Genomic DNA, 80,852 nt, shown 5'->3' with positions numbered 1-80,852 from the left:
ATTTCAAACAACACCCGACAACAACCACCACAAGCGGATGGCTGATACATCGAATGCTTTCACCAAATAAAATTCGGCACTGACATTCATCGACACACTGTTGAGTTCTCAAAGAACACGCACACACTCTCGACCCACGAACACACCGTCCGAAGGCCTCCAGGGCAACTGTTCCAGCCTATCCCAGCTTGGTCTTGGACACAAGGCCCGACTCTTGGGGGATAAAACCTGCCAGGCCACACGTCCAACCTCGTATCCCAGTCCGTGAAGACCAGGTCGGTGTCCGTCGCTCTGACTCGACAAAAGTTACGCCACCAACCCCACGCGCGCAAATCGGCTGGTTGATCGAGCTTGTGCACGCATCCATGCAGGTCCGAGCACATGGACACTCCAGCCTGCTCCGTTCCGCCGACATATCCTGTCGTGTGACGCCAGCCATATTTGCGGAAACTACTGTCGACACCGGTTTCAGGAGCGAGACAACGCGACTACGTGGTCCGGCTCTGCAAGGTGTGGTTCCACGTCATCGGCACGTACTGCACGCCCGACGCTGTCACCGATGGGCACAACCCCCGCCCAGACTCCCCCGGCAGCAATGTCGGAGACATCGTCGACCGGTCCGCCGGCACGTGCCTTCACCGATGCCTCGTACAGCGAAAGCGCCAGCACGCTGGTCGCTGCGACTCTTTCCTCGTATGCGCACGCAGGTGTGCACTTCTACCCGGGACGACCTGATCGACTATTGCGTCCAAAGCGCGGATTCGCTCCTGCTCGTCCTCCACTCGACGCGGCCGCCCAATCACGACCGCACTTCGATAGTTCATCGAGTGATGGAACGCGGATCGAGCCAGGACCAACCCGTCGACGACGGTAACCGTGACGCAGATGTCCTGGGCCGGAGCCTCGATCAGGCTGCGAGAGGCGACCGAGCCGTGCAGGTACAGAGTTCCGTCACTGTCCGGGCCGTCCGGATCCACGCCGAACACGGTCGGAAGCACACGCGGCACGTTCTCCACCACTACGCCCAGATGGCAGAGGCGAGCCGAGCGGAGAACGTCCAGCAGTGCCGATCGCTCTGCTCGTGCGCGCTGCCGACCACGGATCACTGTGGTTCTGGGCGTCGGGGACAGGAATGATTCGTCGGTCGTCATGAATACAGGATCCCGCTCGGTTGGCTCACTGTCATGGTCCAATAAGTAGTGACTTCGCTAGGCCACTTATCTACTTCGAGAGGTGGCGCACGATGACCTTGCCGCCGAATTCGCTGTCGATCACGGTCGATCGCGCCGACCGTCGTACGTTGCCCGTTCAAGTTGCCGACGGCATCCGCGCGGCCATCGATCGCGGCGAGCTTTCGCCTGGCACCCGATTGCCCAGCACCAGAGCGCTTTCCACCGAAGTGGGCTTGGCTCGCGCGGTGGTGGAGAAGGCGTACCAGCAGCTCGTGGCCGAAGGTTGGCTCGATGCACGTCGCGGATCCGGCACCTACGTCCGAGATGTTCCGCATGCCGTTCGATCGCGCCGCAGCCCACGCCGAGCACAAGAAATCCCACCGGTTGCTCAGCGCATTTCGCTCCGACCCGGAACACCGTGGACTCCCCCGCGCGCGTCCGAAGCGTGGAAGCGGGCCTGGCGAGATGTCGGCGTATCGCCCCCGCCCGGCGACTACCCCGATCCGGCAGGCTTGCTCGACCTGAGAACACGCATCGCGGACCTGCTGGGCCGTGCACGTGGACTGCACACCACCGCGGATTCGATCGTCGTCACCACGGGAAGCATCCACGGCCTCGACCTTGCGCTGGGCGCACTCTCGGCGCACGTCGATGTCGAAAACGTTCTCGCACTGGAGAATCCGGGCTATCGATCTGCCGCCGCCCTCGCTGAGCACCGCGGTTGGACCGTTCACGATGTCCCTGTCGACCGTGAAGGCCTAGTAGTCGAAGAACTTGAATCCGTACCTCCGAGGACCCCTGCCATCTATGTCACCCCCTCACACCAATACCCCACCGGCGGGCTCATGCCCATCGGTCGCAGGCGTGCACTGGCGGACTGGGCACGAAGCACTGGATCGACCATCATCGAAGACGACTACGATTCCGAATTCCGTTATGGCATAGCACCTTTGCCCACAGTCACCGAGCTCGTTCCGGACCGCGCCGTCTACTTGGGAACCGTATCGAAGACGTTGGGTGCCGGCGTTCGGCTCGGATGGATGGTGGCTCCCCCGTCGATGGTCGAGCGCATCACCGAAACACGTCGCGCAATCGGCGACCACCCCTCGGTTCCCATCCGATACGCCATGAGCTCACTGCTCCGCGACGGCGAATGGGACCGATCCGTACGCGCCGCGCGTCGGATCTATCGCGCACGTGACCGCATCGTTGCCGCCGCACTCTCTCGATTCGGCGAGCTTCGTGGTGTCGGTGCCGGGCTGCATACCGTTCTGATGCTCGACACCGAGGTAGCACGCAACGTCGCAGCCGACTGCGCAGCGAACGGGGTCGACGTGCCCACCCTCGAACACTCGACGCGGTCGCCCACCACCCAGGGTGGAATCGTCGTCGGCTACGGCTCGGTGTCCGACGATCGATTCCAACGTGCCTTGCGAGTGCTGGTCGACGCGCTCGAAAGACGGGGTCTCAGCTGACTCGCTCGATGTCCCCGCCGAGAGCAGTCAGGTTTTCCACGAATCGCGGGTAGCCCCTGTCGATGTGGTACACGTCGTGCACCTCGGTCGTTCCGTCGGCCACCAGTCCTGCGAGTACCAAGCCCGCCCCCGCCCGAATGTCGGACGACCACACCGGTGCACTGGAAAGCTGCGGCACACCGCGCACGACAGCATGGTGGCCATCGGTACGAGCATCAGCGCCCAAGCGGATCATTTCCTCGACGAACCGGAAACGCGCCTCGAACACGTTCTCGGTGATCATCGACGTTCCGTCGGCGACTGTTGCAAGGCCGATTGCCATCGGCTGAAGATCAGTCGGGAACCCTGGATAGGGCAACGTCGCGAAATTGACCGCCCGCGGACGCTCGTGCTGAACGACGCGAAAGCCGTCCGGCTCACTGGTGACCTCGGCCCCGGCCGACCTCAGTTTGTCCAACACCAACGACAGGTGCTTCGGATTGACCCCGCGCACTCGAACGTCCCCACGCGTCATGGCGGCGGCGATTCCCCAGGTCGCGGCGACGATTCGATCGCCGATCACCTTGTGGGTCGTGGGCTTCAGCGCGCTCACACCACGAATGGTCAAGGTCGATGTGCCTGCACCGCGAACGTCGGCACCCATCTCGTTGAGCATGTTGCAGACGTCGACGATGTCCGGCTCACGCGCCGCGTTGTCGATCACCGTCTCCCCGGTGGCGAGGACAGCAGCCATCAAGATGTTCTCGGTGGCACCCACGGACGGAAACGCGAGTCTGATGTTCGCTCCGCGCAGTTCGTCTGCTTCTGCGACCACGCATCCGTGTTGAATTTCGCTGCGCGCGCCCAGCAATTGGAGACCGGACTGGTGCATGTCGAGGGGTCGCGAACCGATCGCGTCGCCACCGGGCAGTGCAACGACGGCTCTCTTGCACCGCGCGACCAGCGGTCCCAAGACACACACGGAGGCTCGGAACTGGCGAACTGCCGCGAAATCGGCATGATATTTCGGCATGGCCGGAGTGGTGATGTGGACGACCGAACCGTCCAATTCGACCTCACAGCCGAGCCCGCGCAAGACCTCTGCCATCAGCGGTACATCCAGGATGTCGGGGCAGTTCGTGATCGTGCTGGTGCCCTCGGCCAGCAGCGCCGCCGCCATCAGCTTGAGGACGCTGTTCTTCGCGCCCCCGACCGCCACCTCACCGACGAGGCAGTTACCACCGTTGACCAAAAAGCGTTCACTCACTTCGACAGCGTAGCCAGCGGGACCGACCGACACCCGCGCGGTACCGTAGCCCGCATGGCCGTTCACCTCACCCGCATCTATACGAGAACCGGCGACGACGGGACCACCGGGCTCAGCGACTTCTCGCGAGTGTCGAAGAACGACGAACGCCTGATTGCCTACGCCGACTGCGACGAGACCAATGCAAGCCTCGGAGTCGTTCTCGCGCTGGGCAACCCGCCCGAATCAGTGTATTCGGTGATCCGAACCATCCAGAGCGATCTGTTCGACGCGGGGGCCGATCTCTCCACTCCGGTCGTCGAGAATCCGCAATACCCCCCACTGCGGATCGATCAGAGCTACGTCGACCGCCTCGAAAGCTGGTGCGACGAATTCAACGAGGAGCTGCCCGCACTGACGTCGTTCATCCTGCCAGGTGGAACGCCTTTGGGAGCCTTGCTACATGTGTCGCGAACGGTGGCCCGCCGTGCCGAACGATCGGCTTGGGCTGCTGTGCACGCAAGCCCGGACACGACGAGTGCGTTGCCGGCGAAGTACCTCAACCGACTCTCGGATCTTTTGTTCATTCTGAGCCGCCACGCCAACCCCGAAGGCGATGTCCAGTGGGTTCCGGGATCGAGCCGCGCGTCGAGCGAGCCGACTACCGACGGGAATTGATCAGGCCGCCGGTCGGCGGCGCCGCGAGCGGCCCGATGGCCGCGACTCCACCCAGGACAGGAAAGCGGTCAACGCACTTCTGTCCAGCGCTATCTCGTAGTTTTTTCCGCCATCGGACAGCTCCAACACTGCGATGTCGGAGGTCATGATGTCGAACTCGGTGTCCCGTGGTGCTCGTCGATCCCCCACGTGAACGTCCTGTCGGCCCAACCGATGATCGGGGCCGGGACGCAGGCTCGACAATTTGAAGAACACCAGCGTGTTGTCGCCGTACCTAATGATGCCGTGGCGCCAACCGGTGCCACCCTCCGACGGCAACACTCTCATGATCGCCGCGGTGCCCCCACGCCTGAGAACCGTCAGACGGTACGCAAAAGCCGCGACGAGCCCTGCGAGCAGCACAACCAGAATGATCAGAACAATCAATCCGGTGTGCATCGCAGGTCTCGTCGCGGCTTCTCGTGAACCTAGGACCGCTCGACAGCGCGGATACGTCCCTTGGCCACAGCGATGGCCTCGAGGTCGTCCCCGTTCTCTGTCACTACAGCCCGTGCCGCTTCGACATCGATGTCTTCTGCGAAATCGGCCGATTCTGCCAGCACGGTGACCGTCTTGCCCGTCACCGACAGGAATCCACCGTGGACGGCTGCGATGAGCTTCTCGCCGTCCGTGGTCGTGATCGACACCGTGCCGCCCTCGATCAACTGCCCGAGGACAGGCTCGTGGCCCAGCATGATGCCGATCTCACCTTCGGTGGTCTGAGCGCTGACGATGGTCGCGGTACCGGACCACAGCTTTTGCTCCACAGCGACCAGGGAGACCTCCATGCCGCTCTTCTCGGAAGAAGTCACGTCGGTCTACTTTCCGGCCATCTTCTTCGCGGCTGCCTCGACATCGTCGAGACCGCCACAGCTGTTGAAGGCCTGCTCGGGAAGGTGGTCGTACTCACCCTTGGTGACCTTGTCGAACGCCTCGATGGTGTCGGAGAGCGACACGACCGAACCGGCCTCGCCGGTGAACTTCTCGGCAACGATGAAGTTCTGGCCGAGGAACTTCTGGAGGCGGCGTGCGCGGCCGACCAGAACCTTGTCCTCTTCCTGAAGCTCGTCCATACCGAGGATGGCGATGATGTCCTGCAGCTCCTTGTACTTCTGCAGGATCCGCTTGACCTCGTTGGCGACGCGGAAGTGCTCCGCACCGACGATGCCGGGCTCGAGGATGCGCGAGGTGGAGCTCAGCGGGTCCACAGCGGGGTAGATACCCATCTGCGAAATCGGACGCGACAGCTCGGTCGTCGCATCGAGGTGCGCGAACGTCGTGGCCGGTGCCGGGTCGGTGTAGTCGTCGGCGGGAACGTAGATCGCCTGCAGTGAGGTGATCGAGCGTCCACGGGTCGAGGTGATGCGCTCCTGGAGCTCACCCATCTCGTCCGCCAGCGTGGGCTGGTAACCGACGGCCGACGGCATACGACCGAGAAGGGTCGACACCTCCGAACCTGCCTGGGTGAAGCGGAAGATGTTATCGATGAACAGAAGAACGTCCTGTCCCTGAACATCTCGGAAGTACTCCGCCATGGTCAGTGCCGACAACGCCACGCGCATACGCGTGCCGGGCGGCTCGTCCATCTGGCCGAAGACGAGGGCGGTGTCCTGGAGGACGCCCATCTCTTCCATTTCGAGGTGAAGGTCGGTGCCCTCACGGGTGCGCTCGCCGACTCCTGCGAACACCGAGGTGCCCGAGAACTCGCGTGCGATACGGGTGATCATTTCCTGGATCAGAACGGTCTTGCCGACACCGGCACCACCGAACAGACCGATCTTTCCGCCCTTGACGTACGGGGTCAGAAGGTCGATGACCTTGATGCCGGTCTCGAGGATCTCGGTCTTGCCCTCGAGCTGATCGAAGGCTGGTGGCTTACGGTGGATTCCCCACTGCTCGCCGTCACGGCCGAGTCCGGGGGTGTCCAGGCAGTCACCGAGGGCGTTGAACACGTGGCCCTTGACGACGTCACCGACGGGAACCGAGATCGGCTTGCCCGAGTCGATGACTGCGGTGCCGCGGACGAGTCCGTCGGTGGGCTGCATCGAAATGGTGCGAACCAAGTTGTCGCCGAGGTGCTGTGCGACCTCGAGCGTCAGGGTCTTGGCCACGGTCGGCAGAGTGATCTCTGCGTTGAGGGCGTTGAACAATGCGGGAATCGAGCCGCGCGGGAACTCGACGTCCACAACGGGGCCGATGACCCGAACGACACGGCCGGACTGTGTGTCCGCTCCGCTCGCGTTCTCTTGGGCTACTGCTGCGGTCATTGCTTAGTCACTTCCTGCGCTGTCGGCCAACGCGTTGGCGCCACCGACGATTTCGCTGATTTCCTGGGTGATCTGGGCCTGCCGAGCCTGGTTGGCCTGACGGCTCAAGGTCTCGACCAATTCGTTCGCGTTGTCCGTCGCTGCCTTCATGGCGGTACGACGCGCCGCGGACTCCGACGCTGCTGCATCGAGCAACGACGCATAGATCCTGGTGCTGATGTACTTGGGCAACAGCGCCGACAGCAGAGTTCCTGCCTCCGGCTCGAACTCGTACTGTGCCTGCACATCTGCGGTCGGCGAGTCGCTCAACGCGTCTGCACCCATCTCGAACTCCTCGTCGGTGTACGAGATTTCGAGAGGTGCCATCCGGCGAACTTCGGGCTTCTGCGTAAGCATCGACACGAAGCGGGTGTAAACGATGTGCAACTCGTCCACGCCCTCGACGGTGCCTTCACCGTTGGGAGCGTCGACCTCGGTGCCAGACCCGGCCATGAACAACTCGACCAGGTGCCTGCTCGCCTTGGCGGCGTCGGCGTACCCGGGCTCCTGCGAGAAGCCCGTCCACGCACCCTTCACGTCCCGCTCGCGGAATGTGTAGTAGCCCAAGCCTTTTGCGCCGAGCACGTAGATGACCGGATCCTTGCCCTCGGAGCGGAGCAGCTGGAACAGCTCCTCCGTCTCCTTGAGCACGTTGGAGTTGTAGCCGCCGCACATACCGCGGTCGCTGGTCACGACCAGAACCGCTGCACGCTTGGGCTCGGGTCGCTCGTTGAGCAGCGGGTGATCGAGCGAACTCGATGCACTCGCCAACGCGGAGAGCACCTTGGTGATCTCTTCCGCGTACGGCTTCGATGCGGCAACGCGGGCCTGCGCCTTGGTGATTCGCGATGTCGCGATCAACTCTTGTGCCTTGGTGATCTTCTTGGTCGAGTTGACCGACTTGATGCGGGAGCGAAGCTCGAGAATGCTTGCCATCTAGCTGTTCACGCTCCCTTCTGTGCTCGTCATGTCACCTGTCATCGCGGGCCTACTTGCTGACTGTCTTGCGGGTGACGTTGACCTGCTCCTGGCTGACCTCGTCGGCGTTCAGAGTGTCTGCCTCGGCCTCGTTGACGACACGGTTGCCGTCCGAGTCGACGAATCCGGCCTTGAACTTCTCGGTCGCCTCGGTCAGTGCCTTCTGGTTGTCCTCGTCGAGCGCCTTGCCACCGGCAATGCTGTCGTAGACACCGCTGGCATTGCGGTGCAGATCCTCGAGCAGATCGGTCTCGAAGCGACGCACGTCGCCGACGGGCACCGAGTCGTACGTGCCCTGGCCGGCGAGCCAGATCGAGACGATCTGATCTTCGACGGCAACCGGGGCGTACTGATCCTGCTTGAGCAGCTCGACCAGACGTGCGCCGCGCTCGAGCTGTGCCTTGGAGGCTGCGTCGAGGTCGGATGCGAACGCCGAGAAGGCTTCGAGCTCACGGAACTGAGCGAGCTCGAGGCGAAGAGATCCGGAGACCTTCTTCATGCCCTTGGTCTGTGCCGCACCACCGACTCGGGACACCGAGATGCCCACGTTGATTGCGGGACGGACGCCCTTGTTGAACAGGTCCGACTCCAGGAAGACCTGGCCGTCGGTGATGGAGATGACGTTGGTCGGGATGTACGCCGAGACGTCGTTGGCCTTGGTCTCGATGATCGGCAGAGCCGTCAACGATCCACCGCCGAGCTCGTCGGAGAGCTTGGCCGAGCGCTCCAACAGACGGGAGTGCAAGTAGAAGACGTCACCGGGGTATGCCTCGCGGCCCGGCGGACGACGCAGCAGCAGCGAGATGGCGCGGTACGCCTCGGCCTGCTTGGTCAGGTCGTCGAACACGATGAGGACGTGCTTGCCCTGGTACATCCAGTGCTGGCCGATGGCCGAGCCGGTGTACGGGGCGAGCCACTTGAAGCCGGCCGAATCGGACGCGGGAGCCGCGACGATGGTCGTGTATTCGAGTGCGCCCTGTTCCTCGAGTGCAGCCTTGACGCCTGCGATCGTGGAGCCCTTCTGGCCGATGGCGACGTAGATGCAGCGAACCTGCTTCTTGTCGTCGCCGCTCTCCCAGTTGGCCTTCTGGTTCAGGATCGCGTCGATGCAGACCGCGGTCTTGCCGGTCTTGCGGTCGCCGATGATGAGCTGACGCTGGCCGCGGCCGATCGGGGTCATGGCGTCGATCGCCTTGATGCCGGTCTGCAGCGGCTCCTCGACGGGCTGGCGCTCGAGCACCGAGGCAGCCTGCAGTTCGAGGGCGCGGGTCTCGGAGGACTCGATGTCGCCGAGGCCGTCGATGGGCTTGCCCAGGGGGTCGACGACGCGGCCGAGGTAGCCGTCGCCCACGGGGACCGACAGCACGTCTCCGGTGCGCTTGACTTCCTGGCCTTCTTCGATGTGCTCGTAGTCACCGAGGATGACGGCACCGATTTCGGTGGCATCCAGGTTCAGCGCGACACCGAGGACTCCGCCGGGGAATTCCAGGAGTTCGTTGGACATCGCCGACGGCAATCCGGACACGTGAGCGATTCCGTCGCTCGTGTCCGTAACCGTGCCGACCTCCTCGCGGGAAGACTCCGGTGAGTAGCTCGCGGTGAAGTTATCGATCGCGCTACGGATCTCGTCGGAGGAGATCGTCAGCTCCGCCATAGTGTTTCCTGCTCTTCCTTCAAATGATCGCGGGGTGAAATGTCTCGAAAGTCGAGACGCTTCTTCTCGTTACTGTGTCCGTGTCGGACTATTTGAGCGTCTTTCGCAATGCAGCGAGGCGGCCTGCCCCGCTACCGTCGATGACCTCGTCGCCGATACGAACGACAAGTCCGCTGAGCAGTTCGGTATCGACCTCGACGTGCACCGTGACCTGCTTGCCGTACGTGCGGGTCAAGGTTGCCGTCAGCTTCTCGAGCTGACTGTCGCTCAGTGGGGCTGCGCTACGAACGTGTGCAACCGCGCGGTCGCGCTGTTCGGCGGCCAGATCGGCCAATCCGTTGAGCACGTCGGCGGGAGCCGCCTTCCGCGGACGCGTCACAGCCTGAACTGCGAGCGCCTCGGTGACCGCGGTGACCTTGCCGTACAGCAGACGACCGAGCAGTTCACGCTTGGCCTGCGACGGCTTCGAGCGATCCGACAGGGCCTGCTCGAGTTGCGGGTTGGCTGCCACGATCCGTCCGAGCCGGAACAGCTCGTCCTCGACCGTGTCCAACTGATCCTGATCGGCAGCGGCGCGAAGCAGAGCTTCACGTCCCAGCTCGACCAGTGAGTTCAGCAGGTCACGAGCGGTGGACCAGCTTTCGCCGGCTGCGGCCTTGACGATCGTCGCCGTTGCACTCGACACCTGGCCGGAGAAGACTTCTCCGGCCAGATCGCTTCGCCGAACGCCCTCGACCGACGCATCGGCGAGAGCGGTACGCAACGTGCGCTGCGCGTCGAGAGTCTCGACGACGGCGAACAACTCGGCACCGGTCTGAGCAGCGACGGCTGTTGCCTCGCCTGCCGACGCGGACCCCAGAGCTTCGTGGGCAACCGACCGCGTGCGGGCGAGTGCCTCTCGAGAAGTTGCGTACATGGTTCGACTCACTTTCCGGCTGCGGAGTCCGCGGTGACGGAATCCAGCTCGTTGAGGAAGCGATCGATCGAACTGGAACGCTTCGCGTCGTCGGACAACTGCTCTCCGATGACCTTCTCAGCGAGTTCGACGGCCGTGCGTCCCAGATCTCCCCGAAGCTCGGTGACGATCTGCTGCCGCTGAGCAACGAGCTGATTGTGGCCTGCGGCCACGATCCGGTCGCTTTCTTCCTGCGCCTTTTCCTTCATCTCGGCAAGAATTGCCTGTCCCTGGGTACGCGCTTCCTCACGGATCTGCGCGGCCTCGGAACGGGCGTCGGCCAGCTGAGCGTGGTACTGCTCGAGTGCCGCCTTGGCTTCGGCCTGTGCCTCTTCTGCCTTCTTGATTCCGCCTTCGATGAGCTCGGAACGCTCAGCGAGAACCTTGGTGAAGCGCGGCACAACGTACTTCCAGAACAGGAAGCCGATTGCTGCGACACAGACGAGCGACCAAACGATGTCGTAGGTTGCGGGCAGAAGAGGGTTGTATTCCTCCCCCTCCGCCGCCAGCAACGTAATCGCGTTTGTCATCGCGCTCTCAGAGAATGAAGCCGGCGACGAGGCCGATCAGGGCGAGGGACTCGGTGAATGCGATGCCGAGGAACATGGTGGTACGGAGCTGACCGGCCAGCTCGGGCTGACGAGCGGTTGCTTCCATGTTCTTGGCGACGACGAGGCCGAGGCCGATGCCACCACCGATCGCTGCGAGGCCGTAGCCGATGGCGCCGTATCCGCTTGCGGTGATTTCCTGCGCCTGGGCCAGAACTTCAAGGCTCATTGGGTTTTCCGTTCCCTTTCTTCGGTCCACATCCGGGTGTCGGAGGTGGCGGTGTAGCTGGTTCGGTCAGTTGGTCGGTCAGTGCGAGTCGGCGTGCAGCGACAGATCGATGTAGATCGCCGTGAGCAGCGCGAAAATGTAGGCCTGGAGGAAGATCACCAGCATCTCGAACAACGTGAACAGGAAGCCCATGATGAGCGAGGGTGCCGCGAAGATCTTCAGCCCGGCCGACGCCTCGAAGAGGAAGAACTGGGTCGCGCTGAAGAACAGCACGAGCATGATGTGGCCGGCCAGCATGTTGGCGAGCAGACGCACCGTCAACGTGAACGGGCGAAGCACGAAGTTCGAGACGAACTCCAGCGGTATGAGCAGCACGTGCATCGCCGGAGGAATGCCCGGAATGACGATGGTGCCCTTGACGAACTTCCCGACACCGAACTTCTTCACACCGGCGTAGATGAACGCGACGTACGCAACCGCAGCGAGCACGATCGGTAGGCCGATGCGTGCGTTCGACGAGATGTTCAGAAACGGAATGACGGCACTCGCATTCACCGCGAACACAGTGAAGAAGATGGTCATGATGACGGGCAGGAATCGGCGTCCCTGTTCTTTACCGAGCACATCTTCTGCGACGTGGATCCGAACGAAATCGAGAGCGATCTCTCCGACGTTCTGAAGACCACGCGGAACGATCTTCGGGCTGCGGAGGGCAACCACCATGAAGATGATCAGAATCGCCGACATCAGGATGCGGATGAGCATCAGTCGGTCGAGCTCGAACGGAGTCCCCTCGAACAGCACCGCGGGAGGAAAGAAATCGGATAGTGACGGCGGACTGTATTCCGCAGCCAGGGTGGTGACGCTCAGCGGTCTCTCCCGTGTTCGGGCCGCAGCCGGCTAGCGACTGCGGTTCGATCGGACAATGACGATCTATCAAGTCGACGAAAATCGGCTCGCAATCGTCAGAGGCTGAGGCCCGGTCTTCATCGGCCAAGCGTCTGTCGGGTGTCGGCGACTCACGTCGACTCGGCAACTCTCAGGCGGAACCTTACGTTGCCGAAGTCGATGACTCCGGGCCTACTGTAAGGAAGCTCACGCTGACTGCTACCTGCGGGGGTCCAGTCCGGGGAAAAAGTCTCTTTCGTCCCAGTCTTGCCCACCGCTTGATGCAAACTTTATCAACAGAACTACGACGTTGTGTAGGCGGCCCTCAGCTTAACCGATTACGACAGCCTGTCGTACTACCGATTGTCGGGGTTGTCCTCCGCCGGAACCGCATCCACGTAGGCGACCTTGGTCTTGACGACCCCGAAGACCTCTGCGCCGAGGACGACGACGAGCGCTCCCAGAATGGTCAGTCCCAACGCGTAGCGGTTGTAGAAGTCGGCGTCCTTCAGCGCAACCAGCACGATCAGCGCAATCACCATCTTCACCAACCACCCGCCGAGCAGCAGTGCCCCGACGGCCGAGGCCGGAAAACGTGTGGTGAGCGCAACCGACAATGCCGTCGTGATGACGAAGCCTCCGCCGATGGCCACACCGATGAGCGATCCCCACAGGCCGGGCGTTCCGGCTGCAGCGACGGCAATGCCGACGCTCACCACCGTCAGCACCACCAGTCCGATGAGTCCGTATCGAACCGCGGCGCGTAGCGGCGCGAATTGGTCGGGCATGGACTGCGGAGTGAAGGTCACAGTTGTCGAGGGTACCCAGCACGCGACTACTAACAGCCGACGGGATCAGCCGCCCCGTCCCTCGCGTCGGGGTGCCGAGCCTCGAGATCGATCCACCCTCAACGTGGGCACAGCGGTCACGACCAGCGCGAACACCAGACCGGCCGCCACCAGGAGCACCACTATCCGCCGGTCCAGCAGGGACGATCCGACGGCCCCGAAGGCGAGGACACCGACCCACAGGTAGATCACCAGCACCACCCGTCGATGCGAGTGACCGATTTGCAGGAGTCGATGATGCAGGTGCATCTTGTCCGGGCTGAAGGGGCTGCGTCCGGCCCTGGTGCGGCGAATCACAGCCAGCAGCAGATCGAGTATGGGGATGAGCATGACGGCCCCGACCAGCAGAAGCGGCGACAACAGACCCAGCAGATCGCGTGGTCCGTATGCCGTCAACGGGATCCGCCCCGAGGCACTCGTCGAGACCGTGGCCAGCGTCAGCCCGATCAGCATGGATCCCGAATCGCCCATGAAGATGCGAGCGGGTTGGAAGTTGTGCGGCAGAAATCCCAGGCACGCACCTGCCAGCGCTGCTGCGATCAGCGCGGGCGGGTAGACACCGACGTCTCCACCCTGCTCCTGCAGCAGCCCCACCGAGAAGATGCAGATCGCCACCGAGGAGATGAGCCCGAGGCCTGCGGCCAACCCGTCGAGCCCGTCGACGAAGTTCATCGCGTTGACGATCACGACGGTGATCAGAACGGTCACCAGTCCGGCTTGCAGTTGGTCCAGTACGAGTGTGGTTCCGGGCTGTCCCTCTTCGCCGCCCCACGGCTGATACAGCACGACCCAGCTCACACCCATGATGACGAGGACTCCCGCCGCCGTCACCTGGCCCACGAACTTGGTCAGAGCGTCCAGGCCCCATCGGTCGTCGATGACGCCGACCAGCACGATCACGAAGCCGGCAACCAGTGCGGCCGGAATGTCGCGGTTGTAGGCGACGTCGAACCCGCGAGCCAGCGCAGGCAACTGCGACGCGAACAGCAGCGCAGCCAGCATTCCTGCGTAGATCCCCACTCCCCCGAGCCTCGGGGTGGCCTGCACGTGGACGTCACGATCACGAGGAACGGCGACAGCACCGAACTTTATCGCCGCCACCCGAACTCCGCCGGTGGCGAAGAACGTGACCACAGCGGCCGTGAGAAAGACCAGCAGCAGTTCGCGAATCGGAACGCCTGCACCCAGATTCGACTGAGCCAGTACCTCGACGCTCATGCGGGACGGACGGGCATGTCAGGACGCTCCCGGGACCAGGCTTTCGGCGGTGACCCCGAGAACCTCGGCAATCTTGTCGGTGGGAATGGCACCGACCCGCAGAATTCGTGCTCGATCGCTCGTCAGATCGATGATGGTCGATGCCACCGCGTGATCGGCGGGTCCCCCGTCCAGGTAGACCGCGGCCGAGCCGCCGAGCTGGTCTCGCGCCTCGGTGACCGTGGTGGCCGGTGGACTTCCGGAGATATTGGCGCTGGAGACTGCGAGCGGGCCGACCTCACGCAGCAGCTCGAGCGCAACCGGATGCAGAGGCATCCGCAGCATGACGGTGCCCTGAGCATCACCCAGGTCCCAGGCCAGGGACGGAGCCTGCTGCACCACGATGCTCAGCGCGCCGGGCCAGAAGGCGCGAATCAGGTCTCGGGTCCGCGGTCGGACGCTCTGTACCAGGCCGTCGATGGTGTTCCACGAACCGACGAGCACCGGAACCGGCATATCGCGTCCCCTGCCCTTGGCGCGCAGCAGATCCGTGACAGCGCTGCCGTCGAATGCATCCGCGGCGATCCCGTACAAGGTGTCGGTAGGCATGACGACGAGTCGGCCGGATTTGAGGGCACCGCGGGCCGCGGTCAATCCGGCAGCGCGCGCATCGGCTTCACGGCAGTCGTAGACGGTACTCACGGCGACCATCCTTCCACCTTCGATAACGAAGTGATGTCAGGTGTCTCCCGCCTGCCGTTCCCGTCGTCAGGCTTGGGCCGGGTGGGCCCGTGCGGCGACGACGAACCTGGGCCTTCCCGCGAGATCCGGATGCGCGGTGACCTCGATGAACACCCGTCGTCGGGACAGCAGTGCCGCCACCTCGCGTCCATTGGAGTCGTCGTGTTCGATCGCGACACCGCCCCCGATTCGAAGCCAGCGGGCGATATTGCCGATCATCGGTTCGATGACCGACAATCCGTCCGCGCCACCGAACAGCGCCATGTGCGGGTCGTGATCGATCACCTCGGGATCGAGATGTGCGCCCTCCGGGATGTAGGGCGGGTTCGCGACGATCATGTCGACTGCACCGTCGAGTTCGGTCAACAGGTCACGAGCAGTGACGTCGCCGTGGTGCAGAGTGATCGGCGTATCGCCGTGTCCGCTGCGAAAATCCGCGTTGCGACGGGCCCACGCCAACGCCGACGGGTCCAGCTCGACGGCATGGACGACGGCGTCCGGACGAGCGTTGGCGATCGCCAACGCCAAGGCACCCGAACCCGTGCAGAGGTCGAGAATCACGGGCGGATGGTGGTCGACGTTCTCGAGGAACGCGAGAGCCCAGGCCAACAGCAACTCCGTTTCCGGACGCGGCACGAAGACGCCCGGGCCTACTTCGACGTCGATGTTCCCCAGCGAGGTCGTGCCCGTAATGTATTGCAGCGGAATGCGTTTCGCGCGTTGCTCGACAGTACGGAAATATGCCTCGACAAGCTCTGGCTCGACGAGCGGCACCAGACCGAGACGGCCGCGTTCCACGCCCACGAGGTGCGCGGCAAGCAGTTCTGCGTCGACCCGTGGGCTCGGCACACCGGCCGCCTCCAGCATCGATGTTGCTTCGAGGATGGCCAGACGTAGCGGCTTGCGACTCACTCGTACAGACTGCCACGAGCCACCGACAGCGCGGTCACACCCGTCCCAGCAACTCCGACTTCTTGGCGTAGAACTCGTCGTCGGTCAGGAATCCCTTGGCGTGCAACCCTGCGAGTGCCTCGATCGCAGCCGTGATGTCGGAGATGTCGACGCCCGACCGGTTGCCCTGAGACGACTGATTCGAGGACTGCTGCGGCGTGGACTGCTGCGGGGAGGACGCTTGCGTGTACGTCTGCGGAGCGGATTGCGGTGCCGACTGGTTCTGCGTGTTCGTTCCGCTCGACTGCTGGTCGACGCGAGGGAGGCTACCTGCGGTGAACGTGCCGTACTGGCTGGTGAACTCCAGTGATCCCGGTCCGCCGCCCTGTTGTTGCTGCACTCCGCCGATCGAGTGATCGAGAGTGTCGTACACGGCCAGTTCGCCGCCGACCAACACGGCGAGGCGTCGAGATCCCGGGAACACTGCGTACTGCGAGCCGTTCTGGCCACCGCTCGAACTCGGCGCACCGAGGTCCGAGGGCCACCACGAGCCGCCACCGAACGAGTTGCCACCGAAGGACGAACTACCGGCCTCCCTCGGCGGGTACACCTGGTGCTGCGCCAACACTGCAGACAGATCCCGGCAGAGACCGTCGACCCGGCTCTTGAGCCCGTGATCGAACATGTTGCCGACCATGGTCATGCCGCCACGCATCCACTGCCCGCTGCCTCCGAGCTCGGGAATGTTGAACTGCGCCATGGTGCCGCGGCCGTTGTTGACGGCGTCGAGCATCGTACGAACGGCGTCGGTCGAGATGCCGTAGCGCGACGACAGCTCGGACACGGCGTTCTCGCCTGCGGGGGTCAAGGCCTGGTTCATCTCTGGTGTGCCTCTCGGGCGCTGGTACGGTGTCGAACCTGGCCGCCAGGGTATCGCACCGATCGGTGAATCAGCCCAGCGAACTCTGTAAAGCTATGTGCCGCAACTATTCTGCTTGCATTCGCGCATCTCGGTCCGCCTTGGCCAGCGCGTCGAGCAGCGCATCCATCTCACCGTCCAGAAGTGAGTCGAGGTTGTGGGCCTTGAAGCCGATCCGGTGGTCGGTGATGCGATTCTCGGGGAAGTTGTACGTTCTGATTCGCTCGGAGCGGTCGACGGTGCGCACCTGACTGGCCCTACCGGCCGAGGCCTCTTCGTCGGCCGCTTCTTCTGCTGCTGCCTGCAGGCGAGCGGCGAGCACCTGCATCGCGCGCGCCTTGTTCTGCAGCTGCGAACGCTCGTTCTGGCAGGTGACCACGATGCCCGTGGGAAGGTGCGTGAGCCGGACTGCGGAGTCGGTGGTGTTGACGCCCTGGCCGCCTTTGCCGGATGAGCGGTACACGTCGATGCGCAAGTCGGACTCGTCGATCTGCACCTCCTCGACCTCGTCGGGTTCGGGGTACACCAGGATGCCGGCCGCGGAGGTGTGCACGCGCCCCTGCGATTCGGTCACCGGCACTCGCTGCACGCGGTGGACGCCGCCCTCGAACTTCAGCCGCGCCCACACGCCGTCGAGCGGATCCTTGGTCTTGATCGACAACGTCGCGTCCTTGTATCCACCCAGGTCCGAGACGTTCGCGTCGAGAACCTCGACGCGCCAGCCGCGGCGTTCTGCGTAGCGCACGTACATCCGCGCCAGATCGGCCGCGAAGAGCGCCGATTCCTCGCCGCCCTCACCCGACTTGACCTCCATCACGATGTCGTCGCCGTCGTGCGGGTCACGTGGTGCCAGCAGATCGGTCAGCGTCTGCTCGAGCTGCACCACGGTCGCCTCGAGGTCGGGGATCTCGGCCGCGAACGACGAATCGTCGGCGGCCAGCTCTCGCGCGGCTTCGAGATCGTCCTGCGCGGACGTCAGCTTGGTGTGTGCAGACATGATGGGTGCCAGCTCGGCGAACCTCTTGCCTGCTCTTCGGGCCGCAGACGGGTCGTTGTGCAGAGCGGGGTCGGCCAGTTGCTGCTCGAGCCCGGAGTGTTCGGCGAGGATGTCGTCGATGGCCGAAGGCTTCACTGTTCTCGCCATGGGGATGACTCACTCTCGAACGCGGGTGCAACTGGATGTGGACACAAAAAAGCCGACGCCCGTCCTGTGAATCACAGGACGGGCGTCGGCGGAACAGCTAGCTGTCTGCGTCGGCCTTCTTGCCGGCGCGCTTGCCGTAGCGAGCCTCGAAGCGAGCGACGCGGCCGCCGGTGTCGAGAATCTTCTGCTTGCCGGTGTAGAAGGGGTGGCACTGCGAGCAGACCTCGACGCTGATGCGCTCTTTGTCGGTGGTGCTTCGGGTCTCGAAAGTATTGCCGCAACCACAGACGACTGTCGTCAGTGTGTAGTCGGGGTGAATTCCTGCCTTCATGGTGTCCTTACCGTTCTTTGTAATGGTCGCCGGGTCGCCTTCGCCGATCGAAGACGTGAACCGGAACCGGACTCGGCCGTTGATTATGCCAGAGCGTGCATCCGCCCTGCTAATCGTCGGTACTTCTGTGCCGACAGATGCTTACAACGCACGCACCTGCCGGCTTGTTCCCCGGGCAAAAGATCCGGGGAACACCCGGTCAGTCGTTGTTGCCGCCCGGCGCGGTCTTGGAGACCTCCATGAGGAATTCCAGGTTGTTCTTGCTCTTCTTCAGGCGATCGACCAGCAGGTCTATGGCTTGATGCGAGTCGAGTCCGGACAACACGCGCCGCAACTTGTGCACCACTGCCGCCTCGTCGGGAGCAAGAAGCAGTTCGTCGTGGCGGGTGCTGGACGGGTTGATATCGACCGCCGGGAACACGCGGCGCTCGGCGATCTTGCGATCGAGCTTGAGCTCGGCGTTACCGGTGCCCTTGAACTCCTCGAAGATCACGGTGTCGCCGGTGGATCCGGTTTCGACCATGGCCGTGGCGATGATCGTCAACGATCCGCCGTGTTCGATGTTTCGAGCCGCGCCCAGGAATCGCTTCGGCGGGTACAGCGCGGTCGAGTCGACACCACCGGACAGGATTCGGCCCGAAGCCGGGGAGCTGTTGTTGTACGCACGTCCCAGACGGGTGATCGAGTCGAGCAGAACAACGACGTCCTGGCCGGCTTCGACCAGGCGCTTGGCACGTTCGATCGCCAACTCGGCTACCGCGGTGTGGTCGCCCGGCGGCCGGTCGAACGTCGAGGCGATGACCTCGCCCTTGACTGAGCGCTGCATGTCCGTGACTTCCTCGGGACGCTCGTCGACGAGGATGACCATCAGATAGCACTCGGGGTTGTTGATGGCGATCGCGTTGGCAATAGCCTGCAGAACGCTCGTCTTACCTGCCTTCGGCGGGCTGACGATGAGCGCACGCTGGCCCTTGCCGATCGGCATCACCAAGTCGATGATGCGCGTGGTGAGGATGTTCTGCTGTGTCTCGAGACGCAGCCGCTGATTGGGGTACAGCGGGGTGAGCTTGCCGAATTCCGGACGCTTGCGGGCGGCCTCGACCTCTCCCCCGTTGACGGTGTCCAATCGCACGAGCGGGTTGAATTTCTGCCGCTGGCTCGACTGCTCACCTTCGCGTGCCACTCGAACTGCGCCGGTGACAGCATCGCCGCGACGAAGACCGTTCTTGCGAACGAGGTTCATCGACACGTAGACGTCGTTCGGTCCGGCAAGGTAGCCCGAGGTACGGACGAACGCGTAGTTGTCGAGAACGTCGAGAATGCCGGCTACCGGCTGAAGAACATCGTCCTCGCGGATCTCGGTGTCGCGCTCGCGTCCGCCGCCACCGTCGTTGCCCTCGCCACGATCGCGTCCACGACGCCGCTCACGGAACCGACGACCCCGACGTCCGCGGCCTTCACCGTCATCGTCCTGGTCGTTGTCGCGGCTGTCACGGGGACCGTTGTTGCGACCCTCGTTGCGGTTGTCGTTGCGACCGTCGCCTTGATTGCGATTGCGCCCGCCACGGTCGTTCTGGTTGCGGTTGCCGTTCTCACGGTTGGAGTCGCGGTTCGAGTTGTCCCGATCGCCCTGGTTGCGGCCCGCGTTGTCGCGATTGCCGCCGTCCCGGTCACCCTGATTGCGATCGGCCTGGTTGCGGTCACCCTGGTTGCGGTCGTTCTGGTTGCGGTTGCCGTTGTCGGTGTCACGCGGTTCGCGCTCGGCACCGTCCTGACGGTTTCGCTCGCCGCGGCTGCGGCGTGGCCGCTCCGTCGCGGCGTTGTCGCCGGACTCGTCCTGTTTATCGGTGGTCTCCGCTGCAACGGTCGAATCCGCGGTCGCGGGGGCCGATGCGGCCGTGTCGGCGCTGCCGTCCAGTGGCAACTGGTCGGGCGCACCTGCGCGGCGACCCGCAGCACGGCGGCCCCGGGTGCGACGGCCTGCTTCTGGTGCAGCGTCCGACGTCTCGGCAACCGGCGCATCCGCAGCAGAAGGCTCGGGAGCAGTGTCGGTTGCGGGTCGTTCGTCGGCAACCGGTGTCGACGCAGCAGCGCGTCGAGCCTTGGGTGCGTCGGACTTGGCTGCGTCGGACTTCGGCGCAGCGGATTTGGTCGGCGAAGTGCCCGATTGGCGCTCGGTGATAGCCGCGATCAGGTCGCCCTTGCGCATACCGGAAACGCTCTTGATACCGAGTTCGCCAGCGAGGCTGCGCAGCTCGGTGAGAACCATTCCGGACAGGCCAGCACGTCGGCGTGACGTTTCGGGCGCAGAGATAAGTTCCGTATCGGTCACGGAGGTCCTTTCCTTCCCTCGCTCGCTCGATGCGCAGCCGAGGGTTCGTTCCGCAGTTCGACGTTCTGCCGAACTCGGATATTGCCGTTCATGTTCGACGCACTCCGTCGACGACACCATCGATCCGAGACCGCAGAGAACCACGGGGAGGATCGAGTCAGGAGCGTCACATCACTCGGACGTTTGAATCCCCCGAATACAGCGACCTGATTGCCCTGACGAAACCGGCGTCTGAAGCGCACGATGTACGGACAGGGTTCACCATAGCGCCGTTGTCCCCACTCGGCAAGAACCCTACTCGGCGTTTGTCAGGTGATGGTCACTCCGTCGGCCACCTCCAGGTCGAGTACCCGCCACCCCTCGGCCGACGCGGCATCGCGCAGATCGGCCGGAAACTCCTCGGTGCACAGCGCCATGACCGTCGGCCCAGCGCCCGACACGACCGCCGCGATGGACCGCGCGCGGAGTGCGGCGATCCACCGTGTGGTGTCCGGTAACGCCTGAGCGCGCTGACCCTGATGCAGCAGGTCCTCCGTCGCGGACATCAACAGATCCGGCCGTTCGGTGAGCGCCACCACCGCGAGTGCACTTCGGCTCACGTTGAAGGCCGCGTCACGGTGGGGCACCAACTCGGGCAACAGACCCCGGGTATGCGAGGTCGACGAGCGCTCGGACGGTACGAGCACGACAACCTTGATACTCGGATGCACCTCGAGCCGAACGGCTGCGTACTTCCGCGCCGTCACACTGGCATTGGGCGGTTCGCTCCACGACACCACGGCACCACCGAGGCAACTCGCCGACGCGTTGTCCGGATGACCCTCGAACTCCGACGACAGTTGGACGAGCTGACTCTCGGAGAGCGCGAGCGCCGGATCCACCTTCGCGGCGAGCGCGTTCGCGGCAGCGAGCCCACCGACCACAGCCGAGGCCGAGGAACCGAGCCCACGCGAGTGTGGAATCACGTTGCGGCAGTGGATATCCAGGCCATCGGCCCACACTCCGGCAGCTTCGAGCCCACGCTCGATGGCGCGCACCACCAGATGCGTCGGACCCCACGGCACGTCCGCCGAACCCTCACCGTCGACGTGAATCCGCAGTCCCGACGCGGTGGTCGTGACCTCGATCTCGTCGTACAGCCCCAAAGCTATTCCCAGACTGTCGAATCCGGGTCCGATATTGGCACTGGACGCCGGGACGCGCGCGGTCACGGTGAGCCCGATGGGGAGTGTCGTCGTCATTGCCGGGGATTCCGTCAACTCAGGCCAGCTCGAGCGCAGCCGCGACAGCGACGGGATCGACCGAAATGGGTTCTACGACAGGCATTCCCGAGAGTGCTGCATCGGGATCCTTGAGTCCGTTCCCGGTCACGGTGCACACGACGGTCAGCCCTGGCTCGAGCCACCCTTCCTTTCGGGCTGCGAGGAGCCCGGCGACGCTGGCCGCGGAGGCGGGCTCGACGAACACGCCCTCGGTCTTCGCGATCAATCGGTACGCCTCGAGGATCTCCTCGTCGGTCGCCGCGCGGAATGCACCGTTCGATTCTTCCTTGGCGTTGACGGCACCGTTCCAGGATGCGGGCGAACCGATCCGGATTGCGGTGGCGATCGTTTCCGGATCCTTCACCGGTGCACCGTGAACCAGAGGAGCGGCACCTGCGGCCTGGACTCCGAGCATCCGTGGCGTGCGCGTGGTGAGACCGTCACGGAAGTACTCCGAGTAGCCGCGCCAGTACGCGGTGATGTTGCCTGCGTTTCCGACCGGCAGTGCATGGATGTCCGGTGCGTCGCCGAGGGCGTCGCAGATCTCGAAGGCCGCGGTCTTCTGGCCCTCGATGCGGACGGGGTTGACGGAGTTGACCAGGCCGATGGTCGGAAACTCGGCCGTGGTCTTGCGAGCCAGTTCGAGGCAGTCGTCGAAGTTGCCCTGCACCTGAATGATCTTGGCTCCGTGCATGACTGCCTGGGCCAGCTTGCCCATGGCGATCTTGCCCTGCGGAACCAGTACCGCACAGCTCATTCCGGCCTTGGCCGCATAGGCGGCTGCGGAGGCCGAGGTGTTGCCGGTCGAGGCACAGAGAACGGCTTCCTGGCCTCGGGCGAGCGCGTCGGTGACGGCCATGGTCATCCCGCGGTCCTTGAAGGAGCCGGTGGGGTTGAGCCCCTCGACCTTCAGATGCACTGTGCACCCGGTCAGTTCGGACAGGTGCCCGGCCGGCAGCAACGGGGTACCGCCCTCGCGCAGCGTGACGGTCTTCCAATCCGGGCCGATCGCCAGACGCGATCGGTATGCCTCGATCAGGCCGGGCCAGGGGGTGTGGACGCTCATACGGTGGTGCCTTCCAATCGGAGAACGCTGGCGACGTGCACGACGACGTCGAGCTGCTCGAGGGATGCAACGGTGTCGGACAGTGCGGAATCGGCCGCGAGGTGCGTGACGACGACGAGCCTGGCTCCGTCACCCGAGCCCTGCTGACGCACTGTGGAGATGCTGACGTCGCGCTTGGAGAACTCGGCCGCCACCGTGGCGAGAACGCCGGGCTTGTCCGCGACCTGCATGCTGACGTAGTAGCGAGTGAGGATGTCACCCATGGGGGCCACCTTGAGCTTGGCGTACTTCGATTCGAGCGGGCCCCGTCCGCCGTAGAACTTGTTGCGTGCGGCCATGACGAGATCGCCGAGCACCGCGGACGCCGTCGGAGCACCGCCTGCACCCTGGCCGTAGAACATCAGGCGTCCGGCGGCCTCTGCTTCGACGACCACGGCGTTGAACGCACCGTTCACCGACGCCAACGGGTGGTTCAGCGGAACGAGCGCAGGGTAGACCCGAGCGGAGATTCGCTCCTTGCCCTTGGGCGTGACGATCCGCTCGCAGATGGCCAGCAGCTTGATGGTGCAGTCAAGGGATTTCGCGGTTTCGAGATCGTCCGAGGTGATCTTGCTGATGCCCTCGCGGTAGACGTCGCCGGCCGTGACCCGAGTGTGGAATGCGATGGACGCCAGGATGGCAGCCTTCGATGCAGCGTCGTAGCCCTCGACGTCGGCGGTCGGGTCGGCCTCGGCGTAGCCCAGACGCCCTGCCTCGGCGAGAGTTTCGGCGTAATCGGCTCCGGTCTCGTCCATGGCCGAGAGGATGAAGTTGGTGGTGCCGTTGACGATGCCCGCGACCTTGTTCACGCGGTCACCCGCGAGGGACTGCATCAGCGGGCGAACAACCGGAATCGCTCCGGCCACCGCGGCCTCGAAGTAGAGGTCCGCGCGCGACTTCTCGGCCGCGTCGGCGAGCTCTCCGGTGTACTCGGCCAGCAGAGCCTTGTTCGCCGTGATGACGGACTTGCCCTTCTCGAGGGCCGACAGCACCAGCTTGCGGGGGATGTCGATCCCACCGAGCACCTCGACGACGATGTCGACGTCGTCGCGGCCGACCAGTTCGGCCGGATCGTCGGTGAGCAACTCGGCCGGCACTCCACGATCGCCGTCGATTCGACGCACAGCGATTCCTCGAATGGCCAGTGGCGCACCGATTCTCGCCTCGAAGTCCTCGGCGTTCTCGGTGAGGATGCGGACGACCTCGCTACCGACGTTTCCGAGTCCGAGTACGGCGACGCCTATCGGCTTCGATGTCATGGGTGAACCTCCAAGCTGAGCAGATCTTCGATGGTTTCCCGCCGCAGGATCAGGCGCGAATGCCCGTCCTTGACCGCAACCACAGCGGGCCGCGTCAGCAGGTTGTAGCGACTGGACATGGAGTAGCAGTAGGCCCCGGTGGCCGCTACCGCGAGCAGGTCACCCGGCCCGACGTCTGCCGGCATCCATGTGTTCTTGATGACGATGTCGCCACTCTCGCAATGCTTTCCGACCACTCGAGCCACGACGGCCTCGGCATCGCTCGACCGGGAGACCAGTCGGCAGTCGTATTCGGCCTGGTACAGAGAGGTGCGAATGTTGTCGCTCATTCCGCCGTCGACGCTGATGTACCGCCTGCGCGTCGACTTGTCGACGGTGACATCCTTGATCGTGCCGACCTCGTAGAGCGTCACGGTGCCCGGTCCGGCGATGGCGCGGCCGGGCTCGACGGCGATCGTCGGCACCGGTAGTCCTACTGCGGCGGACTCCGTCTCCACGATGGCGGTCAACTTCGCCGCGAGCTGCTCCACCGGGGGCGGATCGTCACTCGGCACGTACGAGATACCCATGCCGCCACCGAGATCCAGCGTCGAGATCTGTGCGGTCTTGTCGACGCCGAACTCCGAGACGATGTCTCGCAGCAATCCGATGACCTTGTGCGCTGCCAGCTCGAAGCCGTCGACTTCGAATATCTGCGAACCGATGTGACTGTGCAGTCCCACGAGGCGAAGGTTGTCGGCAGCGAACACGCGCCGGACCGCCTCGAGGGCCGAGCCGTCGGCGAGCGAGAAGCCGAACTTCTGATCCTCGTGTGCGGTGGCGATGAACTCGTGCGTATGGGCTTCGACGCCGACGGTGATCCGAATCAGAACGTCCTGCACCACACCGGCCGCGCCGGCAACGCCGTCGAGACGGTCGATCTCGATGTTGGAGTCGAGAACCACATGCTCGACGCCTGCGCGCACGCCCGCCTCGAGCTCGGCGACCGATTTGTTGTTGCCGTGCATGGCAATTCGGTCAGCCGGGAATCCGGCGGCCAACGCGATGGCCAACTCGCCTCCGGAGCAGATGTCGAGGGAGAGCCCTTCGTCGGCCACCCACCGCGCGATCTCCCCACACAGGAAAGCCTTGGAGGCGTAGTGAACTCGTTCGGGCGCCCCGAAGGCGGCGGCCATTTCACGGCAGCGCGAACGGAAGTCGTCCTCGTCGATGACGAACAACGGTGTGCCGTACTGCTCCGCGAGATCGGTGACCGACACTCCGGCGAGACGGACGGTGCCGTCCTCGCCGCGCTCGGCGTTGCGGGGCCACACCTGCTCGGGCAGCGTCGTCATCTCCGACGCGTCGGCCGGGCGATGGGACATCGACTCTTTCGCGGGGGCATCGGCATGCTTGGGTCCTGCCGGATGTGCGCTCACATGCGCTCCGGTGCGCTGACCCCGAGCAGTTCGAGGCCGTTGGCCAGGACCTGCCGGGTCGCGTTCCCCAACGCCAGTCGTGCGGTGTTCACAGGTCCGGGCTCCTCGTCTCCTTGTGGAAGTACTCGACACGCACCGTAGAAACGGTGGTAGGCCCCCGCCAGCTCTTCGAGGTAGCGGGCGATCCGGTGTGGTTCGCGAAGTTCGGCGGCACTGGCCACCACTCGTGGGTACTCGCCGATCGTCCTGATCAGCTCGCCTTCTTGCTCGTGGGTGAGCAGGCTCAGATCCGGCCGCTCCGCGCTGATGCCCAACTCGGCGGCGTTGCGCGCGAGCGAGGCAAGGCGGGCGTGGGCGTACTGGACGTAGTACACCGGGTTCTCGTTGCTCGCGCTCGCCCACAGGGCCAGATCGATGTCGATGCTGGAATCGACGGACGAGCGGATCATGACGTAGCGGGAGGCGTCGACGCCGATGGCGTCGACCAGGTCGTCGAGGGTGATGACGGTTCCGGCGCGCTTGCTCATCTTCACGGCAACGCCGTCGCGGACCAGGTTGACCATCTGTCCGATGAGCACCTCGACGGTCTCTGGGTCGTCACCGAACGCAGCCGCGGCTGCCTTGAGCCGCCCGATGTATCCGTGGTGGTCGGCCCCGAGCATGTAGATACACAGGTCGAAGCCGCGCTGGCGCTTGTTCTGGAAGTAGGCGATGTCGCCGGCGATGTAGGCGGCGTTGCCGTCGCTCTTGATGACGACGCGATCCTTGTCGTCACCGAAGTCGGTGGACCGCAGCCACCAGGCCCCGTCCTCCTCGTACAGGCTCCCCGAGGCCTTGAGGTACTCGACCGACTTGTCGACGGCTCCGGACTCGAACAGCGAGTTCTCGTGGAAGTAGACGTCGAAGTCGACGCCGAACTCGTGCAGGTTCGCTTTGATCCGATCGAACATCAGCTCGGTGCCGATGGACCGGAACGCCTCTTCCTGTGCCTCGGTGTCCAGCGCGAGCGCGTCGGGTCGCTCGGCAAGCACGTGCGCTGCGATTTCTGCGATGTATTCGCCCGCGTAGCCGTTGTCGGGTGCAGGCTCACCCTTCGCGGCGGCGATGAGCGAGTGAGTGAAGCGCGAGATCTGAGCGCCGTGATCGTTGAAGAAGTACTCGCGGGTGACCTCTGCGCCGTGGGCGGTCAGGATGCGACCGAGTGCATCGCCGACGGCTGCCCATCGGGTTCCACCGAGGTGCACCGGACCCGTGGGGTTGGCCGAGACGAACTCGAGGTTGACCTTCTTGCCTGCCATCGAGGATCCGTTGCCGAATGCCGATCCTGCGGCGAGGACGCGGGCAACTATCTCGCCCTGCGCTGCAGCGGCCAGCCTGATGTTGAGGAATCCGGGGCCCGCGACGTCGGCGTCGGCGATCGCGGCATCGGCTGCGAGAGCCTCGGCGAGCCAGCCGGCGAAGTCACGGGGATTGGCTCCGGCCTTCTTCGCGACCTGCAGGGCCACGTTGGTTGCGTAATCACCGTGCTCGGGATTGCGGGGACGCTCGACGGTCAGCTTCGCAGGGAGAACGGATGCGTCCAGGCCACGGTCGGCAAGCACCTTCGCGGCGGTCGCGTGCAGCAGTTCGGCAAGATCGGCGGGAGTCACAGGTAGCTATCCTATTGGCTGGTGCGCGGCGAACTCGCATCCACTGCCCGTCTGCCCGCGAGCCCCCTCGGTCGATGCGGTCCACGCGGGCTCTGAGCGCGCTCTCAGACAGAGAACGTACAGTGAGGGCGCTCTGCACCGACGGCCCTCGATCAACGCCGTCACCAGCAGATACGCTTCACCAGCGCCAACGACCACCACCTTTCCTCGACTGAGAGAGCAACTACAGCGATGCCAACGGGTCCCGACAAAGGCAGTCAGAACAAGTCGGCTGCGAAGGCGGACAAAGCCATCAACGCAGCCAACAAGAAGTCAGCTCGCAAGAAGAAGGGCGGCGTGCCCACCGCCACGGGCAGGCAGATTCCCTGGCTGACGGTTGCCGGTGTCGTTGTGGTCGTCGGTCTCGTCGCAGGCCTCGGGATCAATCTGTATCCGAAGTACCAGGACCGAGCAGAGGCGCAGAAGTTCGAGCCCAGCGAGGCCAATCAGGATCCGTCGACCGGCATCGACGGCGTGACCGTGCAGGAGTACCCCGCGGCTCTGCACGTCGGACGCACGCAACGGGTCGCCTACGACCAGACGCCGCCGTTCGGTGGACCGCACGATGCGGTGTGGGCCACCTGCACGGGAATCGTCTACCCCGAGGCCATTCGCACCGAGAACGCCGTGCACTCCCTCGAGCACGGTGCCGTCTGGGTCACGTACAACCCCGACGATCTGAACGCGGACCAGGTCGAGTCACTGGCCGATCGCGTCGACGGTGAAACGCAGATGATGATGTCGCCGTACCCGGGCCTCGACTCCCCGGTCTCGCTGCAATCCTGGGGCCACCAGCTCAAGCTCGACAGCGTGGACGACGAACGCATCAGCCAGTTCATCTCGGCACTGCGCCTCAACCGTTTCGCCTACCCGGAGGTCGGTGCCAGCTGCGCATCGGTACCGGGCACGGGCGACAATGCCTTCGATCCGGACAACCCGCCGCTGTTCGACGCCTCCGCGCCCGGCCCGGACGCCGTTCCGATGGACGGTGCCGGGATCACTCCCGACCCCAGTGAGACCGGCGGTGCCGGCGGACTGCCCGGTGGAGCGCAGCTGCCCAGCGATCTCCAGATCCCCGCCAGCTGATGACCGCACCGACACCGACCGATGATGCGGCACGCACCATGTCTTCGACGAAGCCGAGTCAGCGCACCGCGCTGGTGGCGCTGGCCCTGATCGCCGTCCTGGCGATCGGGTTCGCGCTGGGCTTTCTGGTGGGGAATCCGTTCCGCGACGATGACAACTCGCCTGCCGCGGACTCGGTCGATGTCGGTTTCGCACAGGACATGACCGTGCACCACAACCAGGCCATCGAGATGGCCGCGGTGGCATTGACCAATGCTCCCGATCAGGGCGTCAAGAGCCTGGCGTTCGACATGCTCACCTCGCAGCAGAATCAGGTGGGGCAGATGCAGGGCTGGTTGGCTCTGTGGGACCGAGCGCCGATCGCGACCGACGGCTACATGACCTGGATGACCGAGGACGACTCTCATGGTCACTCGATGGGCGGGATGTCCATGGACCCCGGATCCTCGGATCCCACCCGGGCCATGCCGGGCATGGCCAGTTCCACTGAACTCGCCGCGCTTCGGCAGGCGACGGGCACGGACGTCGACGTGATGTTTCTGCAGCTCATGCTGCGCCACCACGAGGGCGGCCTGGCGATGATGGAGTACGCGCAGACTCACGCGCAGTCTCCTGCGGTGATCAACCTGGCGGGGTCCATGGTTGCGACTCAGACCAGCGAGTCGACGCTGATGAAGCAGATGCTCGCCGAGAAGGGTGCGCAGCCGCTGCCCGAGGGGTGATTTCGACTCCCGTCGCACATGCGCTAGTCTTTCGTACAGCCCAACAGGCACACCGGTTCGTCCGGTGCGCCCCCGTAGCTCAGGGGATAGAGCGTTCGCCTCCGGAGCGAAAGGCCGCAGGTTCGAATCCTGCCGGGGGCACACATCTTTCACGCATGTCATCGACGCACGGTGGCTGCTCGAACGAGACGGTGGACTTCGATGTCCGAGAATCTCCCCCCTTTCGACACCGTCGTCGACGATCTGTATTCGCTCCCTCTCGCTGATTTCGTCTCGCATCGCGCCGCATACGCCACTCGGTTCAAGAAAGCCGGCGACAAAACCGGCGCTACCCGAATCGGTGCCCTTCGCAAGCCCACGGTCGTCGCGTGGTTGGTCAACGGGCTCGCCCGTCGAGACGAATCGGCCCTGGCGGAACTGTTCGACCTCGGTGAGCAACTCGAACGAGCCCAGCAGCGCGGCGACGGCCCCCGACTGCGTGAATTGTCCACTGCTCGAAGCACTTCGATACGCACCCTGACCGATCGAGCCGTCTCGCTGGGACGCGACCTCGGGGCGACCGTCGGCGACAACGCTGCGCGCGAGATCTCCAACACCCTGAACGCGGCGATGGCCGATCCGGAGATTCGCGACCGCGTACGAGCGGGCCGAACCGTCACGGCCGAAACCTACAGCGGCTTCGGGCCTGCACTGCTCTCCCTCGTTCCCGACCCGCCCGACGACGACGAGGCCCACGGGGTACCGGACACCACCGACGACGCACCCGAGTCCGATCCCGAGGACTCCTCCGAAGCCGAGCAGCTGCGCAAGGCCGAACACAGTCGACTGGTCGCCGAACTCGATTCTGCCGAAACCGCGTTCGATGTCGCACGCGACGCGGCCGAAGCCGCCGACTCCGACACAGAACGTGCCGCGGCCGAACGGCTCAGCGCCACAGAGGAAGTCGAGCGGCTCGAAGCCGAACTGGAGGCTGCCAGAGCCAGAGCGCAGGCTGCGCGGGAAGCAAACGAGGCCAGTGTCGATCAGGCGAAGTCGACGGCCGATGCACTGGAGGCGGCCCGCGCGCGGGTCGTGGAAGCCCGGGCGGCCCTCGACGCCTTGTCCTGACCTACCCTCACGGGGTGACCACACGTTGGCAAGCCGAGAACTCCGCAGACGATTCCAAGCGATACATCGAGCGATTCGACCGCCTGGCCGAACGCGGCGTGGATCTGCACGGCGAGGCCCGCATGCTCGACGCGGTGGTCTCCCCCGCGTCGAGCATCCTCGACGCCGGATGCGGCACCGGCCGGCTCGGTGCCGAACTCGCCCGCCGCGGCCATCGGGTGACCGCGGTGGATCTCGATCCGGTTCTGGCGGAAGCCGCCCGAGCGCGCCCGGAACTCGACGTCCATGTCGCCGACCTGACGACGCTCGATCTGGGACGAACGTTCGACGCGGCCGTCGCGGCAGGCAACGTACTCGTCTTCCTGAAGCCCGGTACCGAACGCGCAGCGCTGCAACGCATCTGGGCGCACCTTACCGAAGGCGGAGTGTTCGTCACCGGATTCGCCACCGATCGGGAGTACACGGTCGACATGCTCGACGAGGATCTGGCGGCGGTCGGTTTCGTCCTCGAGCACCGATTCGCAACGTGGGATCTGCGGCCATGGCGCGCCGATGCGGACTGGGCTGTGACCGTGGCACGCAAGCCGGCTCTGCTCGCCTGAGCCGAGGGAAACAACCCAGCGATCACCGCAATTCGAGTGTCGAGGGTTGATTCGGACGCCCACGGGAAGACTGTGCGTCATGAAGGAACACATGGCGAAGCTGCGGGAATCGTTCTGGTTCATTCCCGCCGTCCTCGGAGTTGTCGCACTCGTGCTCGCGCAGGCCCTGGTGAGTCTCGATCGCTATTTGCTCGACACTCGCGTGGACTTGACGGGATCGTTGTTCTACCACGTCGGTGCCAGTGGCAGCCGCGACATCCTCGGTGCCATCGGCGGGTCGATGCTCGGTGTGGCCGCGACGTCGTTCTCCATCACCATCTCGGTTCTGGCCACCGCCAGTTCCTCGTACGGCCCTCGCCTGGTGCGCAATTTCATGGCAGACCGCGGCAACCAGGTGGTGCTCGGCATCTTCGGTGCCACGTTCCTGTACTCGCTGATGGTGTTGCGATCGATTCGCTCGATCGAATCCGACGGATCGGTATTCGTCCCGGATATCGCCGTCAACGTGGCCGTCGGGCTCGCAGTGGTGGACGTGGGTGTGCTCGTCTACTTCATTCATCACATCGCCCAGTCGATTCAGGTGGCGACGCTGTCCGGTCGGGTTCGCGACGAGCTCTCCGAAACTGTCGACGAGCTGTACCCACTCGAACAACCCGACGACGCCGCCTCGGCGGAGGGTGTCGTCAAGCCGCCCGTCTACACCACGATCCTCGCCGAGGAGTCCGGGGTGATCATCGACATCGACGAACGCGGTGTGCTCGAGATCGCCACCGACAGCGGCACCCTGGTCGAAATTCATCGCGCACCAGGTGAGCACGTCGTTGCGGGAGAGCCGCTCGCCGATATCCTCGCCGATCGATCGGCCGACATATCCGAGGACGCGGTCGATCGAATTCGAGGCTCGTTCGCTATCGGCACCAGTCGAACACCTCGGCACGATATTGCGTTCGCCGTCGAACAGATGACGGAAATGGCGGTACGTGCGCTGTCGACCGGAGTCAACGACCCGTACACCGCACGCAACGCGATCGACGATCTCTCGGTCGGGCTCGTCGCGGTCGTCCAGCGCCCACGGCCCCGCCGCGCACGCTGTGACGCCGACGGGACCGTGCGCGTGATCGTTCGCCGCGTTGCCGTTCCGCCGCTGATCGATCATGCCCTCGACGCGGTGCGGATCTACGGCACCGGCAGTCCGATGGTGGTGCAGGCCGGCATTCGCCTCGCCGAGCGAGTGGGCCGTGCCGCCCGGACAACCGAGAACGTCGATGCCGTACTGACCCAACTGACGCTTCTGGACAGTGCGTTGGCAACCGGCGACACGGACTCTGTGCGTACGGCCGAAGCCCGAGAGCAGATCTCGCGCGCCCGCGCGGCGATCACCGATCGGGTTCCACTTGCCGTACCTCGCGTGGAGATTCGGTAGACGCACGAACCGGACACCGTGGGAGGATGGTCGGTATGCCAGCACCGTCTCCGCTTCCCCTCGACCCCATTGCAGAGGCACACCGCCAGTGGACCGAGCACGGGTGGTCCGAGGCCGCCGACGGTATGGCCGCAGTCACGTCGTTGATGCGCGCGCAGCAGATCATGTTGGCCCGGGTCGAAGAAGCGTTGAAGCCGACGGGACTGACCTTCTCGCGCTACGAATTACTCACCTTGTTGACGTTCACCAAGAACGGCGCTCTGCCGATGGCGAAGGCGAGTGCGCGTCTGCAGGTGCATCCCACGAGCGTCACCAACGCTGTCGACCGCCTCGAATCCGTCGGATACGTTCGACGCATCCCACATCCGAGCGATCGACGCACCACGTTGGTCGAAATCACCGACGAGGGACGCACGTTGGCCGTCGAGGCCACCGAGCGCTTGAACTCCCTGGTGTTCGCGCGCCCCGGGCTGGCACGCGACAAGTTGCTGGCGCTCGTTCGAATCCTGGCGGAACTGCGTTCGGATGCAGGAGATTTCGACAGTGATGACATCACCACATCGTTCTGAGTTCGATGGTGACTCGTCACAAGACAATGGCACACCCGTACCGTTCGTGGTGCAATTGCTCTGCGAGCAAGGCGGAGTCGATCTGCTGAAGGGCGGGGCGGGGTGCTGGTGTTGGGGGTCGGGGCGGGTGCGCACGGTGCACGCGCGATATTGACGTATCTGAACAGCCCCCACCGCACACCCATCGTGTCGCGGACGGTGCGCCGTGCCCCCGGGCAGTCGTTGTCCACCACGATCGCCACCGGCGTCGACGCCATCCACTCCATCGCCGCGACGATGTCACTGCCGGTGCAGTTCTCCGCCATCGCGTACCGGGTGGCCACAGATCCTGGCACGGTTGCCACCCGCGGTACGGCCCGCACAGCGTCGCTCGTTCCGGAAACCGCTGCGCAAGTGCGCTATCTGCGTTTCATCGGGCTGGTACCCAATCACGGCGTCACCGTGTTGTGCGATATCGGCAGCACCGGAACCACGGTTACCGTCATAGATCTCGCGTCCACTCGCACTCTCATGACGCGGCGCACTGCCACGTTCTGCGGCGACGACCTCGATCATTCGGTTCGCAGGCTGCTCTCGTCCCACGGTGTGCGGATCGGACTCGATGCCAGCCGATCCATCAAGGAGCAGCTGAGCGTCGACTCCGTCGTCAGCACCACTGATCCATCCGGCACTGCGCGACATGTGTTGACGCGACGCGACGTGGACGATCTCATCGCCGGACCGGTGCGGTACGCGGGCATGCTGGTGGAGCAGACCATCCAATTGTCCGGTGCCAGACCGCAGTCGATCGTTGTGGTGGGCGGCGGTGCGAACATGACCTCGATAGCACGGTCGCTCGAACTGCGGACCGGCCTGACGACCCTGGTGCCTCCGATGCCGGAACTGGTCTCGGCCCGCGGTGCCGCCCTCCTGTCGCCTGACAGGTAGGGCGGACCCGGGAGTGGAGCCTGCGGAACGACCCAGAAGAGCCGTTAGCGGTGCTGAAAGTTCGGCGTCCGCTTCTCGATGAACGCCGACATGCCTTCCTTCTGGTCCTCCGTGGCAAACGTCGAATGAAACACGCGGCGCTCGAACAGAACACCCTCACGAAGGCTCGACTCGAACGATCGGTTCACTGCTTCCTTCGCCATCATGGCGACCGGCAGCGACATCTCGGCGATGGTGGTTGCGGTCGCGATGGCGTCGTCGAGGAGATCGGCGACCGGCACGATGCGTGAGACCAACCCTGCTCGCTCGGCTTCCTCGACCTTCATGTTGCGACCGGTCAGGCACATCTCCATGGCCTTGGCCTTGCCCACCGCTCGCGTCAAGCGCTGCGACCCGCCGATTCCCGGGATGACGCCGAGCTTGATCTCGGGTTGTCCGAACACCGCAGTGTCCGATGCGATCAGTACATCGCACAGCATCGCGAGTTCGCACCCACCGCCCAGTGCGTAACCGGACACCGCCGCAATCAACGGCGTTCGCGCCGAGGCCAGTCGATCCCATGCCGCGAAGAAATCGTCGAGGTACACGTCCATGTAGGACTTGGGCTGCATCTCCTTGATGTCGGCACCGGCAGCGAAGGCCCGCTCGGAACCGGTGATGAGGATTGCACCGATGCCCGTGTCCGCGTCGAGTTCTTCGACCACCGAGACGACCTCGCGCATCAACTCGGAGTTGAGCGCGTTCAACGCCTTGGGACGGTTGAGCGTGATGATGCCGACGCGGCCTCGCCGCTCGAGCAGAATCGTCTGGTGGTCACTCACAGGCCTGCTCCGTTCGAGCGTTCGCGAATGTCGTTGATGATGCCGGAGAAGTCGACGTCGGTGCCGCCCCCGGAAGTTCCCTTGAATCGTGCGTACAGCTCGGCAGCCTGGAGGCCGAGAACACCCTCGACGCCGTTGTCCCGCAGTGCATTGGCAGCCAAGCTCAGGTCCTTGTCCATGAGCGCTGCCGCGAACCCCGGCTTGTAGTCGTTGTTGGCCGGGCTCGTCGGAACGGGACCGGGCACCGGACAATTGGTCGTCAGTGCCCAGCATTGACCGGACGCAGTCGACGCCACATCGAAGAGCGCCTGGTTGCTCAGACCGAGCTTCTCCCCCAGCACGAACGCCTCACTGATGGCGATCATCGACACGCCGAGAATCATGTTGTTGCAGATCTTGGCAGCCTGACCGTTGCCCGCCGCGCCGCAGTGCACCACCTTGCGGCCCATGACGTCGAGAACTGCTGCAGCAGAGGCAAAATCCTCTTCGGAACCGCCGACCATGAAGGTCAACGTTCCTGCCGCAGCTCCCCCGACACCGCCCGAGACCGGCGCGTCGAGACCTCTGTGACCGGCCTCGTGCACCAGCGTGTGCGCGGCGTGCGCGTCGGCGACATCGATGGTCGAGGAGTCGATGAACAACGTCCCCGGTGCCGCCTCGGGCAGCAGATCCGCGTACAACTCGAGTACCAATTTGCCGTTGGGGAGCATCGTGATGACGATGTCGGCATCGGCGACGGCGGCCACGGCCGACTCCACCACGGTGACGCCGTCCTTCGCGGCCTGCTCCAGCGCGGCAGGCACCAGGTCGAAGCCCTGCACCGTGTAGCCGGCCGCAGCCAGATTGGCGGCCATCGGCCCACCCATGTGGCCGAGGCCGATGAAGCCGATCGTCTTCTCGCTCATGACTGCTCACCTTCTGTGTGTGCGTTCGACAGGCCCAGTTCCGCGTCCCCGAGAGGTACGAAGTACCGGTCGATGTCCTCGGGCGTGACGTCTGCCAACGTACGCGGTTGCCATTGCGGATTGCGGTCCTTCTCGACCACCTGTGCTCGGATTCCTTCGACGAGGTCGTGGCTGGACAGTGACGCGACCGACACGCGATATTCCTCGTCGAGTACCGCCTCCAGCGTCGGCAGCGTCGCTGCCCGGCGCAGCGATCTCAGTGTCACTGCCAGCGACACAGGCGATTTGGACGCAATGTCCTCCGCCGACTGCTGCGCCTCGGGCACTGTGCTGGCGGCAAGAGCGTCGACGATGCCCTGAACGTCGTCGCCGGCGTAACACTCGTCGATCCATTCCTGCTGGCCTTCGACCGTGGACTCCGGTGCGGGCTCGCTGAACGTCGCGACGGCCTCGCCGACGCCGACCGTCTCGAGTGCCGAGTAGAAGTCGTCCAACTTGCCGGACGGAATGTAGTGATCGGCGAATCCGACCGCGATGGCGTCGGCGGCATTCATTCGCGCCGTGGTGAGCGCGAAGTGGGTCCCGATCTCGCCGGGAGCGCGCGAGAGCAGGTACGTGCCACCCACATCGGGGACGAAGCCGATACCGACCTCGGGCATCGCGATCTTCGACCGTTCGGTCACGATGCGAGTGTTGGCATGCGCCGAGAGTCCGACGCCTCCGCCCATGACGATGCCGTCCATGATGGCCACGAACGGTTTCGGGAACCGCGCGATCGCGGCGTTGAGGATGTACTCCTCACGCCAGAAGTCCTTGCTGCCGCTGCCGCCGTCCTTGGCGTCGTGGTAGATCGAGACGATGTCGCCGCCCGCACACAATCCACGCTCTCCGGCTCCGGTCAGGAGAACGACGTCGACAGCGTCTTCGATTGCCCACTGCTCCAACGCCGGTGCGATCTCCCGCACCATCGCATGATCGAGCGCGTTGATCGCCTTGGGGCGGTTCAGGGTGATCCGGCCGATACCGCCGGAGACCTCGAGGATCACGTCGCTCATGCGGCACCCACGATCGATCGGGCGACGACGACGCGCATGATCTCGTTGGTGCCTTCCAGAATCTGGTGCACCCGAAGGTCACGGACTATCTTCTCGACACCGTATTCGGCCAGGTATCCGTAGCCACCCAACAACTGCAGCGCTCCGTTGGCGACCTCGAAACCGGTATCGGTTCCGAAACGCTTTGCCATGGCGCACATTTCGACCTTCTCCGGAGCATCGTTCTGCAATGCGTCCGCGGCCCGCCACAGCAGCGTGCGCGCGGCCTCGAGTTCGGTCTTGTAATCGGCCAGTCGAAACTGAAGCGCCTGCGCATCGAGCAACCGTGCCCCGAATGCTTTGCGCTCGGCCAGATAAGAGACGGCTTTGTCGAGAGCGGACTGCGCGCCGCCGATCGAACACGCGGCGATGTTGATACGTCCGCCGTTGAGGCCGTTCATCGCGATACGAAACCCGTCGCCCTCGTTGCCGAGCAGATTCTCCGCCGGAACGCGAACTCCTTCGAGAACGACCTGTCGGGTGGGCTGAGCATTCCAGCCCATCTTCTTCTCGTTCGCTCCGAACGAGAGACCGGCGGAGTCCTTCGGCACGATGAACGCCGAGATGCCCCGCGGACCGGAAGAACCGGTGCGAGCCATCACGACGTACACCTCGGAAGTACCTGCGCCGGAGATGAATTGCTTGACCCCGTCCAACACGTACTCGTCACCGTCCCGCACTGCCTTGGTGCTGAGCATCGCGGCATCGGATCCCGCACCGGGTTCGGTGAGGCAGTAACTCCCCAGCTGATCCATCGCACACAGCCCCGGCAGCCAGCGCTGCCGTTGCTCGTCGTTGCCGTAGGTGTCGATCATCCACGCGACCATGTTGTGGATGGAGATGTACGCCGCAATGGACGGATCACCGGTGGCCAGTTGCTCGAAGATCCTCACCGAGTCGACCCTGGTCAGGCCCGATCCGCCCACATCCTCGCGAATGTAGATTCCGCCCATTCCCAGACCCGCTGCCTTGCGCAGCACGTCGACCGGGAAGTGTTTCTGCTGATCCCACTCGATGGCGTTCGGGGCCAGGAACTCGTCGGCGAATTCGCGGGCGGTGTCGTTGATCGCTCGTTCGTCCTCGTTCAATGCGAACATCGCCGGATCAGTCCATGTTCGGAATGACGAAGTGATTCTGAGCTGCCGCCTCTTTGGTGCCCGACGGCCAGCGCTGGGTGACGGTCTTGGTCTTGGTGTAGAAGCGGATCGAATCGGGTCCGTGCTGGTTCAGATCGCCGAATCCCGAACGCTTCCAACCCCCGAACGTGTGGTACGCGATCGGCACCGGAATCGGCACGTTGACGCCGACCATGCCCACCTGGACGCGGGAGCAGAAATCGCGAGCGGTGTCGCCGTCACGGGTGAAGATGGAGACGCCGTTGCCGTATTCGTGTTCGGTGGGCAGGCGCAGCGCGTCCTCGTAGTCCTTCGCGCGCACGACGATCAGGACGGGTCCGAAGATCTCTTCCTTGTAGATGCGCATGTCGGTGGTCACCTTGTCGAACAGTGTTGCGCCGGCGAAGAATCCACCCTCGTGGCCTTCGAGCACGAAGCCGCGGCCGTCGACGACCAACTCGGCTCCCTCGTCCACACCGATCTGGGTGTAGTCGTTGACTCGCTTCAAAGCATCGCTGCCGACGAGCGGGCCGAAGTCCGCGTCCTCGTCGTCGCTGCGGCCGATCTTCAGTTTCGCCACTCGCTCGGTGAGTTTGGCGACCAACGCGTCGGCGGTCTCCTCACCGACGGGAACGGCGACGGAAATCGCCATGCACCGCTCGCCTGCCGAACCGTATGCAGCTCCGAGCAGAGCGTCGGCGACCTCGTCGAGATCGGCGTCCGGCATCACCAGGGCGTGGTTCTTGGCTCCACCGAAGCACTGTGCGCGCTTACCGTGCTGGGCTGCGGTCTCGTAGATGTACTGCGCGATGGGCGTCGAACCGACGAAGCCGATCGCCTTGACGCGGTCGTCGGTGAGGAGCACGTCGACGGCATCCTTGCCGCCGTTGACGACGTTGAACACACCCGGCGGCAGTCCCGCTTCGAGGAAGAGCTCGGCGAGCTTGAGCGGGACCGACGGGTCACGCTCGGAGGGCTTGAGGATGAACGCGTTTCCGCAGGCGATGGCCGGGCCTGCCTTCCACAGCGGAATCATCGCCGGGAAGTTGAACGGGGTGATGCCGGCTACGACGCCGAGCGGCTGCCGCATCGAGTAGACGTCGATTCCGCCGCCTGCACCCTCGGTGTACTCACCCTTGAGCAGATGCGGGACGCCGACGGCGAACTCCACGACCTCGACGCCACGCTGGATGTCGCCCTTGGCGTCGGCAATCGTCTTGCCGTGCTCGGAGGAGAGCAAGCGGGCCAGTTCCTCGGTGTCGCGGGTGACGAGCGCCAGGAACTTCATCAGGACGCGGGCCCGACGCTGCGGGTTCCATTTCGCCCATTCACGTTGGGCCTGTTCGGCATCGGCAATGACGGCTTCGACCTCGGATACGTCGGCCAGGGGCACACGGGCCTGCACCTCGCCGGTGTTGGGGTCGAAGACGTCCCCGAAGTTTCCGGAGGTTCCGGCGACGTGCTTGCCGCCGATGAAGTGTGTGAGTTCGCGAGCCATGGAATTCGTCCGTCCTCGAGCGTGGAAGTGAAGTACGCCCATCCTATAGTCGGATGTCCATGTAAGTCCAGAACACCTTCACAGTCGGTCGTAGAACTGCCTCAGATCGGCGTTGGCCCGACTGACCTCGGCCTCGGTGGAGCCGTCGGCGCGAAATATTCGGCGCAGGATCAACGGATCGAGATCGTCCATCGCGGGAGCGAACGACACCTGGGGAAGGTCGGGGAACGACGCTCGATCGGCGAACCAGTCATCGGGATCGAACTCGTCCTCTCGTTCCCCGCCCCCGACGCCTTCGATCAGTTGGTCGAGATCGACTCCACGCAGCGTCAGGATGGTGGCGGCGGACGCGTCGATGTGCTCGGCGGCGATGTACATCAGAGCCGCCGCGTGCTTGCAGGGCCACCCGTCGTCGGGACATGTGCAGTCGAAATCGAGCTGCCCCTTGTCGTGCGGCAGCAACACCGAAGCCAGCGCCTGCGGAATGGCATTGGACGCCAACTCGCCCAGCATGCCCGGGTTCGACCGCACCCTGTCGACGAGTGCGGCAACCTCCCCCTGCGTGAGCGGATCGACGGTGACCGAGGCCGAGAACGGCTCGAGCTGACTGCCCTGCACTTCGCCGTATATCTGCCCCCGCTCCACCCCGAGCGTGAGCACCTGCCCCTGGCGCGCATACGTTCTGCCGCGAGCAATCCGACCCGGATCCGCGAGGTCTTCCATGGCCGCCACGAAATGCCTGCCCCACCACGTCTGCCCGAACGCGCCGCGCTTGTTTCTGGACTCGATGCCACCCTTGGCTTGTCGCCGCTTGCCGTACTGCGAGAAGTCGACCATCACTCCCCCACCGCATCCTCACTGAGGCGAAACAGCTCCTGCAGTTCCGCGGTGTCCATTTCGGTCACCCAGTTCTCGCCGGTGCCCACCGCCAGATTCGCCAGATCCTGCTTGGAGACGAGCATCGAGTCGATCCGTTCCTCCACGGTGCCCACGCACAGCAGTTTGCGCACCTCGACGTTCTTACGCTGGCCGATGCGAAAAGCCCGGTCGGTCGCCTGATTCTCCACCGCAGGGTTCCACCAACGATCCAGATGAACAACATGATTGGCGGCCGTCAGATTCAACCCGGTGCCGCCGGCCTTGAGCGAGAGCATCATGATCGGCGGACCGTCACCGCTCTGGAAGTTCTCCACCATTTCGTCGCGCTTGGACTTGCTCACACCACCGTGCAGGAACGGCACCGCGGTGCCGAATCGCTCGGCGAAGTACGGTGCCACGAGCTCACCGAACTCCCGGAACTGCGTGAACAACAACGCCTTCTCGTTGTCGCCCAGAATCGAATCGAGCATGTCCTCCACCAAACCGATCTTGCCCGAGCGATGCTGTCCCCTCTTGAGCACCGGCGAGCCGTCGGACAGGAAATGGGCGGGGTGGTTGCACACCTGCTTGAGACGGGTGAGCGCAGACAGGACGGCCCCCTTGCGCTTCATGCCTTTCGCATCGGCGATCTGCGCCATCATCTCGTCGACGACCGCCTTGTACAGCGCAGCCTGCTCGGCGGTGAGGTTGGCCCGCACGGTCATCTCGTTCTTCTCGGGTAGGTCCGAGATGACCGTCGGATCGGTCTTGACGCGGCGCAGAATGAACGGAGAGGTGATGGCGCGCAGCCGTGAGACGGCGTTCTCGTCGTTCTCGCGCTCGATGGGAACCGAGAATCGCTTCCGAAAGTCGGACGGCCGGCCCAGCATGCCCGGATTGGCGAAGTCGAGAATGGACCTCAGTTCGTCCAGCCGGTTCTCCACGGGCGTTCCGGTGAGTGCCAACTTGTGGTCAGCGGGGATGGCGAGCGCAGCCTTGGCCTGAACGGTGCCCGAGTTCTTGATGTGCTGCGCCTCGTCGAGGACCACTCGACGCCACGTCTGCTCGGCGAGCTGCTCGCGATCCTTGGCCATCAGGGCGTACGTGGTGACGATCAGATCGTGTTCGGCGATCGCCCGATCGAGCTCCTCGCCCTTGGACCGAGCCGGCCCGTGGTGCACCAGAACTCGCAGTGCCGGAGTAAATTTCGCCGCCTCACGCTGCCAGTTACCGACCACCGACATCGGGGCCACCAGTAGCGTCGGCATCGGACTGCGTTCGTGCGCGAGCAGGGTCAGCACCTGCAGCGTCTTGCCGAGCCCCATGTCGTCGGCGAGTACCGCTCCGAGACCGAGCCGACTCATGAACGCGAGCCAATCGAGCCCACGCTGCTGATACGGCCGCAGAGTCGCGTTCACACCGGCCGGTACGGGGATGGTCTCCGGCACCGCACCGGGTTCGAGCAACGTGGCCGCCCACCCGGTGGCTCGGATGTCCTGGACCGGAGCCGGCGGTGGATCGGCCAGCGTCATCTCGCGAATCAGCGTGCTCAGTGCAGTCCCGTCGCCGTGATGCTCGGCAACGTACTTGGCGGCCCGCGCGAGTTGACCGCCGTCGGCCAACACCCACTGACCGCGGAGCCTGACGAGATCGCCCTTCGAGACGGCGAGCCTGTTCATCTCCGCCTCGGTGAGCACCATGTCGCCGAGTTGGAGTTGCCAGTCGTACGACACCAATTCGTCCATGCCGACCGCCCTGTCGGCGGCCGCTTTCGTCACCGCGGGTGACTCGACGCGCAACCGCATCGACGGATCCAATCTCGTCCAGGCCCGAGGAAGCAGAACCGTCGTACCGGTGGCCTGCAGTGCCGTCGCACCGTGCTCGACGAGGTCGATGACCACCGACGTCGGAAGCAACAGATCGAGGGTGCCTTCCTGCGACGGCAGATCACGCAGCCTCGGGTACGCCGCCACGGCCTCGCCGAGTTTGCGCACTGCGATCGACAGCAGGGTCGCGTCGACCTTGCGGCTCATCGGAACAGGTCGCGGCGCTTCGCCGTCGGCGCGCAGACACACCTGCAGCGTCCAGTACGACTCCACCTCTTCCGGGGAGGCGCTCTCGGCGGCGACCTCGTCGTCATCGGGTTCGAGCAGGCGTAGCACCAGGGACGGCTCGTCGACGGTGAGGCTTCCGCGCCAGTTCTCGAGCAGCGTCGAAATCTGTTGAGTGCCATCGGGATATGGATCATCGCGAATCAGGGCCGACAACAGCGGATGTTCCGAGTCGGGTCTGCCCAGAACCGATCTGACGATCGGATCGGTGAGCTCTTCGACCATGTCGTCGAGAATCCTCTTGGGCCGCTCGCCGGCGCGCTGCACGGACGGCATCGCGACGGCGAGCTCGCTTGCCCAGGCGCGTTGACGTTCGCCGCCGACCAGACGCCAGCGAGGCCACCACTGCCCGTCCATCAACTTCAGGGCCGGAACGACGCGGCCGCCACGGACCCAGCGTTCGATTCCGCGGGCGACGTGCGCCAGATAGCGGAGATCACCAGAGATCAACGCGTGCTCGGACGGCGTCCGCAGCAGTAATTCGACCGCATCGTGCGGCGCGAGCGCGATGGCCGGAACCTGCACCGGGGCCGGCGCGGTAGCTCTCCGTCCCGCTGCCGGAAACGACACCTCGGCACGGTGCCGGAACGTTCTGGTCAGGACATGCGCGTGAGTCTGGGGCAGCGCGGGTTCGTCGCCGGTGGTGGTTTCGTCGTCCCACAGCATCAGCCCGGCACCGGGGGACCACAGACCGTGCAACATCGGTCCATCCAATCAGCAGGCACCGACACCGCCGAGGCGAGGCGCTCCGAGCGAGTCTCTGCGTTGCCTTACCGATCGATCCGACCGGTAAGGCACAGTAGGCGCATGATCGCGTACGGCTTCAGCGAATACGGCGGACCCGACACCGAGCACCTTCTCGACCTACCCGTCGCGGAGCCGGGCCCCGGGCAAATTCTCGTCGCGGTCCATGCCGCCGGGGTCAATCCAGCGGATTGGAAGGTCCGGGCCGGCAATCGCAAGGACACCGTGCAGATCACCTTGCCCGCGGTTCTGGGACGGGAGGTATCGGGCACCGTCGTTGCGGCGGGCTCCGGTGTGGTGGACTTCCCGATCGGCGACCACGTGTTCGGAGCCACCGCCGCGGGATTCGGAGGCTATGCGCAGTACACCGTGCTCAACGCGTCGAGCACTGCACACAAGCCGGAGGCCGTCTCGTGGGCAGCCGCGGCCACCCTTCCGGTGGCAGCCGGCACCGCGTACGACGCGCTACGCCGACTTCATCCGGTCGTGGGTGATTCCATCCTGGTGCTCGGCGCGGGCGGCGGCGTGGGTTCGGCCGTTCTGCAACTCGCGCGAGCCGATGGGATCGACGTTCTCGCGGTCGCGAGCGCAGGTAAACAGGAGTGGATCGAGAGCCTCGGGGCCGAGTTCGTCGAATCGGGCCCCGACTTCGTCGACGCGATCTCGCGACCGGTGACCGGCATCGTCGATCTCGTCGGAGGCGCGACGTTGCGCGCCGCCGCGACCGCAGTGACGGCGGGGGTACCGATCGTCAGCGTCGCAGATCCGGTGTCGGCAGCCCAGTTCGGTGGTTCCGGGGTCGAACGTGACCGCAGCACCGCAGCATTCGCGCGGCTGGCGGATCTGACCGCGTCGGGTGTCCTTCGCCCGCGCATCGACCATGTCTTCCCGCTCGAGCGAGCAGGCGAGGCTCTCGCGCTCGTCGAGAACGGGCACGTGCTCGGCAAGGTCGTCGTCGAGGTTCGCTGACGCCGGTTCCGCGGCAGCGGATCACTGTCGGCCCCGTACGGCACACTGCTGTCGCAAGAACCGAAGACCGACCGAGAAGATCGACGATGGGACGTGTGTGAGAAAACTGTGGGTAGCGGTCCTGCTGGTGGTCGCTACGGCGGTGATGGCTGTGTTCGGCTCGTGCGACCGGCCCGTCGTTCCTGGTTTCTCCCCCGCCGAACCGGCTCCGGGTAGTCCTACTCGCTCACAGATCGAGGAGCTGCTCGCCCAGGTTCGCGTGGTCGCCGCGCGACCCGATGCCCTCGGCTACGAGCGTGGATGCAAGAGCGGTGAAGGGTGTGTGTTCGGCCCGGCGTGGACGGACGACTACGACGGGCCGGGCGGTCACGACGGCTGCGGTACCCGCGACAACGTCCTGGCGCTGTCGATGACCGAGGTCGAGTTCCGGGCAGGCACCCGCAACTGCGTCGTGCTGGCGGGTTCGCTCGCAGATCCGTACTCCGGCGAGCGGATGCTGTTCACCAAGTCCGACGCCGGAAAAATCCAGATCGACCACGTCTACCCCCTGTCCGCCGCCTGGGACATGGGCGCGAACACGTGGTTGCCGGACAAGCGCATTCGGTTCGCCAACGACGTGGCGTTCAATCTGCTCGCGGTCAACGGGGCTGACAACCAGAGCAAGAGCGACAAGACACCGTCGCAGTGGCTACCACCGAACGCGGCCTACCACTGCTTCTACGCGGGCAAGTATCTCTCGGTCGCCGCCCAGTACGAACTGCCGATCACGCAGGCCGATCAGGGTGTTCTCGCTTCGGTCGCCTCGACGTGCGCGGCGTAAGGTGAGAACGATGTCAACGGCACACTCGCGCAGCTTCCTCGACCGTGAGACTCAGCTCTGCATGTCTCTGTCCGGCCGACCGAGCAACATCGGAACGCGCTTTCACAACTACCTCTACGACGAGTTGGATCTGAACTTCGTCTACAAGGCGTTCACCACCACCGATCTTGCCGCCGCAGTGGGAGGCGTTCGCGCGCTGGGCATTCGAGGCTGCGCCGTGTCCATGCCGTTCAAGGAGGATGTGATCGAACTGGTCGACGTTATGCACGAGTCGGCGAGCGCGATCGAGTCCGTCAACACCATCGTCAACGAGCACGGCGTTCTGCATGCCTACAACACCGACTACCAGGCTGTCGCGAACCTACTCGCCGCGAGCGATTTTTCGACGGACTGGTCGGTTGCGGTGACCGGGAGCGGCGGCATGGCGAAGGCTGTCGTCGCCGCACTTCGTGATTCGGGCTTCACCCGCGGCACCGTCGTTGCCCGCAACGCGATCACCGGGCCGGCCCTCGCCGAGTCCTACGGATACGACTGGTCGGCCGACGCAGTCGGTGCAGACCTGCTGGTGAACGTGACTCCGGTGGGGATGGCCGGTGGGCCCGACGCCGACTCCACACCGTTCTCCGAACAGCAGGTCGATGCAGCCGGCGCCGTGTTCGACGTCGTCGCCATGCCGTCGGAGACCCCGCTCATCGTTGCCGCCCGAGCGGCGAACAAGCCCGTGATCACGGGCGCTCAGGTCATCGCCCTGCAGGCCGCAGAGCAGTTCGTCCTCTACACCGGAGTGCGGCCGTCGGACGAGCAGATCACGCGCGCATCGGAATTCTCGCGCCGCTGACTCACAGGTGCTGCCACCGGGGCTTGTTGGCATAGGCGTACCGGTAGTACTCCGCGAGTGCGAGCGACGACGCCGCCGCCTCGTCCAGCAGCACCGTCGCGTGCGGGTGCCATTGGATCGTCGACGCGGGGCAGAACGCCGTCAGCGGTCCTTCGACGGCGGCAGCCACTGCGTCCGCTTTCGACTCCCCCGTTGCGATCAACACGAGGTGACGCGCCTCGTCGATGGTGCCCAACCCCTGCGTCAGTACGTGATGCGGCACGTCCTCCGGGGAGTCGAAGAAGCGCGCATTGTCGACGCGAGTCTGTTCGGTCAGCGTCTTCACCCGCGTCCGCGATCTCAATGACGACCCGGGCTCGTTGAAGCCGATGTGTCCGTCGGTGCCGATTCCGAGGATCTGCACATCGATGCCGCCGGCGGCCGCTATCGCCGCGTCGTACCGCTGCGCCTCGGCCGCGATGTCGTCTGCGTCGCCGTCGGGCGAGAACACCGCGGCGTCGTCCAGATCGACGTGGTCGACGAAGTTCTGCCGAATGAACGAAAAGTAGGACTGCTCCGCCGTTTTCGACAGTCCGATGTATTCGTCGAGCAGGAAGGCTCGGCATCGCGCGAACGACAGGCCGTCCTCCCGATGCCGTCGCGCCAATTCGCGATAGGTACCCACCGGGGTGGACCCGGTTGCCAGGCCCAGGACAGCAGTGGAGCCGGCGGAACGACCCGGGTTGGCGGCCGGATCGGCTCGTACCACTCGTTCGACGATGTCGGCGGCCGTGCGGTCCACTGCGTCGACCCCATCGAGGATCACTATCTCCATCTAACTGTCCTCCCTGATCGCAGTTCCGCTTCTGATCACCTGTATCGGCTCGAACGCTGCGTCGACCACCAGCACGTCGGCTCTCATACCCTGTTCGAGGCAACCGACGTCGGAGCCGAGGCCGATCGTCGTGGCCGGAGTCGACGACGCGGCCCGCACCGCCTCGACCAGGGGCACGCCGGCGTCCTGCACGGCCCGGCGCACCAGATCCAGCACGGTCGCAGTCCCACCCGCGATCGGTGCCGTCTCGGGATCGGTGTCGCGAGACAATCGTGCGACCGAGTGGTGGACGGTCACGTCCAGTGGTCCGAGTCGGTAGCGGCCGTCCGACATACCGGCCGCGGCCATCGCGTCGGACACCAGAGCGATCCGTGTGCCGCCGACGAGATCGAACACGGCGCGCACGGTCTCGTCGGCGAGATGTACTCCGTCTCCGATCAATTCGAGCACCATGCCGCCGCGGGCCGCGGCGGCCAAGCATTCGCTCACCGGCCCTGGTGATCGATGATGCCAGGTCGGCATTCCGTTGAAGAGGTGCGTGGCCGTGATCGGCCCGCTCCCCAGTGCCCGGATACCGCGGCGGGTGGTGAGTGCATCTGCGTCCGTGTGCCCGATGCTCGGCAGTATGTCGTTCTCTCGCAACATCTCTGCGATGGCAGCGAACCCGTCGACCTCGGGTGCGAGGGTCATCGACCGCACCGCTCCTCGGCCTGCGCCGACAATGTCGCGCAGCAGTCCGGGATCCCCGCTGCGCAGCGACGCCGGATCCTGTGCGCCGCAGCGGGCGACCGACAGAAACGGCCCCTCGATGTGGATCCCGGCGATGTCACCGGACTCGTACAGGTCGGCCAACAGCGACGTCTGCGCGATCAGCCGTTCGGGCGGTGCCGACACCAGCGAGGCGAGCATCGTCGTGGTGCCTCCGGAGCGGTGATGCCGCACCGCCGTCATGAGATCGGCGGCCGGTGAATCCGGGAACGATGCCCCTGCCCCGCCGTGGCAGTGCAGATCGACCAGCCCGGGCAGGATCGTCGCATTCGACTGTGGTGCAGCGTCACCGACCCACGCCGAAACCGGACCGACCCACTCGATCCGGTCTCCCGCCAACGCGAGAACGCCGTCCTCGATCACCTCGTCGCGCGTGACGACCCGCCCTCTCAGCGTGGTCGTAGCCGGAGCGGTCATGCCCGATCGGGCTCGAGTACTGCGTCGTCCTCACGGCCGGGGGTACGAAGATTCCACTTCTTGATGACGAAGCTGAACAGGAAGTAGTAGATCACCGCGTACACGAGTCCGATGGGAATGAGCAACCACGCCTTGGTGGCGATCCCGTAGTTCAGGAGGTAGTCGATGCCACCGGCGGAGAAGAAGAAGCCGTCGTGGATTCCGAGGGCATTGGTCAGCGCCATCGACGTTCCGGTCAGGACCGCGTGAATGATGTAGAGCGGCCAGGCGACGAACATGAACGAGTACTCGAGCGGCTCGGTGATCCCGGTGACGAAGGCAGTCAGACCGGTGGACAACATGATTCCGCCGACGATCTTCTTCTGCGACGGCTTGGCGTTGCGGTAAATCGCAAATGCCGCAGCGGGAAGGGCGAACATCATGATCGGGAAGAATCCGGTCATGAACACTCCGGCAGACGGGTCGCCGGCGAAAAACCGGTTGAGGTCGCCGCGCACCAGCTGGCCGCTCGCATCCTGGTAGTCGCCGACGAGGAACCAGACAACGGAATTCAGAATGTGGTGCAGTCCGGTCGGAATGAGCATGCGGTTGGCGAAACCGTAGATTCCGCTGCCCACAACGCTGTGGTCGGCGACCGTATTGCCGACCCATTGGAGGGCACTGTAGAAGAGCGGGTATACGAACGACATGATCACGGCGACAACGAGACCCGTGATCGCCGTCATGATCGGCACGAGCCGGCGGCCGCTGAAGAAGCCGAGGTAGTCGGGCAACTTCTGGCGATAGAACCGTTGCCAGAGGATGGCCGAGAGCAGTCCGATCACGATGCCCGCCAGGACCCCGTAGTCGATCACAGCCGGATCACCGTTGGCATCGACCTCCCCGTCGAGCACAACCGGCGACATTGCCGTGAACACACCGTTCATGACCATGTAGCCGACCACAGCAGCGAGTGCGGTCGACCCGTCGGACTTCTTGGCCCAGCCGATGGCGATACCGACTGCGAAGATGAGCGGAAGCCAGGTGAATACCTCCTGACCTGCCGCAGAGATGACCGCGGCGGCCGTCTCCAGCGCGCTGAATCTACCCAGCAGGTCGTCCTGACCGAGACGGAGCAGGATTCCGGCGGCGGGCAGAACAGCGATCGGGAGCATGAGGCTGCGACCGAACCGCTGCAGTCCGGCCAGTGATCGGGATTCCTTCTTCGGCTCGGTATCGACCGAGTCGGTCTTCTTCGGGGTCATGGCGACCTTCTCTTCGAGGCTGGTCCTTCGAGGGCGGTTTCCGCTGTTGTGACCGGGCACCATCAGGGGTACTGTCCGGTCATTACCAGTTGTAGTTTGGCCAGGTGGCAAGCACATGTCAACCCGGTCGTGTGATTCAGCCGACAGAAAGCGAGAACCGGACATGTCCAAGGCGGACGCGATCGTGAAGGGCCTCGGCGGTGCCGACAACATCGTCGAGATCGAAGCGTGCATCACTCGGTTACGCACCGAGGTGAAGGACGGATCGTTGGTGGACGAGGCAGCACTCAAGGCGGCCGGCGCCCACGGGGTGTTCCACAAGGGCACTGCCGTTCAGGTCATCGTCGGCCCCGAAGCGGACACGCTCGCAGAAGATATCGAAGACATTCTGTGAACGACGGCAACCTGATCCTCAGTCCCGTTGCCGGCCGGGTGATCTCGCTCGCCGACGTCCCCGATCCAGTGTTTTCCGCGCAGATGGTCGGTGCCGGTGTCGCACTGCAGCCGGCCGCGAGCGACGGTCCCGTCGAGGTCCGTTCTCCGGTCGCGGGCAAGATACTCAAGCTTCATCCGCACGCGTTCGTCGTCTTCACCGACGACAAGGCCGGTGTGTTGGTCCACATCGGTATCGACACCGTGAAGATGAAGGGCTCGGGCTTCGAACTCGTTGCAGCAGAGGGTGATCGAGTCGAGGCCGGCGACCTCGTCGTCACCTATGACCCCGCAGCGATCGCGTCGGCAGGCTACTCGGATGTCGTCCCCGTGGTCCTGATGGATTCGAAGCCGGATTCGGTGACGAGTGCGAGCATCGGCACCGACGTCGTGAAGGGCGATCCGCTGTTCGAGCTGCCCTGACCTCACCGACGCGGCGTGGTGCGTCGCCCGCCTTCGACTTCCATCGACAGTTGATACCGGTCGCAGCGGTACCAGCTCTCGGCATGCTCGAGCGGCTCGCCGCCGCTGAAGGAGACCCGGTCGAAGTACAGCACCGGAGCGCCGCGCTTGGTACCGAGCAGGGTGGCCGTATCACTGTCGGCTGCAGTCGCTTTGACGGTCTGCTCGGCCCGATCGATCGTCAGACCGTAGTGATTGCGCACAGCCTCGTAGATCGACTGGCTCAGATCGTGGTCGATCAGGTCCGGAAGCAGTCCGGCCCGGTACCACCCGTCGTCGACGCTGACCGGCTCGGCGTCGGCCAACCGCAGCCTCTTGATGTGGTAAGTCTGCTCCCCGTCGACCAGACCGAGGGCGCGAATTGTTGATGCAGAAGGCTTTTCGAGCCGCGCGAAAAGCACCACCGTCGTCGGCGTCAATCCCTGCGCGCGCATCTCCTCCGAGAACGACGCCAGGTGCAAGCGAGACTGAACCGTGCGACTGGCGACGAACGTGCCCTTGCCGCGCACGCGCACCAGATGTCCGTCGTTGACGAGTTGACCGATTGCTTCCCTGACGGTGATGCGGCTGACGCCGTAATCCTCCATCAGCTTCCGCTCGCTCGGCATCAGATCGCCGGGTTGGAGCTCCTTGGTGCAGCGGTGCAACAGAATTGCGCGCAGCTGTTCGTGTTTCGGGATCTGACTGTCCCTCAGATGTACGGGCATCACCACTGCGCCGGCCTTTCGGTCACTCGACGGACCAGCGGTACGGACTGGTCCGGTCCAACCAAAGACTACGTCACACCTGGGTGCACCGACAGCATCCGGTCGCCACCAGTTGCGCCGACCCGACTCGGTGGGAAACGACGCGACAGGCGACGGCCGACCGTGCATCATCGTCGATCGTGACCTCTGCCGACAATTCCGCCGCTGCCGACCGACCGACAAGTCTCTCGACCCCCGTCAGCGCCGGAATCGTGGCCGCTCTGGTCGGCTTCACCAGTTCGTTCGCCGTAGTCCTCACCGGCCTTCGCGCGGTGGGTGCCAGTCCAGCCGAGGCAGCCTCGGGATTGTCGGCACTGTGTCTGACGCAGGCCGTCGGGATGATGTGGCTTGCGCGCAGATACCGACAGCCCATCACGCTTGCCTGGTCGACACCGGGTGCCGCGTTGCTCGCCGGAACCGGCGTGGTGGTCGGCGGTTGGCCTGCCGCAGTGGGTGCGTTCGTCACCGTCGGGCTCATGATCGTCCTGACCGGCCTGTGGCCGCGGCTCGGCGCTCTTGTCTCGAGAATCCCGGTACCACTCGCGCAGGCAATGCTGGCCGGAGTGCTGCTACCCCTCTGCTCGGCACCGGTGGTAGCCCTCGCCGGCTCCCCCGAACACGTAGCGCCGGTGGTTCTCGTCTGGCTCGTGGTGCTCCGATTCAGCACACGCTGGGCAGTCCCCGCTGCGTTCGCTGCGGCGGCTGTGATCATCGCTGCCGACGTGATCGGCAGCGCCACCTCCATCGCGGCGTCCGATCTCGTCCCCCGAATCGACTGGACGATTCCGCACTGGACGTGGCAGGCGACCGTCGGCATCGCAGTGCCGTTGTACATCGTCACGATGGCGTCACAGAATATCCCGGGCACTTCGGTCATGGCGTCGTTCGGCTACCGCATCCCGTGGCGTGCATCGATGACCGTCACCGGAAGCGGAACGGTGCTGGGAGCATTCGCTGGTGGGCACACGATCAATCTCGCCGCGATCAGCGCTGCACTCTCGGCGAGCCCCAGCGCCCATCCGGACCCGAAGCGACGATGGGTCGCGGCATTCTCCGCCGGATGCTCGTTCTCGGTGCTCGCACTGCTGGCCACGGCTCTGGCGACTCTGGTGGCCGCATCACCTGCCGGAGTGGTGGAAACCGTTGCCGGGCTTGCACTGTTGGGAACGCTCGCGGCGTCGCTGTTCGGCGCACTGCAGCACGCGTCGGACCGAGAAGCGACCGTCCTGACGTTCCTCGTTGCTGCATCCGGACTGACCTTTGTGGGGATCGGATCGGCGTTCTGGGCATTGATCGTCGGACTCGCCGTACGGGCGATTCTGCGACGGCAGTCCCCGGCGCTGCCTGTCTCGGACGCTACTGGCTAGGGTCACATCCATGACGGATCAGGTGAACGCCACTGCCGAGTTGTCGCTCGCATCGGACTTTCCGGCGCTGTGGCCGGTGCCGACTCGATGGGACGACAACGACCATTACGGCCACGTCAACAACGTCACCTACTATGCGTACTTCGACACAGCCGTCAATGGATGGTTGATGGAGACGACGGGACTGGACATCCGGACCCTGTCGGCGATAGGCGTCGTCGCCGAAACGTCGTGCCGATACCTCTCCGAGTTGAGCTTTCCGGACCGCCTTCAGGTCGGACTCGCCGTCGAGAAGTTGGGTACTCGCAGCATCGTGTATTCACTCGGGTTGTTCCGGGAGGCCGGCGACGATGTGCTGGAGCTGGCGGCTCGGGGACGATTCGTGCACGTCTACGTCGACGGAGTCACGCGCAGACCTGTCGCAATTCCGCCCGAGATCGAAAGCGCGGCACGCACTCTGACGATCGGGACCTCGACGAGCTGACCGCTTACAGGCCGATCTCATCGGCTGTGTGCAGCGCCCTGGTGACGATGTCGTCGATGAGAGTTGTGGTCGGCCCGCCCGCCACGGCCCTGTTTCGCGAGTCCGCTTCCATCCGGCGCATGACACCTTCGGCGATGATGGAGAGCTTCCACAGCGCCAGCACCTGCCAGAAACCGACATCGGAAACGTCACGTCCGGTGTGCTGCGCGTACGACTCGACGAGTTCGGCCCGAGTGGGAAAGCCCGGCAGCGTCGACGCCATGAACGGGCCCGCGACCCCGTCGTCGGCCTGCGGCCAATAGGCCAGTAGCCCACCGAGATCCGCCAACGGATCTCCGAGTGTGCACAGCTCCCAGTCGACGACTGCGGCTACCCGACCGCTCTCGCGGTCCGTGATCACGTTGCTGAGGTGAAAATCTCCGTGCACCAGGGTCACTTCCTGCTGCTGAGGAACGTTGGCGGCCAATCGCGTTGCAAGCGAATCGATACCGGGTACGTCGCGAGTGCGCGAGGATTGCCACTGCTTCGTCCACCGGGCGAGTTGACGCGCAGCGTAAGGCTTGTGACTGGCCAGGTCCGCCAGTCCCGACGAATCGAGATCCACGCGGTGGATATCGGCGAGCGCAACGGTGAGCCCCAGTCCGACCCTCCGTCGATGCTCGACATCGAGTTGCTCGGCTGTGGCCACCGAGTCGACCACGATCCCGTCGACGAAACTCATCAGCACCACAGGGACCTCGGACACCGAAGGATCCTCGGTGATCGCGATCATCTTCGGAACCGGCACCGCTGTGTTCTGTAGGCCGGACAGAATTCGATGCTCGCGCACAACGTCGTGTGCGGACGCCAGGAGCTGCCCGAGCGGTGGGCGTCGGAGCACCCACGTACTGCCGCCGGCATCACGGACCGCGTAGGTGAGATTGGATTGACCGTTGCCGATCCGATGAAAGGTCAGCGGCGACGTTGCGCCGATTCCCAATCCTGCGATCCAGGTCGATACTGCGTTTTCGTCCAGTCCCACTGCGCCCATACAGAACCCTCACTTCGCTGTGCGACATCGTTGTCGACGGCCGTTGCCGGAGTCGACCGATAGTAGCGAAGCGACACCCGCATCGGTGCCGAGACACCGAGCCCGGTACGGGTCAGCTGGCCCGGCCGAAAGCGGACACGAGCGCCGGAGTTGCGATCGCCGCGGCCGGGGTGGCGACTGCGTGGCGCTTGACCGCGATTTCGTCCACTTCACCGACGAGCAGTGAAATCATCGTCTCCGGCTCGGCGGCCCAGACCGACGAGATGTTGCGGACCTCGGCAGGAGCGAAGAGCCCGCTTGTTGCCAGAGCATCGATCCACTCGGAGACTGCTTCGGACGTAGGCTCGGGCATGGTGGTTCGATCGAGCGAGTCCGTTTGGAACTCGTTGCAAAAGAACGCACGGACCATATCGAGCTGTCCCTGAGACATTGCGGTCATGTTCTTCTCCTTCGAGTTTCCGGCGTCCGTAGTTGTCGAGTACCCGATTACGGCAGGATGTGACGGGTACCACAGCCCGTGTCCATATCGTTACCGATTTGACTGTAACGACGGAATACGGTTTTCCGATGCGGCTGAAACTACGCCCTTCGGAGCAGTCTCGCCCAGGGTGAGTTGGACTCTGTGACTATCGTCACACACTTGGACCCATCCGATCAACGACTTGCAACGAAGTCATAGTTCGCCTCACGAAAAGCTGTGACCGGGGACAAACACCCGACATAAGCCCAGGTAGACGGCACGTGACGCTCAATCGAGTAATACGAGGTCGCCCGAATTCGGGCGTCGCCGGTCCGCGCCGGTCGATCCATTAAAAGACCAGAAACCCGTTCCGACGGCCCTGAACAGTAAGATTGCCTGCTCTAGGCGCATTCCACGAACTCGGGGCGCGTAACGAGTCGCGCAGCCGGTCGCGGACACCGCGGTTCCGTGCCGATGCTTCCGCGTGATGGAATCGTTACCTCGAAAACCATCAGCCTGTTCCCAACCTACTCACATCCGGTGCTCAGCTGGGTCCGGCACCGTGGCCCCATGCCGCCACCGAACCTCGACTCAGGACCCATCCGAAGATCCCTGGACGCCGGCTACCCCGCAACGCCGTCCGACACCTCGTCCCGGGCGCGCAGGCGAGCCGTGATGACGCGGTTGGCTGTGTCCGGCGCCTTCGCGGTCCTGCTGCTCCTCTGGCCGATGTGGGCGTCGCCGCACGTGCCGGCCGTGTTGTCCGAGGAATCGAATCCGGCCACGGCACTGGCCGCCCGCGTACTCGACGCGATCGACGTGACCGCGGTGTTGACGGTCGTCGCCGCTCTCGCCGTCGTGGCTGTGATGCGCAAGCTTCCGTTCGGAATCGGGGTGGTGATCGCCTGCACCGTCGGCGCCATGGTGACCACTGCTCTTGTCAGGCAGACCATGGGAGCGACGATGCAGCCCGCCGACCTTCCGAGCGGCCAACTCGCCGCCGCGGCCTCGCTCCTCGGAGCCGCGTCCATGGTGGCATCGACTACGTGGCGGCCCGTGGTTCTCGGCCTGGGAACTGTCGCGACGCTGGCGGTGGCAGCGGCTGCCCTGACCGTCGGCTCCGCGTCGATCACCGGAATCGTGGGCGCAGCCTCGATCGCCTTCCTGTGGTGGCCTGCATGCTCGATCGTCATGCTCTATTCCCCCGACGCCGCTGCCCGTGAGGCCCGCAACCCGCTCGATACAGCGGCATTGGCGGTCCAACGCAAGCTGGGGCGCTCCCGGTGAGTACCGGGAGCGCCCCAGGGGTGCTGAATCGTCCTCGTACCTAGAGAGCCTTGAGCTCCTCGGTCACCTCGGACACGGACTTCTTCGCGTCACCGAACAGCATCGAGGTGCCCTCCGCGAAGAACAGAGGATTCTCGATTCCTGCGAAGCCCGAGGACATCGACCGCTTGAGAACGATGACCGACTTCGACTGATCGACGTTCAGGATCGGCATCCCGTGAATCGGGCTCGACGGATCGTTGCGCGCCGCCGGGTTGGTCACGTCGTTCGCACCGATGACCAACGTGACATCGGTGCGCGAGAACTCGTCGTTGATGTCGTCCATTTCCTTCATCGCGTCGTACGCGACGTCGGCCTCGGCGAGCAAGACGTTCATGTGCCCCGGCATGCGACCGGCCACGGGGTGAATGGCGTACTTGACCTCGACGCCCTTCGCCTCGAGCAGCTTGGCCATGTCCTTGACCGCGTGCTGTGCCTGCGCAACGGCGAGGCCGTATCCGGGCACGACGATGACCTGGTTGGCGTATGCCATCTGGATGGCCGCATCGGCCGCGGAGGTGGCCTTCGCCGTACCCCCGGCCGCTCCCGCGGGGCCTGCGGCTGCGTCGCCGCCGCCGAATCCACCGGCGACGATTGCCGGGATGGAACGGTTCATGGCCTTGGCCATGAGGTTGGTCAGGATCGTGCCGGACGCGCCGACGATCATGCCTGCGACGATCATTGCCGTGTTGTTGAGCGCCAGACCGGCAGCCGCAGCGGACAGTCCGGTAAGAGCGTTGAGCAGTGAGATCACCACTGGCATGTCTGCACCACCGATGGGCAGCACCACGGTCAGACCGAGAATGCCTGCCAACACGAGGACCGCAACGATCCACCACTGCGACACTCCGCCGCCCGGAGTGGCGTTGATGCCGATGACCACGGCAGCGGCGACCGCGCCGATCAGCAGCAGGGCGTTGAGTGGTTGCTGCAGCTTGCCGATGGTGATGGGCGAGCCGGGCAGGGTCTCCTGAAGCTTGAGGAAAGCGATCAGCGATCCCCAGAAGGAGATCGATCCGATGATCGCCGCGAACAGCGAGCCGATGACGATGTGCACCGTCGGCGATTCACCGTGCTTGAAGTTCGAGAACCCCGACGTGTCGAGGAACTCGGCCCAGGCGATCAGTGCGACCGTTCCACCACCGACACCGTTGAACAGAGCCACCAACTGTGGCATCGCGGTCATCTTGACTCGACGAGCGGGCGGGATTCCCAGCGCAACGCCGACGACAAGACCGACGATGATCAGTATCCAATTCTCGGTGTCCCGAACGGAGATCAGCGTCGCCACGACGGCGATGAACATACCGACAGCAGCGATCTGGTTGCCGCGCACAGCAGTCTTCGGGCCGGTCAGACCCATCAGGCCGTAGATGAACATGCCGAATGCGACGACATAGAGAATGTTGACGAGATTGTCCATCAGGAGTCAGCACCCTTCGACGCCTTGGCAGGAACGGGCTTGGACTTGAACATGCCGAGCATGCGGTCGGTGACCACGAATCCACCGATGACATTGACGGTTCCGAACACGAGAGCGACGAACAGGATGACCTGCAGGCCGATCGAGGGATCCTCCACCTTGCCGAGCACCACCAGTGCTCCCAGCACGACGATGCCGTGAATGGCATTGGTTCCCGACATCAACGGGGTGTGCAAGGTGTTGGGCACCTTGGAAATCACGGCGAAGCCGACGAACCCGGACAACACCAGGATCGCGATGTTCGCGAGCAGCGGGGTATACATCAGTTCTCCTTCTCACGTGTCACGCAGGCACCGGCGAGAACCTCGTCCGAGAAATCGGGAGCGAGCGTGCCGTCGACCAGCATGAGTTCGAGCAATGCCGAGATGTTCTTCGAGTACAGCTCGCTGGCGTGCTCGGGCATCGAGGCAGGCAGGTTCAGCGGGGAGCAGATGGTGACGTCGTGCTTGACGACGGTTTGGCCGGGCTCGGTGAGTTCACAGTTGCCGCCGGTCTCACCCGCGAGATCGACGACGACGCTGCCGGGTTTCATTCCCTCGACGGCGGCGGCCGTGACCAGCCGCGGCGCGGGGCGTCCGGGCACCAGTGCCGTGGTGATGACCACGTCGAAGCCCTTGATGGCCTCTTCGAGAGCCTTCTGCTGTTGCACCCGCTCGTCCTCGGTCAGCTCGCGCGCGTATCCACCCTCACCGGCGGCGTCGATCCCCAGATCGAGCCATTGCGCGCCGACGGACCGAACCTGGTCGGCCACCTCCGGACGCACGTCGTACCCGGTGGGACGGCCGCCGAGACGCTTCGCCGTGGCGAGCGCCTGCAGCCCGGCCACGCCGACGCCCAGTACCAGGACGGTGGCGGGCTTGACGGTGCCCGCGGCGGTGGTGAGCATCGGGAAGAACCGGGTGGACTCCGACGCGGCCAACAGCACGGCCTTGTAACCGGCGACGTTGGCCTGAGAGGACAGTGCGTCCATCACCTGCGCGCGCGAGATACGCGGGATCGCCTCGACGGCGAACGCCTGTACCCCGGCCGACTTCAACGCCCCGATGCTGTTCTCCGCGTTGCGCGGTGCCAGGAATCCGATGAGCGTCGAACCCGACGTCAACTTGGCGATCTCGGCGTCGGACGGCGGCGCGACCTTGACCACGACGTCCGCCGACCATGGGTCACCGATGGTCGCGCCGGCCTCGACGTACAGCTCGTCGGGGATGAGAGCGCCCAGTCCTGCACCCGATTCGACGACGATCTCGACGCCCTTGCCCGTCAGGGATGCAACGATCTTGGGCACCAGGGCGACGCGACGTTCGCCCTCCCCCGATTCCCGAACCACACCGACGACAGTCGTGGATCCCGAACTATTCTCTGCGCTCTGCGATGTATCCAAATCTCCGTCTTCCTGCGTTGAATGGTGTCCATCTATCGGCCAACGGCCTCGAACGTGCGACGAATGGACGAACCCATGCGACAAAGGCACAAGGTCCCTGATAGTAGCCAGAGGAAACAGACCGCGGGTAACCCGGAACACAGTCCGATTCGTTCTGAATCGAGTCCGTTCGGCATTCCGCAGCCACAGAACGAGCAATTGTGATGCACGTCATACAGGTCTATCGGTGATGATCGGACCCTACAGTGACAGTCGTGGAACCTTGCATCTTCTGTGCCATAGTCGCCGGCGACGCGCCCGCACACCGTGTGTTCGAGAACGACCACGCAGTCGCGTTCCTCGACATTCGGCCGGTCACCCGAGGACACCTTCTCGTCGTTCCGCGTAACCATGCCACCGATCTGAACGCGACCCATCCGGACGCGGCTGCCGACGTCTTTCGCGTCGGGCACACGCTGGCGCGTGCGGTACGCCACTCGGACCTGCGCGCCGACGGGGCCAATCTCGTGATCAACGATGGCAAGGCGGCATTTCAGACGGTCTTCCACCTGCATCTGCACGTCGTGCCGCGTTGGCATCGGGATCGGCTGCGGTTCGCTGCCGGGTTCGTGACGCGCCGCCTGCGTGAGCCCGAACAGGTGGCCGACGCCGTTCGCGTCGGGTTGACTCGGCTCGACGGCGACCCGACGGCATGAAGCTGTTCCTGTCGTCGTATCGATTCGGCAGCCACGCCGATGCTTTCGTCGAACTCACCGGACCGCCGTCCGATCTCGCCGTGATCGCGAACGCGGCCGACGCATGGCCGGCAGCCGCTCGGGAGTCCTCGCTCAGAAGTGAGTTCGGACCGCTGCGCGCCCTCGGGTATCGGCCCGCGGAGTTGGATCTGCGCCACTACGTGAATCGACCCGCCGCGTTCGAGCGCGCACTCGACGGCTTCGGTGCAGTCTGGGTTCGCGGGGGCAACACCTTCGTCCTGCGCGCTCAGCTCGCTCGCTCCGGCGCGGACGAGATTCTGTCCGAGCGCATTCGACACGACTCCCTCGTCTACGGCGGCTACAGCGCCGGCGCGTGCGTGGCAGCGCCGTCGCTGGCCGGAGTCGAGGATGCGGACGACCCCGACGAAGTTCGGCCCGCCACCGGCGTCGATCCGGTGTGGAGCGGACTGGATCTGGTGACGTTCTCGATGGTGCCTCACCTGAATTCGATTCTCGACGAGAACGATTCGGGGTCTGCGACTCTGCAACGCCTACACAGCGCCGGTATCGCCTGTCATGGGTTGACCGACGATCAAGCCATCGTCGTCGATGAGTCGGGAACGCGATTTCTCGGCCGTTGAAATTCGTTCACCCCAGGCGAGCAAGTGGAGCGAGCCGATCGAGCGAGGACCACGCCAACGCGCATCGCCGGGCGGTCATCTCGTCCGCGTCGAGAACGAGCATGTCGAACAGCTCACGAGGGGCGTGCCGCCACGAGTCGGCGATCTGCGCGACGGTCGCTCGCTCGAACAACCCGGACTGTGTCAACGCCTGCACCCACTCGTCGATCTCGCCTCGGTGGATGCGCTCGATGGTGTCGTATTCGATTCCGCCCCCGAGAAATTCGTACGAGAACATCGCGGCCACGTAGTTCCAGGAGTCACTTCCGGGATCGATCATGGTGCAGCCTCCTTGTCGACTCGCACCGCATGGGGTGCGAGGTTCGCTGCGCTGGACGCTAGCGCGACGAACTACAAATTTGCGTGTCGACGACGCATCGATCTGGTAACGCCTGAGGCTGGTGTTACTGATGTGACTCGAATGTGCGCTGGGATCCCTCGTCCGCGCCTCACCCGAGGTCGTGACAGACTCGAGTGGCGACGGTCACATTTTCGACGTGAGGAGACCCGGATGTCGGTAACGACCCATGCAGATGCCCGCCTGAGCCAGCTCGAATCACTTCTTTCACCCGGAGCGGTGCTCACCGACCCGGACATCACCGAGGGCTACCGACGCGACTGGGCCAAGGATCCCGACGCAGGCACCCCGCTGGCCGTCGTGCGCGCACAGTCCACAGAGGACGTTCGAGCCGTCATGCGCTGGGCCACCGAGCACAACGTGGCGGTCGTCCCACGCGGTGCGGGATCGGGTTTGTCCGGTGGGGCCACCGCCGTGGACGGCGGAATCGTGCTCACCACGGAGTTGATGCGAGAAATCACCGTAGATCCGGTGACCCGCATCGCCGTCGTACAACCCGGACTGCTCAACGCCGAGGTCAAGAAGGCCGTCGCGGAACACGGTCTCTGGTACCCACCGGATCCGTCGTCGTTCGAGATGTGCTCCATCGGAGGCAATGCGGCCACCAACGCGGGCGGACTGTGCTGCGTGAAGTACGGCGTCACCACCGATTACGTTCTCGGACTCGAAGTCGTCCTGGCCGATGGCACCGCCGTCCGACTCGGCGGACCCCGCCTGAAAGATGTTGCAGGCCTGTCCCTTGCGAAGCTGTTCGTCGGATCCGAGGGCACCCTGGGCATAATCACCGAGATCACACTGCGGCTGATTCCGGCGCAACCTCCCGCCAGTACGGTGGTCGCTTCGTTCGCGTCGGTGCACGACGCAACCGCGGCAATTCTCGCCATCACCCGCAACTTGCGGCCGTCGATGCTCGAATTCATGGATCGCGCATCCATCAATGCCGTCGAGGACGCCATGAACATGGGACTCGATCGCGAGGCAGCGGCAATGCTCATCGCTCGGTCCGACTCCCCCGGCGCCGACCGAGGGCGCGAAATCGAGATCATGGCGACGGCATGTACCGAGGCCGGTGCCTCGGATGTCTTCACCACGGACGACCCCGACGAGGGCGAGGCCTTCGCTGCCGCCAGGCGATTCGCCATTCCCGCGGTCGAACGACTCGGCAGCCTGCTGCTCGAGGACGTCGGCGTTCCACTGCCCGCACTCCCCGCCCTCGTCGACGGAATCGCCGACCTGTCCGCGAACTACGACGTACTGGTTGCCGTCATCGCGCACGCCGGTGACGGCAACACTCACCCTCTGATTGTCTTCGACCCCGAGGACGTGGACATGACGCGTCGCGCCAACATCGCCTTCGGCGCAATCATGGATCTCGCAATTTCGTTGGGCGGGACCATCACCGGCGAACACGGTGTCGGTCGTCTCAAGAAGACCTGGCTGCCCGATCAGGTCGGCGAGGACGTCATGGAGCTGACCCGCCGCATCAAGACCGCACTCGATCCGGCGGGCATCCTCAACCCCGGTGCTGTGCTGTGAGCAGAGCGGCTGACGCCGCACGTGCGCGGAACTTCGTAGCAGGGGTCGAACTTCCGCGCACGACCCCGAGTCAGCCGACGAACCCGTCCGCCACGGTCAGTACCTCGTCGAGGATTTCCAGTCCCTGACGAATTTCGTCCTCGGACGTCGTCAGCGGCGGCGCGATCTGGAGACGGTTGCCCGACACGAACGGCCACAGACCACGGGATTTCGCCGCGGCGGTCACCGTGCCCATTGCCGCTGCGTCCTTGCCCGACGCGGCGAACGGCACCAACGGCTCTCGGGTCGTACCGTCCTTGACCAGCTCGACGGCCCAGAAGAATCCTTTGCCGCGCACCTCGCCCACGCTCGGGTGAGATTCGGCCAGCTTCGACAGGCCCGCACCCAGCACGTCCTCCCCCACATGACGAACGTGCGGCAGGATCTTGTCGCGCTCGAACACTCCGATGGACGCCACGCCCGCGGCACACCCGAGTACGTGCCCGGAGTAGGTCAACCCGCCTGGATACGGCTTGTGATCGAACTGCGAGGCGATCTTCTCCGAGATGACCACCCCGCCGAGGGGCACGTATCCGGAATTGACGCCCTTGGCGAACGTGATCAGATCCGGTGTCACATCCCAGGCCTGGCATGCGAACCATTCGCCGATGCGGCCGAAACCGACCATCACTTCGTCTGCAATGTAGACAATTCCGTACTTGTCGCACAGCGCCCGAACGCCGGCCAGATAACCGGGCGGCGGGATCAGCACACCGTTGGTGCCGATGACCGATTCGAGGATCAGTCCGGCGATGTTCTGTGCACCCTCGAGCACGATGACCTGTTCGAGGTGTGCCAGTGCTGCGGCCGTCTCGTCCTCGGGAGTCGTTGTCCCCCAAGGCGACCGATACGGATACGGCCCGAAGAAGCGTACGACGTCGACGTTGGTCGGTTCGGTGCCCCACCGCCGTGGCTCACCGGTGAGACCGATCGCAACTCCGGTTCCACCGTGGTAGGAGCGATACGCGGCAAGCATCTTCGTACGCCCGGTGTGTTGTCGCGCCAGCCGCACCGCATGCTCGACGGCTTCTGCGCCACCGGTCGTGAAGAACACTCGGTTCAGATCACCCGGCGCACGTTCGGCAATCAACGCGGCGAGTTCACTGCGTTTGTTGTTGGCCACGGTGGGAGAAATGGTCGTCAGAACCTGGGCTTGTTCGACGATGGCGGCAACGACGTCGGGGTGTTGATGCCCGAGATTGACGTTGACCAACTGCGACGAGAAGTCCAGGTACCTGTTTCCCTTGTCGTCCCAGAACCACGATCCCGCCGCACCCTCGACTGTGATCGGATTCAGCTCGGCCTGCGCTGCCCAGGAGTAGAACACGTGATCCATCTACTTGCCGCCTTCCTCCAGTGTGACCTCCATCGGAGCGTACGACTCACCGGTGACGTCCGCACCGTCGGCCTTCGACAAATCCAGCGCCTCCGTGACGTACGCATTCGTGTAGGGATCAACAGTCGGCACAGAGGATCCCTCGGCGTTCTGCCTGGACTTCGCGCAGTCATCTGGGACGAAACCCCGTCCCGCACGTGTGGGAGTCGGTGCCACCACCGAAGCCTGATCGAGAACACCGGTCACGACGTAGCCGTCACGGACTTGCGGATCTGCGGAATGATGCTCTCTCCGTACGCTTCCAGCGTGGCAGCCTTGGCGTCGTGCTGAAGGTAGACCGAGAACTGGTCGACGCCGAGTGTCTCCAGCTCCTTCAGCTTGGCGATGTGATCGGCCGGGGTGCCCAGTAGACAGAACCTGTCGATCACCTCGTTCGGAACGAATTCTGCGTGCGAGTTTCCTGCTCGACCGTGCTCGTTGTAGTCGTACCCAGTACGTGCTGCGATGTAGTCGGTGAGAGCCTGTGGAACACCACCGCCATCGCCGCCGTAGCGCGAGACGATGTCGGCGACGTGATTGCCGACCATCCCGCCGAACCACCGACATTGGTCGCGGGCATGTTCGAGGCCGGCCTCGGTACCGTCGGTGACGTAGGCGGGAGCAGCCACGCAGATCGAGATCGAATCCGGATCGCGACCCGCCTGCTCTGCCGCAGCACGCACTCGGCCGATCGTCCAGGCAGCAATATCCGGATCGGCCAATTGCAGGATGAAGCCGTCCGCAACCTGCCCGGTGAGCTCGAGCGCTTTCGGTCCGTAGGCCGCGACCCACACCTCGAGCTTCGAGTGCTCCGCCCACGGAAACTGCACCGTCGTCTCACCCACCCGGGCGCTGCGCCCGTTGGCAAGACTGCGGATCACCTCGATCGAGTCTCGAAGCGAGGCAAGCGTTGTCGGCTTACCTCCGAGAGCGCGGACCGCGGAGTCGCCTCGACCGATGCCGCACACGGTTCGATTGCCGAACATGTCGTTGAGTGTCGCGAACGTCGACGCCGTCACGGTCCAGTCGCGAGTAGCCGGATTGGTGACCATCGGGCCCACGGTCACGCGCCTGGTCGCAGCCAGAATCTGACTGTAGATGACGTACGGCTCCTGCCACAGCAAATGCGAATCGAATGTCCATACGTGCGAAAACCCATGTGTCTCGGCCTGCCTCGCCAGATCGATCACCCGGGACGCCGGCGGATTGCACTGCAGCACTACCCCGATGTCCATGGCTCAGATCAGATTCTGCGACAGGTCGCGTCGGACGAAACGGCCGTGTCCCGCAGTACCGGAATACGATCCGCCGTCGACGATGATCCGGCCACGCGAGATCACGGTGTCCACGTGGCCATCGATCTCGAAACCCTCGTAGGCGGAGTAGTCCATGTTCATGTGGTGGGTCTTCTCGACTCCGATGCTGGTATGCCCGTTCGGATCGTAGATCACGATGTCGGCGTCGGCTCCTGGGCTGATGACGCCCTTCTTCGGGTACATGCCGAACATCCTGGCCGGGGTTGTGCAGCAGACGTCGACCCATTTCTCGAGAGTGATCTTGCCGCTCTTGACACCCTGGAACATCAGATCGATTCGATGTTCCACCGAGCCGATCCCGTTGGGAATCCTGGAGAAGTCGCCGATACCCATCTCCTTCTGGTCCTTCATGCAGAACGGGCAATGGTCGGTACTGACGGTTGCCACGTCTCCGGTGCGCAGGTATCGCCACAACTCGTCCTGATGACCCTCGGCCCGCGACCGCAGAGGCGTCGAGCAGACCCACTTGGCCCCCTCGAAGCCCGGCGCGCCGAGCTGTTCCTCGAGCGACAGGTACAGGTACTGCGGACAGGTCTCGGCAAACACGTTCTGCCCGTTGCCCCGGGCCTGCGCGATCTGTTCCAGGGCCTGCTTGGCAGAGACGTGCACGACGTAGAGCGGTGCACCGGTCACATTGGCCAGCATGATGGCTCTGTGCGTCGCCTCCTCCTCGAGCTGCCACGGCCGAGACGTGCCGTGGAAGTACGGGGCCGTGTCTCCCCGCGCGATCGACTGAGCAACGAGCACGTCGATCGCGATGCCGTTCTCCGCGTGCATCATCAACAGTGCACCCGTTTCGGCAGCGGACTGCATCGCGCGCAGAATCTTGCCGTCGTCGGAGTAGAACACGCCCGGATACGCCATGAAGAGTTTGAAGCTGGTGACGCCCTCGGATACCAACTCGCTCATGGCTTTCAGCGAATCGTCGGTGACGTCGCCGATGATCTGATGGAAGCCGTAGTCGACGGCGCACTGCCCCGCGGCCTTCTCGTGCCATTGCGCCAGAGTGTCCTGGACGCGTTGTCCGGGGGTCTGAATAGCGAAGTCCACGATCGTCGTCGTGCCACCCCACGCCGCGGCGCGCGTTCCGGTTTCGAAGGTATCGGACGCGAAAGTGCCGCCGAACGGCATCTCCATGTGCGTGTGCCCGTCGACCCCACCGGGAATGACGTACTTTCCGGTCGCGTCGACGACGGTGTCAGCAGAGGTTTTCAGGTCCGCAGCCAGAGAGACCGATCCCGGTGCCAGCACGGCGACGATGGTTTCGCCGTCGATGAGCACATCCAATTCCTGTGCGCCGGTGGTGGATACCACGGTTCCACCGTGCACGAAGGTGGTGGCCATCAGGGTTCCACCAATGGGCCGTATGCATCGGGTCTGCGGTCACGATAGAAGGCCCACCGGTCGCGGACCACCTTGATCAGGTCCATGTCGAGGTCGCGAACGACTATTTCGGATTCGGAATCCGAGGCCACCTCGCCGACGAATTTGCCCTCGGGGTCCACGAAATAGCTGGTCCCGTAGAAGTCGTCGTCACCGTATTCGGATTCGATTCCGACGCGATTGATCGCGCCTACGTAATATTCGTTGGCCACTGCCGAGGCGGGTTGTTCGAGCTTCCACAGGTAGTTCGAGAGTCCCCGCGAGGTCGCCGAAGGATTGAACACGATTTCGGCACCGGCAAGACCGAGCGCACGCCAGCCTTCGGGAAAGTGTCTGTCGTAGCAGATGTAGACGCCGATCCGGCCGACCGCCGTATCGAACACCGGCCACCCCAGATTGCCGGGGCGAAAGTAGAACTTCTCCCAGAATCCGTTCACGTGTGGAATGTGGTGTTTTCGATACTTGCCGAGATAGGTGCCGTCTGCATCGACCACGGCTGCGGTGTTGTAGAGGAGTCCAGGCTGCTCCTGCTCGTAGACGGGCAAGATCATCACGATGCCGAGTTCTTTCGCCAGCGCGGCGAAACGGTCGACGGTCGGCCCTGGTACCGATTCAGCGTAATCGTAGAATTTCGCGTCCTGCAATTGGCAGAAGTACGGGCCGTAGAAAAGCTCTTGGAAACAGACGACTTTCGCGCCTTGCTCGGCGGCGGACCGAGCAAACCCCTCATGTGCCGCGATCATCGATTCTTTGTCACCGGTCCACGTGCTTTGGACCAGAGCAGCTCGAACTGTGGACATCATTGGCACTCCATCTCTCGCTGGCTTGCACCCTCAAGATATTTTGCGCCGTGTTACGGGATCGTTCGGCCGGTTTCGTGTGTATTAATCGTCGGAACTGTTCTCACGAATGTGGAAGGAGTGCGCGCACCGCATCGATGGAGTCCGCGGTGGCGAGGTTCTTGTCAGGGCGGTATCGCAGTACTCGCGCGAATCGCAGGGCCACACCGCCTGGGTAACGCGGGCTGACCTGCACGCCGTCGAGTTCGATTTCCACGATCAGTTCGGGGCGCAGGTATACGGTGTGCTCGTCGCGCTCTCGCTCGTGTTTCGGGAATTCGTCGGTCTGCCACTGCAACAGCACGTCGGTCAGGCCTTTGAAGGTCTTACCGACCATGATCGGGTCACCGCCGTCGGGATCGCGAGCTCCGAGGTGCAGGTTCGACAGGTAGCCGGTGCGACGCCCGTATCCCCACTCGGCTCCGAGGACGACGAGATCGAGGGTGTGCTCGGGCTTGACCTTCTGCCAGCTCTTTCCGCGGCGGCCTGCGGCGTACGGTGCACCGAGAGCTTTGAGCATCACTCCCTCGTGCCCGGCGTCGAGTGCAGCGTCGAAGTGGGCCGCGGCCTCGTCCGCATCGGGCCGAACGGCACTGGGAATTCGGTGCCCCGGTGCCACTCGGTCCAGTGCAGCCAGCCGCTGCTCCAGTGGCGCATCGAGCAAGTCGACACCGTCGAGGTGCATACAGTCGAAGAAATAGGGCTGCAGCAGGAGCTCGTGTGCGCTCTCGGCACCGAATCGGCTCATCGTTTCCTGGAAAGGCCTGGGCCGCCCGCTGTCTTCGAGTGCGAGGGTCTCCCCGTCGAGGACCACCGAATCGCACGGCAGCTCGAGAACCAGGTCCACCAGCTCGGGCACGCTCGCGGTGATGTCGCGCAGAGTCCGCGTGTAGATGCTCACGTCGGTTCCGGAGCGGTGCACCTGAATTCGCGCACCGTCGAGCTTGTATTCGACGGTGAGGTCGCCGGACAATTGTTCCCAGGCGGCGTGCAGAGACTCCGCGGGAGAGGCAAGCATCGGCCGAACCGGGCGACCGACCTCGAGCCGGAATGCATCCAGGGCGTCGACGCCACCGGTGATGGCGGCAATGGCCGTCGCGGGCAAACGACCCGACAGCATGAACGCTCGACGTACCGGAGCCTGCGGCAGGTTGGTGGCCGCGGCAACAGCGTCGACCATGATTCCCTCGAGCGCGCCCTGACGCAGCTCGCCGGTGACGAGGCGGATCAGAAACTGACGCTCCTCGGCTGTACTTCGGGAGAACAGGTCGGTCAGTATCGCTACCCGCCGCGCAGCAGAACCGGCCCCCGACGTCGCCGCGACCGAGGATATGGCCTCGTCCACCTCGGCGACCGTCAGCGTCGAGTCGGCAGCGGACGTCACGTCGAGATCGGCCAGCGTGCGCCAGCCGACCCCTATCCGCCCCTGCGGTAACTCCCCCGACAGCCAGGACACGGCCGGCTCGATGTCACCGGCATCGGCCTCGGCGAGCAGGGCACCGATCTGCTCGATCTTGACTTTTCGTGAGCGCGTCGCGGCCACGGCACGGGACGTTTCGACGATCCTGGACATCAACACGCATCGAACATAACCGCACCTACCGACAGGTTGCTGACATCCAATTGTTACCGGTGTGACTCGAGCGACCGGTGTTCTTGCTGTTACGTTCGATTCATGTCAGCAACGTCCGTGCGGCAAAACGCACGAGCGACGTGTCAGCTGAATCCGAGAACGCGGTCGCCCCACGCAGCGCGCATGTCGCCGTCGGGGTCGTCGACGAGGGTGTCGGATGCATCGATCACCAGCGTCCAGCGCGTCTTCTCGGTGTACGGAGCCCAGTGCTTGGACGCATCCAGTGCGGCGGGAACGCCGTACCGTGCGAAGGCGAGCCAGCGTCTCTGCATCCGCGCGGACACCGCCATTGCCGGCTTTCGGCCACCGAGCCAGAAGGTGGGATCTCGGTTGAGTGTTCCGAAATTGCCGAATACATACGGCAGTTCGGTCGCGTGTCCGGCTCCCACCCGTGCAGCCTTGAGCATCGGCGTCGCATGATCGAATCGGTACATCCACGTCGGCGAATGCCTGCTGTGTCCGTCGGCGATCCACACGCTCGGCATCAGGAATCCAGCATCGCGCGACATCGCTTGTGCCCCAGCCGGTTTGTCTCGGTCCGGGTATGCCGCCATGATCTCGGCAACCCGATAGGCAGGCAGATCCGCGTGGTCGTGGGCGATGGCGCGGAACATTTCGGACACGGTGTCGGAGGTGATCGGCATCAGAGGAGACTTCATGAATCGGAAGATCGAGGGCTCGTCGTGGTTGGTGCCGATGATCAACGGAATCCTGTGCGAGAGACCCTTCTGGAATGCCGCTACGGGGTAACGCGGAACGATGTCACCGTCGACCACAGGCGAAAGTCCAAGTGTTCCAGGCACTCTCGTCGGAACCTCGTAGCAGAGTGTGTCACCCGCGGTCACCAGCTTCGTGAAGTGCATGTCGAACAGTTCGCCGATGTCTTCCCGGTCGACACCCACCAACTCCAGGAACCTCGACGCCACCGCGGCACCCCGATCGGGGCCGTACACCGACGTCGCAGGCGCGCTCTGCACAATGGCTCGCTGAAAAAGCCCCTCGGCCTTCGGAGAGGTCATCAACGTGGTGACCGACGCTCCCCCGGAGGATTCGCCGAACACCGTCACCTGATCGGGATCGCCGCCGAACGCAGAGATGCATTCGCGGACCCATTCGAGCGCGGCAATCTGGTCCCGCAACCCCAGGTTGGTCTCGAACGTGTGCTCGTCGGTGGAGAACGAGGACAGGTCGAGGAACCCGAACGGGCCGAGACGAAAATTGATGGTCACCACCACCACGTCGCCGTTCTCGCTGAGGTTTCTCCCGTCGTAGACCCGCTGGGCGGACGATCCGAGCGAGTACGCACCACCGTGGATCCACACCAGCACCGGGCGCAGTTCCCCCTCGGGACGAGGAGCCCAGACGTTGAGCGAAAGGCAGTCCTCGGAAATCGACAACGACGGATCGATGGGCACCGGACTGTCACGGCCCTGCGGAGCCATCGCGCCGAACTCGAGTCCGTCGAGCACACCGGACCAGGGCTGCAACGGGCGCGGAGCCCTGAATCGAAGTGTCCCGACCGGGGGCGTCGCATAGGGAATACCCCGCCAGGCCACGATCGGCGACGCGTCGGCGGCGACCGGATAGCCCAGGACGTCGCCGTAGGGCGTACTCACACGCACGGTGGAGTCGGACGCTGCGGAATCGGACGCTGTCGAGCCGGACGCGTTGACCATCGAACCTCCCGTTCGGTCGTTGCCCAACGTACCAACATCGACCACCCCGTCGGCGACGATCTGCGGAGCGTCGATACCCACGAGCGAAGGACGAGGCCGTGACCAGAGTCGGATGTGCCGCTATGGCAGTCGTCGGAGCATGCCTGCTCACAGCCTGCGGTTCGAGCGGCGGGGGCGACGGGCCGATGGCCACCGTGATCACCGACCGCCCCACCCCGATCACCACGGCTCCCTCCGTCCCTTCTGCCACGTCGGCAGCACCGTCCACCACAGCGACCGGTACTCGGACGTCCACAACGGCGGCACCGTCGAGTCCTGCTGCAGCCCAGGCAAAGCCGCAGGACTACGCAGGCAAGGCACCCGGCTGGTACTACTTCTCCAGCCCCAGCGGTAAGTTCGAGTGCGGGATCGCCATCCTCGAATCCTCGATCGCCGGATGCCACGGGCCACTGCCTGAATCGGCACCCGAGGTTCCCGGAAGCGGTGCGTCGGGAACGGCGGTGAAGCCCAATTCCGTGCAGCTCATCGCCGGATCTCCGGCGAAGTTCGAGAGTCTCGGCGATCCCAAGTTCCACCGATTCGACGGGCCTGCAGCGGCCCTGCCGTACGGCGAGATGCTCACCGTCGCCGGTAGCGGCTCCACCAACGGTCTTCGATGCACCGTCGACGAGCAGACCGGGGTCACATGCACCGATCAGGTCGGTCACGGATTCACCGTCTCGGACGAGGATTTCGACCTTCGTTGACGGTCTCGTTCGTGCGGCGAATTACCAGGCGTAATGTCCGAGGACGGTACGACAATCCCTGCCGTACGGTCTCCCCAGCGGCCGACGCCCGTGCGCGCGGCCGGAAGGTGCGTCACTCATGAATCAGACCTCGGACCACCACACAGCGAAGGTCATCGGTGTCAGCGTCGCCGCAGCTGTGGGCGGCTTCCTGTTCGGCTTCGACAGTTCGGTCATCAACGGAGCCGTCGACTCGATCGAAGATCACTTTTCCCTCGGCTCGTTCACCACTGGCTTCGTGGTCGCGATCGCCCTGATCGGATGTGCCGTCGGCGCCTGGTTCGCCGGCAGCCTCGCAGACCGATGGGGACGAAAGAAAGTGATGCTGCTGGGCTCGGCCCTGTTCGTCGTGTCCTCGATCGGTTCGGGATTGGCCTTCAGCGTCCCGGATCTCATGCTGTGGCGAGTGCTCGGTGGACTCGGAATCGGCATCGCGTCGGTGATCGCACCGGCGTACATCGCCGAGATCGCGCCCGCCAGATGGCGCGGCTCTTTGGCCTCGCTCCAGCAATTGGCCATCACCATCGGCATTTTTGCTGCTCTGCTGTCCGACGCCCTCCTCGCCGGTGCGGCCGACGGCGCGTCCAACGACCTGTGGTTCGGTATCGAGGCCTGGCGCTGGATGTTCCTGGTCGGCGTCGTACCGGCACTGGTGTACGGGTTGCTGGCAACGCTCATACCGGAATCGCCGCGCTACCTGGTGGGTCAACATCTCGACGACGAAGCGGCCAGGGTTCTCGCCGAGATCACCGGCGAACTACATCCCGACGAGCGAGTACACGAGATCAGACTGACACTCCGCAAGGAGTCCCGCTCGTCGTTCGCCGACATCCGCGGGCCGAAGTTCGGCCTGCAACCGATCGTCTGGGTGGGCATCACGATGGCCGTGCTGCAACAGCTGGTCGGCATCAACGCGATCTTCTACTACTCGACGACGCTGTGGCGCTCGGTCGGCTTCACCGAGGATCAGTCGTTCACCACCTCTGTCATCACGGCCGTGATCAACGTGGCCATGACGTTCGTGGCGATCCTGTTCGTCGATCGAATCGGCAGGCGCAAGCTGCTGTTGGCGGGTTCGATGGGCATGTTCGTCGGGCTCGTCATGGCGTCCGTTGCGTTCTCGCAGGCGACCGGCAGCGGCGACGACGTCACGTTGCCCGCCCCGTGGGGTGCGATCGCATTGATCGGCGCAAACCTGTTCGTCATCTTCTTCGCCTCGACCTGGGGTCCGATCATGTGGGTCATGCTCGGCGAGATGTTCCCCAACCGCATGCGAGCGATGGCGCTCGGAATAGGTACCGCGGCCAACTGGATGGCCAACTTCGCTGTCACGCTTGCATTCCCACCGCTGACGTCGTCCGTGGGCCTGTGGGTCATCTATGCAGGATTCGCGATGTTCGCCGCGCTCTCGTTCTTCTTCGTCAAGGCCAAGATCAGGGAGACGAAGGGTATGGAGCTCGAAGACATGCTGGGGTGACGCCGGACCGCAGATGCAGGGGCGGCAGCAGCGACACCGAGTGACCGGTGTTACTGTCGCTTCGTTCTGACACGGGGTGTGTCCGCTCATGCGGATGCTGAGATCAAACCCGCCGAACCTGATGCAGGTAATGCTGACGAAGGGATGTCAAGGCGATGACGCCTGTTGTATCTGCGGACCCGGTCCGCTTCACCGATCGACTGTGGGATGCGTCCGAGGGCATTCGACGCGCGATCGACGACCTGGAATTCCTCCAGTTGCTCGGGGCAGGAACGCTTCCGCTCGATGCGTTCCGTCGATACCTCGAACAGGATTCGCTCTACCTCGGCGGGTACGTCAAGTCGCTGTCGCTTGTGGCAGCACACGCACCGACCCCCGTCGCCGGTGCGTTCTGGGCGAGCGCCGCCGCGAGCGCGATGGACGAAGCCGCGTCGCACGAGACCATGCTCACCGGCGGAGCACTTCCGCCGTCGACGGGGACGCCCGAGCCCTCACCGGCATGCCTGGGATACACCTCCTACCTGACCGCCACGGCGGCAACCGAACCGTATGCCGTTGCCGCAGCAGCTGTTCTGCCATGTTTCTGGATCTACGCCGATGTCGGCCGCGCACTCGCGCGCGCTGCGAAGACAGTGCTCGAGAGCGACCCCGAACACCCCTACGCCCAGTGGGTCGCGGCGTACGACGCACCCGAATTCCATGCCGTCGTCGACTCCGCCAAGACCTTCGTCGATGACGCCGCAGCCGCCGCGACTGCGCAGCAACGAGAGCAGATGGTCGACGCCTTCGTGGTGGCATCGAGGTACGAATTGATGTTCTGGGACAGCGCTTTACATCCCACCCCGTGGCCCCTGGCCGAGAGTGCGGTGTACGCATGAGAACCACTCGCATTCTCGCGGCGTTGGCGGCGGCCGTCGTTGCCACCACCGGCCTGGCCGGCTGCTCGGAGTCGTCGGACTCCGACACCATTCGCTTCGCGCTGGACTGGACCCCGAACACCAACCACACCGGTCTCTACGTGGCCTTGCAGGAAGGCTATTTCGCCGACGCCGGACTGGACGTGGAAATCTTGCCCTACAACAACACCGCGGCGGACACACTGGTGGACGCCGGCAACGCCGAGTTCGGAATCAGCACACAGAGTTCCGGCGTGTTCGCCACCTCGGCCGGCGCGCAGACCGTCTCGGTCCTCGCTCCACTTCAGCGCTGGGCAACCGGCATCGGGGTTCGTGCGGATCGAGACGACATACCGAGCCCGAAAGCATTGGACGGCAAGGTCTACGCAGGCTTCGGTGAGTCCGGCGAGCAGGCCGGACTCGCGAAGGTCATCCAGAACGACGGCGGCACAGGCGAATACGAAACGGTGGTATTGGGGACGTCGGCGTACGAGGCCGTGTACTCCGGTACCGCGGACTTCACCGTCTCGTATTTCGCATGGGAAGGCATCGAGGCCGAGCACAGCGGAACTCCGATGAAGTACTTCGACTACACCGACTACGGGTTTCCCGATGCCTACGCCATCACGATCAGTGGCAACGAACCCTGGCTCGCAGCGCACCCGGACGAGGCGAAGAAGTTCGTGCAGGCCCTGCGGCGCGGCTACCAGCTCGCCGCCGACGACCCGGACAGAGCTGCCCAGGATCTCATCGACGCCAATCCGGGTACCTTCACCGACGAATCGCTCGTCTTCGAGAGCCAGGAGATGCTGGCGGCGAAGTACATGAAGGACTCCTCCGGCGAGGTCGGACGACAAAGCCTCGACAAGTGGACCGCATACTCGAAATTCCTCTACGAGAGCGGTGTGCTGGCCGATCAGAACGGCGCGCCACTGACCGCAGAGCCGGACTGGTCGACCTACTTCACCAATGACTACCTCGGCGATCGGTAGGGCGGTAGCCGCCGATCGAGGTTCGTACTCGCTCAGTGGCATCCGAGCCTCGATACGGTGGGCGTGGCCCGCGCTGACCGTCGTCGTCCTGCTGGTAGCCGCCTGGCAGGTCTACGTCGAGGTGAGCGGCATCAGGCCGCAGGTGCTGCCGTCCCCCGGTCGCGTGGTGGTCCAGGGTTGGGCGCAGCGCGATGCCATCGCGGAGAACGCGTCGGCGACCCTGCAGGTGACCCTCGTCGGCTTCGCGGTATCTCTGGCCCTGGCGTGGTTGCTCGCGGTCGCGGTCGATTTCTCCCCGTGGCTGCGGCGCGCGTTCGTGCCCCTCTTCGTCGTGTCGCAGACGCTGCCGATCATCGCGATCGCGCCGTTGTTGATCATCTGGTTCGGCTTCGGTTTGCTTCCGAAGATCCTGGTGATCGCCCTGGCCACTTTCTTCCCGATGGCCATCGGGCTCATCGAGGGTTTCGCAGCTGCCGATCGAGACGCGAGATCGCTGCTGGCCAGCATGGGTGCCTCGCGCTGGCAACAATTCCGATATGTGCGGCTACCGTCGGCGCTCCCCCGGTTCTTCACCTCACTTCGCATCGGGATCACCTACGCCGTCGTCGGTGCGATCTTTGCCGAATACGCCGGAGCGAGTGCGGGACTCGGCATCTACATGAGCCAGCAGAAGAACTCGTTTCGTACCGATCTGGTTCTGGCCGCGGTCGCCGTCACGGCCGTGATCAGTGTGATTCTCTTCGTATCCACCTTCGTGGTGGAGCGTGTCGTAGCCCCCTGGGCACGCCACGGTTCGGCGGGCCTTCATGTCTGACGCCGGCACTTCCGACAGCTGCATCGACGTCCGCGACCTGAGCAAATCGTTCGGCGAGAACCCCGTACTCGACGGTGTGTCTTTCGGTGTGCGGCCCGGGGAGTTCGTGTCGATCATCGGCCCGAGCGGTTCGGGCAAGAGCACTGTGTTCAACATGCTGGCCGGGCTCGACAGGCCCGACTCCGGCACTGTTCGAGTACCGCCGTGCGCCTATATGCCGCAGAAGGATCTGTTGTTTCCGTGGCGTTCGGTGCTCGACAACACGACCTTGGGTCTCGAAGTGCAAGGCGTTGCCAAGAAGGAGGCGCGTGCGCGGGCACGTGAATTGTTCCCGGTGTTCGGCCTGGACGGGTTCGAGTCGGCCAGGCCGTCCGAACTGTCCGGCGGTATGCGTCAGCGAGCGGCGCTGCTGCGCACGGTGGTCCAGGGACGATCGGTACTGCTGCTCGACGAGCCTTTCGGGGCTCTGGACTCGTTGACTCGGAGCGACATGCAGGCCTGGTTGCAGCAGGTCTGGTCGGAATTCCGGTGGACGGTGCTGATGATCACGCACGACATCCGCGAAGCGGTCTATCTGTCCGATCGCGTGATCGTCCTCTCCCCCAGGCCTGCCCATGTTCGACGGCAGATCGAGGTGACGCTGCCCCGCCCACGCGGGCTCGAGATCGTCACGACGCCGCACTTCGCGGCAGTCGAGAAGCAGCTGATGGACGTTCTCCTCAGCGCATCGACGCTCTGACCGGTACCGCGCGAATGCAGTCGACGCGGGGACTTCGGCGTTGTTCCCCTATCAGGGGCCGCGGTGATCGGCGGTGCGCGTGGGGTCGTTGCCTGGGCCGTTCGGAAGCACCTCGCCGACTACTCGGCCATCACCTGGGCGTTGCTCCACCCAACCGCAGCGCGAGGTCGTCGACGGCGGAGAATGCCGCCTCGACATTCGCTCGCGCCCTCGGAATCTGCGGTGCGAGCGCCGGCACTCGCTCGGCGAGCGTCAGATCGACCGGCACGAAGTGGACGTCCATCCCCAGCGCCACTCCGAGCACCTGGCGCAATTGCGCGGTGGTGTGGTCGGTGGACGCGTTGTCGGTACCGGGCGTGTAGTCGTTTCCCCGACTGGTCACCACGACGGCGGGCTTGCCGACGAGAGGTGCCGTGTCACCGTCGAACGGCACGGTGATGCCCGGAACGTGTACGTAGTCGATCCATGCCTTCAGGGTCGACGGGATCGACCAGTTGTACATCGGCGCGCCGATCAGCACCACGTCTGCCGAGATCAGTTCTTCGATCAGCTCGATCTGCAGGGCCTCGGCGGATGGCTCAACGGTTTCGTCGGCGGTTCGCAGATGAGGTGCCCAATGCAGCGCAGACGTGGGTAGGTGCGGCAGCGGACTCGAGTGCAGGTCCCGGTGAATCACCGAATGGTCGGAACCGCTGGCATGCCAGGCGTCGGAGAAGCGAGCGGTCACCCGACGGCTGACCGAACGAGCCGAATCAGCGGACGAATCGAGATGCAACAACTGCGGCACTGGAGCACTCCTCACATACTGGGTGCTTCGAGCCTATGCGTACCGACGCCGTCTCCAGTCCTATCATGGACGAATGGACTTCCGATTCGTCATGCCTGCTCTCGAGTCGCGATCGGCCACCTCGCTCGCGGCGGTCGTTCACGAGCGGACCGGAGCAGACGTCGACATCAGAATCGGAGGTTCGGAGGTACCGCTCGACGACGCAGCACGCACCGCAGTACTCGAGCTCCTCACCCAGCTGGCGACGGCCCGAGCTGTTGCGATCGGAACGGTGGACGAGCTACTGACCACCTCGCACGCTGCCGAGGTGCTCGGTGTTTCCGACACCTATGTCAGACGGTTGGCCGACGCAGGCGATCTGCCGATCGAAATGCGCGGCACTCATCGTCGATTTCGGCTCGAAGATCTTCTGCGGCACCGTGATCGATTTCGCTCATGACGGGCGATGATGGGCGTGGCCCTCACCCGGCCTCGCGCTCGAAGTGCTCGGACTGGACGGTCATCAGATCACGGAACGCCTGACCAGCAGCCAGCCAGAGTTGTTCGGAGTCGATGTAGTCGACCCCTCGTATCTCGACATCGCCCAGGTACGCACCGACGTCCACCGACAACATCCCGATCACCGACGAAACGTCGGCATCGAGGTACGTGGACTGGGAGTTCTGTAGCTCGCGAAACTGCGCAGAGAAGAATTCGGCAGGGATTCTTCTGTCGACGAACTGCGCGATGAGGAACAGGAACCGGGACGCGTGGGCTGTGCCCGACCGGTAGGAATGGTCCATGGTGAATACCTCTCCCCACGGTCGACAGCACCCCTCGCACTGTCGACCGCTGAGCTCGCTGATTCCCGAATTTCGATGCACGGACGAACTCTCGAACATCGTTTCGACCCAGGGGCTAAAAGAGGGAGCTCGTCCTACCGGAGCTAGATTAATCCGACCTTTGTCCCGTTTTCACGGTAAATGCCGATTTGGTGAGGAGTCACAGCAAACCCGTCGCGAGCTGTAGTTCTCTACTGAAACGATCCCAGCGGCGCGCGATCGGGAGTGTCCAGCTGCCAGAACTGCCAACCGTCGCGCTCTTCGACGTCCCCGCTGATGTGCGTGGCAACCGCGCTGGCAGCAACCGAAGGATTGTCGAACCGTCTGCCCTCCATCGGGCCTGCGGTGATCTCGAGTCGCTGCGTCTCGGGGTCGTAGCGACCGCTCAGCCGATAGCCCTCGCAATCGGCGACCACCCGTACTCGGTTGTCGATCACTTCTTCCTCCACGGCCGCCTTCGCCGACTTACGAGGCACTTTCACCCGTGGAGTGCGAACCCACGTCTGTTCTGGGCCGAGATCGATCGATGTGTCCAACGTCGAGCTCAGACCCAGCAGGTCCCAACGCTCGCTGCCGTGCAGTACTCGGTCCACCGCGATTGCGTGATGTCCGGTTCTGGTACGGAGTGGCGAATCCTGGACCCACAGGTCGACTTCTCCGCGAATGTCGGTGGCCATCTCCTCGGACGAGACCATGTAGAAGCGCGGCTCGTCGTTCGCGAGATCGACGAACACCCAGTACGAGGATCCGGTGTCATCACTCTCGAGCGATTCGTCCTGCCTGCGGGCCTTCCAATCACCTGTGACCTTGGATCGCACCCGAACTATGCACGACGACGTGCCGTCCATCGACCAGACCTGCACTGGATTGCGACGCGACGTCGTGAGCCGCTCCGCACGTCCACCGCGCTGAGCGACGGTTCGTATGAATGCCTTGATTCCCCGGTCGGATGTGTCTTCCACGGATTGCCACCTTCAGCCTCGAGAGCGCCCCGTACTTATGAAGAGCGGTGTTGCGACGGGTGGCGCTCGCACGACTCGGTTTCCCTCACCCTACTGCGTCGATGCATGCTCGAGTAACCGCAGAACACCCCACCGGACGAGCGCCGGTTACCGTGGTGACACAGAACTCGGGCAGGAGGTACCACCATGACGGTCGAGATCACCCACGACAATGCCGACCATCGGTTCGAGATCTATGTCGATGCCGAGTTGGCGGGCTACTCGGAATACCTCGAATCGGACGGCTCCAGAACGTTTCATCACACCGTGACGCTTCCGCAGTTTCGCGGCCGAGGGCTTGCCGCTGCCCTCACCGAATATGCACTCGACGACACCAGCACGCAGGGACTCCGAGTTGTCCCTACGTGCTGGTTCGTTCGCGACTTCATCGCGGCTGCGGGCGATCGCTACTCGCATCTGGTCGAGCCCTGACAGTCAGCCCCGAAACGACATCGCCTCGATGCCGATCTCCGATTCCGATTCGCAGTCGTTCCACTCAGCTCCCTCCGTGACCTCACTTTCACGTGAATCCGATTCTGCGACAGTTGTTTCGGCAGCCCGTTCCGCCGCGACCCGACTCCGTTCGTAGTTCTGCGCACCACGCGCGACGCGTTGTCGATGTTCGTTCAGGATTTGTTCGTAGTGGTACATCTGTTCTCCTACAACAAGAGTGGACGCCGAACGCAGAGCATTGCTGCGCGGCAGGGTCTTGGATCGAGTGCAACATCGACTGGGTCCGAATGGACCGACAGCCCCGAAGCTCCACTCAGAGAGCATCATCGATGAAACTCGCAGACCGGATATGAACGACTCGACGGCCTGCGTCATTCGCTGTTGTTGCCATTGTCCACCTCCACGGTCTCTGCGATGTCCCTGTGCAACGATCATGCACGGCCGTGGCGACGAACTCCACCGATTAAAATCGGCACGCACGACGCATGAGTTTCGGCCCTCGAATTCGGTTGATTGACATGCCATTTCGCAAACACCTGTTATCCGGACGACGCGGAGCCGAAACGACGCCACCGTGCGATGCTCGACAGTCCTCGGATCTACCGTCACCTGAGGTGAGGTCGAGACTACGAACCCGCCAACGCGGTCGCGTCCGCAGTCCGCATCCGCCTCGCGCGCCGGCACCGGGGTTCTGGCCGTCCGCAAATGCGCGCGCGTCTGTCAGGTGCGCGCGAAATGGCCGGTGGTTGGGGTGCGATTGTGCGCGCGCCCTCTTTGCCAAGCTTCTCGTGAGTCATTCGAGAAGCTATGGAGGGTTACCGCATGTTGAGTGCTGAATTCACAGGGGAGCAGATTCGGGAGATGGTGTTCGAGTACTGCCGGTTGCCGTATGGGAAGCATGGGCCGTGGATGGCAGCGCATCCGTCTGTCTTGAGGGGCATGATGACGCGGTGGCGGACGGCGGTGTTCGACGGCGACGTGGACCGCGGGCTGGTTCCGCGTCAGACTGAACCGATGAACTCGCAACCGAAGGGCCGGCAGGGAATGGTCGAACGGCGAGCCATCGAGACGGCGCGCCACGCCGAGGAACTCGCCCAACGTGACGCTCAGATCCGTGAACTCAAGGAGACCAACGAGCTGCTGGGAAAAGCTATCGGGCTCTTGCACACACTGAACGTGCCCGAGCCCGACGACACCCCACCGACACCCGATCCCACCGATTCCTGAGCACAGAGAACACCCTCGTCGGCGAACTGGCCCCACTCACCGGATCGGTGCGTCGAGCATTGACGATGGTCGGGTTGTCCCGCTCGACGTGGCATTACCGCCGCAACCCCCGGGTCAAAACCGAACACCCTGTGCACCAACGAGATCGGCAGTATCCGAGCAGAATCGACACCACCGATCGCACGCGGGTCGAAGCGTTGATCGACACCGGATGGCAAGGTGGCAACTCGGTCGATCACTCCTTCGCCACCGCCTGGGACACCGGAACGATGATCGCCTCACGGCGCTCGTGGTGGCGCATCGCAGCAGCGGTGATCGACCAACGCAACCGCCCGAGCACACCGACCAAGAAAAGCACCCGCACCCCGCGCCCGATGCCCGTCCACACCGCCACCGCACCCGGTCAGGTGTGGAGTTGGGACATCACCGATCTGCACTCACCGTGGCGCGGTGCCTCGTTCAAGGCGTACTCGATCATCGACATCCACTCCCGGCTGATCGCGGGGTGGCGTGTGGAGGAACGAGAGAGTGATCACCTCGCCGCAGAGATGTTCGAGATCGCCATACAGCGTTACGGCGCACCATCATTCGTCCACGCCGATTCCGGTGCCGCGATGCGCTCGAACACTCTCAGGAATTGTTTGACCGCACACGGCGTCGGGCTCACCCACAACCGGCCGTACGTCAGTAACGACAATCCGTTCTCCGAGTCCGAGTTTCGGACCATGAAATACCGCCCGAACTACCCGGGCATATTCTCCGACATCGATACCGCCCGCGGACACCTCACCGACTACGTCCACTGGTACAACACCGACCACAAACATTCCGGCATTGCATTGTTCTCACCCGCAGACGTGCACTCCGGGAGCTGGCGACAGTCATGGACCGACCGCGATCGCGCCCAACAGGCCTACTACGACCGACACCCCGAACGGTTCCGCCGCCGCCCCTGCACACCACAACCGCCCGCAACCGTCGGAATCAACAACAACCGACTCCAGACAGCTTGACATTGAGCGGCGGATGGCGAATGCGCGCGCGTTTGTCGGGTGACCGTCGCGGGATGTCGGGCAGCTCGGGGGTGACGGCGGTGTCCGGGTCGACGACCCCGGTGTCCGCGAATGCGCGCGCGTCTGTCTCCGCATACTGAGTGCGCAGTCACGTCGTGCGCAGGCATCCGGTTCAGATGCCGGTCCTCGAATGTTGTCCGGGACGGTGCGTGGGTGTGTGATCCGGGGGTGGTTTCGAAATGCGGAATGCCCCCGACCGTGAGGTCGGGGGCATTCCGTTGACTTGTGTTCGGCGGTGTCCTACTCTCCCACACCCTGTCGAGTGCAGTACCATCGGCGCTGGAGGGCTTAGCTTCCGGGTTCGGAATGGGACCGGGCGTTTCCCCTCCGCTATGGCCGCCGTAACTCTGCG

82 protein-coding genes, 1 tRNA gene, 1 rRNA gene and 1 riboswitch are annotated in these 80,852 nt (G+C 64.3%); of the genes, 31 read left to right on the top strand and 53 right to left on the bottom strand.

Features of this window, described 5'->3' with window-relative positions; genetic code table 11:
• Positions 1 to 468 precede the first annotated feature (468 nt).
• Positions 469 to 639, bottom strand: coding sequence for a hypothetical protein (locus MTX34_RS22825; protein ID WP_243610898.1), 171 nt, complete (start codon positions 637 to 639; stop codon positions 469 to 471).
• Positions 636 to 1,151, bottom strand: a complete 516-nt coding sequence (locus MTX34_RS22820) for a pyridoxamine 5'-phosphate oxidase family protein (RefSeq protein WP_243610897.1) — start codon at positions 1,149 to 1,151, stop codon at positions 636 to 638. Before MTX34_RS22820 ends, MTX34_RS22825 begins: the two co-directional genes overlap by 4 nt.
• Before the next feature lie 92 nt (positions 1,152 to 1,243).
• Here MTX34_RS22820 and MTX34_RS22815 point away from each other — a divergent pair, with 92 nt between their 5' ends.
• Positions 1,244 to 2,647 (top strand): PLP-dependent aminotransferase family protein, encoded by a 1,404-nt coding sequence (locus MTX34_RS22815; RefSeq protein ID WP_243610896.1) that lies wholly within the window; start codon positions 1,244 to 1,246, stop codon positions 2,645 to 2,647.
• Here MTX34_RS22815 and murA read toward each other — a convergent pair.
• The gene (gene murA / locus MTX34_RS22810) at positions 2,640 to 3,893 is read right to left on the bottom strand and encodes a UDP-N-acetylglucosamine 1-carboxyvinyltransferase (RefSeq protein ID WP_243610895.1); all 1,254 of its coding nucleotides are present in this window, start codon (positions 3,891 to 3,893) and stop codon (positions 2,640 to 2,642) included. The two genes, MTX34_RS22815 and murA, sit on opposite strands and share 8 nt — an antisense overlap.
• 54 nt (positions 3,894 to 3,947) lie before the next feature.
• On the opposite strand from murA, the gene MTX34_RS22805 reads away from it, so the two are divergent.
• Positions 3,948 to 4,550 carry a cob(I)yrinic acid a,c-diamide adenosyltransferase gene (locus tag MTX34_RS22805; protein ID WP_243610894.1) on the top strand — a complete coding sequence of 201 codons (603 nt, stop codon included), beginning with the start codon at positions 3,948 to 3,950 and terminating at the stop codon, positions 4,548 to 4,550.
• On the opposite strand, the gene MTX34_RS22800 is transcribed toward MTX34_RS22805, so the two are convergent.
• The 22 genes from MTX34_RS22800 to argS form a co-directional block, all read right to left on the bottom strand.
• Complete coding sequence (locus MTX34_RS22800; protein WP_243597133.1) at positions 4,551 to 4,988, bottom strand: DUF2550 domain-containing protein; 438 nt, start codon at positions 4,986 to 4,988, stop codon at positions 4,551 to 4,553.
• A gap of 29 nt (positions 4,989 to 5,017) precedes the next feature.
• Positions 5,018 to 5,377, bottom strand: a complete 360-nt coding sequence (locus MTX34_RS22795) for a F0F1 ATP synthase subunit epsilon (protein ID WP_243597142.1) — start codon at positions 5,375 to 5,377, stop codon at positions 5,018 to 5,020.
• 30 nt (positions 5,378 to 5,407) lie between these two features.
• Positions 5,408 to 6,856 carry a F0F1 ATP synthase subunit beta gene (gene atpD / locus MTX34_RS22790; protein WP_094638681.1) on the bottom strand — a complete coding sequence of 483 codons (1,449 nt, stop codon included), beginning with the start codon at positions 6,854 to 6,856 and terminating at the stop codon, positions 5,408 to 5,410.
• Between the two features lie 3 nt (positions 6,857 to 6,859).
• Positions 6,860 to 7,831, bottom strand: a complete 972-nt coding sequence (locus MTX34_RS22785) for a F0F1 ATP synthase subunit gamma (RefSeq protein WP_037193379.1) — start codon at positions 7,829 to 7,831, stop codon at positions 6,860 to 6,862.
• A 52-nt stretch (positions 7,832 to 7,883) separates the two neighbouring features.
• Positions 7,884 to 9,527, bottom strand: a complete 1,644-nt coding sequence (gene atpA, locus MTX34_RS22780) for a F0F1 ATP synthase subunit alpha (protein WP_243597132.1) — start codon at positions 9,525 to 9,527, stop codon at positions 7,884 to 7,886.
• An 88-nt stretch (positions 9,528 to 9,615) separates the two neighbouring features.
• On the bottom strand, positions 9,616 to 10,443 hold the full coding sequence (locus tag MTX34_RS22775; protein ID WP_243597131.1) for a F0F1 ATP synthase subunit delta: 828 nt from the start codon (positions 10,441 to 10,443) through the stop codon (positions 9,616 to 9,618).
• A gap of 8 nt (positions 10,444 to 10,451) precedes the next feature.
• The gene (locus tag MTX34_RS22770; protein ID WP_243597130.1) at positions 10,452 to 11,012 is read right to left on the bottom strand and encodes a F0F1 ATP synthase subunit B; all 561 of its coding nucleotides are present in this window, start codon (positions 11,010 to 11,012) and stop codon (positions 10,452 to 10,454) included.
• A gap of 7 nt (positions 11,013 to 11,019) precedes the next feature.
• Positions 11,020 to 11,259: an ATP synthase F0 subunit C gene (locus MTX34_RS22765; RefSeq protein ID WP_008715092.1), complete on the bottom strand. Its 240-nt coding sequence runs from the start codon at positions 11,257 to 11,259 to the stop codon at positions 11,020 to 11,022.
• Positions 11,260 to 11,337: 78 nt separating this feature from the next.
• Positions 11,338 to 12,063, bottom strand: coding sequence for a F0F1 ATP synthase subunit A (atpB, locus tag MTX34_RS22760; protein WP_243597129.1), 726 nt, complete (start codon positions 12,061 to 12,063; stop codon positions 11,338 to 11,340).
• Positions 12,064 to 12,503: 440 nt separating this feature from the next.
• On the bottom strand, positions 12,504 to 12,935 hold the full coding sequence (locus MTX34_RS22755) for a hypothetical protein (RefSeq protein ID WP_243597141.1): 432 nt from the start codon (positions 12,933 to 12,935) through the stop codon (positions 12,504 to 12,506).
• Positions 12,936 to 13,001: 66 nt separating this feature from the next.
• The gene (locus MTX34_RS22750; RefSeq protein WP_243610893.1) at positions 13,002 to 14,213 is read right to left on the bottom strand and encodes a glycosyltransferase family 4 protein; all 1,212 of its coding nucleotides are present in this window, start codon (positions 14,211 to 14,213) and stop codon (positions 13,002 to 13,004) included.
• 18 nt (positions 14,214 to 14,231) lie between these two features.
• Positions 14,232 to 14,894, bottom strand: a complete 663-nt coding sequence (locus MTX34_RS22745; RefSeq protein WP_243597140.1) for an L-threonylcarbamoyladenylate synthase — start codon at positions 14,892 to 14,894, stop codon at positions 14,232 to 14,234.
• Between the two features lie 66 nt (positions 14,895 to 14,960).
• The gene (gene prmC / locus MTX34_RS22740) at positions 14,961 to 15,845 is read right to left on the bottom strand and encodes a peptide chain release factor N(5)-glutamine methyltransferase (RefSeq protein ID WP_243610892.1); all 885 of its coding nucleotides are present in this window, start codon (positions 15,843 to 15,845) and stop codon (positions 14,961 to 14,963) included.
• 34 nt (positions 15,846 to 15,879) lie between these two features.
• Entirely contained in the window at positions 15,880 to 16,704 is an 825-nt protein-coding gene (locus MTX34_RS22735; protein WP_243610891.1) for an SHOCT domain-containing protein, read from the bottom strand.
• A gap of 106 nt (positions 16,705 to 16,810) precedes the next feature.
• Positions 16,811 to 17,887: a peptide chain release factor 1 gene (gene prfA, locus MTX34_RS22730; RefSeq protein ID WP_243597125.1), complete on the bottom strand. Its 1,077-nt coding sequence runs from the start codon at positions 17,885 to 17,887 to the stop codon at positions 16,811 to 16,813.
• Positions 17,888 to 17,984: 97 nt separating this feature from the next.
• Positions 17,985 to 18,218, bottom strand: a complete 234-nt coding sequence (gene rpmE / locus MTX34_RS22725; protein WP_008715081.1) for a 50S ribosomal protein L31 — start codon at positions 18,216 to 18,218, stop codon at positions 17,985 to 17,987.
• A gap of 199 nt (positions 18,219 to 18,417) precedes the next feature.
• Positions 18,418 to 20,487, bottom strand: coding sequence for a transcription termination factor Rho (gene rho, locus MTX34_RS22720; protein ID WP_243610890.1), 2,070 nt, complete (start codon positions 20,485 to 20,487; stop codon positions 18,418 to 18,420).
• Positions 20,488 to 20,858: 371 nt separating this feature from the next.
• Entirely contained in the window at positions 20,859 to 21,791 is a 933-nt protein-coding gene (gene thrB, locus MTX34_RS22715; RefSeq protein ID WP_243597123.1) for a homoserine kinase, read from the bottom strand.
• A gap of 19 nt (positions 21,792 to 21,810) precedes the next feature.
• Entirely contained in the window at positions 21,811 to 22,878 is a 1,068-nt protein-coding gene (gene thrC, locus MTX34_RS22710) for a threonine synthase (RefSeq protein WP_243610889.1), read from the bottom strand.
• Positions 22,875 to 24,176, bottom strand: a complete 1,302-nt coding sequence (locus MTX34_RS22705) for a homoserine dehydrogenase (RefSeq protein ID WP_243597121.1) — start codon at positions 24,174 to 24,176, stop codon at positions 22,875 to 22,877. The genes thrC and MTX34_RS22705 overlap by 4 nt, the downstream gene beginning before the upstream one ends.
• On the bottom strand, positions 24,173 to 25,594 hold the full coding sequence (gene lysA / locus MTX34_RS22700) for a diaminopimelate decarboxylase (RefSeq protein ID WP_243597120.1): 1,422 nt from the start codon (positions 25,592 to 25,594) through the stop codon (positions 24,173 to 24,175). Before lysA ends, MTX34_RS22705 begins: the two co-directional genes overlap by 4 nt.
• Positions 25,591 to 27,243 (bottom strand): arginine--tRNA ligase, encoded by a 1,653-nt coding sequence (gene argS, locus MTX34_RS22695; RefSeq protein WP_243597119.1) that lies wholly within the window; start codon positions 27,241 to 27,243, stop codon positions 25,591 to 25,593. The genes lysA and argS overlap by 4 nt, the downstream gene beginning before the upstream one ends.
• Before the next feature lie 231 nt (positions 27,244 to 27,474).
• On the opposite strand from argS, the gene MTX34_RS22690 reads away from it, so the two are divergent.
• From MTX34_RS22690 to MTX34_RS22655, 8 genes are all read left to right on the top strand, one after another.
• The gene (locus MTX34_RS22690; RefSeq protein WP_243610888.1) at positions 27,475 to 28,368 is read left to right on the top strand and encodes a DUF3105 domain-containing protein; all 894 of its coding nucleotides are present in this window, start codon (positions 27,475 to 27,477) and stop codon (positions 28,366 to 28,368) included.
• 38 nt (positions 28,369 to 28,406) lie between these two features.
• Positions 28,407 to 29,090, top strand: coding sequence for a DUF305 domain-containing protein (locus MTX34_RS22685; protein ID WP_243597117.1), 684 nt, complete (start codon positions 28,407 to 28,409; stop codon positions 29,088 to 29,090).
• Between the two features lie 68 nt (positions 29,091 to 29,158).
• Positions 29,159 to 29,231: transfer RNA gene (locus MTX34_RS22680), tRNA-Arg, on the top strand.
• Positions 29,232 to 29,291: 60 nt separating this feature from the next.
• Positions 29,292 to 30,197 carry a hypothetical protein gene (locus tag MTX34_RS22675; RefSeq protein ID WP_243610887.1) on the top strand — a complete coding sequence of 302 codons (906 nt, stop codon included), beginning with the start codon at positions 29,292 to 29,294 and terminating at the stop codon, positions 30,195 to 30,197.
• Positions 30,198 to 30,211: 14 nt separating this feature from the next.
• A complete protein-coding gene (locus MTX34_RS22670; protein WP_243610886.1) occupies positions 30,212 to 30,799 on the top strand; it encodes a trans-aconitate 2-methyltransferase in 588 nt (195 codons plus the stop codon).
• Between the two features lie 79 nt (positions 30,800 to 30,878).
• Positions 30,879 to 32,222, top strand: a complete 1,344-nt coding sequence (locus MTX34_RS22665; RefSeq protein WP_243610885.1) for a DUF2254 domain-containing protein — start codon at positions 30,879 to 30,881, stop codon at positions 32,220 to 32,222.
• Between the two features lie 35 nt (positions 32,223 to 32,257).
• Positions 32,258 to 32,791, top strand: a complete 534-nt coding sequence (locus tag MTX34_RS22660) for a MarR family winged helix-turn-helix transcriptional regulator (RefSeq protein ID WP_243597113.1) — start codon at positions 32,258 to 32,260, stop codon at positions 32,789 to 32,791.
• Positions 32,792 to 32,893: 102 nt separating this feature from the next.
• A complete protein-coding gene (locus tag MTX34_RS22655; protein WP_243610884.1) occupies positions 32,894 to 33,718 on the top strand; it encodes a rod shape-determining protein in 825 nt (274 codons plus the stop codon).
• Positions 33,719 to 33,762: 44 nt separating this feature from the next.
• Here MTX34_RS22655 and MTX34_RS22650 read toward each other — a convergent pair whose 3' ends face one another.
• The 7 genes from MTX34_RS22650 to MTX34_RS22620 all read right to left on the bottom strand — a co-directional run bounded on the left by MTX34_RS22650 (position 33,763) and on the right by MTX34_RS22620 (position 42,822).
• Positions 33,763 to 34,539: an enoyl-CoA hydratase gene (locus MTX34_RS22650; protein ID WP_243597111.1), complete on the bottom strand. Its 777-nt coding sequence runs from the start codon at positions 34,537 to 34,539 to the stop codon at positions 33,763 to 33,765.
• Positions 34,536 to 35,444, bottom strand: coding sequence for a 3-hydroxyisobutyrate dehydrogenase (gene mmsB / locus MTX34_RS22645; RefSeq protein WP_243610883.1), 909 nt, complete (start codon positions 35,442 to 35,444; stop codon positions 34,536 to 34,538). The genes MTX34_RS22650 and mmsB overlap by 4 nt, the downstream gene beginning before the upstream one ends.
• Positions 35,441 to 36,499: an enoyl-CoA hydratase/isomerase family protein gene (locus tag MTX34_RS22640; RefSeq protein ID WP_243610882.1), complete on the bottom strand. Its 1,059-nt coding sequence runs from the start codon at positions 36,497 to 36,499 to the stop codon at positions 35,441 to 35,443. Before MTX34_RS22640 ends, mmsB begins: the two co-directional genes overlap by 4 nt.
• On the bottom strand, positions 36,496 to 37,635 hold the full coding sequence (locus tag MTX34_RS22635; protein WP_243597108.1) for an isobutyryl-CoA dehydrogenase: 1,140 nt from the start codon (positions 37,633 to 37,635) through the stop codon (positions 36,496 to 36,498). The genes MTX34_RS22640 and MTX34_RS22635 overlap by 4 nt, the downstream gene beginning before the upstream one ends.
• Before the next feature lie 7 nt (positions 37,636 to 37,642).
• A complete protein-coding gene (locus MTX34_RS22630) occupies positions 37,643 to 39,151 on the bottom strand; it encodes a CoA-acylating methylmalonate-semialdehyde dehydrogenase (RefSeq protein ID WP_243610881.1) in 1,509 nt (502 codons plus the stop codon).
• Between the two features lie 78 nt (positions 39,152 to 39,229).
• A complete protein-coding gene (locus MTX34_RS22625; protein ID WP_243597106.1) occupies positions 39,230 to 39,988 on the bottom strand; it encodes an SWIM zinc finger family protein in 759 nt (252 codons plus the stop codon).
• On the bottom strand, positions 39,988 to 42,822 hold the full coding sequence (locus MTX34_RS22620) for a DEAD/DEAH box helicase (protein WP_243610880.1): 2,835 nt from the start codon (positions 42,820 to 42,822) through the stop codon (positions 39,988 to 39,990). Before MTX34_RS22620 ends, MTX34_RS22625 begins: the two co-directional genes overlap by 1 nt.
• Before the next feature lie 105 nt (positions 42,823 to 42,927).
• On the opposite strand from MTX34_RS22620, the gene MTX34_RS22615 reads away from it, so the two are divergent.
• The 3 genes from MTX34_RS22615 (at position 42,928) to MTX34_RS22605 (ending at position 45,491) form a co-directional block, all read left to right on the top strand.
• Positions 42,928 to 43,833 (top strand): NADP-dependent oxidoreductase, encoded by a 906-nt coding sequence (locus MTX34_RS22615; protein ID WP_243610879.1) that lies wholly within the window; start codon positions 42,928 to 42,930, stop codon positions 43,831 to 43,833.
• Positions 43,834 to 43,930: 97 nt separating this feature from the next.
• On the top strand, positions 43,931 to 44,653 hold the full coding sequence (locus tag MTX34_RS22610; protein ID WP_374640315.1) for an HNH endonuclease family protein: 723 nt from the start codon (positions 43,931 to 43,933) through the stop codon (positions 44,651 to 44,653).
• A gap of 10 nt (positions 44,654 to 44,663) precedes the next feature.
• The gene (locus tag MTX34_RS22605) at positions 44,664 to 45,491 is read left to right on the top strand and encodes a shikimate 5-dehydrogenase (RefSeq protein ID WP_243610878.1); all 828 of its coding nucleotides are present in this window, start codon (positions 44,664 to 44,666) and stop codon (positions 45,489 to 45,491) included.
• Between the two features lies 1 nt (position 45,492).
• On the opposite strand, the gene nagB is transcribed toward MTX34_RS22605, so the two are convergent.
• The 3 genes from nagB to MTX34_RS22590 are packed head-to-tail and all read right to left on the bottom strand — an operon-like array spanning position 45,493 to position 48,734.
• Entirely contained in the window at positions 45,493 to 46,305 is an 813-nt protein-coding gene (gene nagB, locus MTX34_RS22600) for a glucosamine-6-phosphate deaminase (protein WP_243610877.1), read from the bottom strand.
• Complete coding sequence (locus tag MTX34_RS22595) at positions 46,306 to 47,490, bottom strand: N-acetylglucosamine-6-phosphate deacetylase (RefSeq protein WP_243610876.1); 1,185 nt, start codon at positions 47,488 to 47,490, stop codon at positions 46,306 to 46,308.
• Complete coding sequence (locus tag MTX34_RS22590) at positions 47,487 to 48,734, bottom strand: PTS transporter subunit EIIC (protein ID WP_243610875.1); 1,248 nt, start codon at positions 48,732 to 48,734, stop codon at positions 47,487 to 47,489. Before MTX34_RS22590 ends, MTX34_RS22595 begins: the two co-directional genes overlap by 4 nt.
• 163 nt (positions 48,735 to 48,897) lie before the next feature.
• On the opposite strand from MTX34_RS22590, the gene MTX34_RS22585 reads away from it, so the two are divergent.
• Entirely contained in the window at positions 48,898 to 49,128 is a 231-nt protein-coding gene (locus tag MTX34_RS22585) for a glucose PTS transporter subunit EIIB (protein WP_032378914.1), read from the top strand.
• Positions 49,125 to 49,589, top strand: coding sequence for a PTS glucose transporter subunit IIA (locus MTX34_RS22580; RefSeq protein ID WP_243610874.1), 465 nt, complete (start codon positions 49,125 to 49,127; stop codon positions 49,587 to 49,589). Before MTX34_RS22585 ends, MTX34_RS22580 begins: the two co-directional genes overlap by 4 nt.
• Positions 49,590 to 49,591: 2 nt before the next feature.
• On the opposite strand, the gene MTX34_RS22575 is transcribed toward MTX34_RS22580, so the two are convergent.
• On the bottom strand, positions 49,592 to 50,338 hold the full coding sequence (locus MTX34_RS22575) for a GntR family transcriptional regulator (RefSeq protein WP_374640331.1): 747 nt from the start codon (positions 50,336 to 50,338) through the stop codon (positions 49,592 to 49,594).
• A 176-nt stretch (positions 50,339 to 50,514) separates the two neighbouring features.
• On the opposite strand from MTX34_RS22575, the gene MTX34_RS22570 reads away from it, so the two are divergent.
• Both MTX34_RS22570 and MTX34_RS22565 read left to right on the top strand, forming a co-directional pair.
• Entirely contained in the window at positions 50,515 to 51,741 is a 1,227-nt protein-coding gene (locus MTX34_RS22570; protein WP_243610872.1) for a benzoate/H(+) symporter BenE family transporter, read from the top strand.
• Between the two features lie 10 nt (positions 51,742 to 51,751).
• Positions 51,752 to 52,225 carry a thioesterase family protein gene (locus MTX34_RS22565; RefSeq protein WP_243597077.1) on the top strand — a complete coding sequence of 158 codons (474 nt, stop codon included), beginning with the start codon at positions 51,752 to 51,754 and terminating at the stop codon, positions 52,223 to 52,225.
• Between the two features lie 4 nt (positions 52,226 to 52,229).
• Here the strand turns inward: MTX34_RS22565 and MTX34_RS22560 are convergent, their stop codons facing one another.
• Both MTX34_RS22560 and MTX34_RS22555 read right to left on the bottom strand, forming a co-directional pair.
• Positions 52,230 to 53,255, bottom strand: coding sequence for a phosphotransferase family protein (locus MTX34_RS22560; protein WP_243610871.1), 1,026 nt, complete (start codon positions 53,253 to 53,255; stop codon positions 52,230 to 52,232).
• Positions 53,256 to 53,367: 112 nt separating this feature from the next.
• A complete protein-coding gene (locus tag MTX34_RS22555; RefSeq protein WP_243610870.1) occupies positions 53,368 to 53,694 on the bottom strand; it encodes a hypothetical protein in 327 nt (108 codons plus the stop codon).
• A gap of 591 nt (positions 53,695 to 54,285) precedes the next feature.
• Between MTX34_RS22555 and MTX34_RS22550 the strand changes: the two genes are divergently transcribed.
• On the top strand, positions 54,286 to 55,002 hold the full coding sequence (locus MTX34_RS22550; protein WP_243610869.1) for a hypothetical protein: 717 nt from the start codon (positions 54,286 to 54,288) through the stop codon (positions 55,000 to 55,002).
• Between the two features lie 40 nt (positions 55,003 to 55,042).
• On the opposite strand, the gene MTX34_RS22545 is transcribed toward MTX34_RS22550, so the two are convergent.
• The 3 genes from MTX34_RS22545 to MTX34_RS22535 are packed head-to-tail and all read right to left on the bottom strand — an operon-like array spanning position 55,043 to position 57,905.
• Positions 55,043 to 56,464, bottom strand: a complete 1,422-nt coding sequence (locus MTX34_RS22545) for an NAD(P)(+) transhydrogenase (Re/Si-specific) subunit beta (RefSeq protein ID WP_243610868.1) — start codon at positions 56,462 to 56,464, stop codon at positions 55,043 to 55,045.
• Entirely contained in the window at positions 56,464 to 56,787 is a 324-nt protein-coding gene (locus MTX34_RS22540; protein ID WP_243597072.1) for an NAD(P) transhydrogenase subunit alpha, read from the bottom strand. The genes MTX34_RS22545 and MTX34_RS22540 overlap by 1 nt, the downstream gene beginning before the upstream one ends.
• Positions 56,787 to 57,905: a Re/Si-specific NAD(P)(+) transhydrogenase subunit alpha gene (locus MTX34_RS22535; RefSeq protein WP_243610867.1), complete on the bottom strand. Its 1,119-nt coding sequence runs from the start codon at positions 57,903 to 57,905 to the stop codon at positions 56,787 to 56,789. The genes MTX34_RS22540 and MTX34_RS22535 overlap by 1 nt, the downstream gene beginning before the upstream one ends.
• A 245-nt stretch (positions 57,906 to 58,150) precedes the next feature.
• On the opposite strand from MTX34_RS22535, the gene MTX34_RS22530 reads away from it, so the two are divergent.
• Both MTX34_RS22530 and MTX34_RS22525 read left to right on the top strand, forming a co-directional pair.
• Complete coding sequence (locus tag MTX34_RS22530) at positions 58,151 to 58,600, top strand: HIT family protein (RefSeq protein ID WP_374640308.1); 450 nt, start codon at positions 58,151 to 58,153, stop codon at positions 58,598 to 58,600.
• A complete protein-coding gene (locus MTX34_RS22525; RefSeq protein WP_243610865.1) occupies positions 58,597 to 59,241 on the top strand; it encodes a Type 1 glutamine amidotransferase-like domain-containing protein in 645 nt (214 codons plus the stop codon). The genes MTX34_RS22530 and MTX34_RS22525 overlap by 4 nt, the downstream gene beginning before the upstream one ends.
• A gap of 7 nt (positions 59,242 to 59,248) precedes the next feature.
• On the opposite strand, the gene MTX34_RS22520 is transcribed toward MTX34_RS22525, so the two are convergent.
• Positions 59,249 to 59,560, bottom strand: coding sequence for a hypothetical protein (locus MTX34_RS22520; RefSeq protein ID WP_243597068.1), 312 nt, complete (start codon positions 59,558 to 59,560; stop codon positions 59,249 to 59,251).
• A gap of 231 nt (positions 59,561 to 59,791) precedes the next feature.
• Here MTX34_RS22520 and MTX34_RS22515 point away from each other — a divergent pair, with 231 nt between their 5' ends.
• Entirely contained in the window at positions 59,792 to 61,174 is a 1,383-nt protein-coding gene (locus MTX34_RS22515; RefSeq protein ID WP_243610864.1) for an FAD-binding oxidoreductase, read from the top strand.
• 70 nt (positions 61,175 to 61,244) lie between these two features.
• Here MTX34_RS22515 and MTX34_RS22510 read toward each other — a convergent pair whose 3' ends face one another.
• The 7 genes from MTX34_RS22510 to MTX34_RS22485 all read right to left on the bottom strand — a co-directional run bounded on the left by MTX34_RS22510 (position 61,245) and on the right by MTX34_RS22485 (position 69,435).
• Complete coding sequence (locus MTX34_RS22510; RefSeq protein WP_243610863.1) at positions 61,245 to 62,549, bottom strand: aspartate aminotransferase family protein; 1,305 nt, start codon at positions 62,547 to 62,549, stop codon at positions 61,245 to 61,247.
• Positions 62,550 to 62,681 carry a hypothetical protein gene (locus MTX34_RS25835; RefSeq protein ID WP_279393602.1) on the bottom strand — a complete coding sequence of 44 codons (132 nt, stop codon included), beginning with the start codon at positions 62,679 to 62,681 and terminating at the stop codon, positions 62,550 to 62,552. It lies immediately after the preceding gene.
• Between the two features lie 110 nt (positions 62,682 to 62,791).
• Complete coding sequence (locus tag MTX34_RS22505; RefSeq protein ID WP_243610862.1) at positions 62,792 to 63,823, bottom strand: TIGR03842 family LLM class F420-dependent oxidoreductase; 1,032 nt, start codon at positions 63,821 to 63,823, stop codon at positions 62,792 to 62,794.
• Between the two features lie 3 nt (positions 63,824 to 63,826).
• Positions 63,827 to 65,248 carry a dihydropyrimidinase gene (gene hydA, locus MTX34_RS22500; protein WP_243610861.1) on the bottom strand — a complete coding sequence of 474 codons (1,422 nt, stop codon included), beginning with the start codon at positions 65,246 to 65,248 and terminating at the stop codon, positions 63,827 to 63,829.
• Complete coding sequence (locus MTX34_RS22495) at positions 65,248 to 66,087, bottom strand: nitrilase-related carbon-nitrogen hydrolase (RefSeq protein ID WP_243597139.1); 840 nt, start codon at positions 66,085 to 66,087, stop codon at positions 65,248 to 65,250. The genes hydA and MTX34_RS22495 overlap by 1 nt, the downstream gene beginning before the upstream one ends.
• A 103-nt stretch (positions 66,088 to 66,190) precedes the next feature.
• The gene (locus tag MTX34_RS22490; protein WP_243610860.1) at positions 66,191 to 67,705 is read right to left on the bottom strand and encodes an ATP-dependent DNA ligase; all 1,515 of its coding nucleotides are present in this window, start codon (positions 67,703 to 67,705) and stop codon (positions 66,191 to 66,193) included.
• Positions 67,706 to 67,842: 137 nt separating this feature from the next.
• Positions 67,843 to 69,435 (bottom strand): carboxylesterase/lipase family protein, encoded by a 1,593-nt coding sequence (locus tag MTX34_RS22485; protein ID WP_243610899.1) that lies wholly within the window; start codon positions 69,433 to 69,435, stop codon positions 67,843 to 67,845.
• Positions 69,436 to 69,533: 98 nt separating this feature from the next.
• Here MTX34_RS22485 and MTX34_RS22480 point away from each other — a divergent pair, with 98 nt between their 5' ends.
• The 6 genes from MTX34_RS22480 to MTX34_RS22455 all read left to right on the top strand — a co-directional run bounded on the left by MTX34_RS22480 (position 69,534) and on the right by MTX34_RS22455 (position 75,138).
• Entirely contained in the window at positions 69,534 to 70,181 is a 648-nt protein-coding gene (locus MTX34_RS22480; protein ID WP_243610859.1) for a hypothetical protein, read from the top strand.
• Positions 70,182 to 70,299: 118 nt separating this feature from the next.
• The gene (locus MTX34_RS22475; protein ID WP_243610858.1) at positions 70,300 to 71,697 is read left to right on the top strand and encodes a sugar porter family MFS transporter; all 1,398 of its coding nucleotides are present in this window, start codon (positions 70,300 to 70,302) and stop codon (positions 71,695 to 71,697) included.
• A gap of 62 nt (positions 71,698 to 71,759) precedes the next feature.
• Positions 71,760 to 71,859: riboswitch (TPP riboswitch) on the top strand.
• Positions 71,853 to 72,575 (top strand): TenA family protein, encoded by a 723-nt coding sequence (locus MTX34_RS22470; RefSeq protein WP_243610857.1) that lies wholly within the window; start codon positions 71,853 to 71,855, stop codon positions 72,573 to 72,575. Its footprint overlaps the riboswitch before it by 7 nt.
• Entirely contained in the window at positions 72,572 to 73,585 is a 1,014-nt protein-coding gene (locus MTX34_RS22465; protein ID WP_243610856.1) for an ABC transporter substrate-binding protein, read from the top strand. Before MTX34_RS22470 ends, MTX34_RS22465 begins: the two co-directional genes overlap by 4 nt.
• Positions 73,563 to 74,399 carry an ABC transporter permease gene (locus MTX34_RS22460; protein ID WP_243610855.1) on the top strand — a complete coding sequence of 279 codons (837 nt, stop codon included), beginning with the start codon at positions 73,563 to 73,565 and terminating at the stop codon, positions 74,397 to 74,399. Before MTX34_RS22465 ends, MTX34_RS22460 begins: the two co-directional genes overlap by 23 nt.
• Positions 74,392 to 75,138, top strand: a complete 747-nt coding sequence (locus MTX34_RS22455) for an ABC transporter ATP-binding protein (RefSeq protein WP_243597057.1) — start codon at positions 74,392 to 74,394, stop codon at positions 75,136 to 75,138. The genes MTX34_RS22460 and MTX34_RS22455 overlap by 8 nt, the downstream gene beginning before the upstream one ends.
• A 130-nt stretch (positions 75,139 to 75,268) precedes the next feature.
• Here the strand turns inward: MTX34_RS22455 and MTX34_RS22450 are convergent, their stop codons facing one another.
• Positions 75,269 to 75,925 carry an FMN-dependent NADH-azoreductase gene (locus MTX34_RS22450; protein ID WP_243610854.1) on the bottom strand — a complete coding sequence of 219 codons (657 nt, stop codon included), beginning with the start codon at positions 75,923 to 75,925 and terminating at the stop codon, positions 75,269 to 75,271.
• A gap of 73 nt (positions 75,926 to 75,998) precedes the next feature.
• On the opposite strand from MTX34_RS22450, the gene MTX34_RS22445 reads away from it, so the two are divergent.
• Positions 75,999 to 76,364, top strand: a complete 366-nt coding sequence (locus MTX34_RS22445) for a helix-turn-helix domain-containing protein (protein WP_243610853.1) — start codon at positions 75,999 to 76,001, stop codon at positions 76,362 to 76,364.
• Between the two features lie 22 nt (positions 76,365 to 76,386).
• Here MTX34_RS22445 and MTX34_RS22440 read toward each other — a convergent pair whose 3' ends face one another.
• On the bottom strand, positions 76,387 to 76,707 hold the full coding sequence (locus MTX34_RS22440; RefSeq protein WP_243610852.1) for a homoserine dehydrogenase: 321 nt from the start codon (positions 76,705 to 76,707) through the stop codon (positions 76,387 to 76,389).
• A 230-nt stretch (positions 76,708 to 76,937) separates the two neighbouring features.
• A complete protein-coding gene (locus MTX34_RS22435) occupies positions 76,938 to 77,708 on the bottom strand; it encodes a hypothetical protein (protein WP_243610851.1) in 771 nt (256 codons plus the stop codon).
• Between the two features lie 186 nt (positions 77,709 to 77,894).
• Between MTX34_RS22435 and MTX34_RS22430 the strand changes: the two genes are divergently transcribed.
• The 3 genes from MTX34_RS22430 (at position 77,895) to MTX34_RS22420 (ending at position 80,440) form a co-directional block, all read left to right on the top strand.
• Positions 77,895 to 78,179 carry a GNAT family N-acetyltransferase gene (locus MTX34_RS22430; protein ID WP_243597052.1) on the top strand — a complete coding sequence of 95 codons (285 nt, stop codon included), beginning with the start codon at positions 77,895 to 77,897 and terminating at the stop codon, positions 78,177 to 78,179.
• A 1,035-nt stretch (positions 78,180 to 79,214) separates the two neighbouring features.
• Complete coding sequence (locus MTX34_RS22425) at positions 79,215 to 79,427, top strand: hypothetical protein (RefSeq protein WP_243597472.1); 213 nt, start codon at positions 79,215 to 79,217, stop codon at positions 79,425 to 79,427.
• 131 nt (positions 79,428 to 79,558) lie between these two features.
• The gene (locus tag MTX34_RS22420; RefSeq protein ID WP_243597473.1) at positions 79,559 to 80,440 is read left to right on the top strand and encodes a DDE-type integrase/transposase/recombinase; all 882 of its coding nucleotides are present in this window, start codon (positions 79,559 to 79,561) and stop codon (positions 80,438 to 80,440) included.
• Between the two features lie 287 nt (positions 80,441 to 80,727).
• Here the strand turns inward: MTX34_RS22420 and rrf are convergent.
• A 5S ribosomal RNA gene (gene rrf, locus MTX34_RS22415) occupies positions 80,728 to 80,844 on the bottom strand.
• Positions 80,845 to 80,852: the final 8 nt, after the last annotated feature.

This window comes from Rhodococcus sp. ARC_M5 (genome assembly GCF_022810405.1).
Classification (GTDB): Bacteria; Actinomycetota; Actinomycetes; order Mycobacteriales; family Mycobacteriaceae; genus Rhodococcoides; species Rhodococcoides navarretei.
The sequence above is the reverse complement of the archived record's forward strand: the minus strand, read 5'-3'. Positions and strand labels throughout refer to the sequence as shown.

Coding starts and splice junctions, on each gene's coding strand:
- MTX34_RS22820 (WP_243610897.1), bottom strand. CDS start 1,151: ATGACGACCGACGAATCATTCCTGTCCCCGACGCCCAGAACCACAGTG.
- MTX34_RS22815 (WP_243610896.1), top strand. CDS start 1,244: ATGACCTTGCCGCCGAATTCGCTGTCGATCACGGTCGATCGCGCCGAC.
- MTX34_RS22805 (WP_243610894.1), top strand. CDS start 3,948: ATGGCCGTTCACCTCACCCGCATCTATACGAGAACCGGCGACGACGGG.
- MTX34_RS22800 (WP_243597133.1), bottom strand. CDS start 4,988: ATGCACACCGGATTGATTGTTCTGATCATTCTGGTTGTGCTGCTCGCA.
- MTX34_RS22795 (WP_243597142.1), bottom strand. CDS start 5,377: ATGGAGGTCTCCCTGGTCGCTGTGGAGCAAAAGCTGTGGTCCGGTACC.
- atpD (WP_094638681.1), bottom strand. CDS start 6,856: ATGACCGCAGCAGTAGCCCAAGAGAACGCGAGCGGAGCGGACACACAG.
- MTX34_RS22785 (WP_037193379.1), bottom strand. CDS start 7,831: ATGGCAAGCATTCTCGAGCTTCGCTCCCGCATCAAGTCGGTCAACTCG.
- atpA (WP_243597132.1), bottom strand. CDS start 9,527: ATGGCGGAGCTGACGATCTCCTCCGACGAGATCCGTAGCGCGATCGAT.
- MTX34_RS22775 (WP_243597131.1), bottom strand. CDS start 10,443: ATGTACGCAACTTCTCGAGAGGCACTCGCCCGCACGCGGTCGGTTGCC.
- MTX34_RS22770 (WP_243597130.1), bottom strand. CDS start 11,012: ATGACAAACGCGATTACGTTGCTGGCGGCGGAGGGGGAGGAATACAAC.
- MTX34_RS22765 (WP_008715092.1), bottom strand. CDS start 11,259: ATGAGCCTTGAAGTTCTGGCCCAGGCGCAGGAAATCACCGCAAGCGGA.
- MTX34_RS22755 (WP_243597141.1), bottom strand. CDS start 12,935: ATGCCCGACCAATTCGCGCCGCTACGCGCCGCGGTTCGATACGGACTC.
- MTX34_RS22750 (WP_243610893.1), bottom strand. CDS start 14,213: ATGAGCGTCGAGGTACTGGCTCAGTCGAATCTGGGTGCAGGCGTTCCG.
- MTX34_RS22735 (WP_243610891.1), bottom strand. CDS start 16,704: ATGAACCAGGCCTTGACCCCCGCAGGCGAGAACGCCGTGTCCGAGCTG.
- prfA (WP_243597125.1), bottom strand. CDS start 17,887: ATGGCGAGAACAGTGAAGCCTTCGGCCATCGACGACATCCTCGCCGAA.
- rpmE (WP_008715081.1), bottom strand. CDS start 18,218: ATGAAGGCAGGAATTCACCCCGACTACACACTGACGACAGTCGTCTGT.
- rho (WP_243610890.1), bottom strand. CDS start 20,487: ATGGTTCTCACCGAGCTGCGCAGCCTCGCTGGCGAACTCGGTATCAAG.
- thrB (WP_243597123.1), bottom strand. CDS start 21,791: ATGACGACGACACTCCCCATCGGGCTCACCGTGACCGCGCGCGTCCCG.
- thrC (WP_243610889.1), bottom strand. CDS start 22,878: ATGAGCGTCCACACCCCCTGGCCCGGCCTGATCGAGGCATACCGATCG.
- MTX34_RS22705 (WP_243597121.1), bottom strand. CDS start 24,176: ATGACATCGAAGCCGATAGGCGTCGCCGTACTCGGACTCGGAAACGTC.
- MTX34_RS22690 (WP_243610888.1), top strand. CDS start 27,475: ATGCCAACGGGTCCCGACAAAGGCAGTCAGAACAAGTCGGCTGCGAAG.
- MTX34_RS22685 (WP_243597117.1), top strand. CDS start 28,407: ATGTCTTCGACGAAGCCGAGTCAGCGCACCGCGCTGGTGGCGCTGGCC.
- MTX34_RS22675 (WP_243610887.1), top strand. CDS start 29,292: ATGTCCGAGAATCTCCCCCCTTTCGACACCGTCGTCGACGATCTGTAT.
- MTX34_RS22665 (WP_243610885.1), top strand. CDS start 30,879: ATGAAGGAACACATGGCGAAGCTGCGGGAATCGTTCTGGTTCATTCCC.
- MTX34_RS22660 (WP_243597113.1), top strand. CDS start 32,258: ATGCCAGCACCGTCTCCGCTTCCCCTCGACCCCATTGCAGAGGCACAC.
- mmsB (WP_243610883.1), bottom strand. CDS start 35,444: ATGAGCGAGAAGACGATCGGCTTCATCGGCCTCGGCCACATGGGTGGG.
- MTX34_RS22640 (WP_243610882.1), bottom strand. CDS start 36,499: ATGAGCGACGTGATCCTCGAGGTCTCCGGCGGTATCGGCCGGATCACC.
- MTX34_RS22635 (WP_243597108.1), bottom strand. CDS start 37,635: ATGTTCGCATTGAACGAGGACGAACGAGCGATCAACGACACCGCCCGC.
- MTX34_RS22630 (WP_243610881.1), bottom strand. CDS start 39,151: ATGGCTCGCGAACTCACACACTTCATCGGCGGCAAGCACGTCGCCGGA.
- MTX34_RS22625 (WP_243597106.1), bottom strand. CDS start 39,988: ATGGTCGACTTCTCGCAGTACGGCAAGCGGCGACAAGCCAAGGGTGGC.
- MTX34_RS22620 (WP_243610880.1), bottom strand. CDS start 42,822: ATGTTGCACGGTCTGTGGTCCCCCGGTGCCGGGCTGATGCTGTGGGAC.
- MTX34_RS22615 (WP_243610879.1), top strand. CDS start 42,928: ATGATCGCGTACGGCTTCAGCGAATACGGCGGACCCGACACCGAGCAC.
- MTX34_RS22605 (WP_243610878.1), top strand. CDS start 44,664: ATGTCAACGGCACACTCGCGCAGCTTCCTCGACCGTGAGACTCAGCTC.
- nagB (WP_243610877.1), bottom strand. CDS start 46,305: ATGGAGATAGTGATCCTCGATGGGGTCGACGCAGTGGACCGCACGGCC.
- MTX34_RS22595 (WP_243610876.1), bottom strand. CDS start 47,490: ATGACCGCTCCGGCTACGACCACGCTGAGAGGGCGGGTCGTCACGCGC.
- MTX34_RS22590 (WP_243610875.1), bottom strand. CDS start 48,734: ATGACCCCGAAGAAGACCGACTCGGTCGATACCGAGCCGAAGAAGGAA.
- MTX34_RS22585 (WP_032378914.1), top strand. CDS start 48,898: ATGTCCAAGGCGGACGCGATCGTGAAGGGCCTCGGCGGTGCCGACAAC.
- MTX34_RS22565 (WP_243597077.1), top strand. CDS start 51,752: ATGACGGATCAGGTGAACGCCACTGCCGAGTTGTCGCTCGCATCGGAC.
- MTX34_RS22560 (WP_243610871.1), bottom strand. CDS start 53,255: ATGGGCGCAGTGGGACTGGACGAAAACGCAGTATCGACCTGGATCGCA.
- MTX34_RS22555 (WP_243610870.1), bottom strand. CDS start 53,694: ATGACCGCAATGTCTCAGGGACAGCTCGATATGGTCCGTGCGTTCTTT.
- MTX34_RS22550 (WP_243610869.1), top strand. CDS start 54,286: ATGCCGCCACCGAACCTCGACTCAGGACCCATCCGAAGATCCCTGGAC.
- MTX34_RS22545 (WP_243610868.1), bottom strand. CDS start 56,464: ATGGACAATCTCGTCAACATTCTCTATGTCGTCGCATTCGGCATGTTC.
- MTX34_RS22540 (WP_243597072.1), bottom strand. CDS start 56,787: ATGTATACCCCGCTGCTCGCGAACATCGCGATCCTGGTGTTGTCCGGG.
- MTX34_RS22525 (WP_243610865.1), top strand. CDS start 58,597: ATGAAGCTGTTCCTGTCGTCGTATCGATTCGGCAGCCACGCCGATGCT.
- MTX34_RS22520 (WP_243597068.1), bottom strand. CDS start 59,560: ATGATCGATCCCGGAAGTGACTCCTGGAACTACGTGGCCGCGATGTTC.
- MTX34_RS22515 (WP_243610864.1), top strand. CDS start 59,792: ATGTCGGTAACGACCCATGCAGATGCCCGCCTGAGCCAGCTCGAATCA.
- MTX34_RS22510 (WP_243610863.1), bottom strand. CDS start 62,549: ATGGATCACGTGTTCTACTCCTGGGCAGCGCAGGCCGAGCTGAATCCG.
- MTX34_RS22505 (WP_243610862.1), bottom strand. CDS start 63,823: ATGGACATCGGGGTAGTGCTGCAGTGCAATCCGCCGGCGTCCCGGGTG.
- hydA (WP_243610861.1), bottom strand. CDS start 65,248: ATGGCCACCACCTTCGTGCACGGTGGAACCGTGGTATCCACCACCGGC.
- MTX34_RS22495 (WP_243597139.1), bottom strand. CDS start 66,087: ATGTCCACAGTTCGAGCTGCTCTGGTCCAAAGCACGTGGACCGGTGAC.
- MTX34_RS22485 (WP_243610899.1), bottom strand. CDS start 69,435: ATGGTCAACGCGTCCGGCTCGACAGCGTCCGATTCCGCAGCGTCCGAC.
- MTX34_RS22475 (WP_243610858.1), top strand. CDS start 70,300: ATGAATCAGACCTCGGACCACCACACAGCGAAGGTCATCGGTGTCAGC.
- MTX34_RS22470 (WP_243610857.1), top strand. CDS start 71,853: ATGACGCCTGTTGTATCTGCGGACCCGGTCCGCTTCACCGATCGACTG.
- MTX34_RS22465 (WP_243610856.1), top strand. CDS start 72,572: ATGAGAACCACTCGCATTCTCGCGGCGTTGGCGGCGGCCGTCGTTGCC.
- MTX34_RS22460 (WP_243610855.1), top strand. CDS start 73,563: ATGACTACCTCGGCGATCGGTAGGGCGGTAGCCGCCGATCGAGGTTCG.
- MTX34_RS22455 (WP_243597057.1), top strand. CDS start 74,392: ATGTCTGACGCCGGCACTTCCGACAGCTGCATCGACGTCCGCGACCTG.
- MTX34_RS22445 (WP_243610853.1), top strand. CDS start 75,999: ATGGACTTCCGATTCGTCATGCCTGCTCTCGAGTCGCGATCGGCCACC.
- MTX34_RS22440 (WP_243610852.1), bottom strand. CDS start 76,707: ATGGACCATTCCTACCGGTCGGGCACAGCCCACGCGTCCCGGTTCCTG.
- MTX34_RS22430 (WP_243597052.1), top strand. CDS start 77,895: ATGACGGTCGAGATCACCCACGACAATGCCGACCATCGGTTCGAGATC.
- MTX34_RS22425 (WP_243597472.1), top strand. CDS start 79,215: ATGAACTCGCAACCGAAGGGCCGGCAGGGAATGGTCGAACGGCGAGCC.